This window comes from Streptomyces capparidis (genome assembly GCF_054782095.1).
The window spans coordinates 1-113,046 of record NZ_BAAGTD010000027.1 but is presented as its reverse complement, the minus strand read 5'-3'; the positions used below and the strand labels follow the sequence as shown (position 1 = coordinate 113,046).

General features: G+C 71.0%; 101 protein-coding genes, 10 pseudogenes and 2 CRISPR repeat arrays. Of the genes and pseudogenes, 36 read left to right on the top strand and 75 right to left on the bottom strand.

The genetic code is table 11. The features are described from left to right. Positions 1–2: 2 nt before the first annotated feature. Together ACYVO2_RS22165 and ACYVO2_RS22160 are read right to left on the bottom strand one after the other, a co-directional pair. Entirely contained in the window at positions 3–281 is a 279-nt protein-coding gene (locus tag ACYVO2_RS22165; RefSeq protein ID WP_461009673.1) for a hypothetical protein, read from the bottom strand. 310 nt (positions 282–591) lie between these two features. Further along, on the bottom strand, positions 592–1,263 hold the full coding sequence (locus tag ACYVO2_RS22160; RefSeq protein WP_461009672.1) for a hypothetical protein: 672 nt from the start codon (positions 1,261–1,263) through the stop codon (positions 592–594). A 191-nt stretch (positions 1,264–1,454) separates the two neighbouring features. On the opposite strand from ACYVO2_RS22160, the gene ACYVO2_RS22155 reads away from it, so the two are divergent. Further along, the gene (locus ACYVO2_RS22155; protein WP_461009671.1) at positions 1,455–2,129 is read left to right on the top strand and encodes a hypothetical protein; all 675 of its coding nucleotides are present in this window, start codon (positions 1,455–1,457) and stop codon (positions 2,127–2,129) included. Positions 2,130–2,375: 246 nt separating this feature from the next. On the opposite strand, the gene ACYVO2_RS22150 is transcribed toward ACYVO2_RS22155, so the two are convergent. Then, complete coding sequence (locus tag ACYVO2_RS22150; RefSeq protein ID WP_461009670.1) at positions 2,376–3,299, bottom strand: MmyB family transcriptional regulator; 924 nt, start codon at positions 3,297–3,299, stop codon at positions 2,376–2,378. 286 nt (positions 3,300–3,585) lie between these two features. On the opposite strand from ACYVO2_RS22150, the gene ACYVO2_RS22145 reads away from it, so the two are divergent. Then, positions 3,586–4,845 carry a pentapeptide repeat-containing protein gene (locus tag ACYVO2_RS22145; protein WP_461009669.1) on the top strand — a complete coding sequence of 420 codons (1,260 nt, stop codon included), beginning with the start codon at positions 3,586–3,588 and terminating at the stop codon, positions 4,843–4,845. Between the two features lie 51 nt (positions 4,846–4,896). On the opposite strand, the gene ACYVO2_RS22140 is transcribed toward ACYVO2_RS22145, so the two are convergent. Continuing rightward, a complete protein-coding gene (locus tag ACYVO2_RS22140; RefSeq protein ID WP_461009668.1) occupies positions 4,897–5,046 on the bottom strand; it encodes a hypothetical protein in 150 nt (49 codons plus the stop codon). Further along, positions 5,043–5,339 (bottom strand): hypothetical protein, encoded by a 297-nt coding sequence (locus ACYVO2_RS22135; protein WP_461009667.1) that lies wholly within the window; start codon positions 5,337–5,339, stop codon positions 5,043–5,045. Before ACYVO2_RS22135 ends, ACYVO2_RS22140 begins: the two co-directional genes overlap by 4 nt. Positions 5,340–5,688: 349 nt before the next feature. Here ACYVO2_RS22135 and ACYVO2_RS22130 point away from each other — a divergent pair, with 349 nt between their 5' ends. Further along, positions 5,689–6,069, top strand: a complete 381-nt coding sequence (locus ACYVO2_RS22130; protein ID WP_461009666.1) for a hypothetical protein — start codon at positions 5,689–5,691, stop codon at positions 6,067–6,069. 114 nt (positions 6,070–6,183) lie between these two features. Here the strand turns inward: ACYVO2_RS22130 and ACYVO2_RS22125 are convergent, their stop codons facing one another. The 7 genes and pseudogenes from ACYVO2_RS22125 to ACYVO2_RS22095 all read right to left on the bottom strand — a co-directional run. Then, positions 6,184–6,924 (bottom strand): hypothetical protein, encoded by a 741-nt coding sequence (locus ACYVO2_RS22125; RefSeq protein ID WP_461009665.1) that lies wholly within the window; start codon positions 6,922–6,924, stop codon positions 6,184–6,186. Continuing rightward, positions 6,921–7,499 carry an RNA polymerase sigma factor gene (locus ACYVO2_RS22120; RefSeq protein ID WP_461009664.1) on the bottom strand — a complete coding sequence of 193 codons (579 nt, stop codon included), beginning with the start codon at positions 7,497–7,499 and terminating at the stop codon, positions 6,921–6,923. The genes ACYVO2_RS22125 and ACYVO2_RS22120 overlap by 4 nt, the downstream gene beginning before the upstream one ends. A 452-nt stretch (positions 7,500–7,951) precedes the next feature. Then, positions 7,952–8,698, bottom strand: coding sequence for a hypothetical protein (locus ACYVO2_RS22115; protein WP_461009663.1), 747 nt, complete (start codon positions 8,696–8,698; stop codon positions 7,952–7,954). 564 nt (positions 8,699–9,262) lie between these two features. After that, positions 9,263–9,739 carry a SigE family RNA polymerase sigma factor gene (locus tag ACYVO2_RS22110; protein ID WP_461009662.1) on the bottom strand — a complete coding sequence of 159 codons (477 nt, stop codon included), beginning with the start codon at positions 9,737–9,739 and terminating at the stop codon, positions 9,263–9,265. Positions 9,740–9,795: 56 nt separating this feature from the next. Then, positions 9,796–10,563, bottom strand: a complete 768-nt coding sequence (locus tag ACYVO2_RS22105) for a hypothetical protein (protein WP_461009661.1) — start codon at positions 10,561–10,563, stop codon at positions 9,796–9,798. Positions 10,564–11,973: 1,410 nt separating this feature from the next. Next, on the bottom strand, positions 11,974–12,615 hold the full coding sequence (locus ACYVO2_RS22100) for an ATP-dependent DNA ligase (RefSeq protein WP_461009660.1): 642 nt from the start codon (positions 12,613–12,615) through the stop codon (positions 11,974–11,976). Positions 12,616–12,685: 70 nt separating this feature from the next. Next, positions 12,686–12,979: pseudogene (locus ACYVO2_RS22095) on the bottom strand (ATP-dependent DNA ligase); the annotation flags it as partial. Between the two features lie 218 nt (positions 12,980–13,197). On the opposite strand from ACYVO2_RS22095, the gene ACYVO2_RS22090 reads away from it, so the two are divergent. Continuing rightward, on the top strand, positions 13,198–13,854 hold the full coding sequence (locus tag ACYVO2_RS22090; RefSeq protein ID WP_461009659.1) for an HNH endonuclease family protein: 657 nt from the start codon (positions 13,198–13,200) through the stop codon (positions 13,852–13,854). A gap of 127 nt (positions 13,855–13,981) precedes the next feature. Continuing rightward, positions 13,982–14,592: direct repeats of the CRISPR family, unit length 29 nt; unit sequence GTTGCGAGCCCTCCAGGGCTGATCACGAC. Between the two features lie 102 nt (positions 14,593–14,694). After that, a CRISPR array of direct repeats spans positions 14,695–16,142; the repeat unit is 29 nt; unit sequence GTTGCGAGCCCTCCAGGGCTGATCACGAC. Positions 16,143–16,291: 149 nt separating this feature from the next. On the opposite strand, the gene cas2 is transcribed toward ACYVO2_RS22090, so the two are convergent. From cas2 to ACYVO2_RS22030, 12 genes are all read right to left on the bottom strand, one after another. Then, the gene (gene cas2 / locus ACYVO2_RS22085; protein ID WP_461009681.1) at positions 16,292–16,567 is read right to left on the bottom strand and encodes a CRISPR-associated endonuclease Cas2; all 276 of its coding nucleotides are present in this window, start codon (positions 16,565–16,567) and stop codon (positions 16,292–16,294) included. Beyond that, on the bottom strand, positions 16,561–17,541 hold the full coding sequence (gene cas1b / locus ACYVO2_RS22080; protein WP_461009658.1) for a type I-B CRISPR-associated endonuclease Cas1b: 981 nt from the start codon (positions 17,539–17,541) through the stop codon (positions 16,561–16,563). The genes cas2 and cas1b overlap by 7 nt, the downstream gene beginning before the upstream one ends. Further along, complete coding sequence (locus ACYVO2_RS22075; RefSeq protein WP_461009657.1) at positions 17,541–18,062, bottom strand: CRISPR-associated protein Cas4; 522 nt, start codon at positions 18,060–18,062, stop codon at positions 17,541–17,543. Before ACYVO2_RS22075 ends, cas1b begins: the two co-directional genes overlap by 1 nt. Continuing rightward, positions 18,059–20,560 (bottom strand): CRISPR-associated helicase Cas3', encoded by a 2,502-nt coding sequence (gene cas3, locus ACYVO2_RS22070; protein WP_461009656.1) that lies wholly within the window; start codon positions 20,558–20,560, stop codon positions 18,059–18,061. Before cas3 ends, ACYVO2_RS22075 begins: the two co-directional genes overlap by 4 nt. Then, a complete protein-coding gene (gene cas5 / locus ACYVO2_RS22065; protein ID WP_461009655.1) occupies positions 20,557–21,237 on the bottom strand; it encodes a CRISPR-associated protein Cas5 in 681 nt (226 codons plus the stop codon). The genes cas3 and cas5 overlap by 4 nt, the downstream gene beginning before the upstream one ends. Positions 21,238–21,245: 8 nt before the next feature. Continuing rightward, positions 21,246–22,307, bottom strand: coding sequence for a type I-B CRISPR-associated protein Cas7/Cst2/DevR (cas7i, locus tag ACYVO2_RS22060; protein WP_461009654.1), 1,062 nt, complete (start codon positions 22,305–22,307; stop codon positions 21,246–21,248). After that, a complete protein-coding gene (locus ACYVO2_RS22055) occupies positions 22,307–23,746 on the bottom strand; it encodes a hypothetical protein (protein ID WP_461009653.1) in 1,440 nt (479 codons plus the stop codon). Before ACYVO2_RS22055 ends, cas7i begins: the two co-directional genes overlap by 1 nt. Further along, positions 23,743–24,483, bottom strand: coding sequence for a CRISPR-associated endoribonuclease Cas6 (locus ACYVO2_RS22050; RefSeq protein WP_461009652.1), 741 nt, complete (start codon positions 24,481–24,483; stop codon positions 23,743–23,745). The genes ACYVO2_RS22055 and ACYVO2_RS22050 overlap by 4 nt, the downstream gene beginning before the upstream one ends. Positions 24,484–26,368: 1,885 nt before the next feature. Then, positions 26,369–27,403 (bottom strand): ParB/RepB/Spo0J family partition protein, encoded by a 1,035-nt coding sequence (locus tag ACYVO2_RS22045; protein ID WP_461009651.1) that lies wholly within the window; start codon positions 27,401–27,403, stop codon positions 26,369–26,371. Further along, the gene (locus ACYVO2_RS22040) at positions 27,400–28,650 is read right to left on the bottom strand and encodes an AAA family ATPase (protein ID WP_461009650.1); all 1,251 of its coding nucleotides are present in this window, start codon (positions 28,648–28,650) and stop codon (positions 27,400–27,402) included. The genes ACYVO2_RS22045 and ACYVO2_RS22040 overlap by 4 nt, the downstream gene beginning before the upstream one ends. A gap of 774 nt (positions 28,651–29,424) precedes the next feature. Next, a complete protein-coding gene (dnaN, locus tag ACYVO2_RS22035; protein ID WP_461009649.1) occupies positions 29,425–30,534 on the bottom strand; it encodes a DNA polymerase III subunit beta in 1,110 nt (369 codons plus the stop codon). Positions 30,535–30,584: 50 nt separating this feature from the next. Further along, positions 30,585–30,797 (bottom strand): hypothetical protein, encoded by a 213-nt coding sequence (locus tag ACYVO2_RS22030; protein ID WP_461009648.1) that lies wholly within the window; start codon positions 30,795–30,797, stop codon positions 30,585–30,587. 599 nt (positions 30,798–31,396) lie between these two features. Between ACYVO2_RS22030 and ACYVO2_RS22025 the strand changes: the two genes are divergently transcribed. Then, on the top strand, positions 31,397–32,965 hold the full coding sequence (locus ACYVO2_RS22025; RefSeq protein WP_461009647.1) for a pentapeptide repeat-containing protein: 1,569 nt from the start codon (positions 31,397–31,399) through the stop codon (positions 32,963–32,965). A 457-nt stretch (positions 32,966–33,422) separates the two neighbouring features. Here ACYVO2_RS22025 and ACYVO2_RS22020 read toward each other — a convergent pair whose 3' ends face one another. The 28 genes and pseudogenes from ACYVO2_RS22020 to ACYVO2_RS21885 form a co-directional block, all read right to left on the bottom strand. Further along, positions 33,423–33,968 carry a hypothetical protein gene (locus ACYVO2_RS22020; RefSeq protein WP_461009646.1) on the bottom strand — a complete coding sequence of 182 codons (546 nt, stop codon included), beginning with the start codon at positions 33,966–33,968 and terminating at the stop codon, positions 33,423–33,425. 437 nt (positions 33,969–34,405) lie between these two features. Next, positions 34,406–34,999, bottom strand: coding sequence for a hypothetical protein (locus ACYVO2_RS22015; RefSeq protein ID WP_461009645.1), 594 nt, complete (start codon positions 34,997–34,999; stop codon positions 34,406–34,408). Beyond that, positions 34,999–35,805: an Lsr2 family DNA-binding protein gene (locus ACYVO2_RS22010; RefSeq protein ID WP_461009644.1), complete on the bottom strand. Its 807-nt coding sequence runs from the start codon at positions 35,803–35,805 to the stop codon at positions 34,999–35,001. The genes ACYVO2_RS22015 and ACYVO2_RS22010 overlap by 1 nt, the downstream gene beginning before the upstream one ends. 9 nt (positions 35,806–35,814) lie before the next feature. Further along, on the bottom strand, positions 35,815–36,354 hold the full coding sequence (locus ACYVO2_RS22005; protein ID WP_461009643.1) for a WhiB family transcriptional regulator: 540 nt from the start codon (positions 36,352–36,354) through the stop codon (positions 35,815–35,817). Then, the gene (locus ACYVO2_RS22000) at positions 36,351–36,638 is read right to left on the bottom strand and encodes a hypothetical protein (protein WP_461009642.1); all 288 of its coding nucleotides are present in this window, start codon (positions 36,636–36,638) and stop codon (positions 36,351–36,353) included. The genes ACYVO2_RS22005 and ACYVO2_RS22000 overlap by 4 nt, the downstream gene beginning before the upstream one ends. 169 nt (positions 36,639–36,807) lie before the next feature. Further along, a complete protein-coding gene (locus ACYVO2_RS21995) occupies positions 36,808–37,017 on the bottom strand; it encodes a hypothetical protein (RefSeq protein ID WP_461009641.1) in 210 nt (69 codons plus the stop codon). A 258-nt stretch (positions 37,018–37,275) separates the two neighbouring features. After that, positions 37,276–37,536, bottom strand: a pseudogene (locus ACYVO2_RS21990) (hypothetical protein); the annotation flags it as partial. 37 nt (positions 37,537–37,573) lie between these two features. Then, complete coding sequence (locus tag ACYVO2_RS21985; protein ID WP_461009640.1) at positions 37,574–38,548, bottom strand: AAA family ATPase; 975 nt, start codon at positions 38,546–38,548, stop codon at positions 37,574–37,576. Continuing rightward, complete coding sequence (locus ACYVO2_RS21980) at positions 38,545–38,886, bottom strand: hypothetical protein (RefSeq protein ID WP_461009639.1); 342 nt, start codon at positions 38,884–38,886, stop codon at positions 38,545–38,547. Before ACYVO2_RS21980 ends, ACYVO2_RS21985 begins: the two co-directional genes overlap by 4 nt. Continuing rightward, complete coding sequence (locus ACYVO2_RS21975; protein ID WP_461009638.1) at positions 38,883–39,467, bottom strand: hypothetical protein; 585 nt, start codon at positions 39,465–39,467, stop codon at positions 38,883–38,885. Before ACYVO2_RS21975 ends, ACYVO2_RS21980 begins: the two co-directional genes overlap by 4 nt. Positions 39,468–39,490: 23 nt before the next feature. Then, entirely contained in the window at positions 39,491–39,907 is a 417-nt protein-coding gene (locus ACYVO2_RS21970) for an RRQRL motif-containing zinc-binding protein (RefSeq protein ID WP_461009637.1), read from the bottom strand. A gap of 5 nt (positions 39,908–39,912) precedes the next feature. Next, entirely contained in the window at positions 39,913–40,395 is a 483-nt protein-coding gene (locus ACYVO2_RS21965) for a Pycsar system effector family protein (protein WP_461009636.1), read from the bottom strand. Between the two features lie 145 nt (positions 40,396–40,540). Next, a complete protein-coding gene (locus ACYVO2_RS21960; protein ID WP_461009635.1) occupies positions 40,541–41,266 on the bottom strand; it encodes a hypothetical protein in 726 nt (241 codons plus the stop codon). A gap of 134 nt (positions 41,267–41,400) precedes the next feature. Continuing rightward, the gene (locus ACYVO2_RS21955; protein WP_461009634.1) at positions 41,401–41,898 is read right to left on the bottom strand and encodes a hypothetical protein; all 498 of its coding nucleotides are present in this window, start codon (positions 41,896–41,898) and stop codon (positions 41,401–41,403) included. Positions 41,899–41,991: 93 nt separating this feature from the next. Next, a complete protein-coding gene (locus ACYVO2_RS21950; RefSeq protein ID WP_461009633.1) occupies positions 41,992–44,133 on the bottom strand; it encodes a chromosome segregation protein ParM in 2,142 nt (713 codons plus the stop codon). A 97-nt stretch (positions 44,134–44,230) separates the two neighbouring features. Further along, positions 44,231–44,665 (bottom strand): conjugal transfer protein TraB, encoded by a 435-nt coding sequence (locus ACYVO2_RS21945; protein WP_461009632.1) that lies wholly within the window; start codon positions 44,663–44,665, stop codon positions 44,231–44,233. A gap of 20 nt (positions 44,666–44,685) precedes the next feature. Beyond that, on the bottom strand, positions 44,686–46,995 hold the full coding sequence (locus tag ACYVO2_RS21940) for an ATP/GTP-binding protein (RefSeq protein ID WP_461009631.1): 2,310 nt from the start codon (positions 46,993–46,995) through the stop codon (positions 44,686–44,688). 129 nt (positions 46,996–47,124) lie between these two features. Beyond that, on the bottom strand, positions 47,125–47,433 hold the full coding sequence (locus ACYVO2_RS21935; protein WP_461009630.1) for a hypothetical protein: 309 nt from the start codon (positions 47,431–47,433) through the stop codon (positions 47,125–47,127). Continuing rightward, positions 47,430–47,906: a hypothetical protein gene (locus ACYVO2_RS21930; protein WP_461009629.1), complete on the bottom strand. Its 477-nt coding sequence runs from the start codon at positions 47,904–47,906 to the stop codon at positions 47,430–47,432. Before ACYVO2_RS21930 ends, ACYVO2_RS21935 begins: the two co-directional genes overlap by 4 nt. 190 nt (positions 47,907–48,096) lie before the next feature. Continuing rightward, a complete protein-coding gene (locus tag ACYVO2_RS21925) occupies positions 48,097–48,447 on the bottom strand; it encodes a hypothetical protein (RefSeq protein WP_461009628.1) in 351 nt (116 codons plus the stop codon). 176 nt (positions 48,448–48,623) lie between these two features. Continuing rightward, positions 48,624–50,615, bottom strand: coding sequence for a DUF2637 domain-containing protein (locus ACYVO2_RS21920; RefSeq protein ID WP_461009627.1), 1,992 nt, complete (start codon positions 50,613–50,615; stop codon positions 48,624–48,626). Positions 50,616–50,934: 319 nt separating this feature from the next. Continuing rightward, positions 50,935–51,648 carry a hypothetical protein gene (locus ACYVO2_RS21915; RefSeq protein WP_461009626.1) on the bottom strand — a complete coding sequence of 238 codons (714 nt, stop codon included), beginning with the start codon at positions 51,646–51,648 and terminating at the stop codon, positions 50,935–50,937. Positions 51,649–51,746: 98 nt separating this feature from the next. Next, positions 51,747–52,226, bottom strand: a complete 480-nt coding sequence (locus ACYVO2_RS21910; protein ID WP_461009625.1) for an NUDIX domain-containing protein — start codon at positions 52,224–52,226, stop codon at positions 51,747–51,749. A gap of 289 nt (positions 52,227–52,515) precedes the next feature. Next, positions 52,516–52,704 (bottom strand): annotated as a pseudogene (locus tag ACYVO2_RS21905) (DUF5999 family protein); the annotation flags it as partial. Positions 52,705–52,856: 152 nt separating this feature from the next. Continuing rightward, the gene (locus ACYVO2_RS21900; RefSeq protein ID WP_461009624.1) at positions 52,857–53,114 is read right to left on the bottom strand and encodes a WhiB family transcriptional regulator; all 258 of its coding nucleotides are present in this window, start codon (positions 53,112–53,114) and stop codon (positions 52,857–52,859) included. A 121-nt stretch (positions 53,115–53,235) separates the two neighbouring features. Beyond that, complete coding sequence (locus ACYVO2_RS21895; RefSeq protein WP_461009623.1) at positions 53,236–53,715, bottom strand: ATP-binding protein; 480 nt, start codon at positions 53,713–53,715, stop codon at positions 53,236–53,238. Beyond that, positions 53,712–54,041, bottom strand: coding sequence for a hypothetical protein (locus ACYVO2_RS21890; RefSeq protein ID WP_461009622.1), 330 nt, complete (start codon positions 54,039–54,041; stop codon positions 53,712–53,714). The genes ACYVO2_RS21895 and ACYVO2_RS21890 overlap by 4 nt, the downstream gene beginning before the upstream one ends. A gap of 272 nt (positions 54,042–54,313) precedes the next feature. Beyond that, the gene (locus tag ACYVO2_RS21885; RefSeq protein WP_461009621.1) at positions 54,314–55,009 is read right to left on the bottom strand and encodes a hypothetical protein; all 696 of its coding nucleotides are present in this window, start codon (positions 55,007–55,009) and stop codon (positions 54,314–54,316) included. Positions 55,010–55,425: 416 nt separating this feature from the next. Between ACYVO2_RS21885 and ACYVO2_RS21880 the strand changes: the two genes are divergently transcribed. From ACYVO2_RS21880 to ACYVO2_RS21860, 5 genes are all read left to right on the top strand, one after another. After that, the gene (locus ACYVO2_RS21880; protein ID WP_461009620.1) at positions 55,426–55,776 is read left to right on the top strand and encodes a GntR family transcriptional regulator; all 351 of its coding nucleotides are present in this window, start codon (positions 55,426–55,428) and stop codon (positions 55,774–55,776) included. Positions 55,777–55,993: 217 nt separating this feature from the next. Further along, a complete protein-coding gene (locus tag ACYVO2_RS21875) occupies positions 55,994–57,160 on the top strand; it encodes a helix-turn-helix domain-containing protein (protein ID WP_461009619.1) in 1,167 nt (388 codons plus the stop codon). Next, positions 57,102–57,746, top strand: coding sequence for a cysteine hydrolase family protein (locus ACYVO2_RS21870; RefSeq protein ID WP_461009618.1), 645 nt, complete (start codon positions 57,102–57,104; stop codon positions 57,744–57,746). Before ACYVO2_RS21875 ends, ACYVO2_RS21870 begins: the two co-directional genes overlap by 59 nt. Next, positions 57,743–58,654, top strand: coding sequence for an FAD-dependent oxidoreductase (locus ACYVO2_RS21865; RefSeq protein WP_461009617.1), 912 nt, complete (start codon positions 57,743–57,745; stop codon positions 58,652–58,654). Before ACYVO2_RS21870 ends, ACYVO2_RS21865 begins: the two co-directional genes overlap by 4 nt. 879 nt (positions 58,655–59,533) lie before the next feature. Beyond that, complete coding sequence (locus tag ACYVO2_RS21860; RefSeq protein ID WP_461009616.1) at positions 59,534–62,179, top strand: hypothetical protein; 2,646 nt, start codon at positions 59,534–59,536, stop codon at positions 62,177–62,179. Positions 62,180–62,271: 92 nt separating this feature from the next. Here ACYVO2_RS21860 and ACYVO2_RS21855 read toward each other — a convergent pair. After that, positions 62,272–62,549 (bottom strand): annotated as a pseudogene (locus ACYVO2_RS21855) (hypothetical protein); the annotation flags it as partial. Between the two features lie 159 nt (positions 62,550–62,708). Then, positions 62,709–63,713 (bottom strand): translation initiation factor 2, encoded by a 1,005-nt coding sequence (locus ACYVO2_RS21850; RefSeq protein WP_461009615.1) that lies wholly within the window; start codon positions 63,711–63,713, stop codon positions 62,709–62,711. Positions 63,714–63,801: 88 nt separating this feature from the next. Between ACYVO2_RS21850 and ACYVO2_RS21845 the strand changes: the two genes are divergently transcribed. Both ACYVO2_RS21845 and ACYVO2_RS21840 read left to right on the top strand, forming a co-directional pair. After that, positions 63,802–68,253 (top strand): AAA family ATPase, encoded by a 4,452-nt coding sequence (locus ACYVO2_RS21845; RefSeq protein WP_461009614.1) that lies wholly within the window; start codon positions 63,802–63,804, stop codon positions 68,251–68,253. A 64-nt stretch (positions 68,254–68,317) separates the two neighbouring features. Further along, the gene (locus ACYVO2_RS21840) at positions 68,318–69,760 is read left to right on the top strand and encodes an alpha/beta hydrolase (protein ID WP_461009613.1); all 1,443 of its coding nucleotides are present in this window, start codon (positions 68,318–68,320) and stop codon (positions 69,758–69,760) included. A gap of 147 nt (positions 69,761–69,907) precedes the next feature. Here ACYVO2_RS21840 and ACYVO2_RS21835 read toward each other — a convergent pair whose 3' ends face one another. Beyond that, the gene (locus ACYVO2_RS21835) at positions 69,908–70,633 is read right to left on the bottom strand and encodes a hypothetical protein (protein ID WP_461009612.1); all 726 of its coding nucleotides are present in this window, start codon (positions 70,631–70,633) and stop codon (positions 69,908–69,910) included. Between the two features lie 148 nt (positions 70,634–70,781). Between ACYVO2_RS21835 and ACYVO2_RS21830 the strand changes: the two genes are divergently transcribed. After that, positions 70,782–71,594: a hypothetical protein gene (locus ACYVO2_RS21830; protein WP_461009611.1), complete on the top strand. Its 813-nt coding sequence runs from the start codon at positions 70,782–70,784 to the stop codon at positions 71,592–71,594. A gap of 465 nt (positions 71,595–72,059) precedes the next feature. Here the strand turns inward: ACYVO2_RS21830 and ACYVO2_RS21825 are convergent, their stop codons facing one another. Then, positions 72,060–73,016, bottom strand: coding sequence for a hypothetical protein (locus ACYVO2_RS21825; protein WP_461009610.1), 957 nt, complete (start codon positions 73,014–73,016; stop codon positions 72,060–72,062). Positions 73,017–73,347: 331 nt separating this feature from the next. Between ACYVO2_RS21825 and ACYVO2_RS21820 the strand changes: the two genes are divergently transcribed. After that, positions 73,348–73,539 (top strand): hypothetical protein, encoded by a 192-nt coding sequence (locus tag ACYVO2_RS21820; protein ID WP_461009609.1) that lies wholly within the window; start codon positions 73,348–73,350, stop codon positions 73,537–73,539. A gap of 90 nt (positions 73,540–73,629) precedes the next feature. On the opposite strand, the gene ACYVO2_RS21815 is transcribed toward ACYVO2_RS21820, so the two are convergent. The 3 genes and pseudogenes from ACYVO2_RS21815 to ACYVO2_RS21805 all read right to left on the bottom strand — a co-directional run. After that, on the bottom strand, positions 73,630–74,433 hold the full coding sequence (locus tag ACYVO2_RS21815) for a hypothetical protein (protein WP_461009608.1): 804 nt from the start codon (positions 74,431–74,433) through the stop codon (positions 73,630–73,632). 300 nt (positions 74,434–74,733) lie between these two features. Beyond that, positions 74,734–75,546: a hypothetical protein gene (locus ACYVO2_RS21810; protein WP_461009607.1), complete on the bottom strand. Its 813-nt coding sequence runs from the start codon at positions 75,544–75,546 to the stop codon at positions 74,734–74,736. Beyond that, positions 75,543–75,734: pseudogene (locus ACYVO2_RS21805) on the bottom strand (IS256 family transposase); the annotation flags it as partial. The pseudogene ACYVO2_RS21805 and the gene ACYVO2_RS21810, both read right to left, overlap by 4 nt. Before the next feature lie 550 nt (positions 75,735–76,284). On the opposite strand from ACYVO2_RS21805, the gene ACYVO2_RS21800 reads away from it, so the two are divergent. The 3 genes from ACYVO2_RS21800 to ACYVO2_RS21790 all read left to right on the top strand — a co-directional run bounded on the left by ACYVO2_RS21800 (position 76,285) and on the right by ACYVO2_RS21790 (position 78,853). Then, a complete protein-coding gene (locus ACYVO2_RS21800; RefSeq protein WP_461009606.1) occupies positions 76,285–77,607 on the top strand; it encodes a hypothetical protein in 1,323 nt (440 codons plus the stop codon). Positions 77,608–77,833: 226 nt separating this feature from the next. After that, positions 77,834–78,355: an SMI1/KNR4 family protein gene (locus tag ACYVO2_RS21795; protein ID WP_461009605.1), complete on the top strand. Its 522-nt coding sequence runs from the start codon at positions 77,834–77,836 to the stop codon at positions 78,353–78,355. Between the two features lie 168 nt (positions 78,356–78,523). Beyond that, positions 78,524–78,853: a hypothetical protein gene (locus ACYVO2_RS21790; protein WP_461009604.1), complete on the top strand. Its 330-nt coding sequence runs from the start codon at positions 78,524–78,526 to the stop codon at positions 78,851–78,853. 5 nt (positions 78,854–78,858) lie between these two features. Here ACYVO2_RS21790 and ACYVO2_RS21785 read toward each other — a convergent pair. Beyond that, positions 78,859–79,922, bottom strand: a protein-coding gene (locus tag ACYVO2_RS21785; RefSeq protein ID WP_461009603.1) for an IS630 family transposase whose coding sequence is annotated in 2 segments (ribosomal slippage) — positions 78,859–79,476 and positions 79,479–79,922 — 1,062 coding nt in all. Because the reading frame shifts where the segments join, the coding sequence is not laid out codon by codon here. 124 nt (positions 79,923–80,046) lie between these two features. Further along, positions 80,047–80,514, bottom strand: coding sequence for a hypothetical protein (locus ACYVO2_RS21780; RefSeq protein ID WP_461009602.1), 468 nt, complete (start codon positions 80,512–80,514; stop codon positions 80,047–80,049). A 434-nt stretch (positions 80,515–80,948) separates the two neighbouring features. Here ACYVO2_RS21780 and ACYVO2_RS21775 point away from each other — a divergent pair, with 434 nt between their 5' ends. From ACYVO2_RS21775 to ACYVO2_RS21765, 3 genes are all read left to right on the top strand, one after another. Further along, positions 80,949–81,656 (top strand): hypothetical protein, encoded by a 708-nt coding sequence (locus ACYVO2_RS21775; RefSeq protein WP_461009601.1) that lies wholly within the window; start codon positions 80,949–80,951, stop codon positions 81,654–81,656. 521 nt (positions 81,657–82,177) lie between these two features. Next, positions 82,178–82,456, top strand: a complete 279-nt coding sequence (locus ACYVO2_RS21770) for a hypothetical protein (protein WP_461009600.1) — start codon at positions 82,178–82,180, stop codon at positions 82,454–82,456. Positions 82,457–82,751: 295 nt separating this feature from the next. Continuing rightward, entirely contained in the window at positions 82,752–83,060 is a 309-nt protein-coding gene (locus tag ACYVO2_RS21765) for a hypothetical protein (RefSeq protein ID WP_461009599.1), read from the top strand. Positions 83,061–83,082: 22 nt separating this feature from the next. On the opposite strand, the gene ACYVO2_RS21760 is transcribed toward ACYVO2_RS21765, so the two are convergent. From ACYVO2_RS21760 to ACYVO2_RS21750, 3 genes are all read right to left on the bottom strand, one after another. After that, on the bottom strand, positions 83,083–83,673 hold the full coding sequence (locus ACYVO2_RS21760; RefSeq protein ID WP_461009598.1) for a DUF6417 family protein: 591 nt from the start codon (positions 83,671–83,673) through the stop codon (positions 83,083–83,085). Between the two features lie 78 nt (positions 83,674–83,751). Further along, the gene (locus ACYVO2_RS21755) at positions 83,752–84,438 is read right to left on the bottom strand and encodes a GNAT family N-acetyltransferase (protein ID WP_461009597.1); all 687 of its coding nucleotides are present in this window, start codon (positions 84,436–84,438) and stop codon (positions 83,752–83,754) included. After that, a complete protein-coding gene (locus ACYVO2_RS21750) occupies positions 84,435–85,664 on the bottom strand; it encodes a hypothetical protein (RefSeq protein WP_461009596.1) in 1,230 nt (409 codons plus the stop codon). The genes ACYVO2_RS21755 and ACYVO2_RS21750 overlap by 4 nt, the downstream gene beginning before the upstream one ends. 162 nt (positions 85,665–85,826) lie before the next feature. Here ACYVO2_RS21750 and ACYVO2_RS21745 point away from each other — a divergent pair, with 162 nt between their 5' ends. The 3 genes from ACYVO2_RS21745 to ACYVO2_RS21735 all read left to right on the top strand — a co-directional run bounded on the left by ACYVO2_RS21745 (position 85,827) and on the right by ACYVO2_RS21735 (position 90,061). Then, entirely contained in the window at positions 85,827–86,261 is a 435-nt protein-coding gene (locus ACYVO2_RS21745) for a hypothetical protein (protein ID WP_461009595.1), read from the top strand. Positions 86,262–87,430: 1,169 nt separating this feature from the next. Further along, complete coding sequence (locus ACYVO2_RS21740) at positions 87,431–87,934, top strand: hypothetical protein (protein WP_461009594.1); 504 nt, start codon at positions 87,431–87,433, stop codon at positions 87,932–87,934. 1,125 nt (positions 87,935–89,059) lie between these two features. Further along, the gene (locus ACYVO2_RS21735) at positions 89,060–90,061 is read left to right on the top strand and encodes a helix-turn-helix domain-containing protein (RefSeq protein ID WP_461009593.1); all 1,002 of its coding nucleotides are present in this window, start codon (positions 89,060–89,062) and stop codon (positions 90,059–90,061) included. 303 nt (positions 90,062–90,364) lie between these two features. Here ACYVO2_RS21735 and ACYVO2_RS21730 read toward each other — a convergent pair whose 3' ends face one another. Then, positions 90,365–90,727 (bottom strand): peptidase inhibitor family I36 protein, encoded by a 363-nt coding sequence (locus ACYVO2_RS21730; RefSeq protein WP_461009592.1) that lies wholly within the window; start codon positions 90,725–90,727, stop codon positions 90,365–90,367. 446 nt (positions 90,728–91,173) lie between these two features. On the opposite strand from ACYVO2_RS21730, the gene ACYVO2_RS21725 reads away from it, so the two are divergent. Together ACYVO2_RS21725 and ACYVO2_RS21720 are read left to right on the top strand one after the other, a co-directional pair. Continuing rightward, positions 91,174–91,707, top strand: coding sequence for a DciA family protein (locus ACYVO2_RS21725; protein WP_461009591.1), 534 nt, complete (start codon positions 91,174–91,176; stop codon positions 91,705–91,707). Between the two features lie 333 nt (positions 91,708–92,040). Further along, the gene (locus ACYVO2_RS21720) at positions 92,041–92,796 is read left to right on the top strand and encodes a DUF5131 family protein (protein ID WP_461009590.1); all 756 of its coding nucleotides are present in this window, start codon (positions 92,041–92,043) and stop codon (positions 92,794–92,796) included. On the opposite strand, the gene ACYVO2_RS21715 is transcribed toward ACYVO2_RS21720, so the two are convergent. Next, complete coding sequence (locus ACYVO2_RS21715) at positions 92,783–93,886, bottom strand: three-Cys-motif partner protein TcmP (RefSeq protein ID WP_461009589.1); 1,104 nt, start codon at positions 93,884–93,886, stop codon at positions 92,783–92,785. The two genes, ACYVO2_RS21720 and ACYVO2_RS21715, sit on opposite strands and share 14 nt — an antisense overlap. Before the next feature lie 169 nt (positions 93,887–94,055). Next, entirely contained in the window at positions 94,056–94,238 is a 183-nt protein-coding gene (locus ACYVO2_RS21710; RefSeq protein ID WP_461009588.1) for a hypothetical protein, read from the bottom strand. A gap of 197 nt (positions 94,239–94,435) precedes the next feature. Between ACYVO2_RS21710 and ACYVO2_RS21705 the strand changes: the two genes are divergently transcribed. Further along, positions 94,436–95,749, top strand: a complete 1,314-nt coding sequence (locus ACYVO2_RS21705; RefSeq protein WP_461009587.1) for a helix-turn-helix domain-containing protein — start codon at positions 94,436–94,438, stop codon at positions 95,747–95,749. Here ACYVO2_RS21705 and ACYVO2_RS21700 read toward each other — a convergent pair. Next, positions 95,733–96,266 (bottom strand): hypothetical protein, encoded by a 534-nt coding sequence (locus tag ACYVO2_RS21700; RefSeq protein ID WP_461009586.1) that lies wholly within the window; start codon positions 96,264–96,266, stop codon positions 95,733–95,735. The genes ACYVO2_RS21705 and ACYVO2_RS21700 overlap by 17 nt on opposite strands. Before the next feature lie 23 nt (positions 96,267–96,289). Here ACYVO2_RS21700 and ACYVO2_RS21695 point away from each other — a divergent pair, with 23 nt between their 5' ends. The 5 genes and pseudogenes from ACYVO2_RS21695 (at position 96,290) to ACYVO2_RS21675 (ending at position 99,334) form a co-directional block, all read left to right on the top strand. Next, positions 96,290–96,451, top strand: coding sequence for a hypothetical protein (locus ACYVO2_RS21695; protein ID WP_461009585.1), 162 nt, complete (start codon positions 96,290–96,292; stop codon positions 96,449–96,451). Between the two features lie 170 nt (positions 96,452–96,621). After that, positions 96,622–97,251, top strand: a pseudogene (locus tag ACYVO2_RS21690) (DciA family protein); the annotation flags it as partial. A gap of 180 nt (positions 97,252–97,431) precedes the next feature. Beyond that, on the top strand, positions 97,432–97,677 hold the full coding sequence (locus tag ACYVO2_RS21685; protein WP_461009584.1) for a hypothetical protein: 246 nt from the start codon (positions 97,432–97,434) through the stop codon (positions 97,675–97,677). Continuing rightward, positions 97,674–98,249: an RNA polymerase sigma factor gene (locus ACYVO2_RS21680; RefSeq protein ID WP_461009583.1), complete on the top strand. Its 576-nt coding sequence runs from the start codon at positions 97,674–97,676 to the stop codon at positions 98,247–98,249. The genes ACYVO2_RS21685 and ACYVO2_RS21680 overlap by 4 nt, the downstream gene beginning before the upstream one ends. Further along, entirely contained in the window at positions 98,246–99,334 is a 1,089-nt protein-coding gene (locus ACYVO2_RS21675) for a hypothetical protein (RefSeq protein ID WP_461009582.1), read from the top strand. The genes ACYVO2_RS21680 and ACYVO2_RS21675 overlap by 4 nt, the downstream gene beginning before the upstream one ends. Before the next feature lie 364 nt (positions 99,335–99,698). On the opposite strand, the gene ACYVO2_RS21670 is transcribed toward ACYVO2_RS21675, so the two are convergent. Continuing rightward, entirely contained in the window at positions 99,699–100,916 is a 1,218-nt protein-coding gene (locus ACYVO2_RS21670; protein WP_461009581.1) for a hypothetical protein, read from the bottom strand. Between the two features lie 1,943 nt (positions 100,917–102,859). Here ACYVO2_RS21670 and ACYVO2_RS21665 point away from each other — a divergent pair. Both ACYVO2_RS21665 and ACYVO2_RS21660 read left to right on the top strand, forming a co-directional pair. Beyond that, complete coding sequence (locus tag ACYVO2_RS21665; RefSeq protein WP_461009580.1) at positions 102,860–103,705, top strand: hypothetical protein; 846 nt, start codon at positions 102,860–102,862, stop codon at positions 103,703–103,705. A 226-nt stretch (positions 103,706–103,931) separates the two neighbouring features. Then, a pseudogene (locus ACYVO2_RS21660) lies at positions 103,932–104,456 on the top strand (DciA family protein); the annotation flags it as partial. 107 nt (positions 104,457–104,563) lie between these two features. Here ACYVO2_RS21660 and ACYVO2_RS21655 read toward each other — a convergent pair. From ACYVO2_RS21655 to ACYVO2_RS21645, 3 genes are all read right to left on the bottom strand, one after another. After that, complete coding sequence (locus ACYVO2_RS21655) at positions 104,564–105,025, bottom strand: hypothetical protein (RefSeq protein WP_461009579.1); 462 nt, start codon at positions 105,023–105,025, stop codon at positions 104,564–104,566. 150 nt (positions 105,026–105,175) lie between these two features. Continuing rightward, positions 105,176–105,865, bottom strand: coding sequence for a hypothetical protein (locus ACYVO2_RS21650; protein WP_461009578.1), 690 nt, complete (start codon positions 105,863–105,865; stop codon positions 105,176–105,178). 11 nt (positions 105,866–105,876) lie between these two features. Continuing rightward, positions 105,877–106,074 (bottom strand): hypothetical protein, encoded by a 198-nt coding sequence (locus ACYVO2_RS21645; protein WP_461009577.1) that lies wholly within the window; start codon positions 106,072–106,074, stop codon positions 105,877–105,879. 266 nt (positions 106,075–106,340) lie between these two features. Between ACYVO2_RS21645 and tap the strand changes: the two are divergent. Next, positions 106,341–107,891: pseudogene (tap, locus tag ACYVO2_RS21640) on the top strand (telomere-associated protein Tap); the annotation flags it as partial. Here tap and ACYVO2_RS21635 read toward each other — a convergent pair. Then, a pseudogene (locus tag ACYVO2_RS21635) lies at positions 107,891–107,965 on the bottom strand (ATP-binding protein); the annotation flags it as partial. The pseudogenes tap and ACYVO2_RS21635 sit on opposite strands and share 1 nt — an antisense overlap. Positions 107,966–108,165: 200 nt before the next feature. Between ACYVO2_RS21635 and ACYVO2_RS21630 the strand changes: the two are divergent. After that, a complete protein-coding gene (locus tag ACYVO2_RS21630) occupies positions 108,166–109,389 on the top strand; it encodes a PLP-dependent cysteine synthase family protein (RefSeq protein WP_461009576.1) in 1,224 nt (407 codons plus the stop codon). Between the two features lie 173 nt (positions 109,390–109,562). Here the strand turns inward: ACYVO2_RS21630 and ACYVO2_RS21625 are convergent, their stop codons facing one another. Together ACYVO2_RS21625 and ACYVO2_RS21620 are read right to left on the bottom strand one after the other, a co-directional pair. Beyond that, positions 109,563–110,039 (bottom strand): choice-of-anchor P family protein, encoded by a 477-nt coding sequence (locus ACYVO2_RS21625; protein WP_461009575.1) that lies wholly within the window; start codon positions 110,037–110,039, stop codon positions 109,563–109,565. 1,251 nt (positions 110,040–111,290) lie between these two features. Beyond that, a pseudogene (locus ACYVO2_RS21620) lies at positions 111,291–112,226 on the bottom strand (IS5 family transposase). Positions 112,227–112,240: 14 nt separating this feature from the next. Between ACYVO2_RS21620 and ACYVO2_RS21615 the strand changes: the two are divergent. Next, the gene (locus ACYVO2_RS21615; protein WP_461009574.1) at positions 112,241–112,870 is read left to right on the top strand and encodes a class I SAM-dependent methyltransferase; all 630 of its coding nucleotides are present in this window, start codon (positions 112,241–112,243) and stop codon (positions 112,868–112,870) included. The last annotated feature ends 176 nt before the right edge of the window (positions 112,871–113,046 follow it).

The window sequence follows — 113,046 nt, the reverse complement described above, 5'->3', positions numbered from 1 at the left end:
TCTCATCTGAGACGACGTCCTCGATGGGGTGATTGTCTCCGTGCGTTCGCGGAGACAGACTCGCTGGTGAGACGGGCATCTGCCCGGATAACGACGTCCAGCACCACGACGTCCGGGTCGGCCAGCGCGGCCGCAGCCCAGGCGCGGCGCTCCTCGGCCTCCCGCTGCTCGGCCTCCCGGCGCTCCCGCACCTCGCGCTCGTACCGCTCCTGCATCTCCGCCTGCCGCCGGGCCTGCTCCTGCTGGTACGACTCGGTGCACGGCGGGCATCGGCGTTTCACCCGCGGAGAATGTGAACGCCTTCCCGCCCGGCGGGATCCGCAGGGCGTCAGGGACGGCACCACTGAGCCGGAGCCGGGCCGGGGAGGGCGCTGGGCGACAGGGGGATCCCAATTCTGTGCCCCCACGGCACACCACCACCTCACCGGCACGTCACCACATCACTCCAGGCGGCACCCACGACATGTCCCAGGCACACGTCACGGCCCACCACGACCACCGCCTCGGCATCGTCCCGGGCCTTGCGCCCGCCACCGCCCGCACCTCCGCTCAGCCAGTTCCAACACCCCGGCCGCGCAGACCATCAGGACGCTAGGTGTCCAGGTCGACGCTGGCCAGGGCGACCGCAAGCGCGAAGTGGGGCACGGCGCTCAGACACAACTCCGCCGCCGTGCTCGGATCGGACACGGCGCGCGCCTCTTGCAGCGCCAGCAGACCGGTGAGCACCGCGGAGTCGACCGCCTCGTCGAGGACCTCATCCGGGGCAAGCTCGCCGCCGGCCACCAGCTCACGCACCAGGGCGACCGCTTCCTCCGGGTCACGCCGCCACAGCGCGGCGACCTCGTCGCCGGCGCTCACCAGGTCCATCGCGGCGGACTGGTGCACCGTCGGCAGCGGCACACCGTGCGCACCCGACGGGCCGACCTGTTCCGCGAGTCCCTGGGCCTCCGCCACGACGCACCGGGCGGCGTAGGTGCGCCGGGCCTCGGTCCGCTCCCGGGCCACGGCGGCCAGCCAGCGGGCATCGTCCTCAGCGCGGGCCCGGTCCAGCAGCACAGCGGCGGCGCCGCTGACCTGGATGCACGGCCGGACGGCGACCTCCACGGCCTCCTGGTCGGGCAGGGCGGCGGCGATCGGCCGATACACCGCCCCCGCCGCGTCGGCGCAGGCGCCGATCAGCTCGGCCAGGGCAGCGATCAGCCGCGCGTGGCGACGGCGGCGGGCAGGCAGATCCAGGTCAAAGTGGCGGTCCGGTGCGGTCACCCCCCGCACTATGCCGTGCGAAGGCCACCCGGCAGGCCCGAATCGGTTCACCGGCCCGCGCTCGCGTCACCTCGATCCGGAGCGCACGGGCGTAGCCGACGCCCAGACGGCGACAAAGGGGACCCGCCCCAGCGCGGACCTGCCCAAGTCGCTGTCGCGAGCCCCCGGCAGATCGAACATATGATCGAAGCGTGGAAGGGGAGCAGTGGCCGGAGGAAGTGCCGGATCGGCAGGTCGGTGTCGCGCCGGTGGTCTTGGTGCGCCTGCACGACGGGCAGCTCGTCGACGCCGCCGTGCTCGCCCGGATCCTCCAGGACGACGGCACTTGGTGGTACCGCCTGGCGATCGACCTGCCCATGCGCGTCCAGGGCTCCGACGGGCGGCTGACATGTGAGCCGTGCCCGTGGGAGTTCGAGGCCCCCGCGGACCGTGTCACCGCCCGACCCGGGCAGGACTACAGCACCGTCCCGACCCACCGCTCCCCCGCCGCGCTGCGCCAGGCCCGCCCACGCCGCCACCGCCGCGGCACCCGACCCGCGGCCGGGAACAGTGCCCGACCCGCGCCACCACCGCCGACCGCCGTCACCGCGGCCGCGGCCGGGAACGCGCCGCCACCGCCTCCCGCGCTGAGGCCCGCGCCGCCGCGCGCCCGTGCCGCCGAGGCACCCTGGCGACTGGAGACCCTGCACCGGCCCGCCGACTACCCCGGGGTGCGGCAACTGCTGCACCGCGCCGGCTGCTGGGCCGCCGCCCGCACCACCACCCCCCTCACCGAGGACGAGCAGGCCCGACTCCGCGGCCAGGCCCACGTGGGGCTGTGCGACACCTGCACGGCGGGCAGCGCCACGCCGGCCGGTCGGGCCTGACGGTCCCGGGCGCGGTGGTGGCCGCTACCTCGGGGGCTCGGGGAAGTGCTCGAGGAGGATCTCGGTCCATCGCGGCAGGGTGAGGAACCCCCCGTCGGGGCCCTGCTGTGCACCGGCGCGGGCCCGGACGCGGTGACTCCCTGGTGCGGGGGAGGCCGTTTCCTCGGTCACACCCTGTCTAGTCGCAGGTCAGGGCACCCACAACGTGGGAGATGGCCAGCGCTGATGGAATCAGCGCTGATGAAATCAGCGGTCCGGGGACACGACGTCGGCGGGCTCGTCGGCGGGGGTGGGGAGTTGGTCCAGCCACAGCCAGGTCACCCGCCGCACCCCCGGGACCTCGCGCCACCGCTCGGGCACCTCCGAGATCATCTCCAGCCGCCGCACGCCGTGCCGCGGGTCCCGCACCGCGCGGATGGTGCCTTCCGGGTGCCACACCCGGGCCTCCTCGCGCCGCGCCCACACCGCGCGCACCGATTCCCGCGTGGCCCCGGCCAGCTCCGCCACCAGGGCACGCAACTGCGGGTCGCGCGGTGCCGCCTGGTACTGCGACCACACCACCGCGACCGCGGGGACCGCCCAGTCGTCGGCCCAGCCGACCAGGACCTCCTCGGCGCGCGGGTGCAGCACGGCCATCCTCGGCAGGCTCATTGTGGGCGCCTGCGACCACGGGGCGGCCCACTCGAACACCTTCCAGAACAAGTCGTTGACCACCAGGAGCGTGAAAGCAGGGTCGGTGATGTAGCAGGGGCCACGATCCTCGGTGCGCACCAGGTGGGCCAGGGACTCCGGCACCGTGGGGATGGCGCCCGGCACCGGGTCCGGAGCGCGCCGCTGGGACAGCCACCACAGCCACGCGCGCTCGCCGGAGGTCATGCCCAGCACGACCGCCAACGGGTCGCACACCTCATGGCTGATCCGCTGCCGCCCGGCCTCCATGTCCCGGTAGTGACTGTGGGACAGGTGCAGCAGCCGGGCCACCTGCTCCTGCGTGACCCCCACCTCGGGCTGCCGCCTGCCGAGCAGGCTCACCACCGGCGGCGGACTCAGTCCCGCCTCCTGCGCGGCCTGGTGCGCCTCGGGCAACCGGCGGCGGCCGCGGCAGGCCCGCAGCAGATGCCGCAGCGATGCCGCCGGATCCGGCTCCGGCAGGCCACCGGACGGCGCCATGGCCACCTCCACCGCCAGGACTACCGCACCCCCTCACCAGGGCGGGCAAGCGGGCATGGTGCGCCAGGGTGACGGACGGCCAGCCGCTGGCGCATTCTCAGTCGGGCGCCGGCGCTCTCCCGGGCACGTGGGGCAATGGCCCGTCCCCGGGGCCCGCCGCCCCCGGCCGCCGGTTACGCCGCCGGTCCGCGTTGCCGGATGTGCGGCTTGCTTCCTGACCTCAAGCGAACCTCCGAAGTGCCCAGTTCCGCCTCCCCGCGGCAGTTCCCCGGCCACGCTGACGCCCATGAACAACACGAGATGGCAGAAACGCGTGGCGGTGATCGCCGGTGCGGCGGTGGGCGGGGCTGCGGTGGCCGGGGTGCTCCTGGTGGTGTTCACCCCCGTCATCCGCTCCCTGGTGGCGTGGATATCCGGGCCGGACTGGGAGGGCATGGACGAGGCCAGCCGGGCCACCGCGGTCGGCCAGTTCCGCCTGGCCGTCGTCCAAGTCGGCGCTGCCCTCGGCGCCGGCGTCGCGGTGGTGTTCACCGCGTTCACCTACCGGCTCAACCGCCGCGGCCAGACCAACGAGCGCTTCGTCAAAGCTCTTGAGCGCCTGGACTCCCCCTCCCTGCACGTGCGCATCGGCGGGATCCTCGCTCTGCAACGCATCGTCGCTGACGCCCCCGACTACGCCCTGGACACCGCCCGCGTCCTCAACGAGTACATCCGCCAGCACACACCCCGGCGCCCCACCGCTTCGACCGCCAGTACCCCGCCGGGGCGCTCACGTGTTGCCGCAGCCCGCCGCACCGCCCAACGCGGCGCACCTCCGCAGATACCCACCGTCACCGAGTTGCCTGACGCGCCAGCCGCTGACGTGCAACACGCCCTGACCACCCTCACGGGCGCCGCCTTCCGCCGTCCCCTGTTATCCGGCACCCCACCCACCAACCTCGCCCATCTCCACCTCCATGAGGCCCACCTCGAGTGTGCACACCTCGCCACCGCCGAGATGCAGAACGCGGACCTGGCGCGAGCCCGCCTCGTCAGCGCGAATTTGGCCTGGGCCAGGCTCAGCGGCGCGAACCTGACCCGCGCCGACCTCCGGCAGGCGAGTTTGCCCTGGGCCGACCTCGTTTCCGCAGACCTGACCGAGGCCGTCCTTGAGCGCGCGGACCTGCACCGGGTCGCCCTCGAGCGCGCGGACCTGACCCGGGCCTACCTCGTGTACGCGGACCTGACCCGGGCCAACCTCGAGGACGCGGACCTGACCCGGGCCATCCTCCTGCACGCGCACTTGACCCGGGCCAACCTCAAGGACGCGGACATGACCCAGGCCTACCTCCAGGGCGCGATTTTGACCGGGGCCGACCTCGAGCACGCAGACCTGACCGGGGCTCGGCTCAAGATGACAGGCCTGCTGGATACGCAGGGGCTCACCTGGGAGCAGGTCGTCTCAGCCTTCCCGCGGCGCAGCACGCTGTTGCCGCCTCACATCGCTGCTCACCCAGCGGTTGTGGCGCGTATCGCTCAGATCGAAGCCGAGTACCCCGAGGCGTGACCTGGCCGTTTGGCGCCTCACGGGAGCGGTGGCCGCTTCACGAACGACGGCTCAGCTCGAGTCTGAGCCGTCGGGACGACGGCCGGCGGCGCGGGCCCGGCGGCCACGCACAACCGCGGCGGCCCGGCTCCCCGCGGCCAGGGCGAGCGCGGCGGTGAAGCTGCCGAGGAACTCCGGCAGCGCCGACAGGATCAGGTTCACCGCGCCGTCCTCCGCGCGGTGGCGGCGGCGGCCGTGGCGCGGTGGGCGCAGCGGGCGCCGAGCCGCTTGAGCTTGCGACGCACCCGCTCGCCGTACGCCGCCGGCAACCCGGTAACCATCGCAGCTTCCGCCCAGGGCAGCCCTTGTTCCGCCCACGTGAGGGCGAGGGCCCTCTCGCTCGGGGACAGGCCACGCAGTACCTGGGCGACCCGCCGGCCGGCGAAGCCATCCTCGGCGCTCTCGGGCCGGCAGCCCGGCCGGGAGGCGCGGTCGGAGGGTAACGGTGCAGGCATGAGAGAGCTCCTTTCGTCGGCATGGACGTGTCGCACGTGTAGATGTCGTCGGCAGGCAGGACCGGCAATGAATCTGCGCCGGTGGCGTGTGAGGCAGGTCACTGCGTGGGTCGGGCCCGGCAACCGGCTTTGTGGTGAACAGCGGGCGGCGCGGGCGCGCGGCGGCCACGATGGGGCCGTGACCGGTTGTCTCACGGATGCGGCGCAGCGCCTCGTATATGCGCAACGGGCCCCTGCCTGCGCGCTTCCCAGGCGGGCCCTGTCCCCGGCACTCCCGCCGTTGCCCTGTCCTTGGCTCTGGCGCGGCCGCGCGGGTTGCCGGCGCCGGTGGGAGTGGGGGTGGGTGCAGGTGAGCGAGAGCCCGCGCGCGTACGACGGCGAGAAGTTCGGCGAGTACGAGTTCGTCGACTTCGACGCCGTCTTCGACCCGGTGTCGGATCCCGTGGAGGATCCGGAGCTGCGGGAGCTGCTCCACCTGGTCGACGCCGACCAGGACCAGGACCAGGGGCCGTTGGAGCCGCCGGTGGTGACCTTCCGCGGCGGTCCGATGGACGGGCACCGCATCTCCGTGGCCGGCTGGACCCCCGCCCAGCGCCGCGAGGGCGTGGCGCACATCTGCGACGAGGGCACCGAGTACGGGCTCGGCGGCCGCGCCTGGTACTCCCCGCCCGAGGACCATCCCCGTCCGGAGCAGGCGGAGGTGTGGACCTGGGAGGGCAACAGCGCCTGACGCGCACGCGCCGGGTGGGGCGGGCGGGAGGGGCAGCGGCGCGCCTGCCCGGGGGTCTCCCGGTGGGGCGCGCCGCTCGGTGTGTCCGCCGCTGTCAGGGGTTGGTGGGGCCGGTCAGAGGGTGGCCAGGTGCTGCGGCAGGTCGGGGGTGGGCAGCAGGGGGTTGGGGGTGACCTCGGGCGGGGTGTCGGGTTCGGGGTTGGCGCGGGCGTGGGCGCGTAGGCAGGCGGTGAGCCGGTTGGGGTCGGGGGCTTTGTCGCGGCTGGGTTGCGGCCAGTGCTGTTCGGGGTTGAAGCGCAGGTCGCAGGCCGCGGTGCTCCAGGCTTTCATCTGGTGGGTGTCGCCGATGGCGCGGGAGTGCAGGGTCAGGCAGTAGGCGGCCAGGCCGTCCTCGCCGCCGCAGGCGAACCTCCACCAGAACAGGGCGTGCTCGGCGCGGTCGGCGAGGTAGAGCATGCAGGCGAAGATCCGGGCTCCGTGGGGGTTGAAGGTGGCGATGAACTGCTCCAGGAGGTCCGTTCCCTCCTGCACGGCGATGGCGTCCTGGCACAGGCGGTGCAGTTGCTCGTCGTCGCTGAGCCGCACGGCCACGGCGCGGTGCGCGACAGCACGCAGCACGCGGTGGCGGCGGGCCTCGCCGGTGCGGGGCCGGGGCCGGGCGGGCGTCGGCGCCCGCCCGTCCGGGTTCGGGTGCCGGGCGGGCTCGCCGATCTCGGCGGCGGGCGGCTCCTCGCAGGCGGGGGCCTCGGCGATGATGCGTTCCTCCAGGCGATGCAGGAACGCCTCCATGTCCCAGCCGGCCATCCTCCTTTGTAGGGCCTGGCCCTGTTGATTGAGTGCGTCCTCGAAGCTCATCGCGTTCCTCCCTCTCCCCGCTTCCCCGTGGCGGGTGTGGTGGTGTGGTCGCGGCACAGGCGTTGCTTCCCCCGGGACGCGCTGGACTTGACCGCAGCCACGGTGGTGTCCAGCCGCACGGCGACTTCCTCGAGCGACAGGCCCAGGATGTGGTGCAGCCGCACGCACTCGGCCTGCCGGGGCGCGGTCCGCTCCAGCTCCGCCATCGCCTGTTCGAAATCGGCCCGCGTCTCGAACTCGGCGATCGCGTCGCGCCCGTCGATCGGCTCCCAGTCCTCCAGCGGGAGCGTCTGCACCCGGGGGCGCAGCCGCTCCCGCTGACGGCTGCGCAGCACGTCCAGGAAGATCTTGAAGGACAGCGCGTAGGGGTTCTGGGCCAGCAGCACCTTGCCCCAGCGCCGGTGCATCTCCATGCACGCGTCCGAGACGACCTCCTCCGCGTCCTCGCGGGAGCCCAACGCCCGCAGTGCGTAGCCGAACCAGATGCGGCCTTCGCTGCGCACCATGGCCTCGAAGGCCAGCGGCATCGCGGAATGGGGCTTGTGCCGCTGGTCGGGGCTGTCGGGCTGCGTCATCGAACCCCCGCTCCACGCGGAGGCACAGCAGCCACCCGACCCGCCGAGCCGTAAACGAACATTTGATGGCCGTCGCACCCGCAGTACGCGACCGGCGCTCCCGCGCGGTCGGGCCATGTCGCCAGAGCGTCGAAGACGACCACCGTCAACCGCGCTATGCCGGCCACCGTCGCCACATCCACGGGAATGGTGTCCATCACCGGGGCGCTCCCTTCGAAGCGTTGAAGAGCCTCCGGAGGCCCTCCGGAGTGAGCACGCCGTCGTACCCACCCCTTATGCCGTCCCGCGCACCCCCGGAGTTGCACGCAGTCCGCAATCAATCACTCAGAGCACATAATCGACCCGCCGCCCAACAGGCGTGACAGATCCCGACCACACCCGCCCGAAAACGACCACCCCACCCGCCAGGCACGCCAAGGTCCCCGACGGTGGGGAGACGGCGGGCTCTGCCGCTAGAGAGCCTTGGGGGCCCACACGAGATGGCACGCCTCGAGTGCCTCGGCGATCAGTGGTTCGAGGTCCGTCATGGCCTCGTGAATGCAGCTCAGGGCCTCGACGCAAATTCGGTGGACTGCGGCTTCGTCCCGGCGGGCGTCTTCGTTCGCCCCGACCACCACGGTTCGCGAGACGCCGGTCGTCTCGTCGCGGGACCAGATGCCGACACGCGGTGAAGTGTGCTTGACGGATTGGGGTCGGTGGCGGTGGTAGTCCGTGCCCCGCCGGTCATCGAGCGCTTCGAACCGGACGTCGCGCCGCAGCACGAGCAGCCGCTCCACCAGCTTGCTCATCGCCTGGAGTCCGGACTCAGCGGCCGCCTGCGGCAGCGTCTTGGCCCACACCTCTCCGGCGGGGGAGAAGGTCAGCCAGGCGGCCTTGAGATCGCTACCGGGAGGGAACCCCTGGGCTCTGCTGTTCCTCTTGTCGGTGTTGACCACGGCGGCTGCGGCCGGGTCACACAGCACCACGCGCAGGACCAGGTTGGCGAGGCTGTGCGCGGCGCCGAGCAGGAAGTGGGTGCTCATCTCGCACAGCGCCCGGATCGCCATACACGTGGCGTAGGCCAAGCTCTCCAGGTGCTCCGGATCCCGGTAGACGTCCGGTGACTGCCAGCGCTGGGCATCCTGCTCAGCGGCCCAGGCCAAGGTGAGCTGCTCGCCGATGCTTCCCGCCAGCCCGTGGATTTCCACCACCCGGTTCATCAGCGGCCCATATGGCCCCGGCGCTCCGGCCTCCCTCAAGGAGGTCCCTGAGGCTATGCCGGCCATGCCTCCCCGGCTGCTGTACGACTGCCAGCGTATGGCGGTGTCCTGAACGCTGCTGCGGAGGTCCGTGGAAGCCGGATGCCCCTCCGCTGTCACGGGAGGCTGGAAGGAAGAGAAGCTGAGGGCTGAGATCCACTGCTCTGTCATGAACGGATGGTACGCAGCGCAACCTTCCTATACAGCTCGAATAGCTGATTACTCTTGAAAGCCGCAATGCGCGGCGTAGGTCACGCGTACTAGCAGGACTGGTCAGGACGGACAGACAGCGCAACGCGCAGACGGCCCGTCCGGTCCCGGGACCGGACGGGCCGCTTGTTCGAGTCATTGAACAGTCCCTTCCGGATTTGGAAGCGCTGCGCCGCCCCCATCCACCGCTATGGACGCAACAGCGCCATGGTCTGTCCCCGGTGCAGGGTCATCCTCAACCAGCCCTGAACCACTGCGTGCGCTCGTGGCGTGCACGCCGCCCGCGCGGCCGTCCGCTCTGTGGGTGTAGTCAGGTCAGTTGTGCGGGCGTCGCTGGTGGCGCACTGGTGCGGCCCGAACATCTGCGACGTGCATGCCCGTGAGCTCGGCGATCTGGGTGTCCGTGTGTTTCAAGCGTCGCAGGATGTCGATGTCGTCGTCCAGGTCCCGGCGCCGGCACAGCGCGGAGTGACTCGGCGGCGGTGCCGAGCGGCCCGGGCGGCGCAGGAACAGGCGGCGCCGCTGTGGCGTGTGGGCGCGGTCTCGTACGTGTCGTGTGAAGACGGCCCACGCGTGAGCGGAGGGGCTGGGGGTGCTCAGCACGTAGTCCCACGCCAGGGCGAGCTCGCCGAAGGTCTCGCGGAGCGTTTGCACTGCGGCTTCATGGGAGCCGAGCCGCAACCGCGCGTACTCGAGGTAATGGCGGTGGTAGAGGACGTAGAAGGCGACGAAGGTGTCAGGCAGGGACAGGTCGAGCGGTGGGGTGGTGGAAGGTTCGGCGGGCACGGGCATGGGCGTCTTCTCCGGGAGTTCGGCCGTGACGGTGGTGTCCCCGGTGGGTGGCTGGCCTACAGGTGGGGGAGTCCGGGCGGCTCTCCCCCGCGCGGTCCGGCGCTGCCGGGGGGCGTGAGGCGGATGCCGGGAGCGTGGAAGTACTGGAAGTAGCGCCAAGGCCCGTCCTTGGGCGGGTGGGCCTGGGAGGTACTGGTGTCGGGCCAGTACTCCAGTGGGTCTGGGAAGTAGCAGTGTCGGTAGGTGATGGGCCCGGTGGACGGTTGCGGCAGGTACAAGCCCAGGGGGTGTGCGGCGAAATCGTTCTTCGGGGCGGCAGGCCTGGGTGGGTCGTTGGACGGCTGCGGAGGTCTGGGAGCCGGGGGCCCTGGCGGGGTGTGCCCCGAACCGTCGGGTGCGTGGTCGCCCGAGAGGTTGGACAGGTCCCTCCTGAAGCGGGCCGAGGCGGTCGTGCGACTGAGGCCGTACAGCGTGCCGATGTAGGTCCAGGTCGCCTGGTTGCTCCGATCGCGCGTCCTGGCGGTCGCCAGCGCGCTCAGAATGAGTGCTTCCTTCTCGAGAGCGGCGGCGTACTGGAGCACTGAGCGGGGGTCGGCCGCGGCGTTCGCCAGGGCTTGCTCCAGCGCGGCGCCGTGCTGCCTGATCTTGCGCAGTGAGCGGCGCAGGTCGTCGTCGCGCACCTCCGGCACCGGCTTGGCGGCGCGCTTGGACCGCTTGGCCCGCCGGCACTTGTCACTGCAGCACTGCGGCGGGCGGCCCAGCATGGGCAGATCGAACGTCGTCTTACAGTAGGCGCACTTCGCGGTGCGCTCGCGCTTCCCCATGGGTGTTCCTCTGCTGCTGCCCTCCCACTTTCGAGGGAACGTAGGTGGGAGGGGCTGCCCAACACGGCGGACTTCGCTCCGCGCTCGTGTCGGGGGTTGATGAGTGTTGGCGCCCGGGCTGGGCGAGTGGCCGGGGGATACGGGGCCCGGTGTTGAGTCGCCGGGCCCCGTGTCCGGCGTGTGTCAGGCGACGCGAACGCGCCGGTCGTGGCACCAGAAGCGGCCACCGATGACGGCAAGGCACATCACCGGAGCGAGGAGCGCGGGACCTGGTGGGGGCTGCGTAATGAGCACCAGCGGGAGCACGAGGAGCGCGACGAACGTGCTGAGGCGGAAGCTGAGGTGAAAGTCAATGCCCCGCCACGTTTCAACAGCGACTGTTGGCGGGATGCTACGGTCGAAGGCAGTGGGCGGCTTCTGCGGTCGCCCCGCCGACTGGTCAAGCACGGGCCTAGCCCTTTCTTGGTCGGAGACATCACGGGATGGGCCCTGGCTTCGGTTTGGCAGACCCGCCAGGGTCCTCCTTCTCTCCGGACCGTACCGGACCGCTCACGCGCGACGCCAACGAGATCGTCGATATGTCGTGGGTTTGACCAGGCAAGTTCCCGAAATAGCGATCCCCTGCCGCAGCGGCTGCCTTTCGTGCTGATCATCCCTGTCCAGAATCCTGGGCCCTGCCCGAATAACAAGCTGCCTCCGTGCATTTTGCCGTGCATTTTCACGTGCATCTGCAAGGAGCAGCAGCACCGTCGCGCAAGCAGCGGCAAGCCCTCAGCCCGCGCCCCACATGCCCGCTGAACAGGTCATCCATGAGCGCAGCAAGGCAACGAGACCTGGAGTAGACACGGTCACGAGCTGGAGGGCGCGCGCGGGCGGAACCGATTGCCCATCGAAGCACCGGTCGGATCAAGGCGCCTCCGGTGGTACGCCGCTCCACTATCCGCGCCCCTTTACACGACACGAACAAGCCGGGGTTACGCGCATACAACCGCAGGAGCCGCGCCCCCTCTCGCTGCCCCAACCACAAAGCACAAGTGTGGGCGTCATCCTTTCGAGCGAATATCGGCCCCGCACTACTGCACAGTTACTTGTGTGCTAAATGCGTCGAGTCTCGCAGCTGCTCCCGCAGCGACCGCAAACGTGCTGCTGGGCGACCCACCGCCTGCACTCAAGCAAGGCTCGACCGGAGTGCATAATTCCGCCTGTGTTCGAATAATCACCCCGCATCCACCTGCGGACAACCTGCCCGGCCCAAGGACCTCTCCACCACGCCGAGATCACCACCTCCCTTCAGGCACACCCTCGAAGGCCCGGCCCGGGTGGAGACGCGAGTGCCCTGAACCACACCGACATGACGGCGGCAGGGACACAGCCGGCCGGTCCTCCCCTACGTGGTCGAGTACGCCGCGCTCAACGCCGAGGGCGTGTGTGTTCACCCAGTGGGGTGTAGCCAGCTCCAGCCGTCGGCACATCGGCCGAGGCGAGGTCCGGACGCAGCCGCAGCGCACGTACCGGGTGCCGCCAGCGCCCGGCGTCGACGGCTGTGTCACCGGAGAACTCCACCACCGCGGCGGGCTCCACGCAGGTGAACGCCAGCGGCTCACGGCTGCCCCACCGCGCGGTGATCCGCATCCCCCGCCAGGGATGAGAGGGCCCGGCCGGGACGAGCACGCGGGCGACGTCGTCGGCGGCCGTATCGGTGAGCGGGGTGGTGCGGGCGATCAGGCGCAGCAGGCCGTCGGTGTCATAGCGGCCCAGCAGCAGGGTGTCGGCGTGTGCGCGGTGGCCGGTGACGGCGCCGATGAGGGTTTCGGCAGTGTGCCGGGAGCGGATCTTCAGCCAACCGCGGCGGCCAGGCTGGTAGGTCCGGGCGGGCGCCCTTGGCCACAACACGCCCTCGACGCCCACCGCCGCCCACTGCTCGATCCACTCCCGCGCCCGGGCCGGGTCGGCATCGGCAGGAGACAGCGCCCACGGCGCCGTCAGGCCGCAGGAGGCGAACAGCTCCTCCAGGGCGGCGCGGCGCCGCCGGTAGGGGGAGCGCAGCAGCACGGTGCCTTGGCGCGAGGAGGTCGAAGACGACTAGGTGGGCGGGCTCGGTGCGGGCCAACCGGGCGGCGGCGGGGCCAGCAGTCAGGCGGCGCTGGAGCGCGGAGAACTCCAGCCGGCCGCTCGCACCGTAGATGACGGCCTCGCCGTCCACAACGGCGTCCTCGCCGAGCTCCGCCAGGTCGACGGCCGCGGCGGCGATCTCGGGGAACGCTGCGGTGAAGTCGGCCCCGCGCCGAGACTGCACCAGCACCCGGTCCCGGCGAGCGAACACGACCACCCGGAACCCGTCCCACTTCGGCTCGAACACCACCCCACCCGGCAACACACCCGGGCCCGGCAGGGCCGCCACGGGCCGGGCGAGCATCGGCTCCACCGGAGGCTGCAACACCGCATCCACACCGCGATCCTCAACCACCTGCACCACCACCGCACCCGCACGAAGCCGCTCTCCTGGCACCCAGGCCGCGCTCCGCGGCGCCCGGCCGCGCCGCGCTCCCCCACGACGGACCCGCACGCCACCCGAGCGAGTGACCGGTGGTGCCCGCGCGCATACCGAAAGGCGCGACGGCCCATGCATCAGGGATGAAGACCACACGCCGCGCCGCAGTGGCGGCCACCTTGGCCGCAGCCTGCCTCACCGCCCTGCCCGCAGCGCCGGCCCGCGCCGAGCAGATCTCCCTGCCCCTGCGCGCCGCCATCGACGAGTTGCCCGTCGCCGAGGAGAACCGGGCCGGGTACCAGCGCTCCTCCTTCCGGCACTGGGTCGACGCCGACCGCGACGGCTGCACCACCCGCGCCGAAGTCCTCCTCGAGGAAGCCGTCGACCCGCCACACGTCACTGGCCGCTGCACCCTCAGCGGGGGCGCCTGGTTCTCCTGGTACGACGACACCGAGGTCACCGACGCCCGCGGCCTGGACATCGACCACCTGGTTCCCCTCGCCGAGGCCTGGGACAGCGGCGCCAGTGGCTGGTCCGCCGCCCGCCGCGAGGCCTACGCCAACGACCTCGGCGACGCGCGGGCGCTGGTGGCGGTCACCGCCCGGTCCAACAGGTCCAAAGCCGACCAGGACCCCACCACCTGGCTACCACCGGAGCAGGCGGTGATCTGCCACTACATCACCGACTGGACCGCCATCAAGCACCGCTGGCAGCTGACCGTCGACCCCGCCGAACACGAAACACTCGCCACCCTCGCCGCGGACTGCCCCAACGTGCCCGTCACCGTCACCGCCACCTAGCCAAGACGCCTGCCCCAGCCCACCCATCCTTCGAACAGCCGACATGGCCGCAATGGCGGCCACCGACCACCTCACCGTGAACGGACACAACAGCGTGACCATCTCCGCAAGCGGGCCAAGCTGCGAGCCCTCCAGCCCTCCAGGGCTGATCACGACCCCGGGACGTGGCCCGCGCCGTGGAGCGCACCAGGATGTTGCGAGCCCTCCAGGGCTGATCACGACAATGTCACCACGGTAAATCTGCACACCCCCAGTCGTTGCGAGCCCTCCAGGGCTGATTACGACGAGTCTGGCGAGTCGTCCTTGTGCGTGACCGGCTCGCGTTGCGAGCCCTCCAGGGCTGATCACGACGGTGGACGAGACGGCGCGCTACGCGGCGGAGTACGTCTTGCGAGCCCTCCAGGGCTGATCACGACCTCGAGCAGGCGCTTCAGATCTGCTTCGAGATGGAGTTGCGAGCCCTCCAGGGCTGATCACGACGTGTTGCCGCTGCCGTTGGTGACGTTGATCCCGCGTTGCGAGCCCTCCAGGGCTGATCACGACTGGTGACGTCCTCGCAGGGGGTGTTGTCGTGCGGCCGTTGCGAGCCCTCCAGGGCTGATCACGACCAGGCCACCACGGGCGGGCGCGGGGCCCATCTCCTGTTGCGAGCCCTCCAGGGCTGATCACGACCCGGTCCGGGCGGGGCCCACCTGGCAGCCCTATGGGGGTTGCGAGCCCTCCAGGGCTGATCACGACACGCGGACCGGATGCGGGCCATGGCCCAAGACTGGCTGTTGCGAGCCCTCCAGGCTGATCACGACCTGAGCGAGCGCCTGCACGCCCAGGCTCGGTTCGCCGCGTTGCGAGCCCTCCAGGGCTGATCACGACCGGCCTCTTCGAGCGGCGGCGGCCCGCGTGGTCCGGGTTGCGAGCCCTCCAGGGCTGATCACGACCGGAGATCGCGGCCGACGTGGCGCTGTGGCGCGAGTAGTTGCGAGCCCTCCAGGGCTGATCACGACGGAAGACCGCGGTCTGCCCGGCGTTGATGGCGTGGGGTTGCGAGCCCTCCAGGGCTGATCACGACCCGGAGCGGATGGTGCGCCGCGCCGCGCCCTCCGGTTGCGAGCCCTCCAGGGCTGATCACGACACGAGGGGCCGTTCACCACGCTCAGTGAGGATGCGTTGCGAGCCCTCCAGGGCTGATCACGACCCAACTCGCAGTATCCCGCCCCCGACCGCCAGGTCGTTGCGAGCCCTCCAGGGCTGATCACGACAGGACCAAATCCGGACGCGGGCCTTGGTACTACCGGTTGCGAGCCCTCCAGGGCTGATCACGACGTACTCCGGTGAGGGCGGTGATGGGGTCCCACCAGCGTTGCGAGCCCTCCAGGGCTGATCACGACCGGCGCGTTCCCGGGCGTGGCGGGCCGCCCGGCCAGGTTGCGAGCCCTCCAGGGCTGATCACGACGTACGAGCCGGGCCGGAGGCGTGGCCGTACAAGCGGGTTGCGAGCCCTCCAGGGCTGATCACGACGGGAGGGGGAGCGGATGCGCGACCCCCGGCGGCTCGGTTGCGAGCCCTCCAGGGCTGATCACGACGGGCCCCGCGCCGCTGGAACTCCAACTTCCAGATGCGTTGCGAGCCCTCCAGGGCTGATCACGACCCGCCCCCAGGCGATGGAGCTGGCCGCCTTCGACACGTTGCGAGCCCTCCAGGGCTGATCACGACGAACGCCGTCAACACCGGCGACACCGACCGCGCCGCGTTGCGAGCCCTCCAGGGCTGATCACGACCCGAGACGGACGCGCCGTCCCTGGACGAGCAGGTGTTGCGAGCCCTCCAGGGCTGATCACGACGACCGACGATCACGTCATCGACGCCACCGAGATGCTGTTGCGAGCCCTCCAGGGCTGATCACGACCAGGTACTCCCGTGCCGCCGGGCGGGCCCCGAACGCGTTGCGAGCCCTCCAGGGCTGATCACGACCCACCATGACGATGAACATCACCAGGTGGATCAGGTGTTGCGAGCCCTCCAGGGCTGATCACGACCCCTCTTTCAGCGACAGGAGTCCCCATCATGACGATGTTGCGAGCCCTCCAGGGCTGATCACGACCATCCCGGGCGGCACCGTGGGCGCCGTCCGCGAGGGTTGCGAGCCCTCCAGGGCTGATCACGACTTGCCCGCGAAGCCGAGCGCCCCGCCCCCGAAGCGTTGCGAGCCCTCCAGGGCTGATCACGACAGGTGCAGGTGAGGAGCCCCACGCCGCTGAAATTGTTGCGAGCCCTCCAGGGCTGATCACGACCCGAGGGTAAAGTCCCAGGTCATAGCGTGCGTCTCACTGTCGGTGGCGTGGGACTTTGCAGCGATCCGGCAGTAGTGCATCTGTGCTGGTCAGAGGCTTGTGGCGCGAGGGGCGAGGGGCGAGTCTGCGGCTTGGTGCTGGTTGCTGTTCTACAGCACGTCGCCGGGACCGCCGAGCTGCCGGCCGAGGGTATGGGTGGTGATGAGGTCGGGGGCCCGGGCGGTGTAGGTCATGATGCTGTCGTGGTCAGGGTTGATCACGGTGCCGAGTTCGGCGATGAGAGCGCGGTACTGGGCGGTGGTGAGTTCACCTTGGAAGACGCTGCGCTGGACCCAGTGGAGGTATCTGCGGCAGGTCTTCAGCACACGGGGATTGCGTTCGACGGCGGTGTCGTAGACGAGGACGGTGAACACCCGCGTCACCACCAAGGGCGGAAAGGCTTGTAAGGGCGGTCCTCCAGGCACAGGCGGACCAGCTTCAGGGCTTCGAGGTGGAGGATCTCCTCGTAGCTGACCTTCCGTTTCAGGGAGCGGTGGTGGACGGTGGTGGCCAGTTCGTCCCTGATGAGGGTGGAGACCTTCTTGCGGCCGTCCTTGCTGAGGGAGGCGCGGCCGATGTCGGTTTCGAAGTCGCTGGGCTTGAGGGACTTCTGGGCGGCGGCGCGGCGCAGGAGGCGTTCGGCGAACAGGGGTTTGAAGGGTTCGGCGAGGTCGAGGGCGAGGGTGTTGCGGCGGCGGTCGGTGTCGGAGTGGAGGAAGCCGACGGCCGGGTGGAGCGGGGTGGTGCGCAAGGTGGTCAGGACGCGGGCGTAGACGATGGCGTTGGCGTAGCTGATGAAGGCGTTGCCGGCGTTGGTGGGTGGGCGGCGGGTACGTCCGTTCAGGCGGAGCCAGGGGGGTAGGAGGGTGTCGAGGATTTCCCAGGCGGTGCGGCGGAAGTTGCCTTCTTGGCCCATGATCTCTTCGCTGGTGTGGCAGTCGGGCAGGGCCGTGCGCAGGGTGTCCAGGGCGGGGTCGAGCAGGTGGGTGTCCAGGGACCAGCGGATGTTGTCGGCGGCGGCGTGGACGAGGGCGCGGGCGGTGGGCAGGCGGGTGTCGGGGTGGGAGGTGAGGTGGACTTGGCGGCGCAGGACGGTGGCGGAGGACATGGACTCGGCCGGGGTGACGCTGCCGGCGTAGTTGCCGTAGTGGTCCAGGACGTGGACGGTGACGCCGTTGCGGGACAGCAGGGAGATCGCCGAGGTGTTGATGTCCAGGTGGTCGAAGGCGACCAGGTCGCGGATGTCGGTGATGGGGATGCGCACCGGGGTGGTGTCGGCGCGTTCGATGCGGATGCTGTTGTCCTCGCGGCGGATGCGGCACGGTTCGGTGAGCCAGTAGGTGCGGCCGATGGCGGCCATCAGTCCCCCCAGCAGTAGTCGGTGTAGGAGCAGCCCCGGCAGTCGCGGCGCGGCAGGCGCGCGGGTGGGGTGACGGCGTCGATGACGCCTTGGGCGCGGGCTTCGGCGGCTTCGGCTTCGGCGCGGGCCTGGGCGTCCCAGGGGACGTCGGTGGTGCGGCGGATGAGCGGGTAGTGGACGACGCCGCTGCGCACGGTGATGCCGCGGCGTTCCAGCAGCAGGCAGTAGTGGCGCACCTGGGCGGCGTGGGCGGGCGCCGGTGCGCGTGAGGACTTGGTTTCGTGGACGATGGCGCCGGTGGTGACCCAGTCGATCCTGGCTTCGCCGAGGTCGATGTCGCGGCGGCGGGTGTAGGTGGTGGCGTCGACGACCTCGCCGAAGGCGACCAGGTCGCTGGCGTGCTCGGGGCGGTATCCGCGGGTGTACAGCCACAGTTGGCGGGGGCAGTGGTGCAGGTACTTGATGTGCACGCCGCCCAGGGAGGCGGAGTCGTCGGCGGGGTGGGGCCGGTGTGCGGTCACAGGACGGTCTCCTGCACGGCGGGCGGCGGCGTTGTGGCGCTGGTGGGGATGTGCAGGCCGGTGGCGGGGTCGTAGTCGGCGCTGGTGGTGTGCACGTTCAGGCTCTTGTCGAAGCCGGCGTGCAGTTGGCGGAGTTGGCCGTAGCGGACGGGGATGAGCAGCCCGGCGGCCCGCAGCGGGTTTCCGTCCGGGCCCTTGGCCAGCCTGTGGAACTCCTCGATGTCGTCGGTGTGGAGCACTTCTGCGCCGTCGAACGCCTCATCGAGTCGCTTGGCGAACTCGCTGCGGTCGCGGAAGGGCTCGTCGAAGGTGAGGAACGCGGTGGCGAAGTCGTCCCGGGCCTTGCGGGCCTGCTGCGCCCAGGAGCGGCCCCAGTCGGTGTCGTAGGCCAGGTGCAGCAGGTGGTCGATGTCCTGTTCGGACAGGGTGTCGGTGCCCGCGGTGGTGAGGGCGGTCAACGCCTGCCAGGCGGCGTCGACCGCGGGCGCGGGGTAGGGGGCGGGGGACTCGCCGCGGTGCACGCGGAAGGCGACGGGGCCTTCGGGGTGCAGACCGCGGCGGTTGACGCGTCCGGCGCGCTGCGCGACGGGCTCGATGGGAGCGGCTTCCACGGCGCTGCGGTCGAAGTCCAGGCGCAAGGACACCTCCACCGCCTGGGTCGCCACGACGAGCCCTCCGCGGTGCGCCGGCTCGTGTCCGGTGCGTTCGTGGTGGCGTGCATGCAGGCGCCTTTCGATGCCGGCGCGGTCGCGGTGCCGGAAGCGTGAGTGCAGCAGCAGGGCCGCGTCCTCCTCGCCCGGGTGGCGTTCCCGGGCGATGGGCGCGAGGGTGTCGAACAGGTGCTGGGCGATGGCGACGGTGTTGGTCACGGCCAGGACGCTGTACCCGGCCAGGATCCACTCCTCGAGCACCTGGCGGCTGGCGGGGTCGGTGAGGGGAGTGTCGTCCAGGACGAGGCGGTGCCGGTCGGGGCTGGTTCCGGCGGGTGCGCGGTGGAGGGTGACCGGCCGGGTCAGGCTGTCGCGGATGAGGTTGGTCATGGGGGGTGCGAGGGTGGCGGACAGGACGGCGACGCGGCTGCCGAGGCGTTCCCACAGGTTCATGGCGGCGCACAGGCGGCCGAAGGTGACCGGGTCGTAGGCGTGCAGCTCGTCCAGCACGAACAGGGAGTTGGCCTGTTCCAGCAGGACCGAGGAGTGGGTGGGGCCGGCGATGGCAGCGCGCAGCAGTTGGTGCGGGGTGGACACGCGCACGCGTTGGGTGAACAAGCGCATCGCGTTCTCCCGGGCGCGGGCTTGGCGGGCCATCGCCGCCGTCGGCTCGGAGCCGGTGGCCGGCTTGGGGCCGCTCGGGGTGGCGGCGGCCGGTGCGGAACGGGGAGCCGGGGTGCCTCCGACGGCGGGAGCAGTGCCGCTGGTGTCGTCGGTGGGGCAGTCGTCGTCGGCTGCCTGGGTGAGCAGGGTCTGGGCGACCGTGCTGTGCAGGATGCCGATGTCCGCCTCCTCGGCTCCGGCAGGAGGATCCAGTTTCTCCGCGAACCAGCGGGCGGTGGCGTTGATGGAGGCGCGGTAGGGCAGCACCCACACCAGGCGGGGCTGCCCGGGCATGGAGGTGACCTGGCGGCCTGCCCAGGCCAGGCCGCCTTCGGTCTTCCCGCTGCCCGTGGGCGCGATCAGGATCAGATGGTCGTTGGTATCGGCCGCCTGCCGCTGGTGCAGGTAGGGGCGCGCCAGGCGGGTGAGGTAGTCCAGCGGCAGGGGCAGGTGGGTCTGGAGGCGGACGTGGGCCGAGCCGGTGTGGTCGGCCAGGGTGAGTGCCCCTTGCGCAAGCACCGCCACCAGCCCCTGCTCGGGGTCAACGGGCTCACGCCAGGCTTGGGTGAGTTCCACGAACAGCGCCCGGGCCCGGTGCGCGAGCTTGGGTCCCCCGACCGGGGGCAGGTCGGCGGCGAGGGCTCCGCAGAACCACGCCAGCAACTCGCGGTGCAGCTCCGGGGTGACTTGAATCTGTAAGCCGCCCAGGTGGGGCCGCTTGGTGAACGCCTCCTCCCACACCGTGTGCTCGTTGTACTGCTCGGTCAGGGTCCGCTTGCCCTGCCCGCCGCCCGGGAAGAGAGCGCGGTGGTGGGTGGCCACCAGTGTGGCGACCATCAGTCGGTCCCGGCCGCTCCAGCGGCAGGCCTCAGCGAGCAGATCGACGTAGGCCAAGGACAGCACCTCGTGACGCTCCCCCCAGGGCTCACCCGCGGTAACCGAACGCTGGAAGCCTTCCGCGACTTTGCCGGCGTCGTGCAGCAGCCCGGCACGAGGGATCCAATCCCAAAAGCCGGGCACCTGGGCCAGGACACCTGGGGAACCGATGCGGTCGCGGATCTGGCCGACGGTGTCGTGGACGGTGCGGGAATGGGCGGTGAGCCGCTCCGGGTCCTGCTTGGGCTTGGACTTGGCCCGGGTGTCGGCCAGAGACCGACGGGATGGGTGTCCGTTCGCCGAAGTCACGCGGGAAGCAGCCATACCGCCTGCCCTTCGTCGTCGGCGTAGGCGCCGCGTACGGGCTGCTCGCCTTCGGCGACGTCGCACCACAGGTAGTCCTGCCACACCGTGTGCAGGCGGTCGGTGGAGACGCTGGCGGCCAGGCGGAGCACCATCGCGGCCGGGGCTTGGTGACCGTCCGAGGGGGCGAGCGCATACCCGACACTCGCCCGGTCGCGCGGCCGCAGCGTGACACGGCGGGCCTCGAGAGGGTGGACCAAGTCCTGGGAGCGGCCCAGCCGCAGGGCATGTACCGGGCGACGCAGGGCGCGTGCGATGCGTTCGCCGTCCGGGTGTGGCAGCCACACGGTCAGGTGGACGCCGGTCAGGAACGGGCGGTCACGGATGGTGGTGCCGCCCTTGCCCGCACGGACCCGGCCGGCCGCGGCCGGGTTGCCGCCATCGGCCGCGATCGGATGGTAGGTCTCGGTGTCCACCCCCGCTCCCTGCGACCAAGCAGCCATGCCCAGCGGCATGTTCTCGGCCTGACGGCCGGTGGCGGCGGCGAGCATGCCGCGCACCGTCGACGGCGGCGGCACGGGAAGGCCACGGGTGACGCCGGGGAACAGCGGGTCGCGGAAGGACGCCACCGGCGCATGAAAGTCCAGCCGCCACACGGTCAGCGGCTCAGCACTGTCGGGCACGGGCGCGCTCACCGCTGCGGGTCGTCGAACCAGGCGTCCATCTCCCCGGCCCGGATCTGTCCGGCCAAGGACCGCAGGATCGTGCGGGGATGGTCGATCACCACCCGGCCGTCCGCGATCTCCCCCCGCAAGGCCTCCTCGAACGCCTTGCGCTGTTCTTCGCGGAACCCGGGCCGCCAGCCGACGCGCACCGGAGCTTCCCACTCGCCCTCCCAGGCGGCCAACTCCGCCCGCAACACCTCCCCACGCACCCGCAGACCGCCGCCGTCCTCGTCCCCGGCGATGCAGTACGCCAGCGGGTTCACCCCGCCCTTGAACGGCACCAGCATCAGCAAGGTGGGCACCCGGTCGCCGTAGTGCAAGGCCTTCTTCGCGCCACCGCTGAGATGCGCCAACGCCTCCAGCAGCAGCGCCGCCCGGCTGCGGCGCTCCTCGATCGGCAACCGCACCGCACCCTGCCCGCGGAACTGCACACTCGCGGCCCCGAGCGACATCGCCTGGGCCACCGCCAACGCCCCCTCCTGTGACAGGTAGTTCGGCCGACCCGAGCCGTTCGCCGACGGCAGGGTGAACGTGCCGATCCTCGGCAAGTCCAGCAGGAACGGGGACGCCAGGTCCGCGGTGTAGAACTCGTGCCCGTGCAGCACCGGCTCACTGACCCCGCGCGCCATCACCCCCCAGTCATGCGTCGGCCTGGCCGGCTCCACCGACATGAACGTCCCCACCATGAACGGGCTGTCCCGCAACGCGGTCGCCGCGTCGTCCTTCTTCGCCCCCGTGCGCATGTACCCGAACAAGTCGTCGTCCGCATACCGCACCGGATCCGCGGCCGTGTTCGCCTTCTGCGCCTTGCCCTGCGCCTTACCCACCCGCTCCACCGGCGACGGCAGCGCACCCAACTCGATCATGCCCTCGCGGATCCAGCGACGGCCCGCCTGCGCCGAGATGTACGGGTAGGTCCGACCACGCACCCGCGCCGTCTTCACCCGGGCGGTCGTCTCCTCGCCCTTGGCGTTGTTCGGCGCCCCCGCCTCGATCGACAGCACCATCTTCCCCGCCAGAAATGTCATCAGGCCGCGTCCTCTCCGCCCTCGTCCTCGATCTCGTCCGGTGCCAGGATCGGCTGCTCCACCAGCTGCTCGATCCGCTCCTCGTGCTCGCCGTCGGCCTTCTCGCCCAGCGCGACGCCGCGCTGCGCGAGGAGCTCGGTGACGGCGAAGAACAGCAGCATCCGCGTCTCCCAACCCCGGGAGCGCCGCGTGAGCACCGGCTCACACTCCTTCGGGCCGGCGGGCGCGGCGCGCCCGTCCAGCAGCAGCCGTGCCTGCGCCTGCATCAGCAACTGCCCGAGCTGGAATGGCTTGAGCGCCACCGCCCGGTACTGCGCGAACTTTCCTCGTGAGCTGGAACTGCCGTGCGCGATCCAGTCGGCCAGCAGCGCCGCGACCGCGTCCAGCTTCGGCTCCATACCGAACATCTCCTTGGCATACGTGACACCCAGCCGCGCCAGCACCTGCCGCCCATACGGCGACCACGACCGGTCCTGGTCGGCCAGCGACTGAAAGACCTGCGACAACAGCGACCTGCTGCGGCCGTCCTCGGCCTCGAACAGCAACCGAGGCACCTCATGGCGGCCGTCCCGAATGATGTGACCGGCCTTGTCCCGCATGGTCAGGGCCTTCACCAGCAGGTGCCAGCCCGCGCGCAGCGGCCCCTGCCCGTCCACCACGGACAGCAACCGGGCGGTACCGCGGCGGGTGTGCGTCACCCGCAGCCACGGCTCCTGGTTGTCGTTGCGGAACGACCACAACACCGCAGCCGACGGCAGATCCGGCCCCAGCCGCCGCAACGCCTCCGCCACCACGCGCTCCGGGCGCGCCGTGGCCGGCAACCCGTCGAACCCGACCTGCATGACCTGCCGCGCCCGCCGCACGTTCCGCGCCACGAATGCCCGTTCTGCGGCCGGCTCCTCGCACGTCAGCACCGTCGCCGACCCGGCGGTCACCCACGCCCCGTACGGCAGCGCCCACATCGCCACCCGGCAACCGCGGCACACCGGCCAGCCCGACACCCCCGGCGGCAGGGTGTTCACCGCCTTGTCCGAATCGAACATCGGCAGCAGCATCTTCGTCCACGCCACACCGGCCGAGGCTCCGCAGAACACACACGGCCACACCCGGCCACCACCGACGTCGTCGGGACGGAACAACTCCGCGATCGCCGGTTCCAGAACCGCCGGGTCCTTGGGCCTTTTACTGTGCGTCGCCTTCGAATTCGGGTAGAGCGACAGCAGCACCTTCCACCAGTCGTACGCTGCCTTGTCCCGCTCCTTGTCGGCCGACGCCGCCGCGCACACGTCCTCCACCAGGAGCGCGACCACTCCGTCCACGTCCGCCGCGGACACCTCTCGCGGCGACGTGCGCCCCGCAAGGACGGCGACCGACCAGGCGCCGCAGCGCTGCAGCGGGTGACTCGTCAGCCTCAATGGATCGGCAGCCGCCGTGGTCACCGCACCCACCCGAAGCCCTGCACCGTGCACAGCCCCAACCCCCAGGAGCGGATCGCCGCCACGAAATCCGCCTCGGCCCGCATCCGCACCCGCACCGTCGCCCCGATCCGCGGCGCCCCCTGCACCAGGAACCGCCGACGCGGCCCCGCCTCCACCACCTGCACATCCTCCGGCGCCGCGAGCCCCAGCACATCAGCCTTGTGCGCCAGGTTCGCCAGCAACCGGTCCACGTACAGCTCGTCCTCCGGCAGCAGGTACCGGCTCTCGTGCTTCAGCAACACTGGCGTGAGCGTGGACAACTCCACCTCGTCCCCCGCCGCCGCGGGCCCATCCGCATCGATGCAGAACCCCCGCACCTCCAAAACCGCCCGCCCCCACCGAAGCTGCGAACGGCCCGCCAACGCCCCCACCAACGCACCAGCGATCTCGGGCACCGGCGACCCGAACCACACCGCCCCGTCATCAGACGTCGTGTACAAACCCGCCCGGCGCGGAGCCCCCCGGAACAACGGACTCGTCACCCCCACCGGCTTCAACGGCGACCCCGCCCACCCCTCATCGTGAAGCCGCTCCGCCAACTGCGGCTGCTGACTCCCGATGAGCTCGTACACCACACCCCGCGCCGGCCCGTGCACGTCCTCCCACGACAAAGCCGACACACCCGCCGCCACATCCACCCTCACCCGCACAGACCCCACCACTCCCCTTAACGGCAAGCACACGTCACCCAGGGACATCGACAACCACCCGGAGACAGCACCGCACGCTACACACGGCCCAGCGTTAAGACATGATTTGCGAGAAATTCCATGATTCGTCCCACTGGCTGTGCTATACAGCGCCACACGCACCCGGCACCCGTTGACCAGCGCCGACGAAGGCAGAGGACCTTAGGCTTGAACGCTACCGAGCACCACCGACAACGGATCCTCAACAACCCGGGCACAAGCCAGCACCCTGCGGCAGTCTGCCGACAGCATGCCTCTGACCAGCGGTGATGCACTACCGCCAGAGTGCTACAAAAACGCCCATTCCCCCCAGCCGGACAAACAGCCACTGGCCTGCGGCTTGCCATCGGTCGTTATCCGCCCTTGGAGGGCTCGCAACATGCCTCAGAAGGCGTAGTTCTGCTGGGCGTTTCGCGTCGTTATCAGCCCTGGAGGACTCGCAACAACGCAACCCGCTCCATTGAGAGCGCAGTAGCGTTCGTCGTCATTAGCCTTGGAGGGCTCGCAACGCGTCCAGGCCGTACGTAGCTCTCACGTGTGCCGCCCGTCGTCATCAGCCCTGGAGGGCTCGCAACTACCCACCCCTTATGCCGTCACGCAGGTCCCATAGGGTCGTCATCAGCCCTGGAGGGCTCGCAACACCTGGAGAACCGCGTCTCCGAGGCCACGGTTCTCGGCCGTCATCAGCCCGGGAGGGCTCGCAACCGCAGCCGGTGACGCATGTCCCGCCCGGCCGTGTGCCGTTATCAGCCCGGGAGGGCTCGCAACATTCGCACGCTCAGCAGCGGGTCGGGGGCGCCGACGAGCCGTCATTAGCCCGGGAGAACTGGCAACATGATGGGCAGTCGAGGAACCGGTCGCGGGTGGTCGGCCGTCATCAGCCCGGGAGGGCTTGCAACTCTGCTGGAAGCAGCCCGCCCCTGCGTAGGCGGCCTGCCGTCATCAGCCCGGGAGGGCCCGCAACTTGCACGGTCCACCGCCGCCGGCCTGCGCGCGGCGCCGTCATCAGCCCGGGAGGGCTCGCAACGTCTCACTGGAGACCCGCGAGGGTCAGGGGGTGGGGGTCGTCATCAGCCCTGGAGGGCTCGCAACAACCTACGGCCTCCCGCTCCCAAGGTGGGCGCTCTCGCGTCGCCATCAGCCCTGGAGGGCTCGCAACGCTGCCACTGCCCCACCCCCGTGCCCGGCCTCCGTCGTCGTCATCAGCCCAGGAGGGCTCGCAACGCCTGGGCGGCGCGTGCGTCCCGCTGCGCCCGCACCAGTCGTCATCAGCCCAGGAGGGCTCGCAACCCGACCGTGGCCGCCGCGGAGGCCGCGATCCTGCGGGTCGTCATCAGCCCAGGAGTTCTCGCAACGTGACCTCGGTGGTGTCCTTGCCGCCCTTGCTCCAGTCGTCATCAGCCCAGGAGGGCTCGCAACCACCCGACGCACACCGTCAAGTCGAGCCGCGGATCCGGTTGTCATCAGCCCAGGAGGGCTCGCAACACCGAACAGGCGTCCACCCGCGCGCCGCCGCCCTCGTCGTCATCAGCCCAGGAGGGCTCGCAACGCTTCGGGCGCGCGGCGCTCGGCTTCGGGTTCGGGACGTCGTCATCAGCCCTGGAGGGCTCGCAACTTCAGCGCCTGGATCGCCTGCCGCAGCCCGTCCGCGGTCGTCATCAGCCCTGGAGGGCTTCAAACGTCGGCCGGGGTGCGCGTCAACACCCCCGCGTAGAAGGTGTCTCTGCCCTGAAGGGCTCGCAAGGCAGGCCCAGGTTCCTGCGGCTGTTGGTCAGCCCTCAGCGGGGACATCTGCGATGTGCCGGTGGACAAGGTCCAGGGCGGTATGCCGTACAGGGCTGGTCCAAGCGCCAGCCCTGTGGGTGCTGCAGTAGTCGCTCGGCCAAGGGCCAGGTCAGGCGGGGCTTCGTGTCTCGTCCAAGAGCAGGTCGATCAGCTGCTCCCTCTGCGTTGGTGACAGATTCTCCCGGATGAGATGCGCAATCGCGGGCACGTCGTGCCACGGGACACCGGCATGGCCGTCCGTTGATCGTGACGTGCCCCAGGCTGCCTGCTGAGGTACGGCCCGGGCCCGCTGTGGCTCTGGGCGGGTGGCCGGTGAGGCTGGGGCTTCAGCGTCGCCGCTTATCACGCCGTGATAAGCGGCGCTCGCCGTCGGTTCGTGCTCGGGAGCAGGTTCGGGAGGCGTCTTCTGGCTGTCCGGGCGGTTCTGCTGGGATCGCCGTTTGGCCTCGGCGGCGCGGGCGTCGGCTGCCGCGCGTTGTTCTTCGGGGCTCAGCTTGCCGAGGTTGCGTACGTGCTCGACCTGCCGCTTGCCGCTGGCGAGGTCGGCTTGCAGTTCGGGGGAGAGTTTGAGCAGGGACAGCTTCGAGGAGATGGTGGCTTGGGAGATGCCCAGGCGGCGGGCGGCCTTGGTCTGGCTGCCGTAGAGCTTGACCAGCGCTTCGAGGGCATGGGCCTGCTCGAGGTCGGTCATGTCGTCGCGGTGGAAGTTCGCGACGAATGCAGCCTCGAGGAGGGCTTCGTCGGTGGCCACGCGGGCGTCGTCGACCATCACCTTGATGGTGGTCTTCCCGGCCCGGCGTGATCCTTCGAGGCGGCGGTGGCCGTCGACGACGACGTACTTGGCGCCCGGGTCGAGGTCGCCGGCCCGGTCGGGCCGCTCGCGCAGGTAGGCGTCGACGCGGGCGACGGTGATGGCGTTGATGACCCCGAGCTCTTCGATGCTCTGGGTGATGTCCTGGAGGTCGCGGAGGTGGTCGCGGGGGTTGTCGGGGTTCTGGCTGATGATCGCGACGGGCAGTTCGGTGGGGTCGGGGACGCCTTCGGTGCGGACGCCGGTCGCGGCGCCGATCGCAGCCCGGCGGGCACTGACAGGTCGCGCCTGGCCGAAGGAGCCGGCGCCGAGTTGTGCGGCCTTGTTGCTCATGAGATCTCCCGCGCGAGGGCGCGCATGCCGACGGCCTGGTCGGACTTGGGGGCGTAGGCGAGCAGGGGCCGCTTGAGGCGGACTGCTTCCTTCTGCTCCTTCAGGTCGCCGATCACGCCGACGACGCGGGGGTCCTTTATGTCCATCCAGGCTTGGAGGGAGGAGGTGGCGATGTAGCCGCGGCGGGCGTCGTAGTGGTTGACGACGATGCCGAGGTAGTCGATCTCAAGGTTGAGGTCTGTGCGGAGGTCCTCGATCTGGGAGGTCAGCAGGTCGTAGGCGTCGGCGGAGCTGTCTTCGGCCTGGACGACCGTCAGGGCGCCGGAGGAGCCGGCGGGCTCGTTGTTGCGGCGTCGGCCGTAGTAGACGGCGGCGTCCATGCTCAGGCCGAGGCTGGGCGGGCAGTCCACGAGGATGACGTCGAAGAGCGGCTCGACGGGGGCCAGGGCCCGCTCCAGGGCTGCTTCGCGGGCGCGTACTCCTGCGAGTTTCACGTCGAGCAGGAAGGCGTCGTTGCAACTGGGCAGGAGGTGCAGGCGGTCACCGAAGCGCTCGTCCTCGATGGGGACGATCAGGTCGCGCAGGTCGCCGGCGGGCTCGCCGGCCATGTGCTTGGTGAGGCTGTCGCCGTCCATGGGCAGCGGACTGTAGCCGAGCTGCTTGGTGAGGTGGCACTGGGGGTCGAAGTCGACCAGCAGGACACGAAGGCCGAGTCCCGGCAGGTCCTCGATCTCCAGCGGGTCCTCGGCGTGCCGGTCGCCTTCGTGCTCGAGCAGGGCGGCGAAGTGCTTGGAGATCCGCACCGGGTAGAGCTTGTGCGGGTCCTCGGCCATGGCTTCACCGGTCCCGGCGGTGATGGCCGTCTTGCCGACGCCGCCCTTCTGGTTGCACACGATGATGCGGCGCGGGGTCTCCAGGCGCTTCACGGAGGGCGCCGGGTTCTTCTGCAGCCACAACTGCACGGCTTGGGCGAGGCCCTGGGTGAGCGACACGCTGCGGTTGCCGGCCGTGGCCTTGAACGTGGCCCACTGTCCCGGCGGCAGCCAGGTGGAAAACGAGTCGGCCCCGGAGGTGTCGACAGCCGCGGGGGTCGAGGCGAGACCGCACCAGTCGGCGAGGCCTTGCTCGACAGCGGCCTGAATCTCGATGCCCAGCTGCGCGGTCCGGACCTTGAGGTCTTGTCGTAGCCACGCAGGCAGCTTGGAGACGACCTTCTCGCGGTCGCCCGTAGGAGCAGTAGAAGCCATGGAGACACCTTACTAACGCCACCCGCCGACTCAAGATCCAACACGTTAGCTAGGTAGAACCATCGGCTGCACGGACTATCACGGCGTGATAGCCGCTCCCCCTGCAACGGCACCGGCCGCAAGCCCGATGAGCGCTATCACGCCGTGATAACCCCTCAACCACCTGCCAGGACACGGACAGCGCCCGAGAACTCGACGCAACGCCGGGTCCGAACGCCAGCCGGGTGAGCACCTGGAAGAGCTCCAGGAACGCAAAAGGCCCCGCACTCCCGGATGATTCGGGAGTGCGAGGCCGTGAGGTCAGTCGCCGACGAAGCGATCGGCACAGGCAGACGCAGTGCCAACCGACGTCCCCGCGCCCGCAAGAAGCACCGGTTGAGAGGATCCAACGGCGGTCACCGGCCGCGGTTCAGCGGTCCCGCAGCGGCTTCCGCTCTGAGCAGATGGGATGGCGCAGTTCGCGACGAGGTGTCGTAGTGGATCAGGGCGACCGGCAATGAGGCCGGACCTGCGGGTCGTTGCTGTGCCTGATCTGGTCGGGCCCGACAAACCGCCAACCCGGACGGCGACGTCCTGGTTGCGGGCCCGGAGTCCAGGACACCGGGCCGTGCAGGGTGGCGAGCATGATGCGAAACACCGACGACGGCCTGGTGCGTGAGAAGAGAAGGCCGGGCGCATAACCACAGCGGCGGAGCAGGCGCTTGCGGCTCAGGAGCGACAGCCGGGCAGGCGGCCGGGCAGCAGCCTGCCCGGAGCCGGTCGGGGCGGGTCGCTTCAGTCGCTGAGGCGGATCGGCATCAGCAGGTAGCGCATCGCTTGGTCGTCGGTGTCGCTGGAGCCACGGAGGAGGGCGGGTTTGGTGGGGGTGGTGAGGCTGAGGCGGGTGGTGTCGGAGTCGATCGCGTGGAGGCCGTCGGTCAGGTAGGTGGGGTTGAAGGCGAGGTCCATCGGGTCGCCGTCGATGTCGGCGTCGACGCGGTCGCTGGCCTCGGCGTGGTCGGCGACGCCGGCGCGGATGGTGATGGCGCCGGGAGCGAGGGACAGATGGACGGGGGCGGAGCGCTCGGCGACCAGGGCGACGCGCTTGACGGCCTGGAGCAGCGGGGCGGTGGGGACGGTGGCCTGGGTGGCGAACTCGGTCGGAAACAGTTCCTTGTACTTGGGCAGGTTGCCGTCGAGGGGGCGCAGGGTGGTGCGGCAGTGCTCGCCGAGGAGGCCGAAGGGGCCGCTGTTGCCGGGCAGGGTGATGGCCACATGGTCGTCGGCGAGGTCCTTGGTGGTGTCGGCCAGTGCCTTGGCCGGGATGACCGCGTGGGTGGTGTCGGGGATGTCGGTGAGGCAGTCCCAGGGCAGGGTGCGCAGGGCGAAGCGGTAGCGGTCGGTGGCGGCCAGGGTGAGGGTGTCGGCGGTCGCGGCGAGGTGGATGCCGGTCAGGACGGGCAGGGCCTGTTCGCGGCTGGCGGCGATGGCGACTTGGGCGACGGCCGCGGCGAGGGCTTTGCCGGAGACGGTGCCGGCGGCGGCCGGGAGGTCGGGCAGGGTCGGGTACTCCTGAAGCGGCAGGGTGTGGAGGGTGAAGCTGGCGACGCCGGCGGTGATGAGCAGGTGGTTGCCCTTTGTCTCCAGGTGCACCTCGCCCTTCAGGGCGCGGGTGATGTCGGCGAGGAGGCGGCCGGAGACCAGCACGCTGCCGGGGGCGGCGATGCGTGCGGTCGCGGTGGCGTAGGCGGAGACCTCGTGGTCGAAGGCGGCCACGGTGAGCTGGCCGTCGGCGGCGGTGAGCTTGAGGCCGGCGAGGACCGGCACGGGCGGGCGGTGGGGCAGGGCGCGGGCGGCGTAGCCGACGGCCGTGGCCAGGTCGGCGTGACCGACGAAGATCTTCACGATCGAAGTCCTTGTCTGTGAGTGGGATGTCGAAGGTTGGGTCTCTTGGGTCACTGCTGGGGGATGACGACGGCGAACACGTCCGCGTCGGGCACGACGTGGACGTGCGCGCCGGGCCCGGCCTCGGCGGCGCGGCGGTCGGCGTGGGTCAGGCCGCGGGGGTCGCCCGCGTTGTAGGAGGCGATGCAGCGGGCGGGGCGTCCGGCGCACGCGGTGCAGCGCGGAGCGGCCACGGCCTCGGCGGGGAGTGCGATCACGGTCATGGGTCCTCGCATGGCAAGGCCCGCGCGAGCGCGGAGCTCAGCGCGGGCGGGGGTGATGGAAGGGCAGCTGGGGCGAAGCGGCGGGCGGCTGGCGGTCCCGGTGCGGGACCCGTCCGGCGTCCGGGTGCGCTGTCCGGCTCTCCGCCCCTCTCGGCCGGGCCGGGAGGGGCAGGCAGCCGTCAGTGCACCCGGGTAGCCGCGTGCTCGCTGCGGTGCTGGGTCTGGGCGGATTCGGCCAGGACGCGCAGGCCGTGCGGGTCGCCAACGGCCTGTGTTGGCTGCACTGCACCTGGTAGGCGCGGCGGCCGGTGCAGCCGGAGGCGGGGTCGCGGGGGGCGCCGGACGGGCCGATCTTGTGGGTGCACGCGGTGCCGTCGGCGTGGCAGGGGTCGATCCAGGTGCGGATGCGGGCCATCAGGGCGGGTCCTTTCAGGGGTTGTCCCACAGCGGTGGGGTCTGGGTGGGTGGGTGCGCCTGCCGGGGCGGCGGGCGTGGCGGGGTGGGCGGAGCGGCGTGGGCGAGGTCGGCCTGGTTGAGGAGGCTGAGCTGTCCGGGGGCCCCGCGCGGGCGGCGAAGGTGGGCGCGCGGGTGACGCGGTGGTGTCCGCAGTCGATGCGCAGGTGGCACAGTTGGCAGGCCGCGAGGAGGTTGCGGTCGCGCACGTCCTCAGGTGTGTGGTTGAGGTGGGCGGTGGTCAGGACGACGCGGGCGCCGGTGTCCGGGTGGAGCCGGCCGTGGGCGGCCGCGCAGCGGCCGCCGGAGTGGTGCAGGCCGCACTGGCCGGTGCACTCGCAGCGGCCGCCGGCACGCTCGAACCGGATGCGGGTGCTGATCTCGGGCCGGTCGGGCGGGCGGATCGGCATGGCTGCCTACCTTGTCAACCGGGGGCGCAGGCTCGGGTCGGCGGCGATCCGGGCCAGCAGTTCGCGTGCGGGCATCCACAGGAGCTGGGCGCAGCGGGCCGGGACCGGGGCGGGCAGGTGCGTGCCCCGTCGTCCTTGGCGTCTTTCGGCTTGGCAGTAGAACTTGGTATCGGTCTGCGTGGAGTAGTCCGTGTTGCTTACGGTCGGCCTGCGGGATGCGATGAGCAGGTGGCTAGGAAACTGAGCGTCGCTGAGCTTCGTCGTAGCGCTCGTCGCCGTCGCGGCATCCGGCGTCGACGCCACGGCCGATCGGCGGCGCCCAGGTTCGGGAACCAGGACCGGATGCAGTGGGTCACTGTGCTTGCGGCCAGCCTGCCGGGGCTCGCCGCTTTGGGCGCGCTGTTGTTCACCTGGATGCAGGTCGGACAGGCCAGCAAGGAACTACGGATCTCCGAACACGGACAGATCACCAGCCGGTTCAACGCCGCGATCGGCAATCTGGGATCGCAGTCCCTGGATGTCCGACTGGGGGGTGTCTACGCTCTGCAACGCATCATGCAGGACTCCGCCCGGGACCACCCGACAGTCGTCACCGTACTCGCCGCCTTCGCACAGCGGCATGCCGGATCGAGCACGAAGAGCCTGAAGGAACCGCTCGAGAGCGCCGAGACGCGCGAACCAGGGGCTGATGTCCGGGCCGCGATCGCCACGCTGGCCAGACGTCGCCCCGACCGCGACAGGGGAACAGTCATCGACTTGAGCAAGACCGATCTGCGTGGCCTCGAGCTCACCGGCAAGGCACCTATCAGGCTCCCCGAGGTGGACCTGTCCGAAGCAGACCTCCGCTCGGCTGTGCTGAGCGGCGCTGATCTACGCAAGGCGTCGATGAACCACGCCAACCTGGAAGGCGCCGATTTCACCGAGGTCGACCTCCGCGGTGCGCAACTGACGGGGGCACGCCTAGACAGCAGCCGCTTTGACAACGCGGACCTTCGCGGAGCAGACATGAGCTGCGCGGGGTTTCGCATGGACGCAACAACCGGTGAGGTGCTGGAGCACCTGGAATGCGCTGAGCTGCAGTACGCATCCCTTGACGGCGCGGACCTGCGAAACGTCCAGATGAGTCATGCGGACCTTCGCGACGCCTCTTTGGTCGGCGCGGATCTTCGTGGCGCAGACCTGGCTCGCGCGAACCTGACCAACGCGGACCTGACGAACGCAGACTTTCGTGGCGCCAAGCTGACCGGTGTGGAACTGGAGGGCGCCAGGCGGAACGGCGCGCGTGGGCTCCCGCGGGAGGGCTAGGCAGTCTCCGTCTGGACCAGCCAGTCATCACTCGGGATCCATCCCGACACCGAGTTGCCGCCGGCCTTGGAGACAGTCCGGGTCCGTCGATGGGAGACCCGCACGGCCGGATGCGCCGCGCCTGGGGCATGCACGGCCTGGAGGTGAGCGGCGCGCCGGTTGCCTTTGGCAGCGCGTGGGGGTCGCCCGCGGTGTAGGGAGCGATCCACGGGGCTGGGCGTCCCGCGCAGAGGCGGTGCAGCGCGGAGCAGTCACGGCCTCCACAGGGGAACGCGGCACGGTCACGGACCCCTCGCAAGGCCTGCGCAGGCGCTGATGTTCTGCGCGGGCGACAGTGCTGGAGACAGCCGAGGAGGAGCGCACGACTGGCGGTGGTCCCGGGACAGAAGCGCAGAGCCACGAGTGCGCTGTCCGGCCCTCCGCCCCTCCCGGCCGGGCCGGGAGGGACAGGCAGCCGTCAGCGCACCCGGGCAGCCGCATGCTCGCGACGGTGCTCGGCCTGCGCAGGCTCGGCCAGGACACGCAGGCCGTGCGGGCCGCCGACCGGCCCGTGCTCACTGCACTGCACCTGGTAGGCGCGGCGGCCGGTGCAGCCGGAGGCGGGATCGCGGGGGGCGCCGGACGGCTTGACCTGGTGGGTGCACACGGTTCCGTCGGCGTGGAGGGGGTCGATCCAGATGCGGATGCGGGCCATCAGTGGTGGTCCTCCTGTTCGTCGTGGTCGAGGAAAGGGAGCGGATCGCCCGCCAGCGCTGCGTGTTGCCGGACGGGATAGCGGGGGCGGGGTGGGCAGTTCGACACGGACCAGGTCCGCGTCGGCGAACAGCCCCAGCTGCCCGGTGGCCGCCGCGCGGGCAGCGAGGGTGAAGGAGCGGGTGACGCGGTGGTGCCCGTAGTCGATGCGCAGGTGGCACAGTTGGCAGGCCGCGAGGAGGTTGCTGTCGCGCACGTCCTCGGGTGTGTGGTTGAGGTGGGCGGTGGTGAGGACCACGGCAGGCCGCACTGGCCGATGCACTCGCGGCGCCCGCCTGCCCGCTCGAACCGGATGCGGGTGCTGATCTTGGGCCAGTCGGGCGGGTAGCGGCCGCGGTTCTCCGGGCGGATCGGCATGCCCCGCCTACCCGGGCAGCCGGGTACGCAGGCCCGGGTCGGCGGCGGCGATCCGGGCCAGCAGTTCGCGGGCGGGGATCCACAGGCGCTGGGCGCCGCGGGCCGGGACCGGGACGGGCAGGCGGTGGACGCGGGCCAGTTGCCAGTGGAACTGGCCGCGAGCCGACCAGAGCGTGCACGCGCCGTCGTCCGGGTGGCAGCCGACCAGGGCGGCTGGATGGTCAGGGCGCGGACCAAGCCGTCCTCCTTCCTTCCGTGGTGGCGCTGCGGGCCGGGGGAAGCCGCGCGGCTTCCCCCGGCCCGCAGCGCCGAAGTGGGTGGGGAGCGGGGTCAGGTGCGGCGCGGCCGCCAGCGCCGCACGCGGCGCAGGCCGGCCAGCCTCCGCAGGGGCGAGCCCGGCGACGGCGGGGTGTGGTGCGCGTGGCGGTTGATCATCTCGCCCAGGGCGCGGGGGTCGTCGGTGTCGCCGACCCACTGGCCCGAGGTGTGCCACACGCTGCTGCGGCCGGTGTCGGGGTCGTGCCACATCTGGTAGTCGGCGCACCGCTCGATCAGCCCGCACTCGGGCAGCTCGGCGGGGCCCAGGTCGTCGTCGGCGGCGGTGTGCGCGAGGTCGACGCCGGGCTCGAGGACCTCGATGGCGGTGACGTGCAGCAGCAGCCCGTCGCCGGGGGTGCGGGGGAGCTGGAGGTAGCCGGTGACCCGCAGCAGGTCGCTGCCGACCAGGTCGTGCAGCACCGCGTGCGCGACCTCGTAGTCCACCACCCGGCAGGGGATCACCAGCTCGTCGACGCGGTCCTCGGTGGGCGAGACGACCAACTGGAACCGGGCGATCGTCCCGTGCTCATCGCCGGGCAGGGTCTGGTCGTCCAGGTAGCCGTCCAGGACGATCTCGTGCGGGTCCGAGGCGGGAACGGCGGTCATCAGCCCGCCTCCCTCATCTGCGCGGCCGGGTGGGCGGCGTCGTAGGCGGCCTGGATGTGCCGGGGGATCTGGCCGCGGTCGGACACGGTGTGGCCGTTGCGGCGGGCCCAGGCGCGGATACGGGCGAGGTCCTCGCGGCTGCGCCGGTGCAGCGCCGCCGGCTGCGCCACCGCGGCCAGGGTCGCCGCAGCGGCCGGGGTCGCCGCAGCGGCGGCGGGCTGGCCTCCCTTCACCCGTCGCAGGTGGGCCTGCGCGGCCTCCAGCTCGGCGCGGGCCTGGGCGACGCGCTGCTCCGCCTCGCGCTGCGCGGCGTCCAGGGCCCGGCGCTCGGTCAGCTCGGCGAGGTCGGCGCGGATGCGGGCCGCCCGGTTGCGGATGGCGGCGGCGGAGTGGCGGTCGGCCCAGGCAAGCAGGCGCTCCAGGTCGTCGGCGCTCTGCTGCGGGGCCGGGTCGGCAGCCGGGTCGGCGGGGTCGGTGTCGGTGCCGGTGGGGTCCTGGGCGGCGGCAAGGAGGGCGGTGAGGTCGTCCTCGGACACCCCGGTGACGGCGGTGATCTCGTCGGCGGGCGTGCCGCTGTTGTGCATCGTCAACGCCATCGCCTGCTCGGCGGTCAGTTTGCGCATGGCAGGGTCCCTCGCGGTGAGTTTTTCGGTGAGGATTTCGGTGAGTTCTTCGGGGATCGGCAGCGCGAGCGTGGCCAGGAGCTGACCCAGTTCGCGGAAGCTGCGGGCGTGGGCCAGGGTGGTGTGCGCGGCTGCGACCAGTTGCTCGCTCGTGCTGGGAGTGAGGCTCCAGTCGGTGAACACGAGCCCCGCCTACGCGGTCTTGCCGGTGACGGCGAGCACCAGCATCTGCCGGTTGTGCTCCTGCTGAGCGGGAGTGAGCGGCACCTGCGCGGGCGGGGTGCGCGGCAGCGGCCGCACGGGGACGGCCTCCCCGGCCAGCAGCACCAAGTCCCGCACCGGCGGCCGCAGACGGCCGGGGGTGGGGGTGCGCTGGCGGGCCGCCTGGTCGCGGGCGGAGACGACACCGACCCAGTCCTCGCCGAGCCGGTCCACCAGGCGCCTGCGCAGCGCGGCGCGGTCGCGGGGCGTGGTGGCCGCCCATACCCCGACCCGGGTCAGGTCCGGGTTCGCCAGCGCCCACTTCAGGCAGTCCGCGACAACCGGGCAGGCCGCACAGGCCCGCTTCGCCCGGGCGATCTCGCGCGCCCGGGCCTTCTCCGTGGTGCCCTCGATGGCGAACACGTTCGGGGTGGTGACGCAGGCGGTGCGCTGGTCGGTGCGGGGCCACGGGATCCGCGGGTCGGGGGTGGGGATGGTCGGGGGGTTGGGGATGCCGGTCCGGTCGCTCACCGCTGCACCGCCTCGGCGGTGGGCCCGGTGTGGTGCAGGAGGATCTGGAGCGCCGCGCCGCGGTGCCCGTGCTCGGTGCTGGCGGGTCGACCGCAGCTCCAGCAGTCGGCCTCCGGCCCGGCCCAGGCAACAGCACAAGGCGAGCAGGTGAAATGCGCGGCGCGGCCGGCGGGCCGATGCCTGCGGTGGCCGATGCGGCGGATGGCGGCGGCCGCCGCGCGGGCCGCGGGCGAACCGGGGCGCGGCCGGGTGCTCTTGGCCGCGGACGGGGTGATGGCGGTCATACTGGTGATTCCCTCTCGTCATGTGCGGGATGGGTGGCCCGGGGCAGCCGACGTAGCCGCCAAGCAAGCGGCTGTCCCGGGGTTGGATCTCGTGGTGCCAGGCGGGCTGCCCGGCTCCCCACCCCCGCCCGCCCCCGAGGTGCGGGGGCGGGCGGGGTCTGGGCAGCCGTCAGTCGTCGCTGCGGTTGACGAGGATCTGGTCGCCGTCGCCGGTGTGCAGCGGCGCGTTGGCGACCCCGATGAACGTGCCGATGCTCATGCCGCCGTGCACGGTGCCGATGGTCGGGGCGGTCTTGACGGCCCCGACGGTGCGGGCCTGCACCACGGCCTGCGCCTCGCCGCTGTAGCGGTTCGCGGTGCTCTTGTCCTTGCGGCCCATGGAGGGCTCCTCTCGTGATCGTGGAGGGCGGTCTGCCCAGGCCCCCTCTGACGCGCCCACCCGGCTTCGCCGGGTGGGCGGACTGCCGTCAGAGCTGGTTGTGGATCGGAGTGCGCGGGTCGCCCGTGCTGGTGCGGCGGTGCGCGGCAAGGCCTGCGGCGCCGCCTTGGACCGGGGGGTGGCAGCGGGGGCAGCCGTTCCACCACCGATCCCCGGCCGGGGTCAGCGGGTGCGGATGCGGCCCGGGAGCAGCACGGCTCACCGGCTGCCGCCTCCTGGCTGACGCAGCCGGTCGGCGAGGGCCAGGAGTTCGGCGGCGAGGTCCCATGCGGACAGGACGGTGCGCAGGATTGAGGTCAGGCCGTCGCGCTCGATGGGGTTGAGCCGGTCCCACACCGCGTGCGCGTCGCCGTGGACGGTGACCGCCTCGAGGTAGTCGTCCTCGGTGGTGGCGGTGTGCTCGATGCCGCAGCGGCCGCACCGGTAGACCGCCTGGTCCCAGCCGCACCCAGGGACCGGAGCGGGGTCGGGGTGGGGTCGGGGTGGGGTTCGGGGGTCATCCGGCGACCGTCACCAGCTCGCGCTCCCCGGGCCCGGCGTCCTCGAGGTCGTCGTCCGGGGCGTCGGCCTCCTGGTCGTCGTAGCTGCCGTGGAGGGTGCAGGTGATGTCCGGGTCGCTGTTCATTGCGCCGGTCAGTGCCCGGTGCAGGTCGGTGACGCAGTAGACCGGGGCCCATGCCTGGCCGGTGCACTCCGGGTCGAAGGGGCAGGGCAGCAGGACGTCGAAGCCGACGTCGCCCTCGCCGTCGGCGTCGTCGCGGTAGGCGAGGGTGAGGCACCGCGAGCCGAGGCGGATCTGGGCGAGGCGGTCCGGGTCGGTGACCAGGTCGGAGCCGGGCTTCCACCGCCACAGCGGCAGGATCTCGGGTCCGAAGAAGCGGCGGACCAGGAGCAGGTCGCCCAGGCCCTCGCTGCCGTCCCGCCCGAGGTCGGCCTCGCGGGCCGCGGACAGCCGCCGCAGCAGCGGCTCCAGGCGGTCCAGGTTGTCCGCGAAGACGACCTCGTTGAAGCCCTCGCTGAGCAGCATCGGGTGGGAGTGGAGCATCGCCTTGTACTGCCGGCGGACCGTGTCCTGCGGCACGGCCCGGTTGGCCGGCCGCGGGCCCTGGCGCGCCACGCACACCGAGACGGGGGTGGCGACCAGGACCGCGACGGCGGGCATGCGGTGCCGCTTGGCGGCGGCGACCAGCGGCGCCCTGGCCTCGCGGGTGACGTTCGTGGCGTCGACGACGGTGAACAGGCGCCTGGCCATGCGGCGCTCCAGGACCAGGTGCAGGGCGTCGACCGCGTCGGCGGTCGCCTCCTGGTCGCCGGGGTCGTCGCTGACCGCGCCGCGCATGGCGTCCAGGGACAACACCTGCGAGGCGGGCCAGGTGCGGGCCAGCGTGCTCTTCCCGGAGCCGGACGGCCCGACGAGGACCACCAGGCAGCGCTCCGGCAGTTGCGGGTGCAGCGGCGTGGGCGAGGTCATGCGGACTCCCCTTCGGGGTGGAGGGAGCGGGCCGCCCAGTTCAGGCGCTGGCCCGCGTGGTCGGTGATCAGGGCAGCGGCCTCGTGCAGCGGGCACGAGGCGTCGCCGTCGCGGTCGGGCTCGAGCTGCTCCGCCCGCCGCGCCGCGCTGCTGATCAGTTGCGTGAGGGCGGGGAGCAGACCGCCGGGAGCGTCGGTGTCGTCCTGGAGCTCGCGCAGGACCGCAGCGAGCTCTTCGCGGTCGAGGTCGTCGGCGTTCAGGTCGTCCTCGATCTGCTGGAGGGCGAGCAGCGTGATGCCGACCGAGGCGCGGACGCGGTCGATGCGGGTGCGGGTCATCGGCGGCTGCCGGTGCGAGTGGCGAGCCAGGTGGTGACGGCGGCCGCGCCGACGCCGATGGCTCGGTGTGCGGCCGCGTCCAGCTCCATCCACGCGGAGCCGGGTCCGGTGATCTGCGCCGTCACCGTGCCCTCGGCGTCGAGCCTCAGGGCCTGGCAGTGCTCGATGTAGCCGGTCTGGCCCGTCTTGCGGGCCAGCCACAGCAGCGCGGCACCGCGGTCCAAGGCGGCGTGGGTGCCGGCGTTGATGGCGGCGCCCGCCAGCAGCGCCTTGAGCGGAACGCGGTAGCCGAACGCACGGGTGACGCCCGCGGCGGCCGCGACCTGAACGGCACTGTAGGACGCGACGTGGACAGCGGCGGCCCGGCGACCCAGAGCGCTGGCGGTCATCACCGGCCGGTTCGACTCCGGCGCGGCCAGGGTGCCGTCGTCGTGGACCAGGTGGTCGCCGTACAGGCGTTTCAGGGAGGCGGTCTTCGAGCTTTGCAGCCAGTGGTCGCAGACCGGGTGCAGGGCGTCGAAGACGGCGGTGAGGGTGCCCATCAGGCCCAAGGCCTCGATGGTGCGCGGTCGGTTGATCATGCGGAAGCTGCTCCTCCGGGTGGTCAGGCGGCCAGCCGGTGGCCGGCCGCGGGCGGGGTGTAGGTGCGCGGGTCGGCGGGTGTGCCGTCGTGGCACTCCAGGCACATGCCGAGCGTCTTGAGCGGGATGCAGTGGATGTAGCGGCGGCCGCACTTCGGGCAGGTCTGCCGAGCGGCCATCGCCCGGTCCAGCGCCTCTTCCTTCGCGAGGGTCATCGGCCGCACGGGCAGGGCGTCGGCGATCCGGTACAGGTAGGCGCGGCGCTTCCCGCGTCGGCACACGATCTGCGCGGCGGGTTCCTGGCCGCCGGGCCGCAGGCCCATCGCGCGAAGCTGCCGGCGGGTGGCCAGTCCTTCGTCGGCCGGGGCCGCGCGCCAGGGGTAGGTGGGCAGCCCGCCGTGCCGCTCGCCGCTCGGATCGAGGTCACGTGCGCGCCCCATCGGGCTCAGGCCCAGGCGGTGATGGCGGCGGCCGCGGTGAGCAGCAGCACGGCGGCGAGCGACAGGTCGATCGCCTGCCGCAGCAGCTCGAACTTGCTCCTCGCGAGGCGGGAGAGCACGGTGATCTGCTCGGGCCGGTGGTCGCGGCGCAGCGCGGTGGCGAGCTGCTCGGGCTCGAGGTCGGCCCAGTGCACCAGTCCGGTGCGGTGTCGCCCGGCCAGGCGGGGACGGACGGAGATCAGCAGCAGCACGACGGAGGCGACCAGGGCCGCGGCGCCGAGGGCCGCGGTGGCCCGGGCCGGGGCGGGCAGATCGAGCGCGGCGGCGCCACCGGTGTTGCTGCGGAGGGCTGCGAACACGGCGAGCAGCCCGCCGTCCAGCGCGAGCAGTAACCCGGCCTTCTGGTCGGTGCGCCCCAGCTCACTCGTGACGGAGACGAGGGCCTGGTCGAGTGCGGCGTCGGTGCGGTCGGTGGTGGGCGTGGCCATGTGTGTTCCCTTGGTCGGTGGGTTCGGCAGCAGCCGCGGCGCGTGGTGTGCGTCTGCGTGGCTGGTGGCCGGGCGGCCTGTACCGCACCCGACACGACGCCCCGGCGTGGCCGGAGCGGGGTTCGGGTGCGAGGCAGGTGGCCCGTCAGCGCCTGTTGAGCGGGTGGACGTTGTCCGGGGCGTCACCGGGCGGGGTGGGGGCCGGGATGTGGATCTCCGGCCGGATCTCCGGGCCCGCGTTGTGGATGTGCGCGAAGACCCGCGGCCGCAGGTTCAGCCCGCGCAGCGCGAAGGTGGAGGCGGCGGTCCAGGCGAGGACGGCGATGCCGGTGGCGATGGTGCGGCCGGGGGCCGAGGTGGAGGACCACACCATCGCGACGCCTGCCGCGCCCCACGCGGTCCAGGTCAGGCGCACGCCGTTGCTGCGGGTGAGGCAGCCCAGGATCAGGCAGGCCCAGCCGGTGGCCGCCCACAGGGTGTAGACGGTGGAGGCGCTGATCGGCAGGCCGGTGCTGTGGGTGGTGATGTAGGAGCGGACGGGCTGGTCGATGACGGCCCACACGCCGGTGGAGGTGTCGTCGCCGACGCCCATGTCGGGGACGGCATCCAGGACACGGACGGCGGCGGCCGCGAGCAGCACGGTCGCGGATGCGCCGGCCACGCTGATCAGCGCTTTGATCCAGTGGGCCATGCCGTGCCAGCCCGTCTCCGGGGCGGTACGCAGCTCCTCCCAGCGGCGGTGCAGTGTGCCGCCGTCGCTCCAGGCGCGGTTCCACCAGGCGGTGATGCGGCGGGCGCGGGACGGGGGCGTCGTCTTGCGGGGCTGGCCGGTGCCGGGGGCGCTGTTGCCGGTGTTCGCGGTGGGGTTCACAGCGACGGACTCCTTGTCGGTGTCGACGTGTCAAGTGTGGTGGTGCTGGGCCGGGCGGCCTGTCCCGCAGCCGACCCCCCGCAGCCCCGACGCAGTGCGGGGTGGGGGTTCGGCTGCGGGGCGGGTGGCCCGGGTCAGTGCCGGACGCTGCTGGAGGACCGGCCCCACCAGCGGTTGTGGTTGATCACCGTGGTCTCGTGGTGGACCGTGACCCTGTCCCCGCCGCGGCTGGTGAGCTTGGTGAGCAGCAGCAGGGCGAGGACGACGACCAGGGCGCTGCTGCCGCTGACCGCGGCGATCCCGGCGGCGGCCTGGCCGATGCCGAAGCCGATGCCGGCCCCGGCGGCGCCTGCGCCGATGCCGCCCGCGAGGGCAAGCTGGGCGCGGGGGTCGACCAGCGGGGCCGGGGTGAGGTCCCGCGGCTGCGGGGCGGGCATGGCGGGTGGGTGGAGGTAGCCGTCCGGGAGGGTGTGGCGGGGCACGGCGACGAAGGTGCCGTCCGGGCCGGGCACCCACACCATCGAGGCGCGGTCGGCGGCCAGCTCCACCGTGCCGGAGAGCGGGGCGGCGGGCGGCGCGGCCTGGTGGCCGCGGGGCGCGGTGTCGGCGGGGGCGAGGTGGTGCTCGTGCACGGCGGTGTTCCCTTTCCGTAGACGCCTGCGCGTCCTCCCGGCCGGGCGGGCGGGGAGGACGCGCAGGGAAGTGATGGGGACTGTCGTCGCGGTTCAGGTGCTGCTGAGCTTCTTGATGGCCTCGAGGGCTTGGCGGGGTGAGGTGACCTGCTCGACACGGCGGCTGTGCCCGCCGCCCTTGCCGCCGCCTCCGCCGTTCCCGCCGCCGCGGCGGCGGGGGCGGCCGTCGTCGCCGTCGTCCTCGTCGGGCTCGGGCCAGAACTCTCCGGGGTCGGGTTCGCGGTTCCAGTCGCCCCACAGGCCGCGCTTGTCCAGCTCGCTGATCTCGTAGTCGGTGAGCCGGTTGATCTCGTCGGGGAAGAGGTGCGCGAGGTCGGTGTCGAAGTCGGCGTACAGCGCCCGCATGAGCACGGCGCGGCCGTTGTCGAGGACGATGACGGCGACGCCACCGGTGGAGACACCGTTTTCCGGGTCGGCCTCGCCGCGCATGGCCCGCTCGATCGCGGAGCCTTCCTGGCGGGAGTAGCGGGCCGGGATGGTCGGCACGTCGTAGGGGTTTTCCATCGTGCCCTCGGCGGCCTTGCGGGTGGCGGCGGGCGATCCCATGTTGAAGATCACCGGTCGGCTGTTCTGCCGGAGGTTGTCCTTCATCTCCGTGCTGAACCCGTTGTGCGTGAACGGCGACTGGCCTGCGGGTTTGAAGCCGATGCCGTACTTCAGGCCGGTGACGGTCAGGTCGTCGCCGTTCTTTTGGATCTCCTCGCCGAACAGGCTGTCCTGGGCTGCGGTCATGTACTCGTCCGCGTACACGCTCAGCGGCCGGTAGGGGCAGCGGGGGTCGCCGGGCTTGTAGTCGTGGGGCTTGCCGTCGTGCGGCCAGGGCATCTCCGCCCGGATCTCGCACAACGCCTTGGCGGCGCGCAGTTGGCGGGCCATCCACAGCGCGGTGGAGCCCTGCCGGTCGATGTACTGGCCCAGCGTGGTGGTCTTCTCGTCCTTGCGGACGGTGGACAGCCACACCACCGCGCCGGCCTGGGATTCGGCCGCCATGCTGATGGCGAAGAACTGCGTCTTCCCGCTGCGGCTCACCCCGAGGACCAGGCCGTGGCAGGCGGCGTTCTTGTCGTGCTGCCACACCATGTTCTTCACCGGCTGGCCGGTGATGGTGAACCCGCACACGTACATGCCCTTGGCGTCCGGGGTGAGCAGCTCCCGGGTGGCGGGGAAGACCTGGGACAGCGGCGGCTCATCGAAGTAGCTGATCAAGAACTCGGAGCCGTCGATGAGGACGAACGCGCGGGAGTCGTCCTCGGGCAGGCGCAGGCCACGGCAGACCTTGGCCACGTCCACGCGCGGGGTCTCGGTGGAGTCGGCCATCTTCGCCCGGTAGAACGTCACCTTGCGCTCGTGGTCCCGCGTGCGGTGGACCAGGACGGAGCCGGGGGCGCCGCCCTTGGGCCCGGCGACCCGGTCGGCCCAGCGTTCGGCGTCGGTGGGGGCCTGACGGCGCCGCTGGTTGGCGTCGGGGGTGAGGTGGGCCTCCATCCAGCCCGGCCCGCCCTGCCGCCCGGGCTGGACCGGGACGTCCGCGAGCACGACGTCGCCGGCGTGGATGCCGAAGGCGGCGGCGACGGCTTCGGGGGTGAGGCCGGTGATCGGCCGTCCGGTCTCCGAGGCGCGCAGCAGGATGGTCAGGTCGTGGCGGGTGCCCGGGTTCCGGGTGGCGGTGACGATGTGGGTGCGGGCGGGCATCCCGGCGCGCTCCCACAGCATCCGCGCCTGACGGGTGAGCCGGTCGGCGCCGTCGTCCGGCCAGACCGGGCCCGGCTCGGGACCGGCGGGCTGCACCACCTGCGGCACCGGGACAGGGACGGCGAGGGCGGGGCGGTGGCGGCGGCGGGCGTGCCGGGAGAACGGCAGCACGATGAAGCCGACGGCGGCCCATCCGGCCGCGAGCAGGGCGTCCAGCCCGTACGGGCCCCAGCCGGGGGTGGTGCCGGTGGCGACGTCGACGGCCGCGGCCGCGACCAGCGGGGACCAGCGCAGGATCCGGCGTCCGGCGCCGGTCTCCTGGCTCTTGGCCGCGAGAACGATGCCGCCGACTCCGGCGGCGCCTGCCACCTGCACGACGGCGTTGACCGGGCTGTCGGGGTGGATGTTGGGGGCCACGGCCAGTACCGGCGCGGCCAGGGTGTAGGCGAGGCGTTCGAGCCGGACACTGCGCGGCGTGGACACGGGTGGTGGCTCCTTCATGCGCAACGGGCACGGGCGGCCCCGCGTGGTGTCGCGAGGCCGCCCGTGGCAGGGGGTGGGTGGGTGAGAAGGGGAGGGGTCAGCGGGTGAAGAACCCGGGCTTGGGGGTGCGCTCCCTGCGGTTGGAGCGGATGTCGTCCAGGGCGCCGTAGAGCCTGGAGTGGGTGCGTTTGGCCTGGTGGGTCGAGGTGGCGACCTGCTCCGCCGTGGTGCTGAGGTTGTTCACCTCGACGGCGGCGCCGCCCAGGGCTTCGGCCACGTCGTTCGTCAGCTCCACGAACTTCGGGTCCAGGCCGCCGTGGGCGATGTCGAGGGCCGCGCGCTCGGTGCGAGTGGCGTTGACCTTCATCTCCCGGTGCAGCGCCTCGAGCTCGAGGGCGCCGTCGTCCATGATCTTGGCGAGCGTGGCCAGCTTGGCCTGGACGGCCTTGTAGCGGTTGTCGCTGTCGGCCGGCGCGGGCGCCGCGCCAGTGCGGGGCGCCGGGTCGCCGGCGCGGGGTGCGGGGTCGCTCACGAACGGTCCTGCCTCTCGGTCTAGTCGTGATGGGCGGCGGCGGAGGTGTGCGCCAGGCCTGCGTCCTCCTTGGCGGCCATGTCCTGGCCGTAGACGCGGGCGACCATGGTCGCGGCGAGCGCGGCGGCCTCCTTGGCGATCCCGCACTCCTGCGCGCACCGCTGCGCCTGAAGCTTCATGCGCCCCGCGTCGTCGGCCAGCTCCGCGATCCGGTCGGTGACACGGGAGTCGATGTTGTGGTCACCGACCAGGTCGGAGGCCATGTCCCGCAGAGCGTCCGCGACCCTGCCGAGGATCTGGGCCAAGGCCTCGGCACGCTCCTGGTGCGAGGCGCTCGCGAGGGCGATGTTCGCCATCTCCATCAAGTACTCGTCGAACGTAATGTCCGTGCGGTGCTGGGCGGCCAGGCCACTGTGCCCGGACGGCCTGCTGACCTGCGTGCTGCTCACACTGCTCCCTCCGCTGCTGGTCTCTCGGGTGGTACCGGGCCGCTGCGTGTGCGGCTCGGGGGCGGGCGGCAGACCCTTGACGCCGGTCGTCACCGCCGCGGGCTCGTCGGGGACGACCTCCGCATCCGGGATGTCCTCCACGTCGTCGGTGGCGGGGTCCGGTGGGCGGGTGGGGTGCTTGAGCCACTCCCACGTCGGTTTGGAGTCCTCCGGCCCGAAGGGGCTGCCCGGCCAGCCGGCCTGCCCGGCCCTCCAGATCAGCCAGGCCTGCCAAGCTCTCCAGGCACGCCCGGCACGCCCGGCACGCCCGGTGCGGCGAGTGCGCTCGGTGCCGGCGGGGCCGCTGCGCCCGCTGCCCGTCGTGCGCTTGGTGCGGCGGGTTCGGCTCCGCCATCCGGCTGGGCCCGTGCCGCGGGGACGCGGGCGCCGGATCCGGAGTCGGCGGCGCTTGCGCGAGCCGCCAGCCGGTCCGTCACCGGCCGTTCCCGCCTTGCCCGGCTCATCGGGCGCCGGGGTGTCCTTTCCCGCGTCGGAGGTGCCGTCAGAGCCGTCCTTGGCGGGCTTCTCGCCCTTGCCGTCGGTGTCCTTGTCCGCGGAGGCGGGGTCCTTGCCCTTGGACGCGCTTGCCTTGTCCGCGTCCGCGTCGTCCTTCGCGTCGGCGCGGCGTTTGTCCCAGCGGCGTTGAGCCTCCTCCGCGATGGCCGCACCGAGGGTGGTGCGGTCGCCGGCGGCGGCTTTCGCGGCTTCCCGCCTCGCCTTGCGCGCCGCATCCCGCTCGGCTTTCCGCGCCCGGCGTTCCTCCCACTGGGCCTGTTTGTTGGCGCGGGCCTGGTCGCGGTTCAGGGTCCGGTCGGCGAGGCTGGCGGCGTGGGCGGCGGTGCGACGCTGCTGCCGGGCGGCCTGCCGCGCGGCGGCCCGCTCCTGGCGGCCGCGAGCCCGCTCCGCGCGAGCGTCGGCGGCCGGACCATGCTGCGTCCGGCCGCCGTCGCCCTTCGAGCCGCCCCGGCCAGAGCCGGAGCCGGAGCCCTTGCCCGTACCACCCGCGCCCCGGGAGGCGCCAGAGCCGTTCTGACGGCCCTTGGAGCCACCGGCCGACTCGTTGCTCCTGGAACCGCTGTTGCGGCCGCCAGAGGACCGGTCAGGGCCTCTCGTGCCGCCCTTGCCGCTCGACCCGGACCCCGAACGCCCTCCGGAACCGCCGGAGTTGGAGCCGCCGCGCGAGGACCCGGGCCGGTTCGGCCCGGGCCCGGAGTTGCCGCGGGAGGGGCCGCCGCCGCCCCCGCCGCGCGAGGACCCACCGCTGCCGCCGGCCTTGGAGTGGCCCTTGTCCGCCCGCAGGCCGGAGCCGGACACCTTCCCGCGGTCGGCGTCGGCCTTTCCCCGCGCCGCCGCCTTGTCGCCCTTCGCCTTGGAAATCGCCTGATGGAGCTTTCCGTTCGCTTCCATCATTGCGACTTCCCGCGCGGTGCGGGCCTCCAGCAGCGCCACTTTCCGCGCGATCTCCGCCTCCCGGAAAGGACCCTCGCTTTCGTGCCGCTCCCTCGCCATTTGCAACCGCAATTCCAGCCAGTCACCAATACGGTCGGCGAGGGAACGCGGCTGGACGTATTCGCCGTCTTCGTATTCGCCGCTTTCCTCATCGGTTTCCGCGTCCGGAATTCCTTCCGAGCGCAGCGCCGTCGCGGGGTCCGGGGCGGCCGGGATCGGCGGCAGTTCCATCGTCGTCTCCTCCGGCGTCTCCGGCGGCACGGTGGAATCCGCTTCCGGGTTCGGAATGGTGTCGGCGAAATCCGGGATCGGCGGCGGTGCGTACGAGGACTCACCGCTCCACGGGCCGCGGACCAACGTCCCGCCGCCGGCCCCGTCGGACTCGTCGGACACAGTGCACCTCCCCTCCTGGGGACTTGACAGAGCGTGGGGTCTTGTGTGCACGCGCGTGCACGTGCACGTGTGCACGCTTTACGCGCGCGAGGCCCCGCCGGAACCCGGCGGGGCCTTTGCTGGTGACGGTCAGTGACGCGGGCCGTGCTGCTCCAACACCTGCGCCGCGTACTGCATGAGGTGGTTCCACAGCCGCGCGTCGCCCTCGGCCCGCCTGTCCATCGCCAGCTTGAACAAGCGGCACACGCTCGTGAATGCCGGGATGACATCGCCGCGACCGGCTTTGACGTCCTTCGCGATCCCGGAACGGGTGACGCGGAGCCAGAATTCCATCCGGCCCATCTCGCCACGCGATTCGATCGCCTTGCGCTCTTCTTCCTTCAGCCAGCCGATCCGCCCGTGAATCGAGCGCTCGATGCTGGTCAGGGGGCGCGTCACGCCGACTCCCTGCCATCCAGGTCGAAAATCGACGTGGGAGCACTATATCCCGGATCCGGGCCCGGCACACCCTGCTGGCCCTGATATCCCGGCGCGGCCTGAAGCTGCGGATTCTTACGCCGCTGCTTTTCCAGCTCCTTTTCCTTCCGCTTTCGGGCGGTGTTCGCGACCGCCTCGTCGTGCGCGCGGCGCCTATAGGCGCCCTTTTCCAGGCCCTTGGTGACGGCCTCGACGTGCTTGAGCACGTCCTTGAACGCCCGCTCCACCGGCTGCGCGCGCAGCCAGGCGTCGTAGAACCGGTCGCCGGCCACGTGGGAGTCACGGCAGTGCACCCGGACCTCCAGGGCCAGGAGCTCCAGGTTCTTGCCGATGTCCAGCAGGACCCGCTGGACATCGGCCAGGTAGCGGGCGGTCGCCTCCGCGGACTGCGCCACATCGCGCAGAGGGGAGTGGTTCGGGTCGGTGCTGCTCACGGCGGGGATTCCTCCTGCTGTGGTGGGGGTTCGGGGACTGCGGCCGGCGTGCTGGGGGCACCCAGACGACCGTGGCCGCGCCCGGACCGCCGCAGGTGGGCGGGCCGGGCGCGACGACGAGCGCATGGACGTCGCACCCGCACCGGGCACCCGGCCCAAGGGGGGCCGGGCGCGGCACGGTGGCGCAGGGCTATCGGGGCTGGTGGACCGGGGAGGGGCAGGGCAGCGTGTGCCGGTGCCCGAAGTAGCCGACCTCCTCGGGCGGCCAACCGCACCGGGTGTGCTGGGCGTTGCACAGCGGCCCTCGCACGGTGCGGGCGCCGTCGCACAGCTCGCATTCGGCCTCGGCGGCCAGGCGCGCGGCCTGCCGGACCTCGGCCGCGGCGAGCAGCACGGCCTGGCTGCGCTCGCGTGCCTCGCGGGTCTCGTACCAGGACCAGTCCGCGCCCCGGCGCAGCAGCGCGTGGTACTGGGCGAGCAGCTCCTGCTCGGTGGGCCGCTCGGTCGCGGCCGCGGTCGTGGTCGTGCTGGTGGTCGGCATGGTGTCTCCGTTTCGGGATGGGTGGTCGGGTGGGAAAGTGAGGGACGGCGCTGCGGCGCCGTGGCGGCCCCGGGGTGGCTGCAACATCCCGGGGCCGCCGCATGTCCGCGCGGTTGGTGCGCGGCTGGTGCGTGGTTGCGCTCGGCGGGCGCGCGGCACCGCTCGGTGCCGCGCGTTCAGGCCGGGATGGGGGTGCCGTTGACCGGCTCGGTGCGCGCGGCACCGGCGGCGAGCTGCCGTGCGCGCAGCGCCCGGAAGTCGCGGATCCAGTTGCGGGCGTTGCCGTCGGAAACGCCGAAACGCTCGGCGAGCTCGGTCGCGCGCGGCTCCCGCTCGGCAGCGCGCGTCTGGCGCACGTAGTACTCCCAGCCCTGCTGCTTGGCGTCGGACTCGAAGACCCGGGCGCCCTCCGGCGGCACGGGGCCGTCGGTGGTGTGCTCGGCCAGCTCCCCGCGCAGCCGCTCCAGCAGCATGCCGATCTCTTCGGCCTCGGCCTTGCGCGCGGCGGTCTGCTCGGCAGCGCGCCGCGCGGCCTCCTCAGCCGCGCGGCGGCGCTCGGCAGCGTCCTCCACCGCGCGCTGCTGCTCGGCCAGCTCATCGGCCAGCCGCTCCAGCTCCTCGCGTTCCCGGCCAGCCTGCTCGCGCGCCTTGCGGGCCTGCTCAGCGACCTGCTCGTACTCCCCGCGGGCCCGCTCCTGCCGCGCCTTGTAGTCCTCCAGTTCCCGGCGCAGCGCGGCGAGCTGGTCCTCGGTGCCGTGCTGCTGGTTGCGGGCGTTGGCGGTCTGCTCCTCCAGGCGCGCGCGGTCGTTCTCGGCGCGCTCCAGCCGCTCGCGGGCCAGCTCCGCCTCGGTGGCCAGCTCCTGCGCGCGGCGCTCGGCAACGGCCGCGGTGGTCTCCGCGCGCAGCCGCGCGGCCTCCGCTTCCTTCCGCGCGTCCTCCGCGCGCTGGGCTTCCTGCCGCGCGGTCGCGAGGTCCTCGGCGGCCTTCGTGGCGGCTGTTTCCGCCTCCTCGCGGGCGGCCCGCGCGACCTCCAGTTCCTGCTGCGCGGCCTCGGTGAGCGCTGCCGCGCGCTGCCGCGCGGCTTCCTCTTCCTCCTCCGCGCGCTGCCGCGCTTCCTCCGCGCGCAGCCGAGCGGCTTCCGCGCGCTCCCGCGCGGCCTCGGCCTCCATGGCGCGCGTGGAGGAGGTGATGCGCTGCGCGGCCGGGACCACAGCCAGACGCTCCAGCATGCTCATCACCTGGGGGGCGTCGCTGTAGTCGAGCTGCGCCAGGTCGTCCACGCCGGTCAGGCCCGCCATCCGGCGGGCCATCGCCAGCGACTGGGCTGCGTCGGTGGCGATGGCCGCCCGGTCGATCGCCTTCTGCGCCTGCTTGCGGCGGCGCACCACACGGCGCTTGGCCCGCTCCCTGCGCCACTGAGCGGCACCGCTGCCCTGGAGCTCCGCCAGGGTCTCCAGCGCCAGGTTCAGCCGGTAGACCCGGGCCGCGGCGCGCTGCGCCAGCGCGGCGCGGGCGATCTCGCTGCCGCTGCCGGCGGCGTCCAGGCCCAGCACCGCGAACAGGGCGGACCAGGCGTGCTGCCAGCCGAGCACCACCAGCCGGATCGGGCCCGGCTTGGCGTCCTCGTCGTCCGCCCCGGGCCGGTGCAGTTTCGCGCGCAGCTTCAGCTCGATCAGCCACGCCGCCAGGGCCGGGATCGAGCCCAGGACGGGCCGCGCCCACCACGTCGGCGCATGGATCGCGTTCATCGCCGCGCTGAACGCGACCAGCGTCCACGCGGTGCGGTGCATCAGCCGCAGCTCCGCGGTCCAGCCGTCCTCGGGGTCGGCGGCCCGGTACATCATGATCAGCAGGCACATCTCGGCGGCGTCGAACACCCCGATGAAGCCGACCGCGAACCACCGGTCCAGGCCCGCGAAGTCCACCGCGAACGACCACAAGCCGTGGACGGACACCGCGACGCCGCCGAGGGCGACCACCGCTTGGGCGCCGATGCCCTCCAGCGGCCACCGGCGGCCGCGGCCGCCGTCGCCGGGCGGGCCGTGCTTCCTGCGGGCGGCCACGACCGCGGTCAAGGTCATCAGCACGCTGACCGCGATCGCGGCCGTCAGGTAGGGGTCGTCGGCCGCCCAGCCGACGACCGGATCGATCACGTGGTTCACGTCCACGGGCGAGCTCCTTTCCAGGGCGAAGGGCCCAGCCGGGAAGCCGGACCGGGATGACGGGATGAACGGCGCAGTCAGGCAGCGGCCGGTGCCGGGCGCTCCCACGCTGCCGAAACGAGGGGCCGGGCAGTACGCGCGGCCCGCGGCCCGCAGCGCGGGCGGGCGGTCACCGCAGCGGCCGTGCCGCGGGCGGGAAGGCGCTGCCACGCCCGGTCGGCGGGGGCGCAAGTCCGGCTGCGCGGCTCCCCTCAGCCCTGCCCGTACCAGCCGCGAGGCCGGGACGGGCAGAGGAGGCAACCCACAGGCGAGGAAGGGAGGGCTGTCAGGCGGAGGTCGGAACAGGCAGCGGGGCCGCGGTCCCCATCTCCATCTCGCGGACGACGGGCATGAGCCCGTGGGCGGCGAGCATGCTCGTCTGCTCGTCGCAGGCGGCATCCCGTGTCCCGAACACCGCGACGAGGCGCCAGCCGTCGCGCAGCAGCAGGTACACCCGGCCGCGGTCCGGCCACGCCCCCCGCACCGGGTGGGCGTGGACGCTGAACAACGGCAGCAACCGGTCGTCGGCCCGGCTCTCGAACCAGCCGTCCGGGGCGGCGCCGTCGGCCTCCGCCGCGCGCCGCGCGTCCTCGCCGGTGCGGTGAGCGGAGCGGACCACGCCCTGGTGCAAGTAGAGGTGGACCACCGGCGGCTCGGTGAGCACCTCCAGGTCCGCGTCGTCGCAGTGCCGCAGCAGCAACCGCGCCACCTCCCTGCGCGCGGCCTCGGCGTCACCGGCACCGACCAGCGCGGCGGCGATCTCCTTCACCGCCCGGCGCAGCCCCGCGCACTCGCGCTCCAGGCCCTCGAGGGAGCAGGTGAGCTGATCCAGCAGCTCCTGGTCGGCGCGGACCTGGGCCCAGAAGGTGTCCCGTTGCTCGCGGACGTCGGCGAGCTCAGTCTCCAAGCCGGGGACCTGCCCGGCCCGGGTCACCGCGTCCTGGTAGGCGCGGTGGGTGCTGCTCGTGATGACACGGATCATGCTGATCCCCCTGGTCATGAAGAAGAGTCCTGGGCTGTCCGGCTCCCCTCGACCCCGCCCGTACCGGCGCTCGGGCCGGGACGGGCGGGGGAGGCAACCGGCAGGTGCGGGCGGGCTCAGAACGCAGGGTGCGCGGCAGGGCACCGGCCCCTGTCGGTCTCCGCGGCGAGGTGCTGGCGCCAGGCGGCGTGGAGGATCTCGCCGTGGTCGAACGCGAGGTCGTCCCCGCGGAGCTGTCCCAGCGGCAGCCAGCGCACGGCCGCGGCGTCGTCCCCGGCCCGAGCCGTGACGTCGTCCGGCACGGACACCCGGTAGGCCACGGTGACGTACCGGCCGCGCGGGTCACGGCCCGGGGCGTCGTACACGCCGACCAGCTCCAGGTCGCCCTCGGCGACGCGGACCCCGGTCTCCTCCAGCAGCTCCCGGACGGCGGCGCCCCGGGAGGTCTCGCCGGGGTCCACGTGGCCGCCGGGGAGCGCGAGGCGTCCCTGGTGGGGCGGCCAGCCCCGCTCGATCAGCAGCACCTCGCCGCCCCGGACGCACACCACGTCGGCGGTGTAGTACACGGTCTCGAAGGTCTCGGTGGTCTCGGTCATGTCTCCTCCTGGGAGCGATGGCCTGTCCGGCTCCCCGCGGCCTCGCCCGTCCCGGCGCTCGGGCCGGGACGGGCGAGGGAGGCAGCCGCCAGGCCGGTCAGACGGTGATGAGGCCGCGCCGGCGACTGGCCCGGTAGTGGTCCTGGAGCGAAGTGAACCGCTCGTGGAGCCAGACCCCGGCCGCGCACGGCCGGTCGTCCTGGCAGTTGCCGCAACCGGCCTGGTGCTCGGTGGAGGCCTCGAACGCGCGCATGTACCGGACGAACAGGTCGTCGTCGGGGGTCGGGGTGGGCCGGTGCGGGGCGATGATCCGCCCGTCGGGCAGCAGCTCGCCGGTGTCCTCGAAGAGCAGCACGCCGTTGCACAGCAGGCTCCACCCCTGCTCCGGGTGGGCGGCCACGGTGTGGGCGGCCTCGCGGTCGGGGCTGTCGGCCGACGGGCACTGCGGCTGGTGCGGGCACGGCAGGATCACGGTCATGGTGAACTCCCTCGGTGGTCGGGGTGGAGGGGCGGACCGAGGCGGCAGCCCGGGTGGCTGCCGCGTGTGGTGGTCCCTGCGTTCTCCGCCGCCACCGGACCGGGCAAGGGGGCCGGGCCGGTGGCGTCCGGGCAGCGCAAGGCTGCGGGCCATCAGGCGCTGTCGTTGCGGGCGCGGTTGCGGGCGGCGCGGCGCTGCATCGTGCGGCGTTCGTCCTCGTCCGTTCCGCCCCACACGCCGGCCTCCTGGCCGGAGGCCAGCGCCCACTCCAGGCACTGATCGGCCACGGGGCACCGGCGGCACACCGCCTTCGCCTCCTCGATCTGGAGCAGAGCGGGGCCGGTGTTGCCGATGGGGAAGAACAGCTCGGGGTCCTCGTCGCGGCACACCGCGCGGTGTCGCCAGTCCATGTGTGTCCTCCGGTCTTGTGGTGGTGCGTCGGGGGGTTGGGCGCCATGCGGAGGGGCGGGCGCGAGACGAGCCGCCGACGGGCGGGCCGTGGTCGCACCCGCCCCTCGGCGGCACGTGTGCTCAGGTGGGGATGCGGCAGCGGATCTGCTTGCCGACCGGCGAGGCCTCGACCGACCAGCCGGGAGCGAGGATGTCGAGCAGGGCCAGGCCCCGCCCGCACTCCGCCTGGTCGTCGTCCATCGCCGCGGCGCTGCGGCGCGGCAGCAGCTCGGGCAGCGGGTCGTGCACCGCCACCGTGGCGCCGGTGGCAGCCAGGTAGACCTCCACCACCAGCGGCACGTGCGGCCCGCAGGCCCGCACCGCGTTGCCGACCAGCTCGGACAGCACCAACTGCGCCGTGCCGACGGCCTCCTCGGCGGCGCCGTACGCCCGCAGCACCATCGCGGCCAGGCCGCGGACGGCGTGCAGGGCGTGGGCGGAGGCGGTGATGTGCGCGACCACGCCCGCAGGGCGGCGGCACACGTACAGGCCGGGGACAGGGTCCGGCAGCGCGGGCGGCTCCACGAGCATCCCCGTGCCGCAGGCCGTCGCGGCGCTCACCGCGCCCCGCCCCTCGCACGGGTCGGCGCGTCACCGGCCTCGCGGACCAGACGGTCCGACGTGGTCCACACGGATCCGATCGCGAAGGGCTGGCCGTCCGGCCGGAGCACGTCACGGACGATCACGGCCCACTGCGCGCAGCGCCGGTTGAGCAGCGCGCGGGCCCGCTGGGGGTCGCGGACCACGGCCAAGACCTCGAAGGCGCCGTCCTGGTTCTGGTAGATCGCTCCCTCGCGGCGGGGGCCGATCTGGGCGTCGATCACGCGGCGCAGGCCCTCGTGCATCGCCGAGGTGCTGACGCTGGAGGACGCCGGGGATGCCATCATGTAGATCAAGGTCGAGCCTTCCTCTCTGCTGGAGCTGGATGTGCGACCGACGACGGCTCCGGGCTGCATCCCGGGGCCGTCATCGCTTTCGAGGCCGCTCCTGCTGGCCCCCCGCCGCCGTCACCGATTCGGGTGGCGGCCGCAGGCAGCGCAGGTACGCGGCCGCCGCCACCCGCGTCGAGCGGGGTGGCGGCGGCCGTGGTCGTTCGGCTGGGCGTCTCAGGCGCTGCCGGCGTCGCGGACGTCGAGCTCCTCGAGGAACTGCTGCTTGCTCACCTGGTGATGCACAGGGGCTGGCGCGGCAGGTCGGGGCCCTCGGCCGGAGGAGCGGTGTGTGCGCTGAGCTGCGCACGCCGCTGCGTCTCGGCGCGTTGCACGGACGGCAGAACGGCCTGCCACTGTTTCGCCCGCCCGGGCTGGTGCCGCCGTCCGGTCTCCTTCTCCAGGAGCTTGAGGAAGACGATGAGGAGCCGTTCACCGGCCGGGCAGTACTCGCTTTCGCCGATGCAGACCACGCACCCGTCGACGTGGTCGGCGTATGCCTGCCGCACCTGCTCGGCGCTGGTCGCGGGCGGGAGGATGCGGTCGACCGGCGGCGCCGGCGGCGGCATCGGCTTGGAGTGCTGACGGGCCGCTCGCCGGGCCCGTGCGGGGACCGCGTCCCGGAACAGCCGATCCTGCCGGGCCTGCCAGTGCCGGACGTCGATGTCGACGACCACGAGCTGGTTGCTGCCGTCGCAGCGCACGTGTTTCTCGCCATCGGCGACGCGGTCGGAGATGCAATGCTCTCGGATTTTGAGCGTCGTCTCGCCCATGATCCGGCGCCACGTCCGACAGTCCGGGCAAACGATCGTCTTCTGTTCGCCCGCCCGGACGTTGAAAGAGTCGGCGGGCAGTTCGCTGAGGAGCAGCGGCTTACGCCCGTTGGTGCGCTTCGTCCGTGTCCGGCCGGGGCGCTTCTGGGGCATTCGGAACCTCCTGATAAGTGGAGCACTGAGATAAGGGGTGGGTGTGCTGCTCTCTCCGCCCGCCAGGCCGGTTTGGCCAACCGACGGCCTGGCGGACAGACAGCGCAGCCGCTGTTCGACGTGGTGCATGTGGTGCTCGTATGCGGTACAGGCGCCTCGACCGGGGGAGCGGAGGCTCGACCCCATTGCCGTCGCCCCGAAGAGGCGGTGACACCTGCTGTTTCGCGGTGGATCAGGGAGCCGTCTCGGCTTCCCTCCATCAGGACCGCGAAGGGATCGCGGTCCTGATGGAGGGCGTCCGATCCGGCCGACAGCCATCATTGCCTACATACATAGCTTAGCTGATACAGTTGCCACTGTGTCAACCAAGTTGGGAAACCTATCTATCCGAGGGAGGTGGTTCTACGATGTGGCTCATGACGGACGAGGCCATGCAGCCCTACCAGCGCATCGCGCAGGACGTGCGCGACCAGATCCGGCTCGGCCGCCTGAAGGGGAACGACAAGCTGCCCAGCACGCGAGAACTCGCCGAAAAGTACGAGGTCGCACCCGGCACCGTGCAGCGCGCCCTCGCTGAGCTCCGGGCAGGCGGCATCATCTACTCCCACCAGGGACGTGGCACTTTCATCCGCGAGTCGGCCCTCGACGTCGTTGCCGATCCGACTGCTCAGGCCATCAAGCGACTGGAGGAACAGGTCGCAGACCTGAATGCGCGGCTGGAACGCCTTGAGCGAACCCACAGCAGCTCTGGGTCGGACAACCAATGAGCTCACCTGCTTCCGGGAAGCCGCGCCACGCACCGTTAGGGCCTGCAGTCGCACGTTCGGCATGGCGTTCTCCAGCCAGGTTCGGAGGTTCAGATCAACGCCACATAGCTTCCGGGTCCTGCGCCCGGGACGAGATGTCCCCACGTAGAAGTGGTGTAGCAACAGCGTGGCAATAGGGCTCGTCCTGCCTGGCAGATGACCGCCAAGGGGGTGTGTAGTGATCGCCGTGGAGCAGTGGACAGGTGAGGAGGCCTTGCTGTTGCAGTCGGTGATGCGTCTCTCGGTACGTGCCTTCGCCGAGCGCCTCGGCATCGCCCCTCGGACGGTCTCCTACTGGAACAAGCACAGGACCAGCGTGTGCCGGCCGGAAACGGCGCAGATCCTGGACACAGCGCTGAGCCAGTGCTCTCCCGACGAGCAAGAGGCGTTCCGTATCCGCCTGGCTGCCCTGCGCGGCGAACCGGTCCTGTCCGCAGCCTCAGCAACCGCACGTCCGGCTCCCTGCGCCGTCGTGTCGCACAAGTTCCTGCCGATCTACCTCGGTGAGCGAATCACCCCGTTGTACGCCGCTGGCACTCCTAGGCCGCCCGGGCCTGGCGGCCTAGAGCAGCGGGTGCTTCCCGGCGGGCATCACTCGGCGCAGGCGTCGACGCTGCACTTGTATGCCTGCGGAGTCGCTGTGGTCCACCTAGAGGAGCATCGCCGCGTAGGCTCGCTGACCGAGCTGGCGGTGTGGCGCTACCGCTCGTATCCGAAGGACCGGGCGTGGGCGGGAGAGCGCATAGCGCAGCTGCTGGAGCAGCACCAATCCGGCGCCCTGGCGGGTGAGCCCTCGCTCGCGCCGGAGTACGTGTTGTCCGCGTACGAGCTGCGGGAGCACTCGTGGGCTGGAGCCGGACTCGAGACTGCCTTGCACCTACTGGCGACCCCGTCGGTTCTGGTCAATCGCCAGAATCCGGAGATCGTCCCCCTTGGGGTCGGGGTAGAGGATGCGCGTTTCCGTGACGGGTGGGCGCATCCGGAGGCTGTGGCGTTCGACGGCGGCTTCTCGCGCGGGGTGGCCGGGTGGTCCGGCGTGGCCTACCAACCCCACAGAGATGAGCGGGCCCTTGCCGCAACCCACATCGTGGAGCTTGAGCTGGACGTCCAGGCACTGTGGGCCCTGTCGTCTCACATCCTGCAAGTGATCGAAGACGGTGGGGACCCGGTGATGCCGCCCCAGCATGGCTGGCGTTTCCTGCGCAGTGCGCTCGTGCGGCTGACCACGGCCCGGCCGACCGAAACGGCCCAGCATCGCGCGATGCGAGAGGCGATCCTGGCCACCAGTGAGCTTCCCGAGCGACTTCGTGCCGCTCAGGAGGCTCTACGAGACAGCGCGCCATGACGGCCATTGGAAGGCGGACCGGGTGGACCCGAAAACGACAGCTCTGCTGGCAATTGACGTGCAGTGCGGCTTCGTGAATGAGCACACTGCCAGCGTGATCCCCGCGATCGTGCGGCTGATGGAGGGCTGGCGCGCGGCCGGGGCACCTATAGTGCTGACCCGGTTCCACAACGCAGTCGGCTCGCCGTACGAACGAATCACTGGGTGGACGCGACTGCGTTCGACCGATGAACAGGCCCTGGTGCCTGAGGTCCAGCCGTACGCGCACAGTGCGGCCGCGGTCATCGACAAGAGCCAGTCCTCCGCTCTCACCACCGAAGGTCTGCAGCTGATCCGAAAGGCGGGCTGGACCGACCTCGTGCTGTGTGGGATCGACACCGACGCATGCGTGTACGACTCCGCGGTCGCCGCCTACCAAAGCGGCTACCGGCCGTGGATCGTGACCGACGCCTGCGCCTCCAGCGGCGGCGCCCAGTTCCACGACGCGGCGCTGCTGCTCGCGAGCAGAAACCTCGGGCACACCCAGCTCCTCACGACCGACACAGTCCTGACTCGGATCAGCGGAACTCAGGAGGCGTGCGCATGAGCTCCCTTTCCAACGACGCAGACGTACTCGTAGTCGGCGCCGGCCCGGCCGGAGTCGCGGCCGCCCTGATGGCAGCCAGCCTGAAATACAGGACCGTCGTGGTGGAGGCTGACCGCATTGGCGGCAAGCTTCCCGCCATCGGCGCGCTGGGGAACGCACCGGGCAGCTGGTCGACCGGTCCGCAGTTGGTGGAGGCCCTAGCGCTGGACCTGAAGCGGTTGGAGATGTCCGGCTGGTGCACCGTGGAGCACGGCCGCGCCGTCGCGGTCAGCGCCTACGACGACCGAGCGGAACTCGCTCTCGAAGATGGGCAGGTACTAAGGGCTCAGGTAATCGTCGTGGCCACCGGCGTCACCTCCTTGACTCCAGACGACGTCAGCTGGATCGACGCCCCTACCGACATCGCCGCCCCGCCGCTGTGGCGTGCCGTCCCTGCGGATCTCGCGAACCGAACATACGTGCTCGGCGGCGATCGCCCACTCGGCACCTGGCTACGCGCTCACCCAGACGTTGCAACAACGCTGCACGTTCTCCACCCCTTGAGCGACGATTACAAGGTCGCCGAGGTGGAGGGGGACAACCGTGTCCGTCTGATGCCCGTCGCCCATGTCTCTCTGGCCGGGCCAGCGACGGGCGGCGGCTGGGCCGTGGAAGTCACGGATCGGCGCGGGCAGCGAGAGCGGCATATTGCGGCGACGGTGTTGAGCAATTTGGGCAACAGGCCCGCCGCTCTGAAGGGGCTTTTGGAGGGCGAGGATGGGTACTGCCCGTCCGAGCAACAGCATCCGCGTATCCGGGTCGCCGGCGATTTGCGGTCTGCGCGGTACCAGCGGATCGTGACCGCCCAGGGGTCCGGAGCCGAGGCCGTCCTCGCCTGGTACTACGCCGCTGAGCTGCGGCAGAGGTGAGGGCACGCTCGTGAGCGCACGTCGACTATTCGAGCAGCGCCGTTCCCGTCACAGGCACCTGGTGCCTCACCAGGTCAGCGCAGGAAGAACGGGAGACCTCGGTGGGACGGTGCAGCATCCGGTGACGGTCGCGAGTCGCCTCGCCACGACACGTAGCACCCGGCTGTCCTCTACCGCGGGCTGGAGCGGTAGGGTATCTCCGACATTGATCAAAAAAACTGGCCCCCGTCGCCTCGGTCTGACAAACCGAGTGGGGGCCAGGTGGCCGAAGGACCTTGTAGGAGGGGTCCAGAGGCCTTCCGATCACCCTTATCTGCAGAGGAGGGCGTCGGACGTGATCCAGGGTACCCGGATCGGTCGACTTCTCACGTACAGCACCCCGCCGTGGTGCCAGCAGACCATGCGTTGTTGGCCCTTCGGCGGGGTGTTCGTGCTGATTCGTCCGGTTCCGAAATACACCCCTGCCAGTGAGGGGGTCTCGATGACGGCGTAGGTCTCGGGGGCGGCGCCCGCGAAGCGGGTCTTCCAGCCGCCCCGGGTCGCTGGCGTCTCCGGTGGTTGCCGCCACCTGGGTCCAGCGCCCATCTGCTCTCCGGAGGGTTGCCGCCCTCTTGGAGGTTCTGTTCGACCCGGTGCCACCCGGCTTCGAACGGTTCGATCTTCAGGTTTCCCCAAACCTGCGAAAGCCCACTGGGGCTTCGCTGTGCCGTGAGGCGAGGCCCCACGAACAGGAGTCATTGTGCATGACTGCGTTCGGGCTCGCCAGCTTCGGCATGCCCGCGTACCCCTCTTCCTCCCCTACAGCCGGGAATTCGAGCGGGCGTTTGAGACGCATCTCACACATCTGCGGATGTCCCACCGCAGCGCCGGGGTGATCCGGTGAGTGCTGCGGTGGCGCGGGTTCCCAGGCAGCGGCATGGCGGGCTGCGTACGGTGCCGGGTGGCCGGAACGGCAGCCCGGCGGCGGTGGCGGATCCGTTGGTGCTCGGCCCGGTGATGCAGGCCCGGCTGCGGAACGCGGTGCGGGCGCTGCTGGACGTGCCGGGTCTGGAGGGTGCGCCGGATCCGGTGCGGTGGGCTGTGGTGGTGCTGGTGTCGCGGACCCCAGCCGACGCCGAGGACGTGGTGTTGAGCAGCCGGGAGCTGGGTCGCTGGCTGGGGTTGGCGGTGTCCTCGGTGGCGCACCGGGTGGTGCCCGCTCTGCGCCGCTCGGGTGTGGTGGACGTCGACGCTGAGCCGGGTGAGCACGGCCAGGACGTCGGGCTGCGGTTCCGGGTGCGGCCGCTGGTGGCCGCTCGGGGGGTGGTCGGGGATCCGCTGGATCTGTCCCGAACCGAGCTGGCGATGCTGTGGCGGCTGGTGAACGTGCTTTGCGCACCGGGCTGGAGGCACCGGGACGGGTCGGTGACGCCTGCGGGTCTGCTGGCTGGTCGGTGCGGGCGCGGTGCGGCGACGGACCGGCTGGCGCTGCTGCTGCTGGTGCTGGAGACCAACCCGGCGGGTCGGGTGCGGCTGTGTCCGGGGCGGGTGGATGACCGGGGGCGGCCGGCGGCGACGCTGGCGCGGCTGCTGGGGTGTACGCCGGCGGGGGCGGAGTCGGTGCTGGAGCGGCTGGAGGCGGCAGGCGCGGTGGAGCGGGTGCGCCGCCGGACCGTCTCGCAGTTGCGGGGTCGGTCGGCTCTGGTGGTTCCGGCGGTCGCGGCCGCGCACCGAACAGCGAGCGGCCGCTGTACCGCCGCGCGCCGCGTTCCAGCCCCTGCACCCGGTTTTTCCGGCCCCGACGCAACGGCAGACCCAATTCAGGCCTCCGCCGCGATAGAGAAGCCGCAGCTCAGCGCGGTGCCGGACGCCCCGAAGGCCGGGAAGTCAGACACCGGCGGACCGGCAGCCCTTCACACTGATCACTCTCCTGTGGTTAGTGTGGTCTTTGATGCTGCGGTTGGTGAGGGGTGTTCCGGCGTAGCCGCGTCGGGGTCCGGAGATCTGCCGGGACGCGCGTGCGCGCGCGAGGACCAGGCCGCGGGTGTCGGTCCGGCTGCCAGGCCTGCGGCGGGTGGCGGTGCCGGTGGCCCGCTGCGCGGGGAACACCCACGAAGGTCCGCCTCCCAAAGCAAGTCCGCTGGTGCTCCCACTTTTGTCGCTGGTCACCGGCCTGTCCCTGCGTGGGCGCGCAGGCCTGCGCCGCTGCCAGACGGCGATCAGCTGCGCTTGGTGCTGGCACCAGTGGCCGGGCTGTGGGCGCGGCTGGGGAGTGGGTGGGAGCGGCGCTGGGTGGCCCAGGCGGTAGCGGCGGAGCTGGAGGTGCTGGCCGGCCTGGCGGGCGCGGAGCAGGCTCCGGGGCTGCTGGCCGACCGGCTGGCCGACCGGCTCGCGGAGACCGGTGGCGAAGGCCGGGTGCGCAATCCGCTGGGCTGGCTGCTCGGGCGTGGCCTTGTCCAGCGCCAGGCCTGTGCCGACCGCAGGTGCGATGACGGGATCCGGCTCGACAACGGTGCCGCCTGCCCGGCTTGCACCGCCATCGTCGGTGACCGCCGCGCCCTGCGCGCCCGCCTCGCGACCGAGGTCGACGCGGCCATGCCCGGCGCCGACCCGGCCGCACGTCGCGCCGCCCTCCAGGACCGCCTGCGGCACGAGACGGAACTCGCGGCGGAGGACCGGGCGCGCCACCGTGCGCAGATCGAAGTCGAACGTGCCCGCCGCCAGGCCGCCAGGGACGAAGCCCGCGCCCGCGCCGCAGCGGAGCGCGCGGCCGCGCAGGCCGCTGAAGCTGCCAGGCAGCAGATGCCGTGCGCCGACTGCGCCGCGCCCCGCGCCGGCGGACTGTGCGAGGTGTGCCGGATCCGGCGCGAGACCCGGGTCCTTGTCCAGGAGGCGGTGCTGCTGGCCGTAGCGGGATCGGCCGACCTCGCCGACCCGGACGACGTCACCGCGGTGACCGCGAAGGCCCGTACCGACCTGGCCCGCGCCGCCGACGCCGCCCGCCGCCGACTGCTGGACGCGGCAGGCCCAGACGCGCTCGCTGACACGCAGCTACCCACCGTGCTGGAGTCCGCTGCCTGCCAGGCCGTGCACGAAGCCGCCCAGGACTACCGGCGCTCCGCCCTTGCGGCGTTGGCCCACACGCCTCAGGCCGACGCCGAAGCGCAGATGGCGCACGCGGAGGAGCTGCGCAAGCGCCGCCACCGCTGGCATCCCCAGGGGGTGACCGCCCGCGCCGCCGCTCATCAGGCTGCCGACGACGCCCGGGCCCGCGCCGCGCGGCACATCCTTGAGGAGCGCCTGGAGCAACTGCGCGACCGCCGCACCGGACGTCCCCGGACTGCCACACCGACCCCCGCCCCGGCCGCGGCCGCGGTACCGGACCTGGGCACAGACCGCTCCGTCCCGTCTGGGACCCCGCAGCCGGAACCGCGGCGGTGCGCGGGCTGGCACGGCACGCCGTGCGACCGCCCCGCACTGCCCACCCGGACCGTGTGCGCCCGCCACCGCATCCAGCAACTCGCCACTGAGCAGCAGGCCAGCTGACACCCCGCGCTCACGGGGCAGACCCGTGTCGACCTGCCAGCGGGGCGGCTGGGGGTAGATCCCCGCGCTCGCGGGGCCGACACTTCCTGACCTTGGCTCTGCAACTTCCGCAGGTCGATGTCGAAGTCGACTTCATCGGCGGCATGAAAACGGAAGATCGCCAACACCTCGGCAGCCGGCCAGACCCGCAGGTCCGGGCACTCGGCATCCGCCGGACGGGACAGCACGGCCTCCGCCCGAGGCACCGGAAGCACCCTCTCTCTCCCTCGGAGTACTGGCACTTCCAGCCCTTCTCCGCGACAAGATCGAGGACCGCCTGCCAGTCCTCCACCGAGGCATCCGGGACACGCACGTCCGGCAGCGACCCCATCAAGTCCGGGTCGAAGAGGCTATTCACGTCATCCCACAGCAGATCAGCCGTCCCGCCATGCTGCCCGGCTCACCGACCCGACGCACCCCCGTTTCCCTTGACCATAGACATAGGGGCACCCCCGCGTGGCCTGAGCCCGGCCCTACGGGCCCGCCGACGCTAGAAGGTGTCCTCCTCCTCGAGTTCCGCCAGCACTCTGCGCTCGACGGCCTCGACCTCGTACCGTGCGTCGGGGTCGCCGCCGCGGGCCCGGACCGCGCCGCGGACCAGAGCGAGATAGAAGAGCGCTGGCGCGCAGGGGGTCCATGACGACTCGGGCTCGTCGCGGATGAACCTGAGGACCGACTCGGGGCCCGCGTCGACGAAAGCGTGGCCCTCGTGCTCCCACTTATCGGCCACGCCCCGGCTCCAGCGCACCCGCAGGTCCTCTTCGGACAGGTCGGTGAGGACCGCGCGGAAGAAGCCGGCCCACTGGTTGTTGCGCACGTCGATGCCGAAGCCGAGCAGTTCGAGGTCGACCTCGTCGGAGTCCAGCACGGCCAGTTCCTCGCGCAGTGCCCGGCGGGCGACGGCGTGCAGGCTGACCCGCCCGTCGGGAGAGAGGTCGTGGTTGCTGGCGAGTCCCTCGTTGGCGGAGGAGTTCCACTTGGACGTGTTGGGGCCGGCCACCCTTGAGCTGCGGCGGGAAAACAGCATCTTGCTGTCCTTGCCGGTCTCGACGGCGACGTTGACGCCGAAGCTGCAGAACATGAACGGCGGCACCTCCAGAAGGTCCTTGCCCTCCAGGTATTGCTGGCGCAAGGTCAGTCCGTTCTTCTGCTTGCGATCCAGGTTGATCGACGTGGCGAGGAAGTCGTAATAATCCGCGTCGCACAGGGTGAGAGTGGCGACCGGGATTTCGGCCGTGTGGGTGCGGGAGACGACCAGGCGCCGCACAGCGAAGCGCGGGTTGTTCCAGCGGTACGGCTCGCCGACCGCCTCCTTGCGGGCCTCCTCGGCCTCGATCTCGCGCCGCCACTCGGCGACCTCGTCGGGCAGTTCCACGCGCTCGGGCACGTACTTCACCCGCATGTTCTCCTCGGCGATCGGGCTGGTCCCGTCTCCTTCGAAGACATGACAGTCGGTCTGGCGCCCGACCACGGTGAACCTGTCCAAGACGGTCATCAACCGGCCCTTCCCGAGGCGCTGTTCAGCGATCCCATGACACGCGTCGCGCGGATCGATCAGTATAGGTACGGGAGGGACTACGGGGTTGTCTGCCGATGTCGAGATCAGACGGGACGCGCTCCGGTCGACCGGTCTGGTGGGGTCGGTCGCCATCGCCGAGTACGGGGAGCGTGGCGGACTGCGCGATCGCAGGCACGTCCTGCGGGCCCGCAGCCGCTTCGTGGAGCTGTGCGACCGGCTCGGTTTCGGCCGCGCCGAGAACCTGGAGGGTGACGGCACACTGGAGCGCGTGGACGAGGGCCTCAGACGGTTCGTCGCCGCCGACGCGGCCCGGAAGATCCTCTACTGGACCGGCCACGGCCACGCCACCGAGGAGGACGGATACGTCCTTGCCTGTCGCGGCAGTTACGAATTCGGCCGGCCGCACCCCGTCGCCACCCGGGCCATGCCCTTCACCCGGCTCCTGGAGCGCCTGGCCCAGGTGCGCGGCTGTGACCTGCTGGTGATCGTCGATGCGTGCGAATCGCAGCAGACCCTAGACGGAACCCGCTGGCTGCACGCCGCCCTGCGGCGCCACCGGGAGAGGTCCCGGGAGACCAGGCCCGCCCACGACGGGTTCGTGGTCCTCGCCACCGCGGGCGCCGACCGCCCGGTGGAGGAGAGCCTGTGGGTGGACTGGCTCCAGGACACCCTCGCCGACCGGAATCTCGAACTGGACGGCACCGTCCGCCCGTTCGAGCCGACCGCCCCGTTCCTCCTCGTGCCGGACCTGCTGGAGGCCATCGACCGCCGCGCCGTCGAGGCCGGCTACGAGGACGCCGCGCTGCGGCCCGCGTACGTCGAGGTCCACTCCCTGAGCCGCAGGTTCCTACACAACCCGCACTACGACTCCTCCGATGCCGTCTACCACTCCGCGGACCTGCCGCCCGACCAGGAACCCTGGCTCGCACCCGAGCAGTTCGGGCCGGTCAACGACGGTCTGCTTCCGAGCCACTTCTCCGGCCGGGTGCGTCCGCTCAGCCGACTGGTGACCTGGACCGCCTCCCAGAGCCGGGGCATGCTGGTGGTCACCGGTCCGGCCGGGACCGGCAAGACGGCGCTCCTCGCACGGCTGGCCTTGCTGTCGGTGCGCCGCCGAGTGCGGGACCTGGACCCGGTGCCGCCCCCGCAGACCGTGCCCCGGCCCGGCTCGGTCCACGGGGCGGTCTCCTGCCACGGGATGTCCCTGCACTCCCTGGCCCACTCCCTGCTCCGGGCCCTCGCGCCGCTGGGTGCCGAGGTGCCGCACGACGCGGGGATCACCGCGCGGGAAGCGGTGGAGCGGATCGGTGCGCTGGTGCCGCGCGTCGGCGGCGTCACGCTGCTCGTGGACGGATTGGACGAGGCCATGCCCGGGCAGGCCCACGAGATCGCCCGCAGGCTGCTGAACCCCCTCTCCCGGTGCCCCGGCGTGAAGCTGGTCGTCGGCACCCGCGCCCACCCCCGCCGGACGGTCGACGGCGGGTCGCGCGAGTCGCTGATCGACGCCCTGGACGGCTCTTCCCCCGTCCTGGACCTCGACCACGACAGGGACACCGAGCGCGACATCGCTGCGCTGGTGGCCACCCTCCTCGACGACACCCCTGGCTCTCCCTACGCGGGACCGGAGAACGCGGCACTGCGGCGGGAGGCGGCCGCCCTGGTGGCCCGGCGCTGCGGGCGTAGGTTCCTCGTCGCCCGCCTGGCGGCTCGCGCACTCGCCCGGCAGCCCGCCCCGCTCTCTGCCGACGCGCTCGACCTGCTCATCCAGCGCGGGGGTGGCGAACTGCGCGCGCGCATGGCCGATGAGTTGAACGTGCTCGACCCCGGGGACCGCGACCGGTGTGCCGAGCTGCTGCTGCCGCTCGCCGTGGTCCAAGGCCCCGGCCTGGCCGATCCGGGCCTCTGGCTCACTCTGGCCAACAAGCTGCGCCGCAGGCGCACTCCGGAGATGACGCGCGGGATGCTCGACGCCATGCTCCGCCGGCTCAAGGGCGTCCTGATCACCACTGAACGCCGGCCGGGCCTGCCCCCGCTCCACCGTCTCGACCACGCCAGTTACGGCACGGCCCTGCTAGAGCGGGCCGGGCTGACCGAGGGGGCCGCGCACCGCCGTGTCTTCGACGCCCTGCACCGTCCGGCGGGCGACTGGGAACGGGCGCACGACTACAGCCTGGCCTATCTTGGCGCGCACGCCGCCCAGGTACCGGTGGGTCCGGACGATCCGCCGGATGAGCAGCATCCTCTGGAGCAGTTGTTCCTGGACCCGGAGTTCCTGGTGTGGACGGATCCGGACGTGATGCTGCCGCTGACCGGGCAGTCGGCCGGCACCTGCGAGGGAGCCGACCTCTACCGGCGGGTCGGCGTCATGTTCCGGGACCACCGGTCGCCGGCGCTGCGCAGAGCGGTGCTCGCCGCTGAGGCGTTCATCGGTCACCCCGATCTCCACGAGGCGCTCGACCGGCTGCCGGGGTTCGCGGAGCGCGGGTGGCGGGAGGTGTGGACGGACTCGGCCCCGCGGCCGGCCGAGTTGACGCTGTCCGCCCCCCTCGGTGGTGCTCTGGCCCTGGACTGGAGCCGGGCGGGACTGCTCTCCCTCGCCGGCCGCGGGGAGATCGTCGGCCGACGGGCCGAGACCGGCGCCTACGTCCACACCCGGCGTGCACCGCAGGACCGGGCACGGGACGCCATGTTCGCCGCAGTCCGCGAGGCGTCTCTGCGAGGCCGGCGCATCACCGCCTCACACGACGGCCGGTCGCTGCACCTGTGGTGGGGCGACGAGCGCCTGCCGCGCCGGACCTACGGCTGGGACGGCAGCATCAGCACCCTGGACGCCGCCCCCTGCGGCGACGGCGTCCAGATCGTGGCGGCGGACGGGCGCCAGGTGTGGGCGTGGCGCTGGGCTGTGGAGTCGGGGGGCACGCCCGGTGATCGGGACGTGCGTCACGACGTCCTGCCGGTGCCGGCTGACCGGGTGGCCCTGCTGGCGTTGCGGGACCGCTGCTTCCTGCTCACCGCCGCCGGTCTCACCGCCGCCGGTTCGCTGGTCCTGCACGAACTGCACGGCAAGCTCTACGGTGACCGCCCCCTGGTGCGCGGCGGCCGGGAGTTCCACAGCGCGCCGGGCGTGCGCTACCGCGCCGCCGCGGCCCTTGTCGAGGACGCCGACCACGGACTCGTGGCGGTGGCCGAGGCGGGCGCCGACCGGGACGCCGTCACCGTATGGCGCGTGTGCGCCCCGGGGCACGGGGACCCGGACATCGTCCGCGTGGCGCGGTTCGACTCCCCGGCGCGCCAGATTGCCCTCGGCAAGAGGGGTGACGTGCCGCTGCTCGCGCTGCACGAGGGCGGGCGAGTCCGGGCGCGCAGCCTCACCGACGACACGGTCGACGCGGTGCTGCGGCTGGCCGCGCCGCGCGGCGGCCTCGCGTTCGACCCCGCCGGCACCGGGCGACTGGCCGTCGGGGATGGCGACGAGGTCCGGGTGGTCGACACCGCGGCGCTGACTGGCGCCGGATCGGCCCCGCGGCCGGTGAGCGGCGAGGCCTGGCCCCGGATCGCCGTGGCGACGGCGTCCTCGGGGCCGGTGCTGCTGGTGCGGGGGACCGGCGAGCAGGTGCTGCTCGGTGTGCACACTCCTTTGCGCGGTCAGGGGGGTCAGGGGGTCGCGTTCTCCCGGGGGAAACGGGTCACGGCGGTGTCCGCGCTGTGGCACGACGGCGTGTGGCTCGTGGCTGCCGCGGCCGGGCGCCGCGTCCGGGTGTGGCGGCTGGCCGAGGACCTCACGGAGTGGACCGAGGACGACCCGGTCGAACTGGGCGGCGACGTCAACGAGGTGGTCCCCGGGCTCGCACTCGTACCGGCCCCCGAGGGCGGGTGCCTGCTGTTCGTCCCAGACGGGCGGCGGGTGGTCCCTTACGACCGAAAGGGTGACGCGTGGACCGCGCGGCCCGCGATCGAGGCCGCGCAGGTGAAGGTGTGCGACGTGGCCGCGCACACGGCGGACGGACAGACCTGGGTCGTGGCGGACTGCGGCGACGCGCTGACCCTGTGGCAGAGCACTGCGAGCGGCTTCTGCCGCGTGGAACAGCGGGCCGCCGCCCCCGACCGGCGCGTGGGCGTCGTCCTCACCACCCGCCTCGACGGCGGCACGCGGGTGCCCCTGGTGGCCTGGAGCGAGGCGGGCACCGTGCGGCTGGCCGAGTACGACGACGGCGAATGGTCGGCCGGCCGGTTCTCTGCCCCGCACGGCCCGCCCACCGCGCTGGCCTTCGCGGGTACAGCCCGGCAACCGCTGCTGCTGGCGTTCGGCGGGGCCGGGACCGTCACCGTACTGGACGTGGCCGGTAACGCCCCGCTCGACGAGCTGGCAATCCCGTACCGCGGCACGGAGGTGCGGGCAGCGAACGCCGTGTACAGCCCGCGCCACGGACTGACGCTGTTCGTCCAGGGCCGCGACCGCTGCGACCAGGTGAGGATTCCCCAGGACCGGATGGCGGCCGCTCTGCGGCGCGGGTAACCCGGGGCCGGGGACGGCAGGCGGGCGGGATCCGCCGGAGCGGAAGAGAGAGGAGAACCACCACATGAACCACGACTTGGTCGTCTTCGTACCGGGCATCCTCGGAACGCGCCTGACGCGCGACGGCAAGGACGTCTGGAGCCAGTCGAAGCAGGCGCTGCTCAGCCTCCGGAAACCCGGGCGGGCCGTGGAGGGCCTGATGCTGCCGCCGGGCATCGGCGACGAGGCACCCGAAGGCCCCTGGGCCCTGGACGCCGACCGGCTGCTGAAGGCCCCTGAGGCGCTGCCCGGCCTCATATCCAGCATGGGGTACCCCCACGTCCGGGCCGCCCTCGGCCGGAGCGACGCCGACGGGAAGGAGCAAGGACCGCATCCGAAGCAGTTCCTGGCGTTTCCCTACGACTGGCGCTTGTCGAACCGGCTCACCGCGCGGCGGCTGCGGGACCGGGTCGACACGGCCCTGGCCGAATGGCGGGACCTCGCTCCCGGGGTCCACCCGGAAGCCCATGACGACCCGCCGAAGCTGATTCTCATGTGCCACTCCATGGGCGGCCTAGTCGCCCGCTACTACCTGGAGTGCCTCGGCGGACGCGAGCACACCCGTGCCCTGGTGACCCTGGGCACGCCGTTCCGGGGAGCCGCCAAGGCGGTCCGGGTACTCACCGGCCACGCCCTGGAGCCGCGGAACAGGGTCACCCGGGCGTTCGAGCACGTCCTGTCGGTCAACGAGAGACTGGCCCACCTCGCGCGGTCCTTCCCGTCCGTCGCCCAACTGCTGCCCCGGTACGAGGCCGTGCTGCGCGAGGACGACGACAAGCGGCGCCTGCTGACCCGCGTGTCCGTGCCGGACCTGCCCACCGAGCTGGTGGAGGAGGCGTTCGCGTTCCACCGGGACATCGACGAGGCGTGGGAGCGCCATCAAGCCGGACTCACGGCACCGCCGTACCGGGTGCACTGCTTCGCCGGGAGGGCGCACCCCACCGTGCACGGCGTCGTCGTCGGCGCCGACGGGTCACTGGAATTCGTGACACGGCTGGACAACGAAGGGGACTGGAGCGGCGACGGCACGGTGCCTGGTGGATCGGCCATGGCCTCCTGGGCGCTGGAGCGGGAGGACGACGCGCTGTGGAGCGGCGAACGGCACGCCGGCATGGCCGGTGCCGAGTCCCTGCGGCATCAGCTCGGCGCGATCCGGCGCAGCAGGCCCGCCCGCCGGATGCTCGACGGGGACACGGCCTTCGGTATTGAGGTGCCCGAACTCGCCGCGGCGGGCGCGCCGTTCAGCGTCCGGGCGACCGGCCCGACGGTCACCGAACGGACGCTGCGGGCACGTCTGTCCCCTTCTGCCGGACCGCTCGCCGACACCGAGTCGGTGACGCTGCTGCCGGACGGCACGGGCGGGGTCGTCGCCGAGCTGACGGCCTCCGAGGGGACCTGGGTCCTGCGGGTCGAGGCGGACCGTCCGAACACGGTGTGCCATGAAGTCGTCACCGTCGGTGAGATCTGAATCCCCGACCAAGCTCGAAGGTGTCCAATGCACGGGCGCCACCGAGGGGCATCGCCATGTGGAATCGCCCTCGACCTCTGGATGCTCCGTTCTCCAGTACTGGTGACAAAAGGCTGCCGAATGAGCACGTGTGACAAGTCGAATGCCTCAACGGTGGCAACCAGGCTGCCGCAACCAGTTCTGCCCGCCAGCTCGTCCGGCTTCGCCGGTGACAACTTCCGACCTTCGGCTCAGATGGCGCCTGCCTGCGGGCTTGTCTGTGCGGGCAGCGGATTCCAGGTCAGTTCGCCCGCCCGGCACGCCGACGCGCCTACCAGGACAGCCGCGGCGTGGTGGCTGCGTTGACGGCCCGGCCGAACGTCTGCAGCGCGCCTTCAGGCGCGCGGTGTTCTCCACGTCTGCCAAAGCGTTCAGCAGCTGCTCGGTGGCGACGGCCGGGTCGGAGCGGCGCACGAGCGGGGCGGCTGCGCTGGCGGCCCGGGTGAGCGGCTCCTGCAAGGGGGCTGCGGTCTGCTTGCTAGCCACGCGCTCCCGGCTCAGCAGCTCAGCCGCGCGCCCAAAGCCCACCAATCCGCTCTGCACGTCCGTTGCGCCGGCGATCCGGGCTCGGGCGGCGCCACCGGCAAAGGCGAGCACCGCCAGCAGGAACGTCAGGCCGCGCTCGGTCGACCCCTCCCACAGCAGACGGTTGACGGCGGCCGCGCCTTGCACTTCCGTCACCGCCACCGTCATCGCGTCGGCCTGCACCCGTAGGGCACCGACCTCGGCCTGCTGCTCCTGGCGGTTGCGGGCGCGGCTGGTCAGCCACGACGCCAGGACGGCGATAATTGCCCCAGAGACGAGCGTGCCGGCCAGCCCGATCAATATGTCCATTCCCGCAGGCTGGCCGTGCACCCGGCCCTGACACCCGGCTCATTGCGCACCTGACGCACAACCCGTAGCCGCCTGTAGCCGCAATGACCGACCGAACGATGCGAGGGCCCACCCCGGCGCTGTCGGGCTCTGTCGGTAGCGTCAGGACATGGACCAGCTTGCAGACCTGTCAACGGATCAGTGGGCGGTTGCCGTCGCCGTCCTTGCTGCCGTCATCGCCGCCTGGCAGGCGACCATCGCACGCAGATCGGCTGCCCGGCAGCTGGCCCTCGCGGAACGCATCCACCGGGAGCAGAACGAACCGTACGTCATCGTCGACATCCAGCCCGACCCCCACTTCGGAGAGCTTCTGCTGGTCATCGAGAACACTGGACCCACCGTCGCCCGCAACGTCCGCATCTCCTGCGACCCGCCCTTGGAGTCGGGCTGGAACCCTGTGGAGGACGAGCCGGACTTGACCCAGGTCATCCAGCAGGTACTGGCCCGGACCATTCCCATGCTGCCGCCGCGCCGCCGCCTTACCTTCCTTCTGGACAACCGCGAGAGGCTCAGAAACACAGAGCTGCCCCGGGTGTACACATTCACGGTGACGGCGGACGGTCCTGCCGGGCCGGTGGAGACGTTGGAGTTCACCGTCGACTTCGACGCCGTGGCGTGGGTGCTGCTGGAGCACCGGCCCACGGAGGGGATCGAGACCGAGCTGGGGAAAATCGGGGCCAAGCTCGCAAAGATCGCGCAAGCGGCACACGCCCTGGGGCCGAATACAGGGGCGGGCTCTACACGGCTGGGGCGGCAACAACCGAGCTCTGCGCCATCGGGCGCTTCTCGGCCTGGCCGGACCGGTGTGGTCAGCCACGCGGCGACGGATGACGTCCAGCAGCTGGCGGGATCCGGCGGCCAAGATGAACAAGAGCCCGGCCATGCCCGAACCGGTGACCACCAGGCTCAGCAGCCCGATTGATACCGACGGGTCGTCGACCGCCCCCGCCCGGCCCCCGGGGACGCCCAGGAGACCAAGCACAGCTGAACTCGCCCGGTCAGGCCCTTCTTACTGACCCGGGGAACCCCGGGCCCTGGGTGCGTTTCCGCAGGTCGGCATACGACGGTCGGAGCGTGACGCCCGATTCGCCCTAGCTACCGGCCGGTTAGTTGTTCCCTGGCGTCCGGGCTGGGATTCCGGGGCCAGGTCCGACTGCACCGCCTTGACGGCGATCCGCGGGGCGTCCGGCCGCTCCCGTCCACCGCCAAAGCCGTCGCCGGAGCCGCTGGAGATACCAGCGGAGGCGCCCTAGGAACCGGACTCCCGCCGGTGCCGTCCCTGGCGCCGCTGTCCGCGGGAGCGCTAGCGGACGGCGACCGCGACCACGTCTGTGAGCCGGCCGAGTCGGCCGGAACCGGCGGCTGACGGCACTGCGGACGCGCCGGCTCAGAAGCCGCCGCCGTACCCGCTGTCCCCGGCACCGTACCCGGCGTCCCCGGCGCCGTGGCTGCTGTGGTGCGAGCTGACGTGGACCGGCGGCCGGAGACCGGGGCGCCAGTAACTTCCGGACACCGCCTGCCACCACTGCTCGAAGGTGGTCTCCTCACCCCGCTCCCGGCACTCCCGCTCGACCGCGGCACGGGCCTGCGGGTCCCAGTGGACCCTGCTGTGTCCCCCGTCGCGGAGCGTCTCCAGCAGCGCCGCCTCCAGCCCGGCGGCGTCCAGCGGCCGGGCTGGAGACCCGGCGAGCCCGGCGGGCTCCGGTAGGGGGCGGGCGGGGGCCACGTCCAGCCGGTACGCAAGGACGGCGGGCCGCCGCTCCACGGTCACGACGGCGTACGACCACACGCGCTGCCCGGCGACCTCCAGGAACACCTCACGCCGCCGCACCTCCGCCCGCCAGCGGGCTCGCTTGGCGGCCCGCTCGACGGCCCGGTGCTCCTCGATCCGCCGCTCGATCTCCTCGCACACCGGCCGGTACGCCCTCTCGGCCTGCTCCAGGCGCTCCAGAAACACGCGCTGCGCCGCTGCCGAGCGGGCCGCGAGCCTGCGCCGCCACCCCGGCAGGGGCAGGGGGGCCGGCAGACGGCTCCACGCCCGGCTGTCCGAGTACAGGTTCACCAGGGCGCCCCTGCCACCGTGGGCCCGGTACAGCTGCTCCAGCGCCGCGGACAGGGCGCCGAGGAAGGCGCGCTCCGCCTCGGCCCACCGATCCCGCTCGTCCTGCGCGCAGTCGAGGGGGTCCCCCCACGAGTGGTTGATCCGGTAGACGGCCACGTGCCGGGGGAAGGGCGGCGGCCCGGCCGGTACGAACCGCACCCCGCACAGCTTCTCCGCGTCGAGGAGCACCTTCTCCTTGTGCACATGGACCCTCAGGTCCGCGGTCCGTTCCCGCGCTGCCACGGTCACCACCCCCGTCTGACCGGCCGGAAAGGAGGAGCCGCCCAGGAGCGGCTCCTCCACCGTAGCCCTGCGGACACGCACGGGTAAGGCGGCCTCGGGGAACAGCGGCGCAGCCGATATCGGCTGCGCCGCTGTTCCCCGAGGCCGAAGGTGCTGTTTCCTGGCATCCGCTCCAGCCGTTGCAGCGGTTCGACCATGGATGCGAAGGCGCAGATCTGCTGAGACCCGAACTTCCCAGCCCAAGATCGATCTCACCGATAAACGCTGTACGACTGTTCCCGACGGCCGGTCCAGACCGCCGACCGCGACCAGGACGCCGTGCTGCGAGGGGATGACCATCGCGCCCACCGCCCGGGAGACCTTCCCCTGCTCCACCAGGGCCTCGGTCGCGGCGCGGGCCCTGGCCAGGGCCGCCTCGTCCACCGGCGGCAACGCCTCCGGCGGCCCGGGTGGCTCCAGCATCGTTACGCCGTCCTCGGGCCCGCCCTCCAGGCCGCGGCCGACGGCCTGGTCGTTCTCGTAGAAGGTGACCATCCCAGCCAGGAACGGCATCTCGTGGCGAAACGGTTCGGCGACCGAAGGCGTCAGCCGCTCGCCAAGGCCGATAAGGCGGTCAGTTGCCCATGGCGTCCCAGGTAACGCCGCGGCCGGGCGTCGCGCGCAGGGCTGCGGCGCGGGCGCGGTCCTTCTCGATCCACTCGCGGATCTCGGGCGGGGCGTCGCCCTCGCGGATCAGCCGCGAGTACAGGGCCACGCGGTGGTCGCAGAGGGCGGCCTGTGCCTGGGGGTCGGGCACGAGCTGGTCCTCGAGCAGCCGGCTGGAGAGGCGGTCGGCGAGCAGCAGCATGGCGGTGGTGGAGTGCCGGGGCAGGCGGCCGGTCACCGGGTGTTCCTCGGCTGCCCAGCTGTCGCTCGGGGCGGTGTGCTCACGCAGCCACTGCTCCAAGTCCCGGGCGGTGGACTCGGCGGTGCTCTCCTCAGGGCCGGTGGAGCCCCAGGTGTAGCGGACGTGGTGGGGGATGCGCTCGTCGGCGGGGGTTCCGTCGGAGCGGAGGTGGTCGGGCTGGTCGAAGGGCTCGCGCCAGCGCTCGACGTCGCCGGCGAACCGCTTGTGGGCGGACTGCTTGGTGATGCCGAGGGCCTCGCCGATCTCCTCCCAGCTCGTGTGTCGCTCGCGCTCGTAGATGACGGCCCGGCGCAGGACCTCCTCGGCGAGGTGAACGAGGCGGGCGGCCTCCTCGACGTACTGCCCCTGCGGGGGCTCGGCGTTGTCGTAGTGGGTGGGGACGCCGCCCATCGCGAAATCGGCGACCTCGCGGTAGGCGCTGGACAGCATGAGGCGGGCCAGCGCCGTCTCCGTGTAGGGGTGCGGCGGGTCCTGAGGGCTCGCCGTAGAGGGTTTGTCGCTTTCAGCCATGCCGTCAGCCTAAGGCTGACGCTTGCCTGTTGTCAGCCTGAAGCTGACGAAAGGTGCCCGTCCCCGAGATCGCCAAGAAGCTCGTGATCAAGACCGGTAGAAACGCCGGATAGCACCCCTCCGTCGCCTCCGCCTACCGCGCGGCCGGTGCCTCGCCAGCAAGCTGGCGAGGCACCGGCCGGGTCGGCGATCACCGCCCCGCGCTGGCCGACCCGGGTTGACCTCACCGGCCCCGGCAGCGGCACCGGCCCCGAGCTGATGGAACGGCTCCAGCGTCACCTCCTACATCCGGCCAGGACGCTAAACGGGTACCGGGTTCTCCAGCAGGTCCGGAACTTCCGCAGCGGCACGGACCCGTCCCCGGGGAGCTGCGAGGGAGCCAGTGGGCACTTGGGCGCAGCGTGTGCTGCCTATAAGCCGGTCAGGGCGCGGCTTGCCTATGCGCACTTCCGGCGCGATCGCCCGGTCCCCGACCGCCGCTGTGTGCTGGCTGTTCCAATCCCTCGTCCCGCGGGCCGCGACCGAGGTGCATGACGATGGTGGACCCGGCTGCACTGGACGCCGATCCGGTGGCGGCTGCGGCTCGCCCCCGGGGACAGCCGCCGACCGAGCTGACCCGACCAATCGAGAGTTGTGGATGAAGTGATTCAGTTCTCGCTGGTGTCTCAGGTTGGCCTTGGCTGTGTTGCGGATGCGCTTGGTGCGGCCGGTTTCGGCGAGGAGCTCGACGGCCTCGGTGTTCGTCCCCGAGGCGGTTTTGAGCTGGAGCCAGTTGGATGACGCGAGCAGGTCGTCCGGCTGCCAGGAGAGGTTGAGCGTGACGGAGCGGAACAGCGACCACTCCCGCAGGCGCTGAGTCAGGAAGGGGTAGCCGATCGTGGCCTGGGCCATCGTCCGCGCCCACCCTTCGTAGGCGGGGCCGGGGTGGAGGTCAGCGGCTCGACGGTCCAGGTGCCGCAGCACGGCGGACTGGGCCATGGTCTGGTCCGGATCGGTGAGCACGAGGCTGACCAGTTCGACCTCGTCAGGGTCGGGAATGTTCTCCAGCTTGTCGAGATAGGCCGCGAAGCGGACATGCTCGTCCGGGTTCTGCTGGATGTCGTGGATGTTCATGCGGCCTGTTCCTCGCGCTCGACCAGGACGCCATTCTCGAAGAGTGCGCCCGTGCGGACCAGGGACACCAGGTGGGCTCCGGTGATTAAGCACCCGCGCGCCTGAACGGACTCGACCGGCTTGAGCACCAGGGCGGGGGCTGCGGCCGGGTTGCCGGCGCCGCGGGGAACCTTGGTTCGGAGCTCGAGCACCGGGAGCAGGCGGGAAGCGGTTCGCGGTGCTGCCCTGCAAGGACGGCGAGCGAGGGTGACGAGCGCAAGCCCGAGGGCGACGGGGATGGTCCGACCGCGGCGCCGTCCTCAACCGCCACCGGAGCGTCATGCTTGCGGGTGGCGCTGTCCACCCGGGCAGTGTGCGGCTGCCACCTCATCCAGCAGCCGCGGCCGAGTGGCAGACAGGCTAATGCCTCGCAACGATCGAACCTCGCCCCCGGGGACCGGACGTGGCCCGAGAGACGTCCATGATCGCGGTCACCGATCGTCGAGCAGGTCTGCTACAGCGATCGACCTCGCGCCCGGGGTTGGACCCACTCCGCGCCCCAGGCGCTGTCTGGCGGACGCTGCCGCACATGTAGGCCATGGTTGATGTGAGTGATGACTGGCCCGGCATGCACTTTCGGACAAACGTGCGATGCCTGGTGGTCTGGATGGAATGCGGCCTTCTAGGGTTGGGCGCGGTCGTGTCGCCTACCGCCCGTCTCGGGTGTGGGGAGTCCCTGTGAGAAGGATAGGCCGCAGGATGCCTCGGGGCATCTTCGCTCTGGCTTTGTGCCTGATTGGCATGTTATTGCTGGGAGCGCCTGCCAGTGCTGATACGCGAATACCGACTGACGAGCGGTTCCGTGTGTTCAATCCGGCGGATCTCCCGTCTTCCCCCAAGGATGATGCGCCAAAGCCCTACAGCCCTCCACAGGAGCAGGATCTGAGCCAGGACTGTGCTCACGTGATGTCTCAGCTCGACCAGCACGCTCGGGAGGGAACGGAGCGAGTCGGCTGTGTCACTTCCAGGACGATCACCAGCGATGAGCACCGGCAGATTTCCCCCAGTGCCCTTCCAGTGCTGTGGTGCTCCAAATACGATCCAGCAATCTGGTGGTACAAGCGTTTCGGCTGGTGCCGCACCATCGTCGTAACGTATCGGATCATCGAAGTCCGGACGGGCAAGGAGCTGGGTACCTCGGATTGGGCAATCCAGCAGGAACTTGCCCCTCAGGTGTCCGCCGCGAACATCAAGGAGCACATAGACATCACCCTCCTGAGCCAGAAAGATGCGGTGAAGACTCCTTCCATAAACTTCGACAGCGGTTGCATCAACTGCAAATCTCCGCATGTCGACCCCTTCAACGGCTATCAAGCCATGACACCTGGGCGCACGATTCAGGCGGACATGGACCGCTCTGCCTGGGTACCGAGGAAAGGCCGCGCGACTGTGACCTTCGGCTGGGAGATGATCTTCCGCCATCCGGGGGTTGCAGACCTCACTACTGACTGGGCCGGTCCGGAAGTACGCTGTGACAACGAGGTCGGCGGCAACTACGGTTGCGTCGTCGACAAGTACATTCCTACTCTCAACATCGACTATCAGACCAGGCAGGCAGGAGCCTTCTTGGTCTGGTGGGGCATGGAGTTCAACGACGAGCACTGGGGAGCCGAAGGGGCAGGCGAGCCCTTGGAGCGCCTTGCGGATGAAGAGCAAAGTCGAAAAAACCGGGATCTCATATGCCCGAATGAGTGGGTGCCGGACCTCGAAGTGCCCGATCCGAGCTGCGACGAGTATCCTTTCGCTTCCACCTACCAGAGCGCAGGAATGCAAGGAGTCGAAGGGTGGCGATGCGAACAACTCACATCCACGCGAGTCATCGTCGACGGCGTTCCTTCTGATTGGGTGCTGATACCGGTAGTCAACAGCAATCCCAAGGCGCCGTGCATACGCGCCACCACACCGCTGGGTCAGAATTCAGCGGTAGGTGGCGACCTCGGAAGGTTCACTCAGGAGCAGAGGCTGCTCAAGAAAGACAAATACTGGACCTCTGTCTGGTTCGCAGGCTCCCCCGGCAAGTAAATCGCCGGTACTCTGCATCGACTGCCGGAACAGGAAGGCAGCGGCTACCCGATGTGGTAAGGCCTGGGGCCTAGCGGGGAGTGCGCAGGGAAGCAGGCGGACAGGTCCTTCCACGCCGAGGTGGCGTCCGACCAAGTCGGACGCCACCGACCGCTTTACAGGTCAGTGATGAGCTGAGGACTCCGTGAGTGAAATAAAAGACGTATGGACCAGAATCGCCCGCTGGATGACCGGCAACGCGCCGGCCGACCACATGGCGCTACGCCCAGGGCTCACTCCCGGAGACATCCACCGCGTGGAGGGCATATTGGGTTTCCCTCTGCACCACCACGTTGCAGAATTTTTGAAACTGCAAGGTGGAATGGTCGAATGGAAGGGCTACTTCATCCCTCCCGGATACCGACTCCTCGGCCCTCTCGAGATCGTATGGCGCCATCACGGCATGATGGAACGTGTTTCCGAGTATCAAGGAAGTTCTGCCGTGGGGACCATTGTGCACCCCCTTTGGATGCCGTTGGCTGGTGGCGTCTCGGCCGACCTCCTATTCGTCGACCATCGGCCGGGGCCGGGTTATGGCGGCGTCTGCGAATGGAGGGAAGGAAGTCCTGAGTTCCACCCCGTATGGCCCAATGTCGGGGCTATGCTCACCGAGATCGCCGAGGCAATGGAAACCGGCTCCCAACCTTCTGGTCGGTACATCATAGGGATCAAGAACAGCCGCATTGCGTGGAGCACGGATCGGAGTTGATCTCCGCCGCCGCGACCTCTTGCCTGACCCTCCACAGGCGATCGTGACCATCCAGGCCAGGCACGCGGCCCTCGCACCCGCGCGGGCCGCGGCCGTGGCTCCAGCTCTGGGCCGGGCGGTGGCGTCGTACGTGTCGAGCGGTGTCCAGGTGTGTGCGGCCGGGACGGCGTGGAGGAGCCGGTCAGCGTCCGGGAGCGGTCCGTCGGCGACGGGGATCTGGAAGGTGCGGCGCTCGCCCAGCGGTGGCGGGTCGCCGGCCTGCGCGGCCTCGGCCAGGCGCGGGCGGCGGCTTCCGGGGAGGTCGGGGAACTGGTCCAGGACGTAGGCAGTGGTCGCCAGAGCGCCGTCCTAGACGAACGCGGCGACCTTCCCCTCAACGGGACGCGGATGCCGCGATACGGCGGGTCGGCGTCGTCCAGAACCGATCCTGGTGAGCACCGTGAGCTTGCGGTCGTGGCGCTCGGCGTGCTTGAGCAGGTACTGACCTTCAATGCGTGAAGTCGTCATGCTGGCTGGCGTCGGAGGCCGGTGCCGGTAAAACAGCCGTCGAGGACATCGTGGCGGTACTGGAGCTGGCGTAAGCCTCGCCGGACGGCGGTGATCAGGTCGTGCGGGTCGGGGAACGCGCGGTTGGCTGTGGTGGTGCGTCGCGGTACCGACCAGATGCCTTCGACCGGGTTGAGGTCGGGTGCGTAGGGCGGTAGTTGGTAGACGGTGAGCCAGTCCCGTTCGGCGATGTAGCGGCGCATGCCGGCCGTCAGGTGGGTGTTGAGGTTGTCCCAGACCAGCACGATCGGGCCGCCGAGCTGCTGGTGGGCGGTCTGGATCAGGTCGCGGTAGTCCTTCCAGGAGAAGCTCTTGCGTCCGTCGGGCCGGGCGTCCGGGCAGGGCCGGTAGATCGGCCTCGAGTGTTCGCCGGTCTTGTAGCAGGCCAGGGCGGCCACCGATAAGCGGCGGCGGGAGCGGCCCCGGACGCGGACCACGGGGGTGTGGCCGCGGCGGGACCAGGTGCGGGTGGTCGGCGGCGTCATCGAGAATCCGGCTTCGTCCTCGAAGACGAGCCAGGCGTCGAGCGCCGCCACGGTCCTTCCACCTGGGGCCAGGTCTCCCTCACCCAGCCGGCCACCACGTTCTCGTCCCGCTCGATCGCACGCCGTGCGGGGACCTGGCAGCTCCAGCCGTGCCGCTTGAGCAGGGCGGCCACCCCTTGCACGGTGTAGCTCTTATGGAAGCGGCGCCCGATCAGCGTCTTGATCCGGGACAGGGTCCAGGTCTGGTCCGGCCACCCATGCGCCACCGGCCCCTTGGCCAGCTCACGCTCCAGCACGGCGAACAGGTCGTCACTGAGCTGTGGCAGCGATGCCGGGCCCTTCGAGACCAGGGCTCTGGTCCCGTCCTGCGACCAAGCCTTGCGCCAACGCTGTACCGACCGGACGCTGACCCGCAGCTCGTGAGCGATGACCGTGTTCTCGTCACCCTGCCGGAACCGCTCGGCCGCCTCCATCCTCAACTTCTCGCGGAAGGCCCGCCGTTCATCGGTCAGCCCGCCACCTTGCGCATACCTCATGCACTTGGCGTACCGCAGGGGTCATGGACCGTCAGCCCTACCGACACCACGCTTTGAAGGTCAGTAAATGGTTCTCCTGCCCGGGAAGGGCAACTGCCCACCCCTCCCAGGCACACGCATCTCCCTACGATCGCGCAGGCCAGAACTGCACAAGGTAACGCTCGACGCCTTCGGGGACCTCAACGGACGCCAACCGAGCCACCTCCTCGCGGCCGCAGCAATACACGCGCACACCCCACAGCATGTTCTTCTCACCCAAGTGGATCAGCTCAAGCCTGGCGCCTGTCACAACCCATACGGCCAAAGCCCCGGCCCTCGAGCGGATCTCCGTATCCCCGCGGACATCCCACGCCTCTCGGTCGTCAGCCGGCGGCTCGCCGTCCCAGATCTCCGCTGTCAGGGGCGCTTGATGTGTGTGCCCGGCGCTCTCGACGTCGATCCGCCCCTCGAACGTGGTCAAGAGATCTGCTCCCAGTGAGGCGCGCTCATCCGGGAACCTGCAGGGAACCTCCAAATCGTCCGCATCCTGAAGAGCGAACCCGCCGAAGGCCACCGGGAGCTCGATGACCTGCTGCCGCAGTAAGGTCGCCATCGCCCTCACCTCTCCTGTCTCCCTCTCACAGCACGGCCGACACCCAGGGCCAACCCGGGGTGCTCGGCCCCGACCACCTGTACCAGTCCGCGCAGTCCTCCCGGCCCGTCCTCCACCCCCCGCTCGCCAGTACGCCCTCCTGGGTGGCCAAGGTATCGGGGCGGTGCGACCCCAGCCCTCGCACCTGTTCCAGCACCTCGGCGAAGGCAACCACGACTCAACCGCATCTCCCGCTGCCCCCGCCCGAGTGCCAACGTGTGACCGGTGGCCAGGGTCTCAGGTGGTGCGGGGGTCGACACGGACGTCTCCGTCGCTGACGCGGCCGCAGAGCCGGCCGCGCTCAAGGGCGGCCGACGGCGCGACAGATTCCACCAAATCAACCCGGCCATTGAAGGAATGCGATCTACGTGCCCGAAAGGTGAGGGAGTCCCCCGGTGAGTGACGAGTCCGCTGCCACAACCGCCCCCGTCCATGTCGAGTACCACATGTTCTACCTGACCGAGCCGGGCACGCCGATGGACTGGCTGCCGCCGGCCCCCAACGGCCTGATCGGATCCCGGCCCGGCGCGGCGGTGATCTACTGCGGAGCCGGCAGCGGACTCGTCACCGTCCACCTGCACACCCGCCCCACCGAACCGCCCGCGCCGTCGACCGACGCCTGGGAGGAGGTACTCGACCACAGCATCAACGCCCCCGAAGGCGCCATGCACGTGACATGCGTGATGGACAACCCTCCCGACCTGCCCTCCCTCACCCCCTTCGGCCCCGGTACCTACCGGCTGCGCGTCCACGCCCGCAGCCGCGACCTGGCACCCGACGCCGTCGCCTTCGAACCCATCGAGGAATTCCTGCTCATCACCTGGCCGGAGACCCACCTCCGTCCGGACCGGGTCCACAAGCAGACCGACCACTACGGCGCCCAACGGCGCCGGTCCGAAGCCGCAGCCCCCGCACCGGCCGACCCGGACCGGCCCGCATTCCGCAGCGAGCCCAGAATGCTCATGCGGGACGAGCAGGCCAGCCTGCCGCTACTACTGCCGGAGGATCTGGAGAACATACGCCGCCACCGCCAACGACGCACAGGCGGACCCACAGGCGAAGAGATCCTCCGGGCACGCGCCCGCCGCCGGGAGTCCCAGTAGCCCTGACACGACGCCGTGGTCAACGACTGCTCAACAGCAGAAAGCCCAACAGACCGCAGCGCGGCTTGATGTGGAGCCACCGCAGGGTTTTCACCCCCAGGGGAAAGGCACTGGCGCGTGCTGGCGCTCCCGGGGGCGCACCGCGGCGTGGTGTCCGGGCCCGGTCGTGCTCACGGCTGCGGTCGCTGGCCTGTTGGCGTCCGCGCCTGGCGTATGGCCACCCCGGGCGCTCGGTCATGGCCGGACCGATCCTGGCCCGGACGGCGAGGCAGTACGTCGCCTCCCGCACCTTCCAACTGCGCCCCGCGGTGGGGAGGCGTCTGGGAACGCACGAGTTGCCGGGGAGTTCCTGGTGTTGAAGGAGCAGCGCGAAACATGGGACAGGGACTCGTAGCCAGGTGATGTCCACCCAGCGGGGCGCAGTTGGCGCCTGGGCCGAGGGGGTAGATTCGCCCTTCCGAGTACGCCGCCCGTCCCGGGCGCACGCGGAGCAGGGGGCGGGGATGCCTTAGGGAGGTCTCATGGTGGAGCGCAGCACCCACGTCAGTAGCGACGGACGTCGCCGCGTCGACGCGATCGGCCCGTCCGTGATCCCCGGTTGGGATCTCGTCTACGACCATCCCGCGGACCACGCGCAGGTCATTCGCAGGGAGGAGAGCACCTACGCTCTGGCCTGCACGCTGCACCGGCACGCCAAGGCGCTGTCCACGCAGAACGAGGAACGTCCATGGCGCGAGAACGGCGGATGGTGCCCCGGATGCGTGGCCGGGCTTCCCCCGGTCTCGGACGAGACACGCTAACTGCCGGGCTGGAGGGGATGGGCTGCTGGGGCTGGTCAAGACGGCTCCGCGCAGTGAGTGGTGGCTGGCCCGGTGAGCTCCAGCTTCTGCGCTACGGCCTCCAGCCACGCTGGGTTGCCCCCTGGCCTTCGGTCGGGGATGTCGTCCTGCGACAGGTGCGGCGCTGGGACGGGCAGCCGCGGTCAGCAGGGCCCACTGCAGCCCTCGCTCTTGCAGCCAGCCGAGCAGCATGCCGATCTCCGCGTGGAACCCCACTCACTCGAGTCGGAAGCCCTTCCAGCACATCGAAATGATCATGGAGGCGGCTGCTGCGGAGGACACCACGCACCGCTGGCCACTCGCCACCGCTGACGCCCCGGTCCTGACCAAGACGGCCGAAACCCCCCGCTCCGCCGGCGGGACCCGGGAGGCCAAGATGGCCGCCGCCCGTCGACACGCCGCAGCCTTACAGGTACACCGCGACTTAACCGGCCAGCGCGTCCTGCTGGGCGACGACATCTTCACCACCGGTGCCCAGTTCCACACCGTCGCCCGGTACCTGGTCCAAACCGGCCACGCGGAGGAGGTCCGCGGCCTCGTCCTGGCCCGCGTGCCTTGGGGCTGAAGCGAACCGCTGCCCGGTGCGGTCAGAGCGATGCCGGGTCGGGTGTGTAGCCGATCTGGTACTCGCGGGCGAACCAGTTGTACGCCATGGCTGCGCCGGTCAGGCGTTCGAGGTACAGGCCGCGCGTGAGAGAGGCGATCTCCTCGGCGGTGAGTTGCAGGAGCCAGCGGTTGCGTGCGGCGTCCCACGCCGCTTCCTCCGCGGCCACCCGCAGTCCCGGGACGGGGGGCCGGCTCAGGCGGGGAGCAAGGTCCAGGTAGCGGCGCAGGACGGTCATCTCGGTGCGCCGAAGGGCGATCTCCCGGTAGTGCGGGTCGGCCTGCTTGGCGAGCCAGGAGGCCGCCGGCCGGGGCTGGGCGTCCCGCTCGGGCCGTGTCGCGTGGAACACCAGCAGGTCGCGGCCGTCCTCGGTGAGCTGCGCCGCCCACTGCGCGGGCGGGGAGCCGGGGCGCAGGGTGGCCAGGAGGGCGGGGTCCGCGGTGCGGCACAACCCGAGTCGTTCCATCTTCTCGACGGACCGCAGCGGGATGCCGCTGTCGTCGGTCGCCCAGCCGTCGGCGGCCTTGTCCTGCGCAAGGGCGAGCCACTCCAGTTGCTGTGCGTTGACCTCCATCGCTCCCCTTCCGGGTCCGGCTTTCCGGTTCCCGATCCTGGCGCAGTCGGGGCGGCCGCGCGGGGTTCTTCGGTGATTTCACGGCCCCTGTGCGGACTTGTTGCGGTGCTCTGGGGCGCATCGACCAGCATCGTTGAGCATCGAACTCGTGTGCAGGTGCACTGAGGCGTCCGGGCGCAAAGAAGCTGTACGGATCACCGAGCCTTCCGACTGCTCAGTTTCCAGAGGCGGCAGTGGGCGCATCATGGCGTACAGCGGCGGTGCGCCGGGGAAGTTCGGTGTCATCTCGCCGATGATCCGGTAGCCCCAGTCCTGGTACAGGGCCACGACCTTCGGGTGGGCCTGGTGGGTCAGGAGCGTGACGCGTTCTTCCGGGCGGCCGGCGAGGAGCCGGTCGTGGATGAGCCGCGCTGCGCCGGTGCCGCGCCAGGGGGTGCGGATCATCAGCTCGGACAGGGCGAAGGTGCGCTGTCCCGTCTCGGTGGTGAAGGCAGGGTCCGGTGCAGGGGTGATGTTCTGCCACCAGGTGGTGTCCGTGCCGAGTGGCGCGCCGTAGGCGTACCCCACGGGTTCGCTGTCCCGGCGGGCGAGCGTGCAGGCGAAGCCGGGACGCGTGGTCCAGTGGTCCAGGAACGGCGCGAAGGCCTCGGGCGGGGCGAGGGGGTCGCCGCTGTCGGCGTAGACCTCGGTGTGGATGTCCAGGAGGAGGTCGCGGATCGCGGCGGCGTGCTGCCCGTCGTAGTGCTCCAGATCGAGATCGGTCACGGCGGGCCTCCGGTGCGGGGAGTGAGGGCGGCGGTTACCTTCTCTAGGCGGGCGGTGATGCGCGGGCTGGTGACGGCGTCGGCGCGGATGCTCGCGGCGGTGGCTGCGGCCTGGTCGATGTGGTGCTGGGCGAGCTGGTACTCGGCGAGCACCACGGTGTAGTAGGCCCGGTTGCGGGCGAACTGGGGGCCGAGCAGGCCCAAGGCTTGCTCGGTCAGGGCCTCGGCGCGGCCGTACTGTCCAGCGGCGGCGTGGGCGATCGCCGCGAGACCGGACAACTCCGCGGGAGTGAGGAAGGCCATCCAGCTCGGTGTGGCGTTGGCGGTGCGTTCGCCGCGGTCGTATGCGCGTTCCGCCGCGGCGAGGTGGCGGCCCATCGCGGCCGGCTGCCCGAGGGCGGCCGAGCAGTCGGCGAGCCGGGCGTGCATCAGCGCGGCAAGCAGCGGGACGGCGGCGCGGGCTTGGCGGTCTTCCAGTGCGGTGCGGTTGATCCGCGCGGCCTCGGCGTGCCGTCCGGCGTGCTCGGCCTGGGCCGCCAGATCGGACCAGGCGCGGAGGGTGGCGATGCGGTCCCGGGCCAGCAGCGCGGCCTGCAGGCCCTGGGAGCGCAGGTGGGCGGCCTGCTCGTACCGGCCGCAGTCGTGCGCGGACCACCCGGCGCACAACGCGATTCCGCTGGCGACCCGGTACAGGGCCTGCTCGACGCGCGGGCCGTAGGAGCAGTGGTCCAGCATGTGATGGATCCCGCGCAGACAGCCGGTGGCCACCTCCAGCACGACGCCGCCGCCCAGCCCGTTGAAGTGCGCATCCAGCCGTGCCGCGGCGCCCTCGAGCCGTGCGATGTCGCTCATGCCGACGCGGCCGCGGCCCGGGAGGAAGTCCAGGCCCAGGGTGGTGGCGAGCGTGGAGGACACGAACGCGCGCCGCTGCACCGGATCCACCTCCTGCTGCCCGTATGCTGCCGGTCCTGGCGGCGGAGCGGCGCCGCGGGGCACGAACCCCATCTGATGGGCGGGGCGTCCCAGCACCTGTTCCAGGGCCCGACGGTAGCGTTCCCACGGCCAGCGGCTCTGGCCCGAGATCCACCGGCGGACCTGCCGGTCGGAGCAGTCCGCCCGCAGCCCCAGCTCGCCCAGCACACGGTTGATCTCCACGGCGAAGGCCTCGTGGCTGTAGCCGGCATCCGCCAGCAGGCCCTCCAGCGTGGTGTTGCGCTGTGCTTCCACCAACCCCCCTGCTCTTGGTTTCCGGCGGTACTCGCGTCGGCACGTCCGACAAGGAAACTGTCCTGTCCCCTGGACGTCACGGCCCCGGAAGTGTCCTGATGTCCTGCACCCGGCAGACGGTTGGCTGTAGCGAGCCAGCCCGTCCACGCACATGGAGGTGCCGTGCCGGAAGCATCTGCCGCACTCGAGCAGAGCACGGCCTGGCGCGACCTTGCCGACCCTGGCCAGGTCCGCGGCCAGTGGGACGATCCCGAGAACAACACCGTGTTCGTACCCTGCGGACAGCGCTGGGACGCCCTGATCGTCACCCCCCTCGACCGTGGCCTGCATGCCCTGGACATCCTCCAGTTGCCCACGGACGGCGACTACCCGGTGCTCGGCGACTACGTCCGACGGGAACTGATCCTCTTCGTCCCGCCCGGCACCGGCCACCGCTGCACCGCCACCGGTACCCGCGTCCTGACTACCGGCAGCTGGCTGGTGATGCCCTCCGAACCCGGCACCAGCGTGGCTGTCGCCACCTGGCTCGGCACGCGCGGCGGCCGCCGCCTCCTCGATGCCCGCCAGATCCAGCAGGCACTCAGCCAGATCCCCTGAACAGCCGCGAACCGTCTCCCCCCGTGGACGGTGAGCGGCAACCACCCCGGCCGTCTGAGCAATCAGACGGCCGGGGTGCTTCTGTCACCCATTGAACGCTGCCGCCACGCCCGTTGCCAGGCTCACATCTAGGGCTGGACGGTTGGTGGTGCTGACGGCGGGCTGGTCCGGCCGCCGCTGGCGCTGCTGCTCGTTGTGCAGGTCCTCGCGCGCCAAGCCCTCTAAACGAGCCGAAGCGGCGGACCGGCCCGGTGGTGCGGCAGGATGGCCGCGAGCCACTCGAATTCTGCGCCGCGATCACTCTGATGACCGAGTGCGACATGGCCCGCTCCGGCCGTCCGCGGCAGCGTCCTCGCCCAGTGGGACGACATCCTCGCCGCCGTCGCACCCGAGCTGGCCGGGCACGCCCAGGCGGCGGCGTTCGACGCCAGCACCAGTCGGCTGGACATCGCCTGCGGCACAGCGGGGCCGATGCCCAAGCGCTACGAGAGGAAATGCACGCCAGAGGCGCGGCCGCTGGCGCACGGAAGCGGGCGGCGCGCCCACGGAGCGGGCCGAGAGAAACGCGGTGGCTGGTGCTGCGCCGCGACCGCTGGGAAGAGCGCCGTGTGTGCCACCGGGCTGATCCTCGCAGGTGGTCTCGGCGGCTTCCGGCTCTCAGGGTACGGCCTGGCCGGTGACTGGTCCGGCGGTTGGGGTGCGATTGTCCAGGGTTGATGGCGAGGGGCACCGTCACAAGTCAGGCCAGTGAGGTTGTCGGCGAGCCGCTCGTACTGGCTGCTGGCCGGCGCCCGGTCGCCCCCCGCAGTGTCTGCGGCCCGGTCTGCCACAGCGAGAGGAGGACCGGGATCAGCGAGCGGCCGGAGGGCCCCTGTCACCTGCGGTCCGCTGGCCTCGACAACTGCGGCTGACGACAAAGTCCTCCGCGAGTGCGGGCCGCTCGCCCACCAGCGGCGCCCTTTCCGTCCTCGGCAGCCTCGGCTTGGCCGCCACCACCAGCGGTCCTCGCCGGGAACCGTCCTCCACCCGGTCGCCGTCCCTGGCGATGTCGACAACAGTCGGCCGTAGCGCCGGGAACACCGCAGTGCTCATAGGTCCCAGCAGAAGACCGTACAAAACGGTCCGTCGCCGGGTGGTTCTCGCCGCTCTGCGCAGGAACGATGAGAGGCATGTCGAGCCAGGAGGAGCAGCGGCGGGCAGCGGCCCGGTGGTTGGCCGGGCGTACGCATGAGGTGCGGCGTGTGGACGGGGGCTGGTGGCGGCGTGAGCTGCTGCGCCGGGTCAGTCGGGGCCGTCTGGGGCAGCGGAAAGACTGGCCCCGGATTCCCCGGCTGGCTTCGCCGTGGCAGGACACGGTCGCGGTGGAAAGGGACGGCTGGCGCCTGCGCGCAGCCAACCTGGAGGGCGAGGACCACGTGTTCAGCGTCGAGTACCGGGTCTGTCGCCGGTGCCGGCTCGGCTGGGTCGAGCAGCCCTGGACCCCCGAGCCCTATCGGCGGTGCGGGCTCGCCTCCGCAGGCTTGGTCGCTCTGCGCAGGGAGTATCCCGGGCTGTCCTGGCACACCCTGGGCGGGCACTCCCACGACTCCCGCGGCTTCTGGACGGCGGTCGGCGCTGGCGTGCCAGGCGGCTACCAGCAACGCGAGGTATGCCCGCACGTTCCCAGCGGGTAGGAGCCCGGGCACGTTGCCCTAGTGTCCTGAGACCTTGATCTGCCGTTGGTTCGGGTATGGGACGTCCTGGGCCGAGGCTGGCTGAGTTGGTGTCGTCCGATCACGAGTAGCGGGTCCTGCTTCAGTGGGCGAGGGCGGTACACCGGCAAGAAGCCAGCCGCGCTGACGGCGAGGACGGCCTCCACGACCGCCGACACTCAGGGCAGGGCCTGCGCACAGGCATCGTGGGTCTCCTGAGCCACATATCATTCGCTACCGCTCTATAGGTGTCGGTGGGAAGCGAAAGTGCTGGCGGAGACCGGTGGTGAGGACCGCGTGCGGGACGCGGTGGGCTGGCTGGTGGCCCGCGGCCTGGATCCAGCGCGAGGCTTCGCCGACCGCCAGTACGACGACGGGAGCCAGCTCGACACCGGCACCACCTGCCCGACCTGTACCACCGTCGTCAGCGACCGCCAAGCCCCGCCTCGCGGCCAAGGTCGCCGTGGCCATGCCCGGCGCCCGACGCCGCCGCTCGCCGGATCGCGTTCGAGGACCGCCTGCGGCGCGAGACGGCCCGGGCGGCGGCGGACCCTGGCACAGCACCGCGAGCAGGCCGCAGCCGAGCGCACCCGGCGCCAGGCTGCCCGGGGAGGAAGCTCGCCCGCGCCGAGGCGAAGTGCGCGGCCGCAGCCGCCACCGAAGCCGCTCGGCGCCAGTTGCCGTGCGAGGACTACGGCCGGGAGCAGGCAGCCGGGTTGTCTGAGGCGCGCGGCTACCGACGCCGGACCGAGGCCCTGATCGGCGAGGCCGGGTTGGTCACGGCGACCTGGTCGGTCGCCGCTCTGTACGATCCGGCCGCCTTCGTCTCCGTGACTGCCCAGGTGCAGGCGAAGGTGAAACGCGAGATCGCCGCGGCCAGTAAGGAGTTCCTGGCGAGCATCCGCGGCCCGGGCCGGTCCTCGGTTGCCGTTGCTGCGTCGCGCCTCTTGGCTTCCCCTCCGACTACTGCCGTTCGTCCCGGTCGTAGCGTTCCACCTGGTTATAAGCCCGCTCGTCTGTGGACTGGCCTAAGAGTCGCTGGACCGTGCAGGAATCCGCGTGGCACGTTCGAAACCGGAAGAGTGATCGGTAGATCGGGGTACCGGCATGATGGTGAAGGAGTTCAGCACGCAGATCGTGGCCGCGCAGGAGCGGTTCGCCATGTGGGAGGAGTTTCAATCCGCATCGCACATGCGCAGCATCCTGAGCAGCAAGAACCAAGACGACTTCTGCGCCAGGATGCGTCTTCTGTCCTTGGGCGACGTGCAGATCTCCGCGCTGGCTCATCCGCACTTGAAAGTCGTGCGCACATCTCGGCTGGTGAGGCAGGGCGATCCCGAGGTGTACCACGTGCACTTCCTGTTCTCGGGCCGCGGACACCACGCCCAGGACGGACGGGACTCCGGCCTCCGCTCGGGACAGCTCGTCGTCGTGGACAGCAGCCTCCCCACGGTCGGTGAACTGCACACCACCGCAGGCGGTTGGTCCTCGATCATCGCCCGCCTTCCCCGCCGCTTGCTGCCTCTGCCCGACAAGACGGTGCGACGCTTGATCGCCGTCCCGATACCAGGGCACCACGGCATGACCGGAGCGCTGTGCCGCTGGCTGACCGACCTGCATACCCGTGCGTACGAGTTCACCCATGCTGATGCCCCCGCCCTTGCCTCGGTGACCACCGACCTGGTCGCCTGCGCCTTGGCCCGCCATCTCGACTCCGAGGACGCTATGCCCGCCGAGGCACGCAGGCGGGCGCTGTGGTTGCGCATCCGAGCCTTCATAGAGCAGCACCTGTCCGATCCCGGTCTCACCCCCGACGCCATCGCCGCCGCCCACGGAATCTCCACCCGCCACCTGTACCGGCTCTTCGAAGAGAACGACCGCACCGTGGCCGCGTGGATCCGCCACCGCCGCCTGGAACACTGCCGCCACGACCTCGCCAACCCCCGACTTCGCGGCCGTTCCGTCCACTCCATCGCTGCACGCTGGGGCTTCACGGACCCGGCACACTTCAGCCGCACTTTCCGCGCCGCCTACGGCACCTCGCCCCGCGACTACCGGCACGCCATCTGGGCGAGTGCTGTGCAGGAAAGGAACGGCATGCAGAGATAGCCAAGCTGGCCACGGTGCTCTCCCTGGAACCGGACGCGTTCGCAGGCACCGGATCACCCCGCTCAACCCGACCTGACGACCCCGCGCGGTACCCGAAGCTTTCGGACCCAGGATTGGGGAACCTGGGCCGATCTCGCCACACTGTCGCAGGCGACGGTGGGGCGCAGCCTGCGGGCGCCTCGGCGATCCGGCCAATGGCCCACCAGGACCGGTCGGCAGCGTGGCGAGCCCCCAACGGCCGCGACTGCTGATTTCGGGCGACCGTTGAGGGCTTCCAGTCCCAGCGTCGTACTCGCGAGAACGTCAGCAGTTGCCGTCGGTGCGTGCGAGATACACCGACTTGCCCGTGATGTTCCCGTTCTGATGGCCGGAATCGATGCAGAACGCACCGCCGCTGCCACCCGTGCCTATGGCAATGGCGGCGTCGTGGCCGCGATTGTTGTAGACGGACTTCGCTGTGAATCGGAGGTTCTGCCAGTAGCCCTCGTCCTGGAACTGCAGCTTCTCTCCGAATCCGCCCGTCTGGCTGTAGACGCATAGCCAACCAGACGGGCAGTTGTCGTAGGCAGCGATCGTAGCGGTCTGGGCTGTTGCGGCAGGGACCGCCAAAACAACGCCCATTGTAGTGGCCGCTGCGACAGCGGCCCATCTTGTCTTCTTGAGCACTCGGGCTCTCCTCCGTCGGTGGGACCGTGCACTAGGAGGATGTCGGGCTTGCCGCGACGAGTCGTTGACTATTCATGCACTCCTACTGACGATTCTTGCCTGCCCTTTCCGGGGGCGCCCACTCGCCGCATCCCTGCTGCAGAGATCGGCCTGGCCGCCCTCCTCACCCACCGCCGCCTCCCGGGGCGATCCGGCCTGCTGACCACGCCGAGCGCATCAGCGCCTTTCCCGCATACCCGTACGACCAGCCGATCAGCTCAGTCCGCAGGCCTCATCGATGCGGTGGGCGTCGGCTCTGGTCGTGGCACACGGACCTGACGGCCCTATCGTTGGGCGCATGCCTGCCCCTGAGCGGGGGCGTCCTCGCGTGTCGGGCCCTGATCGCAGCCGGGGGGCGGCGAAGAACAACGGTTGCCGCTGGGGCAAGCCGAGGCGGCGGACCGGCGGTGGTGAGGGGCGACGGCTGTAAGCCGCTCGGGCTCGGTGCCGCGATCACCCTGATGATGACCGAGCGCGGCATGACCGCTCCGGCTGCCGGCGGCAGCGTCCTCGCCCAGTGGGACGACATTCTCGCCGCCGTCGCACCCGAGCTGGCCGGGCATGCCCAGGCGGTGGCGTTCGACGCGGACACCGGCCGGCTGGACGTCGCCCCGGACACGCCGGCGCACGGCACGAAGCTGCGTTGGATCGCGCCGCGGTTGATCGCAGCCGCCAACGAGAAGGCAACGGGCGCGAACGTCCGCAGCGTGCACGTCCTGCCGCCCGCGCCCCGCACTGCCGCGCCTGCCGCCACAGCGGCACCCGAACCGCAGGCCGCTGCCGCGCCGACCGGGCCGGCGAAGACCCGCGAGACCGCCTTGGCTGGCTATCGCCTCGCGCTCGCGGCCCTGCGGACTGCCGCGCCCGACCGCTACCCCGACCTGGCGATCGGGCTGCGATCGACCCCCAGGTCCTCCTCGAGAAGCTGCACGCGAAGGTGACTGCCGAGCAGGGCAGCCGCGCCCGGGCGCTGCACCGGGCCCGCTGAAGAGGGTCGACTGGCTTCCCGAGGTCCTGGCGTGCTCGGGGCACGCCCCGCGGGTGGTCGGCGGGTGCGCTGTGCCGGGGTCAGTTGCGCCGAGAGGCCGTGTCGTCTGCTTTGTCCCGTAGTTGCCGCCCCAAAGAAGGGGTACGCATGTTCTATTTTGGTGGTTCGGTCGCAGTCGTACGGAGCCGATGGTTGGATGTCGGTGTCCGGTGGCTCTACGCCTCGTTGGACACGCAGCAGACCGCGGCTGCGAGGATCGCGGCCGCGGCATATGGAGGGGTGCCCGGTGAGTGACCGCAGCGCGATCGAGTGGACTGAGGCCACCTGGAATCCGACGACCGGGTGTGACCAGGTTTCGCCGGGGTGCGACAACTGCTACGCCATGACGCTGGCCAAGCGCCTGAAGGCGATGGGGCAGGAGAAGTACCAGAATGACGGGGATCCGCGGACTTCTGGGCCGGGCTTCGGCCTGACGGTACATCCGGATGCTCTGCGGATCCCGTACGGGTGGCGCAGTCCCCGGACGGTGTTCGTCAACTCGATGTCGGACCTGTTCCATGCGCGGGTGCCGCTGGACTTCGTGCGGCAGGTCTTCCAGGTCATGGCCGAGACACCGCAGCACACCTACCAGGTGCTGACCAAGCGCGCTCGGCGCTTGCGGCAAGTCGCCGGGCAGCTGGAATGGCCGGCGAACCTGTGGATGGGGGTGTCGGTGGAGAGTGAGAGGGAGCTGTCCCGGGTTGACGACCTGCGCAAGGTTCCTGCCGCGGTGCGGTTCCTGTCGTGCGAGCCGTTGCTCGGGCCGCTGGACAGCTTGGACGTCACCGGCATCCATTGGGTGATCGCGGGCGGTGAGTCCGGGCCGCGGTTCCGCCCGGTGCAGGAAGAGTGGGTGACCGGGATCCGCGACGTCTGCGCGGAGGCCGGTGTGGCGTTCTTCTTCAAACAGTGGGGCGGTCGCACCCCTAAGACACTCGGGCGGGAGCTTCAGGGGCGCACCTGGGATGAGATGCCGCAGCGGCAGCCTGTCATCGCAGGCTGATCACGCTGGCCTTGGTGAGACGGCCGGCGGGCACGATCAGCTGGCCGTCTCGGTCCAGGGCCTGGACGGCCTTCTTCGCATCCCGGGTTCGCCACTGCGAGGTCTCCAGCAGCAGCCACTGCTCGAGTTGCTCCAGGGTGGCGGGTTCTTGGCGCAGACGCTGCTGCACCAAGGTCAGCAGCTCCGGGTCGACGATTTCGCCTTCGTCCCACAGGGAGCCCTGCCCCACTGGTATCGCGTTGCGGACCCGGGGGTCCCGGAAGCGCATGCCGTCGCTCTTGTCGACCTTCCACATGGCGTCCTTCATCACCTCCACACCGCGGGGGTGCTTGGTGCCGAAGACCAGGTACAGCGGTAGCCCGGTCTTCGGGACGACCTGGAACTGAAGGCGGAAGCCGAAACCGACGCGCTCCAAGGCCTTGCGGTAGCAGTCCAGCCACGCCCGCCACATCTCCTCGCTGTCCCGTGTGGCTGCCACGTGAGTCCAGAACTGACGGCCGCCGAACACGCCGTCGACGATGTCCTCGTTGAGCTCCTTGCGACGGCTGAACCAGTTCGGGCCGAAGGTGACGATGACCTCGCTGGCCGGGTTCTCAGCGATGCGGCGCATCACCGTGAGGGGGGTGTTGACGTTACCCCAGCTGTCGAAGACCCCGAGGATCGGCTGGCCCCATGCCTTCAGTTCGGTCAGGATCCGCTCGCTGTCATGGCCAGCCTCCCCCTGCCGCACCTCCACCCGGACGGGCAGCTGGTCAAGCGGCCCAAAGTTCGCATGCAGCTCGCCGACCAAGTGCTCGTAGCACGCGCGGTCCCTTTCAATGAAGATCAACTGCACGCGTTCCCGGGACAGGCCCATCTTGTGCAGGAGGTTGTGATTCAGCAGCCCACGGAGATTGAACACCGGTGAGCCTTCCTCACCGCCCTCGTACCGGCCCGGCCCGGCGAACGCATCCAGGAACGTCACCTTCGACCAGCTGCGGCCGGTTCGGGCGCTGGGCTGAAGCAGGATCGGCCACCAAGCGTCGAAGTAGCTCTTGTACAGCCGATGCTTGGCAGCCGTCGCTGGTTCCAGGCGCCACAGAACACCCATTCTGCCCCCCTGCGCAATGCGATGTTGGACAGATTGTCCGCTGTTTGGCCACTTGGCACTAGACCGCGTTCTGGACGATCAACCGAAGCGGCGCGGTTCGGCGACTCGCTGCGAGACTGATGCGCCAACGCCCGATCGGGGCACGCGGAGCACCTTCGCGGGCGCGGGGCTAGGGTCCTCGGTGGTTGATCGCGCCCCAGGCCAGGCCGGCCACTGTGGTGCCAGCCAGTACCGCGTTGCCAAGTTGGGGACTGCGGTAGGTCATGCAGCCGGTGACGACGGCGACGGCGAGCAGCAGGGCGAGGAAGACGGCCTGCTGTTTGCCCCTGGGGCTCATGGTGCTTCTCCTCACGCTCTATGCTCCCGGCCAAGTGCCTGGCCGCGGAGCGGGTGTGGTCGCGGGAAGCGAGGGGGCCGACGTGGCCGTCGCCTCCCGGCTGGCGGTACCAGCCTCGGGCCAGGCGGTCGTGTCGGAGAACCGCGACAGTCAGTTCTCGGGGCAGCGATTTTCCAGGGGTCTGTTGCGATGTCGCGTTGAGGGGGAGAGAAATGGTGGAACACGCAGGCAGGCCTTTACCGACGCCAGGACCGAAGCGGGCGCAGCAGGAGTTCGCCGCGCGGTTGAAGGCTCTTCGGAAGGCCACCGGGTTGAGCCAGCGGGATATGGGCGCGATGCTGAGGCTGAATCACTCGACGATCTCCGCCTATGAGAAGCCTGACGGCCGGATCCCCGATCTGGAATACGTCGACAAGCTCCTCGCCGAGGTGGGGCGGCACAGCAACGTGACCCCGGAGGTCCTGAAGGACACACGTGACGCGTACGGAAGGCTCCTGAGGGAGCTGTGCGCCGGGCAGGGGGATCCCGGGCGGACGCATCAATATCGCCAGATGCTGCGGATCTACGAGCTCACCATAGAACTGGAACGCCTGATGGACGAGCTCGGCGACGTCCGAGCACGCAGACAACAACTCGAGGCGGAGCTGGAGCGGCTGAGGGAGACGGCCATCGCGCCGGACCGGCAGCGGGAACTGCAAGCGGCGGTGATGCAGCTTGATCGGCGCAGCACGGAGCTGGTGCGGTCCCGCAACACCGTCCTCTCCCACCTCGACGCCAGCCGCAAGGCGGCGCAGTCCGCGCCTGGCAACCGCATCGTCCCTGTTCCGGCCGGTGGAGGGCCGCACCAGCCGCTCTCGGGTATGTCGCACCCCCGCGACACCGGACCGCAAACAGCCACTGTGGCCATCGTGGCGGCCGCCGTGGTCACCACCCTGCTGGGCTCGCTACTGATCTACCGCCTCACCGACTCCGACACCGCAGACAAAGCTGCACCCCACGCTTCTGCGAGTGCATCGCCAAATCTCCCTCCCCCTTCCTCGCCTCGACCCGAGAGCAGCACGCCGAAGCCCGTTCCTTCCAACAAGGCACCGTCGACCCCCGAACGTCCCATCTCTCACAACCTGGTGGCCCTGGAAGCAGAAGACGGCTCCCATGACATGGTTCCGGGAGAGTGGCGTCTGGCAGGCCGTGACTATCCAAACAGCCTCTCCGCTGGCTGTGGATTAAGTGACTCTGTTGTCATTACTGAATATGCCCTGCGCGGCGAGTACGAGCGCTTCACCGCAACGCTGGGAATCGTTACCGAGCCGCATGACGCGGATGCCGTTGGCACCTTCCGTATACGCATCGACGGGAAGTTGATTAACTCCTGGACCGTCACGCGCAGTAAGCCCGTGAGTGTCGATATAAAGATCTCGAATGTAGAAATACTCACGCTTGAAGCTGTCGACATAGTCGGTGACCCCTTCTACTGCAAGGTTGATAGATTCATTTGGGGAGACCCCAAGGTCAGTAAGAAGGTATGAGAGCATCAGCGACATCCTGCTTGGGAGGCTGAGCCCCCGTCCGATCGGCACACAGCGCCCGCACCAGCGAGCCGGCCACCTGCCCAACCGCGACGCCGACGGTGCCGGGCAGCGCCAGCGCCTGGGCGACGTCGGCGAGCGCGGACTGCATCTGCTGCGGCAGCGCGGCACCGGCGCGGCCGCGGCGGGCCAGGTAGTCCTCCAGCGGCTCGCCGGGGTGGTTGTGCTCCCAGTAGCGGCGCAGCGCCACGTCGAAGGCGGGCAGGGGCCGTCCGAGCTCGGCGAGCGCGATCCGGATGGCCAGCACGAGGTGTTCGAAGTCGGTGCCGGCGGAGCGGGCGAGGTCGATCCGCACCGGCACCAGGCGCTGGGACCAGGTGGGCGCGCCCCACTGCGCGGGCCTGCGCCCGCCGTGCGCGAGGGCGGCTTCGAGCGTGCGGGACAGCGTGGTCTTGCCGATGCCGCCGACCCCGTGGAAGACCAGCACGTTGTCCCGCGGCGCCTCCAGGTCCTCCACATCGAAGCGAGGAGGTTCTCGTCATGCGCGCGGCCGCGCAGAAGGACCCCGCCCTGGTCACCCAGATGATCGAGTGGCGCGGCGAGGCCTGCGCGCGGCGGCTGTTCACCCACGCCCTGGTCGACCAGGTCCTGCGGCTGCGCGAGACCACCGCCGTACGGCTGCACACCTGGGAGGCGGTGTGAGCGCCTCGACCCCGCCCATGTCCGGCGCCGACCTGGCCCGCGTTGCCCTGTAGGCCGCCCGCGCGGCCGCCGCACAGCAGCCCGCCGACCCCAGCCGCGGCCCCGGCCGCAGTGGGCGTCGCGCCGCCCGGCGGCGCGACGCCCGGGACCCGGTCGGGCTCGCCGCCGCGGTCACCGGCCTGATGGCCGACCGCGCCTGGGAAGCCCCCGCGGCCGCGGGCAGCGTCATCGACCAGTGGGCCGACATCGCCCCCGAACTGGTCGGCAAGGTCCAACCGGTCCACTACGACACGGCCACCGGGCGGCTGGACCTGCTGCCCGCCTCCACCGCCTACGCCACCCAGCTACGCCTCCTGGCCCGCCAGATGGTCACCCGGATCAACGCCGCGACCGGCAGCACGACGGTCCGGGCGATCCGCGTCCTGCCACCCGGACCCGCCACCGGTGCGACCACCCCGGGCCCCGCCCCGGAGGCTTCGGCGGCCGCGCCCAAGGCGCCGGTGAAGACCCGGCAGACGGCATCGCCCGGCTACCACCGAGCGCTCAACGCCCTCCAGGCCACCAAACCGAACCGCCATGCCAACCCGGCGATCCAGGCCGCGATCGACCGCCAGGACCAGGCGCTGCGCGCCCGCCGCGAACCCGAGACCGCCTTCACCGACGGCCAGGCCCTGCTCGAGCATCTGCACGCCAAGACCGCCGCTGAGCAGGACGCCCGGGCCTGCGCGCTGCGCCGCGCCCGCATGGAGAAGAAGGCCGGCGTGCTGCCCGAGGTGCCCCGCGTGTGCGGCGCGGCCTGACAGTTCTGTTTCCGAACCGCCCGAACCGGCGGGCACGGAGGCCTGGTGAGCAGACGACAAGAGGATGAAAGCTCGCCGGAAAAATCTTCGGCCCCGCGTTCACGATCAAGGCTCTCTCCGCCCCTTAGCTCATGACCGGCCAACTGGCCGCGCCCGTTTGGGGGAAGAGGGGATGTTCCGATGGACCCGGCCACGATCGTCGTCGTCTCGATCGTTACCGCCAAGGCCTCCGCGCTACTGGCACTGTGGCTGCGCCTGCGTTGTCAGGCTCGCCGCGAACAAGACCGGCACCACTACCTTCTCGGCATCACCGATAAGGTGGTGGCCGGCGGCCAGGTCAAACTGGACGACCAGCACCGTGACGGCCACCGTCTGCGTGTGACGATCTTGCGCACTCCGGTCCATGGGGAGGACCAGGCAACGTGAGCCCTCACGACGCGGCAGACGGCACCGACCGTTCATCCACCGCACCCACAACCGCCGGCCCGCCCGGCCAACGCCCCAGCGCCCGGCAGCAGACGGACGACGAGTTCTCCGCCTTCTACCGCGCACACATCCGCCCCTTGGTCGCATTCCTGATCAACCACGGTGCCGGCGTGCAGACCGCCGCAGACATCGCGCAGGAAGTCATGACCGACGCCTACCGGAGGTGGACCGACATCACTCACCCCAAGGCGTGGGTCCACACAGCCGCATCCCGCGCCCTCGTCCGCAAAATCGCCTCCGTCGAAGAACCCGTCGAAGAAGTACCTGAACCCACATCCCTGCTGGCCCGCCCCGACGCCATCGCCGAATGGGAGACCCGGCACGACGTGCTGCCCCTGCTGCGCAGCCTCCCGCCGAGGCAGGGACAGGTCCTGGCCTGGACCCTGGCCGGCTTCACCCCCACCGACATCGCCGACCGTCTCGGCCTGACCGCTGACAACGTACGCGCCAACCTCATGAAAGCCCGCCGCGCCGCGGCCGCCTACCGCAACGCACGGGAGGAGGAACAGTGAGCGACCACCGAGCACATGACCATCTCGACCAGGCCGTGGACCACTGGCTCACCCAGCACCAGCACGCCCTGACCGACGCGCTGGACGACATCCTCGACATCGAGGCCGGGCTGCGCGAGATCCTCATCCACTCCCGCCACGACACCGCCGTGGACGACCTCGACACTGTCCTCGATGTCGAAGCCGGACTCGCCGCCATCCTGCCTCCCACCCCTGCACCCGCCGACCCGCCCAGCACACACGGCATCCGCCAAGACCACGCAGGCGCACAGCAACTCCCCCTGCTCAGCCCCGCAGACCGCATGACCCTGCGCAACCACCCCCACGTCAAAAGAGCCAACCAAGCCCAAGCCCGCGCCCGCGCCCGCCGCCTAGGCCGCGTCCTCGCCCTCGATCTCACCCGCGATCTCGCCCGCATCCTCGCCCGCGATCTCGCCCTCGACCTCGACCTCGCCCTCGACCTCGCCCGCGATCTCGCCCGCGATCTCGTTCGTGACCGAGATCTCGCCCGTGCCCGCGCTCTCGATCTCGACCTCGTCCGCGCCCGCGTCCTCGCCCGCCGCCTCGACCTCGACCGCGACCACGCCCGTCTTCTCGCTTGCGCCCGCGTCCTCGCTCGCGGCCTCGACCTCGTCCTCGCCCGCAGCCTCGCCCGCGACCGCGACCTCGCCCTCAACCTCGCCCGTGCTCGCGACCGCGCCCTAGATCTCGTCAGCCTTTTCGACCTGGAGCTCAACCTCGACCGCGACCGCAACTTGGAACGCGACCTTGTCCGCATCGTCTTTGACATCCATGCTGCCGAGGTGCGCCGGGCCATCGGTGTGGCGCTCCGCCGGGAGCCCCCTGAGATCGACGAGGCCTCGCTGCACACGCTCTTGGATGACTTCACCACTGCCGACCTGAGCGATACCGACCTGACCGGTATGGATCTCAGCGGAGTGCACTGGTCGGAACGCGGCACGCAATGGCCGCCGGCCCTCGACGTCGAAGATCTCAAGGCCCGCTCCGAGGAGACCCCGCCCGGCAGCGGGACGTGGACCGTCCGTTCCGGAACCACAACCATCCGTGACCTCGTTGGACTGTGAACCGCAGCAGCCCGTGGATCGCCGAGCGCGGGCCAGACGCGGCGGCATCGACCGAAAATTCCACCACACCACAGCGACCGTCGCTCCCCTCGCTGCGCTCAGGTCGATCTCAGAGCAGGCGTTCGGGGAGCGGTCACCGTGACCGCTCCCCGAACGCCTGCTCGAAGTTCCTGTTCGGCCCTCGGCGCTTGAGCTGCTGTACAGGCTTGCGCGACAGGCACCGACGCCCTGGCGGCCGCTGGCAGGCTCGGCTGCGCGCACCTGCCGCGGTGTACAGCAGCGGCGCCGCACCCAGGCGAGGATGCGGCACCGCTGCGGCCGGACGGCCGACGATGTCAGCAAGGTGATGGGGGCGCGCCCTGTGCTACCCCGTGGTGTCCGGGCCCGGGCGCGGGGCCTGCGGCTCGGTGGGTCCGTCGGGCTCATCGGCCTTGGCGGTGATGCCGTCGTCGAGCACGATCTTGGCCGGAGCGAGGTTCGGCCCGCTGTGGACGGCGGTGAGTTGGGCGGCGACGCGCTGGTACAACCGCATCGCCAGCGCCCAGTCGGCGTCCAGCTCCGTGGCGGTGTGCTGCTGGGTCTGCCACAGCTTCACCAGCACCGCGATCAGCGACCGCCCCGACAGCGCCGTCCTCACCCGCCCGTGGTCGACGTCCTCGACCTTGCGCGGCATCCGGAAGTGCGGGTGGTCGGCTGCCCTGGCGGCGACGAACTCCCACATGTCCGCATGGCAGGTCACCTCCACCGAGGACACACCGGCCGCCCGCAGCAGCAGCTCGGCGTGCGCCCGGCGCACCGCCTCACCCGGCATGGCGTCGACCTCCTGGCCGCTCGGCTGCCCCGCCTCCTGCCCGGATCCGGCTCCCTGCGCCGCCACGTTCCCGGCCGCGGTCGGCTGCCCGGCGGTGCTCTCCGCACCGGCCTCGCCCTCGGGCTCGGTCGGGAGGGAGGTCGGCCACCTCGCCTCCTTCGGCCACATCCTCGCCGCGGCGGCCTCCGCCGCCCGCCGGTTCAACTCCTCCTCGGAGCTCTCGCCGCCCCCGGCGTTCCCGGTGCTCTCGGTGTTCTCCTCGTCCGGCTTCGGGTCGTCCGGCTCGTATCCCGACTCGTGCGTCATCGTCCCCTCCTGATGGTGAAAACCCCGCTCGTCGGCGGAGCGTGCGCGGTCGGACTCCGCCGCGGCCTCCCGCGGCGTACCCGCCCCTCCCTCATCACCGGCCGCCCACCACGACTCCGCCCCCGGACCCGGACCCGCCTCAGCGGCCTCCGGCCGGCTGCCCGCCGCGTCGCCCCCGCCGCCCGCGGCCGCCGAGGGCCCGGCGGCCGCCGAGCCGGATCCTTGGACCAGGTGCGTGTCGAGCAGCTCACGGGTGGCAGCCAAGCGGCTCAGCAACTCCCGGTCGCGGCGCTGAAGCTCCTGATGCTCGCGGTGCAGCGCATCCGCCTGCTGCGCGATGGTCTTTAGCACCTCCTCGCGCGTCTGCTGCACGTCCCGGCGCAGGGCGGGCAGTTCGGCGACGGGACCTTCCAGCGTTTTGTGCACCTCATCGACGAAGCCCTTCAGCTCGTCGACCTTCTTCAAGGTTCTCGACTTCGGCCACCTCATGTAGCCCCCCACTTGCACAGCGTCATGTCCGGGCTCATCCTCCCCAGCCGGAACCACCGCAACGCGGACGTTTTCCGGCCACCCGGCCCCAGCAGCGGGACCCGTCTGGCGCCGCCTCACCTCTCGGGCACGCCCCCGCCCACCAGGCCGCCGACGACGCCCGGGCCCGCGCCGCGCGGTACCTCCTCGAGGAGCGGCTGGAGCAGCTGCGCGGTCGCCGCACCGGACGCCCCCGGACTGCCGCACCGGCCCCCGCCGCGGTTGCGGTCCCGGACATGGGCACAGACCGCTTCGTCCCGTCTGGGACGCCGCAACCGGAACCGCGGCGCTGCACGGGCTGGGACGGCACGCCGTGCGACCGCCCCGCACTGGCTGCCCGCACCGTGTGCGCCCGCCACCGCATCCAGCAACTCGCCACTGAACAGCAGGCAAGCTGACACGCCGTGCTCACGGGGTCCACCCGCCTGGCAGGCCGCGGACGCCGAGGCGCGGCCGGAGTGCAAATCCCCGCACCCGCGGGGCCGACGAGTGACCCGCCCGAGCCAGGTCGTGTCCTGCGGGCCATCCCCGCATCTGCGTGGCCGATGGCGCCGTCGCGGTGGCGGCAACACGAGGGTGGGGATCACCCCTACGGCATCAGCGTCGAGGCGTTGGTGGCGGCCTGCGGGCGCGGGGATGGCCCCGGCTTCACCACCAGCCTGGGCCTCGCCGACCCCCGCCGTACAAGGTCTCTCGGATCCGCTGCGACTGAGCGTTGACGACTGCGGCACGAGACGGAGCTGGCGGCCATGGACCGGGCGCGGCGCCGCGAGCAGGCCGCGGCCGAAAGGCCGGCGCCAGGCCGCCGAGAGGAGGCCGAACCCGCGTCGAGGCTTGGCGCGGGACCACCGGACCTGTCCGCCACTCATGTCACCGGCCGGGCGCACGATCCTGTCCGGCGAGCGAATGCAGGTCCACTCCCGGGGTGAGTGTCCCCTGTTCACCGGGGACGGCGTCGACCTGGTTGTGCGGGCCCCTCACGGATCGCCCTGACCGGGCCGCAATGGCGCCTGCCAAGCCGATCCTGCTGCGGCCGGCCCACGGTGACCTGGAGCCGGATGGCGGGCACGTCCAGAGGGTGTCCGGCCGCATCGCCCTGCCGTCCCAGCGCCTGGATCTGCTTGCCGCCCCCGGCCTCACCGCGGACCAGGCCCTCGCCGCGGCCGCCCCTGGCCTACCCCCGCCGGAACGCTCTTCGGCAGGGGCTGCTGCGCGCCGCCCCGGCCGGCGTGCTGCACGCGCCCCCCGAACCCCAGTCGCTGATGCTCGACGAGCCGAACCGACAACCTTCACCTGGTCAGCCAGGCGCACCTGGTGAGCGTGCTCTGCCGCACATTCCCGGCGGCCCCGCTGCTCCTGGGCTGCCCAGAGGGTCTCCAGCCGCGCCCCTCCGTATTCGTGCACGGCAGCCCAGCGGCGACGCCCCATTCGCGCCGCGACCGGCGACCCGAGCCGTCCAGGGTCGTGGGCCATCAACAGCTACGTACGCAGCAGTACGTGATCGTCATGATGACGTCATGCATCCAGGCACTTTGTCGCACTGTCCAGCGCAAGTCCCGGACAGTCTCCGACCGCGCAGGAGAGGATCTGAACACCCGTCTGCTATCGGCGGGCGGAGCGCCGGGGTCGCAGCTGCGGATCCCGCAACCGGATGAGCCTGCACACCAGGGGGACCGTTGAGCACCAGCACGAACTCGAGTGAGGACGACGGGCAGGGTTCCGCTTCCAGTCAGAATGCCGACTCGGTGTCCCGGCAAGAGCCTGATCGACAGGGTGGCCAGACGTCTCAGCTTCAAGCTTCTCTTGATCTAGTCACAGACCTTGTGAGCCCGGGCGGTGTCGACACCGGACGAAGCAAGAAGAGGATCTGGGCAACGCTGATGATCGGCATCATCGGCGGAATTATCGGAGGATTTCTCGTCTCTCGACTGGACATATCCCTGAATACTGACGATGCGGTGAGGAAGGAGGCGCAAGTAGCCGACGAACTGGATGAAGAGAAGCCAGCCATCGATGCCAAGCTCCGGTATGCGCAGTGGGGCGAGTTCGATCCAAGGGACCGCACATGGACGTTCAGCGAGAAGCTGAGCGGTGTCGATATTGCCCGCATAGAAGAAGCCGGGAGCGATCCCGAACGACTCGCCAAAGTCTTGCGTGAACTGGGCGCACAGGAGGCCGAGGGAGCGGAACACCTCGACAAGAGCGGACACAGCTCTTCCGCTATGACGCTCACGCTTTCCAGCGAAAGAGAAAAGCTAGTCACCGTCACGGACATTTTCGCCGAGAAGATCAAGTGTTGGGAATCGAAAGCCAAGGCGACGATCGTTTGGGGAGCTGGCGAGGGCTTCCCTAGAGATCATATCGTGTTCAAATTGCACAAATACGATATCGGCGAAAAGATCCCAGCCGTCGCGGAGAAGTTCAAGGATGAGGCCGGGAGTGCCGAGACGATTGGTGAGATCGTTGAAGAGCCGTTCCTGAAAACTCGCGGCATCGCGCTCCAGAAAGGACTGCTACCCTCGGAGTTCTCCATTGATGCCGACTCTCACATCGGATGCGAATGGGCGCTCAAGGTGAGCTACGAAGTGCAGGGAAGCAGCAAGAAGGAAACGCTTGCCGTCAAGGGCCCGGACGGGCGCAACCCGAGGTTTTCCCTAGCTCCAATCGGTCAAAATGTGCAGGTTCTTTATTGGAATTCTGAAGGGCGCTTGCTTCAAGCGCAGTAAGATCCGGCCGATACGGCTGGGAGGGCAGTTCCCGACGGACGCGTCCCACGTCCATAATTCGTTAGACACTAGCCTTTCGGCAGCGCGGTAGGGAACTGCACCCTGTGTCCAGCAGCTCTGCGGCGCGGACGACCAGCCGGGGCTGGTGCTGGAGGACTGACCCGCGAGAAGGTACTCGTCGTGCGGCGGCGCGACGCCCGGGACCCGGTCGGGCTCGCGGCAGCGGGCAGCGTCATCGGACCAGTGGGCCGACATCGCCCCCGAGCTGGTCGGCAAGGTCCAACCGGTCCACTGCGACCCCGCCACCGGGCGGCTGGACCTGCTGCCCGCCTCCACCGCCTACGCCACCCAACTGCGCCTCCTGGCCCGCCAGATGGTCGCCCGCATCAACGCCAAGACCGGCAGCACCACGGTGGGGGCCATCCGCGTCCTGCCACCCGGACCGGTCACCGGCGCGACCGCCCCGACCCCCGCCCCGGCGGCCGCAGCGGAGGCGCCGCTGAAGACCCGGCAGGCGGCATCGCCCGGCTACCACCGCGCGCTCACCGCCCTCCAGGCCACCAAACCCGACCACTATGCCAACCCGGCGGTCCAGGCCGCGACCGACCGCCAGGACCAGGCCCTGCGCGCCCACCGCGAACCCGGGACCGCGTTCACCGACGGCCAAGCCCTCCTCGAGCACCTGCGCGAGAAGGCCGCCGGCGAGCAGGACGTCCGGGCCCGCGCACTGCGCTGCGCCCGGATGGAGTAGGCCGGCCTGCTGCCCGAGGTGCCCCGCGTGTTCGGCGCGGCCTGATCCGCAGCGAGCAGGGCATCAGCCGCCGCGGCGGACGTGCCTGGCCTTGGCGGGGGGCGGGGTCATGGGGCGTTGGTGGCGAGCGTGTCGTCGATGAGGACTTCCGGGTCGGGGTCGTCGGCGCTGCGGGCCTGCTTGATGCGGCCCACGGCGGGGGCGAGGGCGTCGTAGACGCGGCGCGAGGCCGCCTTGTCGTCGTACTTGGGGCCACCCCATCCGGCATGGGCGTGCTTGTCGAGCCGCTTGAGGTAGGACACGAGCTGGGTGCCGGACAGATCGACGCGGACCAGGCCCCGCTCGCCTCGCTCCCCGGGCAGCGGCAGGGACGTGACCTTCTCAAGGTCCTCCGGACAGGTCTGTTTCCACAGACTCTCCGGGAGTACCAGCGACAGCCGGGCGATACCCGCGGCCTTGGTGAGCCGGTCGTCGTGGCCGGGCGGGGACTGCGTGGCCATGCCGCAGCCGGTGACGAGCACGGCGCAGGTCACGACGCTGACGGCGAGGGACTGGAATCGGCTGAACACGGCGACAGAATGGCGCCGCGCCGGAGGCGGAGAAGGGCGTTTGCCCGGAAGCGACCGAATCTGCCCACTGCATGACCAAGCCTGCGCATGGACGCCGTTCAGCAGGTCGGCGCCCGCTTCCCTGCAAGAGTCGGAGCCGCGAGCCGCGCCTCAGCCGTCCGCGCTGGCGCTCCTGCGTGCCCACTTCGCCTGGCGGTCCAGTACCGCCACTGTGCGCCGCTTCACGGTGCGCACCGCCTCCTGCGGATCACGTCCGAAGTAGGTGCCGAGCGTCTGGGTCACGTCCTCGAACGTGCCGAGTACGGCGAGTGTGGCGGCAGTGATGATGTCGGCACTCGCGCGGAAAGCGGGTGTGCCGTCATCCTCCAGGCCTGCTGCCTGCTGGATCAGCCACAAGGTGCTGTGAGACGCGCCGGAGGATGTCCGGTACCAGGAGGGGACCTGGGAGGGGCGGTCCCGCACCGCGTCCACGAAATTCAAGGCCAGCGCAGCAGCGGATTCCTCCAGGCGCACGCTGACCACCCGGTTCCCCTTCTTGCCGTGCTCCAGGGTCATGCCTGCCGAGGCCACGACCCCACTGGCCTTCTCCCATGCCGCCTCGGCTTCGGGCAGGGTGATCGTGGGATTGAACTCCCTGGCCGCGGTGAGGTGCTGCTGAACACCGCCCAGCCACGCGGCAGCGATCCGCGCGGCCCGCTCCTCGCTACTGAGATCAGCGCCGTACATGTGGCAGACCCGAACAGCACCCTCCTGCACCACACGCGACAACGACGCACACGGCCACACCGACACAGGCTCACCAAGGAGCGTTCGCTCCATGGCCCGGACGTGATCCAGCACGTTCCCCAGCGTCAACGTCGCGTTCCAGGCGGCCCAATTGAACAGCCGGCGGCGCGCCGCAGCGTCTTGTGGTGCGAGCCCTTCACCCAGGCCTTGTCCTGCGCAGCCAGCCCGGCACTGTCCCCGATGAGCTCCTCGAGGAAGGTCTCCAACGACCCCCGCGCGTTCTTCAGCGTCCGGGCCGCCTGGTCGACGACCTCCTTCGGCACACCCTTGTACGGACCATCTCCTCGGTACTCACTCCGAGACGGTATGACGACGACTCAACTAATGGCCAGAGCATTCGCTGCGCGCAAGGGAAGCCTGAGTCACCTCTGAACCGCTGCGGCGTCCGGCGGCAACGGTCGCGGCGGCTGACGAGCACTGTGGGGATACGTGGGCGGAGATCAGCAGAGGACGACGCCCGCTCAAAGCGTGTGTTTCATGTACGTTCCAAGTGTGTTTACGCTAGTATCCGGGGTGAGGAGGGAGCCCCATGCCCAGCAAGAACGAACAGCAGGACCTGTTCGCGGCCGTGGACGCGCTGCTGGAGCAGGCCGCTGGTTCGCTGCCGCCGCCAGCGGAGCGGGCGCGGCTGCGGGAGGCCGCGAGTCTGACCCAGGCGGAAGTCGCCCGGGCGCTGAAGGTGCGTCGGGAGACGATCGCGGAGTGGGAGGCGGGCCGGAAGGAGCCGCGGCCGCCGAAGCGCGCCGCCTACATCCGGCTCCTGGAGGGCCTGGCCGCCCGCTACCCCGCCCCACCCGCCACCCCGGTCGAAGCTGCCCCGCCGGTTCCGCAGGCCTTCACCGGCCCGGTGACCACCGTGAACACGCCGCTGCCCGCGCCGGTTCCGGCGCCGGGTACCGGGCCGGGCGAGGCCTCGCCCGAGCCGAGCTCCCGCCCCGCGACGACGACCAGGACCACGGCGAGCACCCCGCCGAAGTCGGTCCCGGCGCCGTCGTCGCGCCGTCCGGCCGGGCGGAAGGCAGCGCCCGCCCCGACTGCCCCGGTCCGCGGTGTGCCGGTGGACCCGCGGTTTCCCAACGGGCCGTTGGGCGTGCTGGACGGCGACGGCACCGTGTACTGCGCGGGCGGCACGCTGCTGGAGTGCCCGGCGACCACGATTCCCGCGCTGGTGGAGTGGGCCTTGTCCGAGGCCGGCCTGGGCACGCCGCGGCTGCACCGGCACGGCAAGGACTCCGACCCCCTCATCGTCCTCACCGCCGCCGCAGCCGAGCGGTTCGGGCTGCCCCTGGTGCTGGAGGACCGGCGGGGGCTGCGGCTGCCGGGCGACCACAAGGTCGTCAAGCAGATCACTCGCGCGAAGTGGCAGCTCACCCAGCGCGGCTTCGGCCCCTGGGCGCGCGTGTACCGGCCGGTGAAGGACGGCGGCCCCCGGCAGTGCGTCCAGTTGGCCGTGCTGCCGTGGGACGCGCTCGACGCCCGCTACTGGGGCGACGCCGCCGAGCTGCCGGCGCCGGAGCTCGCCCGCGTGCTGGCGACCTACGCGGCCCGGGTGATCACCCCGCGCGGCTCGGCCGCGGTGCGCGGGCTGGAGCTGATGAGCGCGCTGCGGCCGCCCACCCGCGCGGTGCACGACGAGACCGGCGGCTGGACCTCGGGACCGAACGCCGGCGCGCTGGTGCGGCCGATCGACCCGGCGCCCCCGGAGGCCCCGCCCGAGCACCCGGTCGCCCAGGGCTGGACCGGTGGGTTCCTCGATGAGGAGGCCTGCCAGTGGGTGCGCGACCCGGAGCTGCTGGAGGACGCCGAGTACCTGCTGCCGTACGCGGTCGGCATCGACATCAACACCGCCTACCTCGCCGCCGCCGCCCGCCTGGTCGTCGGCCTCGGCGAACCCGCCCACGTGCGCCGCCCGGTGTTCGACAAGAAGGTTCCCGGGTGCTGGCTGGTGGACCTGTCCGGCATCGAGCTGGACCCGCGCCTGCCGTCGCCGTTCACCCCCTCCGGCCACCGCCCGGAGGGCCCGGCCTGGTACGCGACCCCGACCGTGGCCTACGCCGCCGAGCTCGGCGCGGACGTCCGGTCCTGGTCGGCATGGAGGACGAAGTGCCGGACCGGAATGGCGTGCTGGGCAAGGCCGGAGCTGATCTCGCGCCAGGGCGGGCGGCGACCTCCAGCGGTCGGCGTCGTCAACTCAGCCGCGTACCGTCATCGGATCGGCGGATGATTCCTTATCTGACCTCTATTTGTCAACTAAGCGTGTGACATCGGCACATCACGTCCTAGGTTGGCTTGTGGCTGACATCCTTAGATGAGGACGGTTCAGCCTCCCAGCCGCCATCGAGCAGGAGGTCGACGTGACAGTGCCAGAACTCGAGGTGCTGCCTTACGAGGCGGAGATGACGCACGGCGCGTCTGCATCGCCGGGTCCGGCCATGGAGGCCGTTGATGAGACGTCTGGTGCGCAGGACCTCGACAACAGGCACTACCAGGATCAGCGGACGTGGGTGGCCGAACGCGTAACCCACATTCTGAAGATGCCGCACACGCCGACCCCGCTGCGGGAGATCAGGCTTCCGACTGCACTGACTGGGATGAAGCTGTATATCAAGGACGAGACGGCTCACCCGTCTCAGAGTCACAAGCACCGGCTCGCCGAGGCCCTGTTCCTCAACGCCCTCGCCAACGGTTGGCTGACCAGCGGCCATCCCGTCGTGGAGGCGTCCAGCGGGTCCACCGCCATCTCCGAGGCGTGGTTCTGCCGTGAACTCGGCCTGCCCTTTCTCGCTGTTGTCCCGGTGGGTACCGCGGGCACTAAGAAGAAGAAGATCACCGAGTTGGGCGGGAAGATCAAAGAGGCACCTGGTTCCGCAATCTCGGCCGTGGCCCGGAAGACCGCCCAGGAGACCGGCGGCCACTTCATGGACCAGTTCACTTACGCGGAGCGGGCCTACGACTGGCGTGGTAACCACGGCCTCGCAGCCGAAGTGATTGAGGCCGTGGACCCGGACTGGTTCGTCATGGGTGCCGGCACGGGCGGAACCGTGGCCTCCGTGGCCCGCCACGCCCGGTTCACGAACCGGAAGGTCAAGGTCTGCGTCACCGACCCGGAGAACTCCGCGTTCTTCCCCGGCTGGCGGGACAACAACCGGGCGGCGACCGCTCGGGGGTCTCGTATCGAGGGCATCGGCCGCCCCGTGGTCGAGCCCTCCTTCCTCTTTCCGCTCGTCAACCGGATGATCCAGGTTCCGGACCCTGCATCGATCGCCGCCATGAGGGTGGCCGCCGACCGGCTGGGGGTCCGGCCCGGGGCGTCGACCGGCACCGCCCTGTACGGGGCGTTGAAGATCCTTCACGAGATGCACGAACGGGGTGAGCGCGGCACGGTCGTCACCGTGCTGTGCGACCCGGGCGAACGCTATCTCGACACCTACTACGACGATGAGTGGCTGAGGCAGCGCGGAATCGATCACACCCCGTGGCTCCCGGTCATCGAGGACTTCCTCGACAACGGCGTCTGGGCCTCACCGACGACCTGGCCGGAGCCTTCGCCGCCGGCGGCTGTCCTGTGGAACATGTGACAGAGCCAGGAACGGACAACCCAACGGGCCTTCGGGGGAACGCGCCCCTGGGGCCCGTTGGGTAGCTGCCGCCTTCCGGCGCGAGCGCGCCGCACAGGTTCCCCGTACGTGATGGGTGTGCCCAGGGGGATCCGTTCAGGCTGCCGGCAGCCGTGTTCTTCGGCTCTTGCCACTCATGTCGTGGCGATGGGCAGGTGGGCACTGATGTGCCCGAGGCGCATGACTTCGTGGCCGCTGTGATCGAACAGGGCGACGGCAGTGACGTCGATGCCGGTGTCGTGGGACTGCTGCAAGTTGAGGATGGCCTTGCCGCCGTTGCCGAGGGAAACAGTGGTGTTGGGGGCGGGGGCCGTGGGCTGTCGCTCTCCGTTGACTGTGATCTCGTGGAACTTCAGATGCACTGTGGGGGCCGGCGTGTCCTCGTTCGTGGAAATGACGGTGACCTCGAGGCTCATGGCCGTGAGGGCGGCGACCAGCGGGGCGTGAGTGCCGGCTTGGACGGTGGCAGCGGTAACGGTCTCGTGCACGGTGCGAACGCCGCTGCTCATGGTGGTGGTGATGGTGCTCTCGCCTTGGGAGACCTGGACGGACTGGTTGTCGCCGTTCTTCAGGGGGTCACTGGTGATCGTGGTGCGCTGCGAGGCGACCACGGGCTCCCGATCTTCGTTTCTGGTGACAGAAAGACTGCTGAATGAGCACATGTGACAAGTCGGATGCCTCCCCTGTGACAATCAGGCTGCTTCGACTGTTCCCATCACCAGCTCATCCGGCTCCACTGGTGACAACTCCTGAGCTTCGGCTCAGGTGTCACGCTCCCCGCTCCCCGCCTGTGACCTGCTCGGACAGGGCCACGCCCGGGTGTTGCCAGGGAGCGTGACAGCGTGACAACCACCATCTCCGATCACGGATGGTAACGATCCGAGAGGCAGAGGGCCGGGGGACACTCCGGGGTGGCGGCCGGTGGTGGAGAAGCCGATGGGTGTGCGGTGGTGCGGGTGCGCTGGCGGGGGATGGTGTGTGGTGATGGTCGGTGCTGGTGGGGGTGCTGCTGCGTGCGGCACAGAATTGGGATCGTCCTGCCGGTTGCCGGTCGGGCGGCAGGCGTTGCCGGGAGGGAACGTTTCCCCTCGGGGGGAAAGGTGTACGCGCAGCCGTCGTCGAGCGCCTGGACGCTGGGCACGTCCCGGGGCTGCATCGGTAGCACCAGGTGAACCGGCTTGTTCCAGCGCGGCAGAACAAAACCGTGTGACCTGCGGGTTCCCCCTGCCCCGCGCTGCTGGTTCCCGGACGTTTCCCCTCCGGGGGAAGGATCTACGCCCCGGAGCTGGAGTTGCTGGTCACAGCGGTGCGCGTTGTCCCTCCTCAGCGTCCTTAATCAGGGTGTGAGCTGCGGGTTTCCCCCCAGGGAAGGGTGTATCGCCCTGCGCACGCGAGGACGGCGCCGCACGTGCGCTACGGCGCCGTCGGGTTCCCGAGCGGGGTGTTCAGCGGTCGAGGACGGAATGCACACGCGATTCCAGGGCGGAGTGGTTCAGTGGTCGCAGAAGGGTTGCACACGCAGTTTCCGGACGACCGCCCAGGGGCGCGTCGGCGTCGTCCACGGGCCTGCCGGGGGCGTTGCGACGCACGGCTTGCGGGGCTGAGCCGGTAGAACCATGCCGACCACGGCTGAGGCCAGTTCCGGCCAGCCGTTCTCGACGAGTCGGCCGATGCCGCGTGAGGCGCTGGGGGTGCTTGAGCCGAGCTGCTTGCGTCAGTCGCGACGCGGCGCACGGGTGCCCGGCGGGCAGGGCATCAAGTGTCGAGTGACGACGGTCCCGATTGCCGGCAGGTGGGCCGTCGCAGGCGCCTCGGGGCTTTGCGAGGCCGCAGTGGCAACTGCTCGGCTGGGCGCGTCGTCTCTAGAGCCTGTCTGACAAATGATCACCTGGCCGCTTCGCGGAGCCAGAGGATCAGGGAGGCCAGGATGACTCCTGCGCGGTAGCGGTCCGCGAGCTTGTCGAACCTGGTGGCGATTGCACGGAACTGCTTGAGGCGGGCGAAGCATCGTTCGACCACGTTGCGGTCGCGGTAGATCTCCGTGTCGAAGGCGGGTGGCCGGCCACCGCGGCGTCCCCGGCGTCGGCGGTTGGCCACCTGGTCACGGCGCTCGGGGATCGTGGCGGCGATGCCCCGACGCCGCAGCAGGTGACGGATGGCCCTGCTGGAATAGGCTTTGTCACCCAACACACGGTCCGGTGTCGTGCGCGGCCGGCCTGTGCTCACCCGCGGGATGCGGATCCCGTCAAGGACATCGGCGAACGCGGTGGCGTCGTGGGCGTTTCCGGGTGTGAGCACGATCGACAGCGGCAGACCCCGGCCGTCGACGGCGAGATGGATCTTGGTGGTTAGCCCGCCGCGGGACCGGCCGAGGGCCTGGCGCGCCTGCGAGTGGCCCGGATCTTCCAGTTCGTCCCCGACTGCGTCCCCCTTTTACGGGCGCCCGCGGCGTGCTGGTGGGCCCTGTTGACCGTGGAGTCGACGGCGACGGTCCACTCCACCCGGCCCACCGCGTCGTCACGGACCTGGACGTGTTCCAGCAGCTTCGCCCACGTGCCGTCGGCCTCCCAGCGGGCGAACCGCTCGTAGACGGTCTGCCACGGCCCGTACCGCTGCGGCAGGTCGCGCCAAGGAGCCCCGGTCCGCAGTCGCCACAGGACGCCGTTGACCACCTGCCGGTGATCACGCCACGGACGGCCGCGCCCGTCCAACTGCGGCAACAGGGGCTCAATTCGCTCCCACGCCGCATCTGTCAGTTCACCTCGACCTGCCACAAGATCAATTATCAGACCGGCCATATAGAGTCCTGCCCGTGGCGAATCATCAGGACGAGACCAGGGCGGCCTACGACGGAGTCGTCGAGCTGTACGCATCGCTGTTCGCAGACCGGCTGGAGACGCAGCCGTTCGGCAGGGCCATGATCGGCACCTTCGCCGAACTGGTGCGCGCTACGGGTAACCTGCGGGCAGCGGACGTCGGATGCGGACCCGGACATCTGACAGCCATGCTGCACGAACTGGGCCTGGACGCCTTCGGGCTCGACCTCTCTCCCCGCATGGTCGACCACGCCCGGCAGGCCCACCCGGCGCTCCTCTTCCAGGAGGCGCGGATGGAATCCCTGCCGATCGAGGACGGCGCGCTCGGCGGCGTACTGGCTCATTACTCGATGATCCACACCCCTCCGGGAGAACTGCCGGAGCTGCTAGCCGAGCAGGTACGCGTTCTGGCGCCAGGTGGTCTGCTCCTGGTCTCCTTCTTCGGGACCGACGGACAGGAACCGGTCCGGTTCGACCACAAGGTGGCGCCTGCCTACAGTTGGCCGGCGGATTGCCTCGCCGGACTGCTGGCGGATGCCGGGCTCGTTCCCTTCGCCCGGCTGCTCCACGATCCGGCCTCCGAGCGGGGCTTCCTCGACGCGCATTTGTTGGCCCGCCGCTCGTAGGTCCTGCCCGGAAATACCTGCCGGACTGCCGGCGTACCCCGGGGCTGCCAACTCGGCAGAGGTTCGCTGATCTAACGCGAATTGTCAGACAGTCTCTAGTACTGCAACGGTGTTTGCCGTGACTGTTGGCCAGCTCGGTCGTTGGTGTGGTCATGGGTGGGGACCTTGCTGATGTC

Excerpts from the sequence above, each read along its gene's own strand:
- ACYVO2_RS22150 (WP_461009670.1), bottom strand. The coding sequence starts at position 3,299 with ATGGCGCCGTCCGGTGGCCTGCCGGAGCCGGATCCGGCGGCATCGCTG.
- ACYVO2_RS22145 (WP_461009669.1), top strand. The coding sequence starts at position 3,586 with ATGAACAACACGAGATGGCAGAAACGCGTGGCGGTGATCGCCGGTGCG.
- ACYVO2_RS22135 (WP_461009667.1), bottom strand. The coding sequence starts at position 5,339 with ATGCCTGCACCGTTACCCTCCGACCGCGCCTCCCGGCCGGGCTGCCGG.
- ACYVO2_RS22125 (WP_461009665.1), bottom strand. The coding sequence starts at position 6,924 with ATGAGCTTCGAGGACGCACTCAATCAACAGGGCCAGGCCCTACAAAGG.
- ACYVO2_RS22120 (WP_461009664.1), bottom strand. The coding sequence starts at position 7,499 with ATGACGCAGCCCGACAGCCCCGACCAGCGGCACAAGCCCCATTCCGCG.
- ACYVO2_RS22115 (WP_461009663.1), bottom strand. The coding sequence starts at position 8,698 with ATGAACCGGGTGGTGGAAATCCACGGGCTGGCGGGAAGCATCGGCGAG.
- ACYVO2_RS22110 (WP_461009662.1), bottom strand. The coding sequence starts at position 9,739 with ATGCCCGTGCCCGCCGAACCTTCCACCACCCCACCGCTCGACCTGTCC.
- ACYVO2_RS22105 (WP_461009661.1), bottom strand. The coding sequence starts at position 10,563 with ATGGGGAAGCGCGAGCGCACCGCGAAGTGCGCCTACTGTAAGACGACG.
- ACYVO2_RS22090 (WP_461009659.1), top strand. The coding sequence starts at position 13,198 with ATGAAGACCACACGCCGCGCCGCAGTGGCGGCCACCTTGGCCGCAGCC.
- cas1b (WP_461009658.1), bottom strand. The coding sequence starts at position 17,541 with ATGGCCGCCATCGGCCGCACCTACTGGCTCACCGAACCGTGCCGCATC.
- cas7i (WP_461009654.1), bottom strand. The coding sequence starts at position 22,307 with ATGACATTTCTGGCGGGGAAGATGGTGCTGTCGATCGAGGCGGGGGCG.
- ACYVO2_RS22050 (WP_461009652.1), bottom strand. The coding sequence starts at position 24,483 with ATGTCCCTGGGTGACGTGTGCTTGCCGTTAAGGGGAGTGGTGGGGTCT.
- ACYVO2_RS22045 (WP_461009651.1), bottom strand. The coding sequence starts at position 27,403 with ATGAGCAACAAGGCCGCACAACTCGGCGCCGGCTCCTTCGGCCAGGCG.
- ACYVO2_RS22040 (WP_461009650.1), bottom strand. The coding sequence starts at position 28,650 with ATGGCTTCTACTGCTCCTACGGGCGACCGCGAGAAGGTCGTCTCCAAG.
- ACYVO2_RS22030 (WP_461009648.1), bottom strand. The coding sequence starts at position 30,797 with ATGACCGTGATCGCACTCCCCGCCGAGGCCGTGGCCGCTCCGCGCTGC.
- ACYVO2_RS22015 (WP_461009645.1), bottom strand. The coding sequence starts at position 34,999 with ATGACCGCCGTTCCCGCCTCGGACCCGCACGAGATCGTCCTGGACGGC.
- ACYVO2_RS22000 (WP_461009642.1), bottom strand. The coding sequence starts at position 36,638 with ATGACCGCCATCACCCCGTCCGCGGCCAAGAGCACCCGGCCGCGCCCC.
- ACYVO2_RS21995 (WP_461009641.1), bottom strand. The coding sequence starts at position 37,017 with ATGGGCCGCAAGGACAAGAGCACCGCGAACCGCTACAGCGGCGAGGCG.
- ACYVO2_RS21985 (WP_461009640.1), bottom strand. The coding sequence starts at position 38,548 with ATGACCTCGCCCACGCCGCTGCACCCGCAACTGCCGGAGCGCTGCCTG.
- ACYVO2_RS21980 (WP_461009639.1), bottom strand. The coding sequence starts at position 38,886 with ATGACCCGCACCCGCATCGACCGCGTCCGCGCCTCGGTCGGCATCACG.
- ACYVO2_RS21975 (WP_461009638.1), bottom strand. The coding sequence starts at position 39,467 with ATGATCAACCGACCGCGCACCATCGAGGCCTTGGGCCTGATGGGCACC.
- ACYVO2_RS21970 (WP_461009637.1), bottom strand. The coding sequence starts at position 39,907 with ATGGGGCGCGCACGTGACCTCGATCCGAGCGGCGAGCGGCACGGCGGG.
- ACYVO2_RS21965 (WP_461009636.1), bottom strand. The coding sequence starts at position 40,395 with ATGGCCACGCCCACCACCGACCGCACCGACGCCGCACTCGACCAGGCC.
- ACYVO2_RS21925 (WP_461009628.1), bottom strand. The coding sequence starts at position 48,447 with ATGCCGACCACCAGCACGACCACGACCGCGGCCGCGACCGAGCGGCCC.
- ACYVO2_RS21915 (WP_461009626.1), bottom strand. The coding sequence starts at position 51,648 with ATGACCAGGGGGATCAGCATGATCCGTGTCATCACGAGCAGCACCCAC.
- ACYVO2_RS21910 (WP_461009625.1), bottom strand. The coding sequence starts at position 52,226 with ATGACCGAGACCACCGAGACCTTCGAGACCGTGTACTACACCGCCGAC.
- ACYVO2_RS21900 (WP_461009624.1), bottom strand. The coding sequence starts at position 53,114 with ATGGACTGGCGACACCGCGCGGTGTGCCGCGACGAGGACCCCGAGCTG.
- ACYVO2_RS21890 (WP_461009622.1), bottom strand. The coding sequence starts at position 54,041 with ATGATGGCATCCCCGGCGTCCTCCAGCGTCAGCACCTCGGCGATGCAC.
- ACYVO2_RS21885 (WP_461009621.1), bottom strand. The coding sequence starts at position 55,009 with ATGCCCCAGAAGCGCCCCGGCCGGACACGGACGAAGCGCACCAACGGG.
- ACYVO2_RS21880 (WP_461009620.1), top strand. The coding sequence starts at position 55,426 with ATGACGGACGAGGCCATGCAGCCCTACCAGCGCATCGCGCAGGACGTG.
- ACYVO2_RS21865 (WP_461009617.1), top strand. The coding sequence starts at position 57,743 with ATGAGCTCCCTTTCCAACGACGCAGACGTACTCGTAGTCGGCGCCGGC.
- ACYVO2_RS21850 (WP_461009615.1), bottom strand. The coding sequence starts at position 63,713 with ATGACCGTCTTGGACAGGTTCACCGTGGTCGGGCGCCAGACCGACTGT.
- ACYVO2_RS21840 (WP_461009613.1), top strand. The coding sequence starts at position 68,318 with ATGAACCACGACTTGGTCGTCTTCGTACCGGGCATCCTCGGAACGCGC.
- ACYVO2_RS21835 (WP_461009612.1), bottom strand. The coding sequence starts at position 70,633 with ATGGACATATTGATCGGGCTGGCCGGCACGCTCGTCTCTGGGGCAATT.
- ACYVO2_RS21830 (WP_461009611.1), top strand. The coding sequence starts at position 70,782 with ATGGACCAGCTTGCAGACCTGTCAACGGATCAGTGGGCGGTTGCCGTC.
- ACYVO2_RS21820 (WP_461009609.1), top strand. The coding sequence starts at position 73,348 with ATGACCATCGCGCCCACCGCCCGGGAGACCTTCCCCTGCTCCACCAGG.
- ACYVO2_RS21815 (WP_461009608.1), bottom strand. The coding sequence starts at position 74,433 with ATGGCTGAAAGCGACAAACCCTCTACGGCGAGCCCTCAGGACCCGCCG.
- ACYVO2_RS21810 (WP_461009607.1), bottom strand. The coding sequence starts at position 75,546 with ATGAACATCCACGACATCCAGCAGAACCCGGACGAGCATGTCCGCTTC.
- ACYVO2_RS21800 (WP_461009606.1), top strand. The coding sequence starts at position 76,285 with ATGCCTCGGGGCATCTTCGCTCTGGCTTTGTGCCTGATTGGCATGTTA.
- ACYVO2_RS21795 (WP_461009605.1), top strand. The coding sequence starts at position 77,834 with ATGACCGGCAACGCGCCGGCCGACCACATGGCGCTACGCCCAGGGCTC.
- ACYVO2_RS21780 (WP_461009602.1), bottom strand. The coding sequence starts at position 80,514 with ATGGCGACCTTACTGCGGCAGCAGGTCATCGAGCTCCCGGTGGCCTTC.
- ACYVO2_RS21770 (WP_461009600.1), top strand. The coding sequence starts at position 82,178 with ATGGTGGAGCGCAGCACCCACGTCAGTAGCGACGGACGTCGCCGCGTC.
- ACYVO2_RS21765 (WP_461009599.1), top strand. The coding sequence starts at position 82,752 with ATGGAGGCGGCTGCTGCGGAGGACACCACGCACCGCTGGCCACTCGCC.
- ACYVO2_RS21760 (WP_461009598.1), bottom strand. The coding sequence starts at position 83,673 with ATGGAGGTCAACGCACAGCAACTGGAGTGGCTCGCCCTTGCGCAGGAC.
- ACYVO2_RS21740 (WP_461009594.1), top strand. The coding sequence starts at position 87,431 with ATGTCGAGCCAGGAGGAGCAGCGGCGGGCAGCGGCCCGGTGGTTGGCC.
- ACYVO2_RS21735 (WP_461009593.1), top strand. The coding sequence starts at position 89,060 with ATGATGGTGAAGGAGTTCAGCACGCAGATCGTGGCCGCGCAGGAGCGG.
- ACYVO2_RS21715 (WP_461009589.1), bottom strand. The coding sequence starts at position 93,886 with ATGGGTGTTCTGTGGCGCCTGGAACCAGCGACGGCTGCCAAGCATCGG.
- ACYVO2_RS21705 (WP_461009587.1), top strand. The coding sequence starts at position 94,436 with ATGGTGGAACACGCAGGCAGGCCTTTACCGACGCCAGGACCGAAGCGG.
- ACYVO2_RS21695 (WP_461009585.1), top strand. The coding sequence starts at position 96,290 with ATGCGCGCGGCCGCGCAGAAGGACCCCGCCCTGGTCACCCAGATGATC.
- ACYVO2_RS21685 (WP_461009584.1), top strand. The coding sequence starts at position 97,432 with ATGGACCCGGCCACGATCGTCGTCGTCTCGATCGTTACCGCCAAGGCC.
- ACYVO2_RS21665 (WP_461009580.1), top strand. The coding sequence starts at position 102,860 with ATGATCGGCATCATCGGCGGAATTATCGGAGGATTTCTCGTCTCTCGA.